Annotated in this window: 111 protein-coding genes (2 of these 111 running past the window's edge); 55 read left to right on the plus strand and 56 right to left on the minus strand. The window is 63.4% G+C overall.

Annotation, left to right across the window (positions count from 1 at the left end):
- The 3 genes from BG457_RS17675 to guaA form a co-directional block, all read right to left on the minus strand.
- A protein-coding gene (locus BG457_RS17675) for an ABC transporter ATP-binding protein (protein ID WP_071799295.1) crosses the window boundary here: on the minus strand, positions 1-657 show its 5' portion. The gene continues 135 nt to the left of window position 1, outside the view; only the first 657 of its 792 coding nucleotides appear in the window; the start codon lies at positions 655-657; the stop codon falls past the left edge of the window.
- Between the two features lie 90 nt (positions 658-747).
- Positions 748-1,929 (minus strand): ABC transporter substrate-binding protein, encoded by a 1,182-nt coding sequence (locus tag BG457_RS17680; protein ID WP_071799006.1) that lies wholly within the window; start codon positions 1,927-1,929, stop codon positions 748-750.
- A gap of 157 nt (positions 1,930-2,086) precedes the next feature.
- Positions 2,087-3,643 carry a glutamine-hydrolyzing GMP synthase gene (gene guaA / locus BG457_RS17685; protein WP_071799008.1) on the minus strand — a complete coding sequence of 519 codons (1,557 nt, stop codon included), beginning with the start codon at positions 3,641-3,643 and terminating at the stop codon, positions 2,087-2,089.
- A gap of 232 nt (positions 3,644-3,875) precedes the next feature.
- On the opposite strand from guaA, the gene fabG reads away from it, so the two are divergent.
- The 4 genes from fabG (at position 3,876) to mltG (ending at position 7,671) form a co-directional block, all read left to right on the plus strand.
- The gene (fabG, locus tag BG457_RS17690; RefSeq protein ID WP_071799010.1) at positions 3,876-4,613 is read left to right on the plus strand and encodes a 3-oxoacyl-[acyl-carrier-protein] reductase; all 738 of its coding nucleotides are present in this window, start codon (positions 3,876-3,878) and stop codon (positions 4,611-4,613) included.
- 180 nt (positions 4,614-4,793) lie between these two features.
- Positions 4,794-5,027 (plus strand): acyl carrier protein, encoded by a 234-nt coding sequence (locus tag BG457_RS17695; RefSeq protein ID WP_071480778.1) that lies wholly within the window; start codon positions 4,794-4,796, stop codon positions 5,025-5,027.
- Between the two features lie 215 nt (positions 5,028-5,242).
- Complete coding sequence (gene fabF / locus BG457_RS17700) at positions 5,243-6,508, plus strand: beta-ketoacyl-ACP synthase II (protein WP_071799013.1); 1,266 nt, start codon at positions 5,243-5,245, stop codon at positions 6,506-6,508.
- Positions 6,505-7,671 (plus strand): endolytic transglycosylase MltG, encoded by a 1,167-nt coding sequence (mltG, locus tag BG457_RS17705; protein ID WP_071799015.1) that lies wholly within the window; start codon positions 6,505-6,507, stop codon positions 7,669-7,671. The genes fabF and mltG overlap by 4 nt, the downstream gene beginning before the upstream one ends.
- Positions 7,672-7,896: 225 nt before the next feature.
- On the opposite strand, the gene BG457_RS17710 is transcribed toward mltG, so the two are convergent.
- The 8 genes from BG457_RS17710 to mnmA all read right to left on the minus strand — a co-directional run bounded on the left by BG457_RS17710 (position 7,897) and on the right by mnmA (position 15,530).
- Positions 7,897-8,841 (minus strand): hypothetical protein, encoded by a 945-nt coding sequence (locus BG457_RS17710; protein ID WP_071799017.1) that lies wholly within the window; start codon positions 8,839-8,841, stop codon positions 7,897-7,899.
- 100 nt (positions 8,842-8,941) lie between these two features.
- Positions 8,942-9,613, minus strand: a complete 672-nt coding sequence (locus BG457_RS17715; protein ID WP_071799019.1) for an orotate phosphoribosyltransferase — start codon at positions 9,611-9,613, stop codon at positions 8,942-8,944.
- 73 nt (positions 9,614-9,686) lie between these two features.
- Positions 9,687-10,736, minus strand: a complete 1,050-nt coding sequence (gene pyrC, locus BG457_RS17720) for a dihydroorotase (RefSeq protein ID WP_071799021.1) — start codon at positions 10,734-10,736, stop codon at positions 9,687-9,689.
- 48 nt (positions 10,737-10,784) lie between these two features.
- Positions 10,785-11,723, minus strand: a complete 939-nt coding sequence (locus BG457_RS17725) for a hypothetical protein (RefSeq protein WP_071799023.1) — start codon at positions 11,721-11,723, stop codon at positions 10,785-10,787.
- Between the two features lie 222 nt (positions 11,724-11,945).
- A complete protein-coding gene (gene rsmA / locus BG457_RS17730; RefSeq protein ID WP_071799025.1) occupies positions 11,946-12,779 on the minus strand; it encodes a 16S rRNA (adenine(1518)-N(6)/adenine(1519)-N(6))-dimethyltransferase RsmA in 834 nt (277 codons plus the stop codon).
- Positions 12,776-13,744: a 4-hydroxythreonine-4-phosphate dehydrogenase PdxA gene (gene pdxA, locus BG457_RS17735; RefSeq protein ID WP_071799028.1), complete on the minus strand. Its 969-nt coding sequence runs from the start codon at positions 13,742-13,744 to the stop codon at positions 12,776-12,778. Before pdxA ends, rsmA begins: the two co-directional genes overlap by 4 nt.
- 23 nt (positions 13,745-13,767) lie before the next feature.
- Complete coding sequence (locus BG457_RS17740) at positions 13,768-14,268, minus strand: DUF2059 domain-containing protein (protein ID WP_175546825.1); 501 nt, start codon at positions 14,266-14,268, stop codon at positions 13,768-13,770.
- A gap of 122 nt (positions 14,269-14,390) precedes the next feature.
- Positions 14,391-15,530 (minus strand): tRNA 2-thiouridine(34) synthase MnmA, encoded by a 1,140-nt coding sequence (mnmA, locus tag BG457_RS17745; protein WP_071799029.1) that lies wholly within the window; start codon positions 15,528-15,530, stop codon positions 14,391-14,393.
- A 144-nt stretch (positions 15,531-15,674) separates the two neighbouring features.
- Between mnmA and sciP the strand changes: the two genes are divergently transcribed.
- The 6 genes from sciP (at position 15,675) to gluQRS (ending at position 23,605) form a co-directional block, all read left to right on the plus strand.
- Positions 15,675-15,953 carry a CtrA inhibitor SciP gene (sciP, locus tag BG457_RS17750; protein ID WP_071799031.1) on the plus strand — a complete coding sequence of 93 codons (279 nt, stop codon included), beginning with the start codon at positions 15,675-15,677 and terminating at the stop codon, positions 15,951-15,953.
- An 87-nt stretch (positions 15,954-16,040) separates the two neighbouring features.
- Positions 16,041-16,757 carry a response regulator transcription factor CtrA gene (ctrA, locus tag BG457_RS17755; RefSeq protein WP_071799034.1) on the plus strand — a complete coding sequence of 239 codons (717 nt, stop codon included), beginning with the start codon at positions 16,041-16,043 and terminating at the stop codon, positions 16,755-16,757.
- Between the two features lie 151 nt (positions 16,758-16,908).
- Entirely contained in the window at positions 16,909-18,984 is a 2,076-nt protein-coding gene (gene ligA / locus BG457_RS17760) for an NAD-dependent DNA ligase LigA (RefSeq protein WP_084657727.1), read from the plus strand.
- A 1-nt stretch (position 18,985) separates the two neighbouring features.
- Entirely contained in the window at positions 18,986-21,076 is a 2,091-nt protein-coding gene (gene recG / locus BG457_RS17765; RefSeq protein ID WP_071799038.1) for an ATP-dependent DNA helicase RecG, read from the plus strand.
- A gap of 338 nt (positions 21,077-21,414) precedes the next feature.
- A complete protein-coding gene (gene trmFO / locus BG457_RS17770) occupies positions 21,415-22,761 on the plus strand; it encodes a methylenetetrahydrofolate--tRNA-(uracil(54)-C(5))-methyltransferase (FADH(2)-oxidizing) TrmFO (protein ID WP_071799297.1) in 1,347 nt (448 codons plus the stop codon).
- Positions 22,751-23,605, plus strand: coding sequence for a tRNA glutamyl-Q(34) synthetase GluQRS (gene gluQRS, locus BG457_RS17775; RefSeq protein ID WP_071799040.1), 855 nt, complete (start codon positions 22,751-22,753; stop codon positions 23,603-23,605). The genes trmFO and gluQRS overlap by 11 nt, the downstream gene beginning before the upstream one ends.
- Here the strand turns inward: gluQRS and hisI are convergent.
- Positions 23,583-23,945, minus strand: a complete 363-nt coding sequence (hisI, locus tag BG457_RS17780; RefSeq protein WP_071799041.1) for a phosphoribosyl-AMP cyclohydrolase — start codon at positions 23,943-23,945, stop codon at positions 23,583-23,585. The genes gluQRS and hisI overlap by 23 nt on opposite strands.
- A gap of 60 nt (positions 23,946-24,005) precedes the next feature.
- On the opposite strand from hisI, the gene BG457_RS17785 reads away from it, so the two are divergent.
- Entirely contained in the window at positions 24,006-24,464 is a 459-nt protein-coding gene (locus BG457_RS17785) for an iron-sulfur cluster assembly scaffold protein (RefSeq protein WP_071799043.1), read from the plus strand.
- 67 nt (positions 24,465-24,531) lie between these two features.
- On the plus strand, positions 24,532-26,319 hold the full coding sequence (locus BG457_RS17790) for an acetate/propionate family kinase (protein ID WP_071799045.1): 1,788 nt from the start codon (positions 24,532-24,534) through the stop codon (positions 26,317-26,319).
- 200 nt (positions 26,320-26,519) lie between these two features.
- Here the strand turns inward: BG457_RS17790 and BG457_RS17795 are convergent, their stop codons facing one another.
- From BG457_RS17795 to purB, 3 genes are all read right to left on the minus strand, one after another.
- On the minus strand, positions 26,520-27,614 hold the full coding sequence (locus BG457_RS17795; RefSeq protein ID WP_175546826.1) for a FliG C-terminal domain-containing protein: 1,095 nt from the start codon (positions 27,612-27,614) through the stop codon (positions 26,520-26,522).
- Between the two features lie 135 nt (positions 27,615-27,749).
- Positions 27,750-27,908 (minus strand): hypothetical protein, encoded by a 159-nt coding sequence (locus tag BG457_RS20365; protein WP_175546827.1) that lies wholly within the window; start codon positions 27,906-27,908, stop codon positions 27,750-27,752.
- A gap of 72 nt (positions 27,909-27,980) precedes the next feature.
- Positions 27,981-29,282, minus strand: coding sequence for an adenylosuccinate lyase (purB, locus tag BG457_RS17800; protein WP_071799047.1), 1,302 nt, complete (start codon positions 29,280-29,282; stop codon positions 27,981-27,983).
- 214 nt (positions 29,283-29,496) lie between these two features.
- Between purB and BG457_RS17805 the strand changes: the two genes are divergently transcribed.
- Positions 29,497-31,257 carry a SulP family inorganic anion transporter gene (locus tag BG457_RS17805; protein WP_084657707.1) on the plus strand — a complete coding sequence of 587 codons (1,761 nt, stop codon included), beginning with the start codon at positions 29,497-29,499 and terminating at the stop codon, positions 31,255-31,257.
- Between the two features lie 233 nt (positions 31,258-31,490).
- On the plus strand, positions 31,491-31,718 hold the full coding sequence (locus tag BG457_RS17810; protein ID WP_084657708.1) for an EF-hand domain-containing protein: 228 nt from the start codon (positions 31,491-31,493) through the stop codon (positions 31,716-31,718).
- Positions 31,719-31,963: 245 nt separating this feature from the next.
- Here BG457_RS17810 and tsf read toward each other — a convergent pair whose 3' ends face one another.
- From tsf to deoD, 4 genes are all read right to left on the minus strand, one after another.
- Positions 31,964-32,857 (minus strand): translation elongation factor Ts, encoded by an 894-nt coding sequence (gene tsf, locus BG457_RS17815; RefSeq protein ID WP_071799299.1) that lies wholly within the window; start codon positions 32,855-32,857, stop codon positions 31,964-31,966.
- 77 nt (positions 32,858-32,934) lie between these two features.
- Positions 32,935-33,714 carry a 30S ribosomal protein S2 gene (gene rpsB / locus BG457_RS17820; protein ID WP_071799053.1) on the minus strand — a complete coding sequence of 260 codons (780 nt, stop codon included), beginning with the start codon at positions 33,712-33,714 and terminating at the stop codon, positions 32,935-32,937.
- A 180-nt stretch (positions 33,715-33,894) separates the two neighbouring features.
- The gene (locus tag BG457_RS17825; protein ID WP_071799055.1) at positions 33,895-34,596 is read right to left on the minus strand and encodes a protein kinase family protein; all 702 of its coding nucleotides are present in this window, start codon (positions 34,594-34,596) and stop codon (positions 33,895-33,897) included.
- Entirely contained in the window at positions 34,596-35,300 is a 705-nt protein-coding gene (gene deoD / locus BG457_RS17830) for a purine-nucleoside phosphorylase (RefSeq protein WP_071799300.1), read from the minus strand. The genes BG457_RS17825 and deoD overlap by 1 nt, the downstream gene beginning before the upstream one ends.
- Positions 35,301-35,396: 96 nt before the next feature.
- Between deoD and hisB the strand changes: the two genes are divergently transcribed.
- The 11 genes from hisB (at position 35,397) to dtd (ending at position 45,405) form a co-directional block, all read left to right on the plus strand.
- Entirely contained in the window at positions 35,397-35,984 is a 588-nt protein-coding gene (gene hisB, locus BG457_RS17835; RefSeq protein WP_071799057.1) for an imidazoleglycerol-phosphate dehydratase HisB, read from the plus strand.
- A 1-nt stretch (position 35,985) separates the two neighbouring features.
- The gene (gene hisH, locus BG457_RS17840) at positions 35,986-36,624 is read left to right on the plus strand and encodes an imidazole glycerol phosphate synthase subunit HisH (RefSeq protein WP_071799059.1); all 639 of its coding nucleotides are present in this window, start codon (positions 35,986-35,988) and stop codon (positions 36,622-36,624) included.
- Between the two features lie 85 nt (positions 36,625-36,709).
- Positions 36,710-37,570: a pseudouridine synthase gene (locus BG457_RS17845; RefSeq protein WP_071799062.1), complete on the plus strand. Its 861-nt coding sequence runs from the start codon at positions 36,710-36,712 to the stop codon at positions 37,568-37,570.
- A 219-nt stretch (positions 37,571-37,789) separates the two neighbouring features.
- Entirely contained in the window at positions 37,790-38,653 is an 864-nt protein-coding gene (locus tag BG457_RS17850) for a 5-bromo-4-chloroindolyl phosphate hydrolysis family protein (RefSeq protein ID WP_071799064.1), read from the plus strand.
- A gap of 52 nt (positions 38,654-38,705) precedes the next feature.
- Complete coding sequence (locus BG457_RS17855; RefSeq protein ID WP_071799066.1) at positions 38,706-39,884, plus strand: toxic anion resistance protein; 1,179 nt, start codon at positions 38,706-38,708, stop codon at positions 39,882-39,884.
- 4 nt (positions 39,885-39,888) lie between these two features.
- Entirely contained in the window at positions 39,889-40,893 is a 1,005-nt protein-coding gene (locus tag BG457_RS17860) for a DUF2927 domain-containing protein (RefSeq protein WP_175546828.1), read from the plus strand.
- Positions 40,894-40,898: 5 nt separating this feature from the next.
- Positions 40,899-41,543: a DUF6338 family protein gene (locus BG457_RS17865; protein WP_071799067.1), complete on the plus strand. Its 645-nt coding sequence runs from the start codon at positions 40,899-40,901 to the stop codon at positions 41,541-41,543.
- 180 nt (positions 41,544-41,723) lie between these two features.
- Positions 41,724-42,818, plus strand: a complete 1,095-nt coding sequence (locus BG457_RS17870; protein WP_071799069.1) for an SPFH domain-containing protein — start codon at positions 41,724-41,726, stop codon at positions 42,816-42,818.
- A 122-nt stretch (positions 42,819-42,940) separates the two neighbouring features.
- Complete coding sequence (locus tag BG457_RS17875; RefSeq protein ID WP_071799071.1) at positions 42,941-44,032, plus strand: TFIIB-type zinc ribbon-containing protein; 1,092 nt, start codon at positions 42,941-42,943, stop codon at positions 44,030-44,032.
- 12 nt (positions 44,033-44,044) lie between these two features.
- Positions 44,045-44,962: a carbohydrate kinase family protein gene (locus tag BG457_RS17880; protein WP_071799074.1), complete on the plus strand. Its 918-nt coding sequence runs from the start codon at positions 44,045-44,047 to the stop codon at positions 44,960-44,962.
- A complete protein-coding gene (gene dtd, locus BG457_RS17885; protein ID WP_071799076.1) occupies positions 44,962-45,405 on the plus strand; it encodes a D-aminoacyl-tRNA deacylase in 444 nt (147 codons plus the stop codon). The genes BG457_RS17880 and dtd overlap by 1 nt, the downstream gene beginning before the upstream one ends.
- A 41-nt stretch (positions 45,406-45,446) precedes the next feature.
- Here dtd and BG457_RS17890 read toward each other — a convergent pair whose 3' ends face one another.
- From BG457_RS17890 to BG457_RS20370, 3 genes are all read right to left on the minus strand, one after another.
- On the minus strand, positions 45,447-46,148 hold the full coding sequence (locus BG457_RS17890) for an HAD family hydrolase (RefSeq protein ID WP_071799078.1): 702 nt from the start codon (positions 46,146-46,148) through the stop codon (positions 45,447-45,449).
- A 28-nt stretch (positions 46,149-46,176) separates the two neighbouring features.
- A complete protein-coding gene (locus BG457_RS17895) occupies positions 46,177-47,217 on the minus strand; it encodes an aldo/keto reductase (RefSeq protein WP_071799080.1) in 1,041 nt (346 codons plus the stop codon).
- A 68-nt stretch (positions 47,218-47,285) separates the two neighbouring features.
- Positions 47,286-47,555 (minus strand): I78 family peptidase inhibitor, encoded by a 270-nt coding sequence (locus tag BG457_RS20370; RefSeq protein WP_071799082.1) that lies wholly within the window; start codon positions 47,553-47,555, stop codon positions 47,286-47,288.
- Between the two features lie 409 nt (positions 47,556-47,964).
- Between BG457_RS20370 and BG457_RS17905 the strand changes: the two genes are divergently transcribed.
- The 5 genes from BG457_RS17905 to BG457_RS17925 all read left to right on the plus strand — a co-directional run bounded on the left by BG457_RS17905 (position 47,965) and on the right by BG457_RS17925 (position 52,634).
- Positions 47,965-48,468 carry a type III secretion system chaperone family protein gene (locus tag BG457_RS17905; RefSeq protein WP_071799084.1) on the plus strand — a complete coding sequence of 168 codons (504 nt, stop codon included), beginning with the start codon at positions 47,965-47,967 and terminating at the stop codon, positions 48,466-48,468.
- Between the two features lie 71 nt (positions 48,469-48,539).
- A complete protein-coding gene (gene proC, locus BG457_RS17910; RefSeq protein ID WP_071799086.1) occupies positions 48,540-49,343 on the plus strand; it encodes a pyrroline-5-carboxylate reductase in 804 nt (267 codons plus the stop codon).
- Positions 49,340-49,678 (plus strand): tRNA-binding protein, encoded by a 339-nt coding sequence (locus BG457_RS17915; RefSeq protein WP_071799089.1) that lies wholly within the window; start codon positions 49,340-49,342, stop codon positions 49,676-49,678. Before proC ends, BG457_RS17915 begins: the two co-directional genes overlap by 4 nt.
- A 12-nt stretch (positions 49,679-49,690) precedes the next feature.
- On the plus strand, positions 49,691-50,641 hold the full coding sequence (locus BG457_RS17920; protein WP_071799091.1) for a 2-hydroxyacid dehydrogenase: 951 nt from the start codon (positions 49,691-49,693) through the stop codon (positions 50,639-50,641).
- Between the two features lie 298 nt (positions 50,642-50,939).
- A complete protein-coding gene (locus tag BG457_RS17925; protein ID WP_071799092.1) occupies positions 50,940-52,634 on the plus strand; it encodes a DUF262 domain-containing protein in 1,695 nt (564 codons plus the stop codon).
- Positions 52,635-52,798: 164 nt separating this feature from the next.
- Here the strand turns inward: BG457_RS17925 and BG457_RS17930 are convergent, their stop codons facing one another.
- From BG457_RS17930 to BG457_RS17960, 7 genes are all read right to left on the minus strand, one after another.
- The gene (locus BG457_RS17930) at positions 52,799-53,578 is read right to left on the minus strand and encodes a sulfite exporter TauE/SafE family protein (RefSeq protein ID WP_071799094.1); all 780 of its coding nucleotides are present in this window, start codon (positions 53,576-53,578) and stop codon (positions 52,799-52,801) included.
- Entirely contained in the window at positions 53,578-55,026 is a 1,449-nt protein-coding gene (gene guaB, locus BG457_RS17935; RefSeq protein WP_071799097.1) for an IMP dehydrogenase, read from the minus strand. The genes BG457_RS17930 and guaB overlap by 1 nt, the downstream gene beginning before the upstream one ends.
- 72 nt (positions 55,027-55,098) lie before the next feature.
- Positions 55,099-56,091 carry a TDT family transporter gene (locus BG457_RS17940; protein WP_071799099.1) on the minus strand — a complete coding sequence of 331 codons (993 nt, stop codon included), beginning with the start codon at positions 56,089-56,091 and terminating at the stop codon, positions 55,099-55,101.
- A complete protein-coding gene (gene gph, locus BG457_RS17945; RefSeq protein WP_071799101.1) occupies positions 56,084-56,737 on the minus strand; it encodes a phosphoglycolate phosphatase in 654 nt (217 codons plus the stop codon). The genes BG457_RS17940 and gph overlap by 8 nt, the downstream gene beginning before the upstream one ends.
- Positions 56,734-57,432, minus strand: coding sequence for a ribulose-phosphate 3-epimerase (rpe, locus tag BG457_RS17950; protein WP_071799103.1), 699 nt, complete (start codon positions 57,430-57,432; stop codon positions 56,734-56,736). The genes gph and rpe overlap by 4 nt, the downstream gene beginning before the upstream one ends.
- 136 nt (positions 57,433-57,568) lie before the next feature.
- Complete coding sequence (lipA, locus tag BG457_RS17955) at positions 57,569-58,513, minus strand: lipoyl synthase (protein WP_071799105.1); 945 nt, start codon at positions 58,511-58,513, stop codon at positions 57,569-57,571.
- Positions 58,514-58,602: 89 nt separating this feature from the next.
- Entirely contained in the window at positions 58,603-59,547 is a 945-nt protein-coding gene (locus tag BG457_RS17960; RefSeq protein ID WP_071799107.1) for a hydrogen peroxide-inducible genes activator, read from the minus strand.
- A 358-nt stretch (positions 59,548-59,905) separates the two neighbouring features.
- Between BG457_RS17960 and BG457_RS17965 the strand changes: the two genes are divergently transcribed.
- A complete protein-coding gene (locus tag BG457_RS17965; protein ID WP_071799109.1) occupies positions 59,906-60,733 on the plus strand; it encodes a hypothetical protein in 828 nt (275 codons plus the stop codon).
- Positions 60,734-60,796: 63 nt separating this feature from the next.
- Here the strand turns inward: BG457_RS17965 and mfd are convergent, their stop codons facing one another.
- Together mfd and BG457_RS17975 are read right to left on the minus strand one after the other, a co-directional pair.
- The gene (gene mfd, locus BG457_RS17970) at positions 60,797-64,237 is read right to left on the minus strand and encodes a transcription-repair coupling factor (protein ID WP_071799111.1); all 3,441 of its coding nucleotides are present in this window, start codon (positions 64,235-64,237) and stop codon (positions 60,797-60,799) included.
- 53 nt (positions 64,238-64,290) lie between these two features.
- The gene (locus BG457_RS17975) at positions 64,291-64,821 is read right to left on the minus strand and encodes a hypothetical protein (protein ID WP_084657711.1); all 531 of its coding nucleotides are present in this window, start codon (positions 64,819-64,821) and stop codon (positions 64,291-64,293) included.
- Positions 64,822-65,038: 217 nt separating this feature from the next.
- Here BG457_RS17975 and gap (BG457_RS17980) point away from each other — a divergent pair, with 217 nt between their 5' ends.
- From gap (BG457_RS17980) to BG457_RS17995, 4 genes are all read left to right on the plus strand, one after another.
- The gene (gap, locus tag BG457_RS17980; RefSeq protein WP_071799113.1) at positions 65,039-66,043 is read left to right on the plus strand and encodes a type I glyceraldehyde-3-phosphate dehydrogenase; all 1,005 of its coding nucleotides are present in this window, start codon (positions 65,039-65,041) and stop codon (positions 66,041-66,043) included.
- 211 nt (positions 66,044-66,254) lie between these two features.
- Complete coding sequence (gap, locus tag BG457_RS17985; protein ID WP_071799115.1) at positions 66,255-67,256, plus strand: type I glyceraldehyde-3-phosphate dehydrogenase; 1,002 nt, start codon at positions 66,255-66,257, stop codon at positions 67,254-67,256.
- Between the two features lie 192 nt (positions 67,257-67,448).
- Complete coding sequence (locus BG457_RS17990) at positions 67,449-67,772, plus strand: c-type cytochrome (RefSeq protein WP_175546829.1); 324 nt, start codon at positions 67,449-67,451, stop codon at positions 67,770-67,772.
- Between the two features lie 216 nt (positions 67,773-67,988).
- Positions 67,989-69,260: a PQQ-dependent sugar dehydrogenase gene (locus BG457_RS17995; RefSeq protein WP_139257829.1), complete on the plus strand. Its 1,272-nt coding sequence runs from the start codon at positions 67,989-67,991 to the stop codon at positions 69,258-69,260.
- Between the two features lie 111 nt (positions 69,261-69,371).
- On the opposite strand, the gene BG457_RS18000 is transcribed toward BG457_RS17995, so the two are convergent.
- The gene (locus tag BG457_RS18000) at positions 69,372-70,022 is read right to left on the minus strand and encodes a pyridoxamine 5'-phosphate oxidase family protein (RefSeq protein ID WP_071799121.1); all 651 of its coding nucleotides are present in this window, start codon (positions 70,020-70,022) and stop codon (positions 69,372-69,374) included.
- 78 nt (positions 70,023-70,100) lie between these two features.
- Positions 70,101-70,721, minus strand: coding sequence for a YdeI/OmpD-associated family protein (locus BG457_RS18005; protein WP_071799123.1), 621 nt, complete (start codon positions 70,719-70,721; stop codon positions 70,101-70,103).
- 137 nt (positions 70,722-70,858) lie between these two features.
- On the opposite strand from BG457_RS18005, the gene BG457_RS20375 reads away from it, so the two are divergent.
- Positions 70,859-71,023, plus strand: coding sequence for a hypothetical protein (locus BG457_RS20375; RefSeq protein ID WP_175546830.1), 165 nt, complete (start codon positions 70,859-70,861; stop codon positions 71,021-71,023).
- Here the strand turns inward: BG457_RS20375 and coaD are convergent.
- The 4 genes from coaD to BG457_RS18025 all read right to left on the minus strand — a co-directional run bounded on the left by coaD (position 71,011) and on the right by BG457_RS18025 (position 74,598).
- Positions 71,011-71,511 carry a pantetheine-phosphate adenylyltransferase gene (coaD, locus tag BG457_RS18010; protein WP_071799125.1) on the minus strand — a complete coding sequence of 167 codons (501 nt, stop codon included), beginning with the start codon at positions 71,509-71,511 and terminating at the stop codon, positions 71,011-71,013. The two genes, BG457_RS20375 and coaD, sit on opposite strands and share 13 nt — an antisense overlap.
- A 74-nt stretch (positions 71,512-71,585) precedes the next feature.
- The gene (locus tag BG457_RS18015; protein ID WP_071799127.1) at positions 71,586-72,020 is read right to left on the minus strand and encodes a CBS domain-containing protein; all 435 of its coding nucleotides are present in this window, start codon (positions 72,018-72,020) and stop codon (positions 71,586-71,588) included.
- 93 nt (positions 72,021-72,113) lie between these two features.
- Entirely contained in the window at positions 72,114-73,298 is a 1,185-nt protein-coding gene (locus BG457_RS18020) for a trans-sulfuration enzyme family protein (RefSeq protein ID WP_071799129.1), read from the minus strand.
- Between the two features lie 85 nt (positions 73,299-73,383).
- Positions 73,384-74,598, minus strand: coding sequence for a deoxyguanosinetriphosphate triphosphohydrolase (locus BG457_RS18025; RefSeq protein WP_071799131.1), 1,215 nt, complete (start codon positions 74,596-74,598; stop codon positions 73,384-73,386).
- 96 nt (positions 74,599-74,694) lie between these two features.
- Here BG457_RS18025 and BG457_RS18030 point away from each other — a divergent pair, with 96 nt between their 5' ends.
- On the plus strand, positions 74,695-75,021 hold the full coding sequence (locus BG457_RS18030; protein ID WP_071799303.1) for a HesB/IscA family protein: 327 nt from the start codon (positions 74,695-74,697) through the stop codon (positions 75,019-75,021).
- Between the two features lie 107 nt (positions 75,022-75,128).
- Positions 75,129-75,746 (plus strand): class I SAM-dependent methyltransferase, encoded by a 618-nt coding sequence (locus BG457_RS18035; protein ID WP_139257831.1) that lies wholly within the window; start codon positions 75,129-75,131, stop codon positions 75,744-75,746.
- Positions 75,747-75,780: 34 nt separating this feature from the next.
- On the opposite strand, the gene BG457_RS18040 is transcribed toward BG457_RS18035, so the two are convergent.
- Positions 75,781-75,990, minus strand: coding sequence for a YjiS-like domain-containing protein (locus BG457_RS18040; RefSeq protein WP_071799136.1), 210 nt, complete (start codon positions 75,988-75,990; stop codon positions 75,781-75,783).
- A gap of 125 nt (positions 75,991-76,115) precedes the next feature.
- Between BG457_RS18040 and BG457_RS18045 the strand changes: the two genes are divergently transcribed.
- Positions 76,116-76,994 (plus strand): LysR family transcriptional regulator, encoded by an 879-nt coding sequence (locus BG457_RS18045; protein ID WP_071799304.1) that lies wholly within the window; start codon positions 76,116-76,118, stop codon positions 76,992-76,994.
- A gap of 57 nt (positions 76,995-77,051) precedes the next feature.
- Here the strand turns inward: BG457_RS18045 and BG457_RS18050 are convergent, their stop codons facing one another.
- Together BG457_RS18050 and BG457_RS18055 are read right to left on the minus strand one after the other, a co-directional pair.
- Complete coding sequence (locus BG457_RS18050) at positions 77,052-78,578, minus strand: alanine/glycine:cation symporter family protein (RefSeq protein WP_071799138.1); 1,527 nt, start codon at positions 78,576-78,578, stop codon at positions 77,052-77,054.
- Between the two features lie 20 nt (positions 78,579-78,598).
- Positions 78,599-79,033: a universal stress protein gene (locus BG457_RS18055; protein WP_071799139.1), complete on the minus strand. Its 435-nt coding sequence runs from the start codon at positions 79,031-79,033 to the stop codon at positions 78,599-78,601.
- Between the two features lie 320 nt (positions 79,034-79,353).
- Between BG457_RS18055 and BG457_RS18060 the strand changes: the two genes are divergently transcribed.
- Positions 79,354-81,141 carry an ABC transporter transmembrane domain-containing protein gene (locus BG457_RS18060; RefSeq protein WP_071799141.1) on the plus strand — a complete coding sequence of 596 codons (1,788 nt, stop codon included), beginning with the start codon at positions 79,354-79,356 and terminating at the stop codon, positions 81,139-81,141.
- A 41-nt stretch (positions 81,142-81,182) separates the two neighbouring features.
- On the opposite strand, the gene BG457_RS18065 is transcribed toward BG457_RS18060, so the two are convergent.
- Positions 81,183-82,466 (minus strand): DUF3422 family protein, encoded by a 1,284-nt coding sequence (locus BG457_RS18065; RefSeq protein WP_071799305.1) that lies wholly within the window; start codon positions 82,464-82,466, stop codon positions 81,183-81,185.
- 80 nt (positions 82,467-82,546) lie between these two features.
- Between BG457_RS18065 and BG457_RS18070 the strand changes: the two genes are divergently transcribed.
- A complete protein-coding gene (locus tag BG457_RS18070) occupies positions 82,547-82,786 on the plus strand; it encodes a hypothetical protein (RefSeq protein WP_139257833.1) in 240 nt (79 codons plus the stop codon).
- Positions 82,787-82,993: 207 nt separating this feature from the next.
- On the opposite strand, the gene BG457_RS18075 is transcribed toward BG457_RS18070, so the two are convergent.
- Complete coding sequence (locus tag BG457_RS18075) at positions 82,994-83,884, minus strand: LysR family transcriptional regulator ArgP (protein ID WP_071799145.1); 891 nt, start codon at positions 83,882-83,884, stop codon at positions 82,994-82,996.
- 91 nt (positions 83,885-83,975) lie between these two features.
- On the opposite strand from BG457_RS18075, the gene BG457_RS18080 reads away from it, so the two are divergent.
- Positions 83,976-84,587, plus strand: coding sequence for a LysE/ArgO family amino acid transporter (locus BG457_RS18080; protein ID WP_071799147.1), 612 nt, complete (start codon positions 83,976-83,978; stop codon positions 84,585-84,587).
- Between the two features lie 27 nt (positions 84,588-84,614).
- On the opposite strand, the gene BG457_RS18085 is transcribed toward BG457_RS18080, so the two are convergent.
- On the minus strand, positions 84,615-85,139 hold the full coding sequence (locus BG457_RS18085) for a gamma carbonic anhydrase family protein (protein ID WP_071799149.1): 525 nt from the start codon (positions 85,137-85,139) through the stop codon (positions 84,615-84,617).
- Positions 85,139-86,017, minus strand: coding sequence for an NAD(P)-dependent oxidoreductase (locus BG457_RS18090; protein ID WP_071799152.1), 879 nt, complete (start codon positions 86,015-86,017; stop codon positions 85,139-85,141). The genes BG457_RS18085 and BG457_RS18090 overlap by 1 nt, the downstream gene beginning before the upstream one ends.
- 100 nt (positions 86,018-86,117) lie before the next feature.
- Between BG457_RS18090 and BG457_RS18095 the strand changes: the two genes are divergently transcribed.
- The 5 genes from BG457_RS18095 to BG457_RS18115 all read left to right on the plus strand — a co-directional run bounded on the left by BG457_RS18095 (position 86,118) and on the right by BG457_RS18115 (position 92,649).
- Positions 86,118-88,580, plus strand: a complete 2,463-nt coding sequence (locus BG457_RS18095) for a penicillin acylase family protein (RefSeq protein ID WP_071799154.1) — start codon at positions 86,118-86,120, stop codon at positions 88,578-88,580.
- 149 nt (positions 88,581-88,729) lie between these two features.
- Positions 88,730-89,818: an outer membrane protein transport protein gene (locus tag BG457_RS18100; protein ID WP_071799156.1), complete on the plus strand. Its 1,089-nt coding sequence runs from the start codon at positions 88,730-88,732 to the stop codon at positions 89,816-89,818.
- Between the two features lie 123 nt (positions 89,819-89,941).
- Positions 89,942-90,799, plus strand: coding sequence for an ATPase (locus BG457_RS18105; protein ID WP_071799158.1), 858 nt, complete (start codon positions 89,942-89,944; stop codon positions 90,797-90,799).
- A gap of 10 nt (positions 90,800-90,809) precedes the next feature.
- Positions 90,810-91,727 (plus strand): homoserine O-acetyltransferase MetA, encoded by a 918-nt coding sequence (metA, locus tag BG457_RS18110; RefSeq protein WP_071799160.1) that lies wholly within the window; start codon positions 90,810-90,812, stop codon positions 91,725-91,727.
- Positions 91,702-92,649 carry an alpha/beta fold hydrolase gene (locus BG457_RS18115; RefSeq protein ID WP_175546831.1) on the plus strand — a complete coding sequence of 316 codons (948 nt, stop codon included), beginning with the start codon at positions 91,702-91,704 and terminating at the stop codon, positions 92,647-92,649. The genes metA and BG457_RS18115 overlap by 26 nt, the downstream gene beginning before the upstream one ends.
- A 48-nt stretch (positions 92,650-92,697) precedes the next feature.
- On the opposite strand, the gene BG457_RS18120 is transcribed toward BG457_RS18115, so the two are convergent.
- The 3 genes from BG457_RS18120 to BG457_RS18130 all read right to left on the minus strand — a co-directional run bounded on the left by BG457_RS18120 (position 92,698) and on the right by BG457_RS18130 (position 95,999).
- The gene (locus BG457_RS18120) at positions 92,698-94,503 is read right to left on the minus strand and encodes a M3 family oligoendopeptidase (protein ID WP_071799161.1); all 1,806 of its coding nucleotides are present in this window, start codon (positions 94,501-94,503) and stop codon (positions 92,698-92,700) included.
- 99 nt (positions 94,504-94,602) lie between these two features.
- Positions 94,603-94,893, minus strand: coding sequence for a DUF4389 domain-containing protein (locus BG457_RS18125; protein WP_071799307.1), 291 nt, complete (start codon positions 94,891-94,893; stop codon positions 94,603-94,605).
- 14 nt (positions 94,894-94,907) lie between these two features.
- Positions 94,908-95,999 (minus strand): anhydro-N-acetylmuramic acid kinase, encoded by a 1,092-nt coding sequence (locus tag BG457_RS18130; protein ID WP_071799162.1) that lies wholly within the window; start codon positions 95,997-95,999, stop codon positions 94,908-94,910.
- 65 nt (positions 96,000-96,064) lie between these two features.
- Between BG457_RS18130 and tyrS the strand changes: the two genes are divergently transcribed.
- On the plus strand, positions 96,065-97,315 hold the full coding sequence (gene tyrS, locus BG457_RS18135; RefSeq protein WP_071799163.1) for a tyrosine--tRNA ligase: 1,251 nt from the start codon (positions 96,065-96,067) through the stop codon (positions 97,313-97,315).
- A gap of 81 nt (positions 97,316-97,396) precedes the next feature.
- Here the strand turns inward: tyrS and BG457_RS18140 are convergent, their stop codons facing one another.
- A complete protein-coding gene (locus BG457_RS18140) occupies positions 97,397-98,554 on the minus strand; it encodes a DUF418 domain-containing protein (protein ID WP_071799164.1) in 1,158 nt (385 codons plus the stop codon).
- Between the two features lie 424 nt (positions 98,555-98,978).
- Between BG457_RS18140 and BG457_RS18145 the strand changes: the two genes are divergently transcribed.
- Positions 98,979-99,578 (plus strand): L,D-transpeptidase, encoded by a 600-nt coding sequence (locus tag BG457_RS18145; protein WP_071799165.1) that lies wholly within the window; start codon positions 98,979-98,981, stop codon positions 99,576-99,578.
- Positions 99,579-99,731: 153 nt separating this feature from the next.
- Positions 99,732-100,322, plus strand: a complete 591-nt coding sequence (locus BG457_RS18150) for a L,D-transpeptidase (RefSeq protein ID WP_071799166.1) — start codon at positions 99,732-99,734, stop codon at positions 100,320-100,322.
- A 56-nt stretch (positions 100,323-100,378) separates the two neighbouring features.
- Here the strand turns inward: BG457_RS18150 and BG457_RS18155 are convergent, their stop codons facing one another.
- The 3 genes from BG457_RS18155 to trpS are packed head-to-tail and all read right to left on the minus strand — an operon-like array spanning position 100,379 to position 102,333.
- Positions 100,379-101,080, minus strand: a complete 702-nt coding sequence (locus tag BG457_RS18155; RefSeq protein ID WP_071799167.1) for a hypothetical protein — start codon at positions 101,078-101,080, stop codon at positions 100,379-100,381.
- Positions 101,061-101,291 (minus strand): hypothetical protein, encoded by a 231-nt coding sequence (locus tag BG457_RS18160; protein WP_071799168.1) that lies wholly within the window; start codon positions 101,289-101,291, stop codon positions 101,061-101,063. The genes BG457_RS18155 and BG457_RS18160 overlap by 20 nt, the downstream gene beginning before the upstream one ends.
- A gap of 4 nt (positions 101,292-101,295) precedes the next feature.
- The gene (gene trpS, locus BG457_RS18165; RefSeq protein WP_071799169.1) at positions 101,296-102,333 is read right to left on the minus strand and encodes a tryptophan--tRNA ligase; all 1,038 of its coding nucleotides are present in this window, start codon (positions 102,331-102,333) and stop codon (positions 101,296-101,298) included.
- Between the two features lie 76 nt (positions 102,334-102,409).
- Here trpS and BG457_RS18170 point away from each other — a divergent pair, with 76 nt between their 5' ends.
- On the plus strand, positions 102,410-103,069 hold the full coding sequence (locus BG457_RS18170) for a rhomboid family intramembrane serine protease (RefSeq protein ID WP_071799170.1): 660 nt from the start codon (positions 102,410-102,412) through the stop codon (positions 103,067-103,069).
- Here BG457_RS18170 and murJ read toward each other — a convergent pair.
- The 4 genes from murJ to BG457_RS18190 are packed head-to-tail and all read right to left on the minus strand — an operon-like array spanning position 103,043 to position 108,838.
- Positions 103,043-104,605, minus strand: a complete 1,563-nt coding sequence (gene murJ, locus BG457_RS18175) for a murein biosynthesis integral membrane protein MurJ (RefSeq protein ID WP_071799171.1) — start codon at positions 104,603-104,605, stop codon at positions 103,043-103,045. The two genes, BG457_RS18170 and murJ, sit on opposite strands and share 27 nt — an antisense overlap.
- Positions 104,605-104,847 carry a YdeI/OmpD-associated family protein gene (locus BG457_RS18180; RefSeq protein WP_071799172.1) on the minus strand — a complete coding sequence of 81 codons (243 nt, stop codon included), beginning with the start codon at positions 104,845-104,847 and terminating at the stop codon, positions 104,605-104,607. The genes murJ and BG457_RS18180 overlap by 1 nt, the downstream gene beginning before the upstream one ends.
- Entirely contained in the window at positions 104,847-107,645 is a 2,799-nt protein-coding gene (locus BG457_RS18185; RefSeq protein ID WP_071799173.1) for a [protein-PII] uridylyltransferase, read from the minus strand. Before BG457_RS18185 ends, BG457_RS18180 begins: the two co-directional genes overlap by 1 nt.
- Before the next feature lie 11 nt (positions 107,646-107,656).
- Positions 107,657-108,838: a penicillin-binding protein activator gene (locus BG457_RS18190; protein WP_071799174.1), complete on the minus strand. Its 1,182-nt coding sequence runs from the start codon at positions 108,836-108,838 to the stop codon at positions 107,657-107,659.
- 120 nt (positions 108,839-108,958) lie between these two features.
- Here BG457_RS18190 and rsmI point away from each other — a divergent pair, with 120 nt between their 5' ends.
- From rsmI to BG457_RS18210, 4 genes are all read left to right on the plus strand, one after another.
- On the plus strand, positions 108,959-109,843 hold the full coding sequence (gene rsmI, locus BG457_RS18195; protein WP_139257863.1) for a 16S rRNA (cytidine(1402)-2'-O)-methyltransferase: 885 nt from the start codon (positions 108,959-108,961) through the stop codon (positions 109,841-109,843).
- On the plus strand, positions 109,840-110,193 hold the full coding sequence (locus BG457_RS18200; RefSeq protein ID WP_071799176.1) for a YraN family protein: 354 nt from the start codon (positions 109,840-109,842) through the stop codon (positions 110,191-110,193). Before rsmI ends, BG457_RS18200 begins: the two co-directional genes overlap by 4 nt.
- A gap of 90 nt (positions 110,194-110,283) precedes the next feature.
- Complete coding sequence (gene gshB / locus BG457_RS18205; protein WP_071799177.1) at positions 110,284-111,225, plus strand: glutathione synthase; 942 nt, start codon at positions 110,284-110,286, stop codon at positions 111,223-111,225.
- Positions 111,222-112,139, plus strand: a complete 918-nt coding sequence (locus BG457_RS18210; protein WP_071799178.1) for an alpha/beta hydrolase — start codon at positions 111,222-111,224, stop codon at positions 112,137-112,139. The genes gshB and BG457_RS18210 overlap by 4 nt, the downstream gene beginning before the upstream one ends.
- On the opposite strand, the gene BG457_RS18215 is transcribed toward BG457_RS18210, so the two are convergent.
- A protein-coding gene (locus BG457_RS18215; protein ID WP_071799179.1) for a YifB family Mg chelatase-like AAA ATPase crosses the window boundary here: on the minus strand, positions 112,096-113,228 show its 3' portion. The gene runs 391 nt beyond the window's last position; 1,133 of the gene's 1,524 nt are visible here — the last part of the coding sequence; the start codon falls outside the window, past its right edge; the stop codon is at positions 112,096-112,098. The genes BG457_RS18210 and BG457_RS18215 overlap by 44 nt on opposite strands.

Here is a 113,228-nt window from a genome sequence, read left to right on the forward strand (position 1 = left end):
GGGGTTGCAGATACGGCCGATGAAATCCATGTCATGTTCGATCACGACGAATGTATATCCCTGTTCCTTGTTCAGCCGCACGATGGCATCGGCAATCGTATTCAGAAGCGTGCGGTTCACCCCCGCGCCGACCTCATCGAGGAACACGACCTTGGCATCGGTCATCATGGTGCGGCCAAGTTCCAGCAGTTTCTTCTGCCCGCCAGAGATCTGGCCTGCCTTCTCATCGGCGATATGGCTGATGGTCAGAAAATCCAGCACCTCATCGGCGCGGGCACGGATGCGGGCTTCTTCCTCGCGCACGCGCGCGCCATGGAACCAGGCCGACCACAGGTTTTCACCCGACTGGCCCGGCGGCACCATCATCAGGTTTTCGCGCACGGTCATGGAATGAAATTCATGCGCGATCTGAAAGGTGCGCAGCAGGCCTTTGGAGAACAACACATGCGGGGCCAGGCCGGTGATATCTTCGCCCTGCATCAGCACCCGGCCCGAGGTCGGTGGAAGAACGCCTGCGATCACATTGAAAAGTGTGGTTTTTCCGGCGCCGTTGGGGCCGATCAACCCGGTGATGGAGCCTTCCGCGATTTCAAGTGTCGCGCCATCCACCGCATGAAACCCGCCGAAATGCTTGTGCAGGTTCTCGACCCGGATCATCGCCATCTCTGCCCCTCGCCTGTGTGATATTCGAAAACGGCCCGGGGAAGTGCTCCCCGGGCCGGATGGACCCTTTCGGACCCGGAACGATCAGTGGAACTGCACCGTCACATATTCGCCGCCTTCGACGACATATTCACGGTAGCTGCCAGCCGCTTCGCCGGGGCCGACCAGTTCAACATTTGTCGCGCCGACATAGTTGACTTCGCCGCCATTGGCGAGAATCTCCAGACCGCGTGCCAGTTCGCCGGGCAGGATTTCCTCACCCGGAGCATTGGCCACATTCAGGATATTGGCCGCGATACCTGCGGGCGTTGCCTCGCCTGCGGCTTGTGCGGCCAGTGCCAGAAGGGCAGCGGCATCATAGCTTTCGCGCGTATAGCTGGACTGGCCCTGAACACCGGCTTCTTGTGCCATTTCGTGGAAGCGGTCAGCACCTTCGCCTTCGGCCCAGGGGATCGTGCCGATGGTGCCTTCAAGGGCTTCACCCACAGCCGAGATCATCTCATCGCCATACATGCCGTCGCCGATGAAGAAATTCTCGAAGGCGCCGAGTTCATAGGCAGTGCGCAGCATCGAGCCGCCACCATCAACATAGCCCAGAATCACCAGCGCATCGCCGCCTGCCGAAGCAAGCTGACCGACTTCGGCGGAGTAGTCGCCGCGCGCTTCTTCATGCGCCACTTTCGAGGTGATCGTGCCGCCCATGCCAAGGAAGGATTCCTCGAACGCATTGGCGAAGCCTGCACCATAGTCGTTATTGGTATAGGTCAGCGCAACCTCGCTGAAACCGCGCTCCATCACGATTCCTGCGAGAATCTCGCCCTGACGCGCATCAGAAGGCGAGGTGCGGAAGAACAGCCCGTTCGATTCTGTGGTAGTGAAGGCCGGCGAGGTCGCGGAGGGCGAGATCATCGGAATGCCCGCCGACATCGCCACGTTCTGCAGCACGGCCATGGTCACGCCCGAACAGTCTGCGCCCATGATCGCCACGACGCCATCGGAGGAGATCATCCGCTCTGCTGCAGCCTGAGCCGCGGAGGAATCGACGCAGGTCGAATCCGCGCGCACAGGCGTGATGGTGCTGCCGCCAAGGAACAGGCCGCTCTCGCTGACTTCGCGGAACGCCATTTCAGCGCCATCGGCCATATGCGGTGTGATCGATTCAATCGGGCCGGTGAAGCCCAGCAGAACCCCCATCTTCACCTCATCGGCAACGGCCATGCTTGCCGCGAACGCCAGCGCCGTGCTGGCGAGAAGCATCTTTTTCATCTGAAGTCTCCCATCGGTTTGTTATTCTTTTTGGCCCGCGCCAGAGGGCGCGCGCCCGGCGGATTTTCCACCTTATCCCATGCCTAGCATGACAGTTTTGCCCAGAAAAGATGTTTCCACACTGGCGGATGTTGACGCAAGGTCAGCCTGCGCGGCTTTACTCCAGCTCGATCGTCCCCGGTGGTTTCGAGGTGCAGTCATAAAACACCCGGTTGATGCCGCGCACTTCATTGATGATCCGCGTCGCGGTTTCGCCAAGGAAGTCATGGCTGAACGGGTAGTAATCCGCCGTCATCCCATCGACCGATGTGACCGCGCGCAGCGCCAGCGCGTAATCATAGGTCCGCCCGTCACCCATCACGCCCACGGTGCGCATGGGCAGAATCGCCGCGAAAGCCTGCCAGATTTCGTCATAGAGCCCGTGCTTGCGGATCTGGTCGATATAGACCGCATCGGCCTTGCGCAGGATATCGAGTTTCTCGCGGGTGATCTCGCCGGGGCAGCGGATCGCCAGTCCGGGGCCGGGGAAGGGGTGGCGGCCGATGAAGTGATCCGGCAGGCCCAACTCGCGGCCCAGAGTGCGCACTTCATCCTTGAACAACTCGCGCAACGGCTCAACGAGTTTCAGCCCCATCTTTTCGGGCAGGCCGCCGACATTATGGTGCGACTTGATGGTGACCGAAGGGCCGCCCGAGAAGCTGACCGATTCGATCACATCGGGGTAGAGCGTGCCCTGCGCCAGATATTCCGCGCCTTCGATCTCGCCCGCGTATTTCTGGAACACGTCAATGAACAATCTGCCGATGATCTTGCGCTTTGTTTCCGGATCGGAAACGCCCTCCAATTCGCCAAGGAAGAGGTCGGATTCATCGGCATGAATCAGCGGGATATTGTAATTGTCGCGGAACATCTTCACGACTTGCTCGGCCTCGTTCAGCCGCAGAAGCCCGTGATCGACGAAAACGCAGGTCAGTTGATCGCCGATTGCCTCATGGATCAGCACGGCGGCGACGGAGGAATCAACGCCGCCTGACAGGCCGCAGATCACCTTTTTGTCGCCCACCTGCGCACGGATTTTCGTAATCGCTTCCTCGCGGTAACTGGCCATCGACCAGTCACCGGTGAAGCCCGCAAGCTTCACGAAATTCTTGTAGAGATCCGCGCCGCGCGGCGTGTGATGCACTTCGGGATGAAACTGCACGGCAAAGAAATTGCGTGCCACATCTGCCGTGATCGCAAAGGGCGCGCCGGGCGAAGTGCCATAGACTTCGAAACCGGGTGCGATGCGGCTGACATGATCGCCATGGCTCATCCAGACCTGTTCGGGGCCATCTGTGAACCAGCCTTCAAGCAGTGGCAGGGGGCTGCCCGAGGGCGTGACCTTCGCGCGGCCGAATTCCGCCGTGCCATGGCCGGTTTCGACCAGACCGCCCAGTTCCTGCATCATCACCTGCTGGCCATAGCAGATGCCCAGGATCGGCACGCCAAGGGTAAAGGCCGATGCGGGCGGGCGGGGCGATCCCGCGCGCGTGACTGAATCCGGCCCGCCCGAGAAGATGATCGCCCTGGGCTGGAAAGCCGCAAGAAAGGCATCATCCACATTCTGGTAGGGATGGATTTCGCAATAGACATTCAGCTCGCGCAGGCGCCGCGCAATAAGCTGCGTAACCTGCGAGCCGAAATCGATGATCAGAAGGCGGTCATGTGTGCTCATGCGTCACCTCTTAGGCGAGGGGCCAGCGCCTCGCAAGAGGATCAGCGCGTCGGCGGCAGGATTTGCAGATCGGCCACATTCGCCCCGGTGCCGCCCGCGACCAGCAGGCCTCCTGGCAACGCCGGGGTGCGGTTGCCGCGCGGTCCGAACTTCCTCATGGTATCAGCGCGCCCTGATTGCTATAGAGCGCTGCGTATCACGCCCCAATGTCAAGATTTGCGAAAGGAAAGCCATGTTCGACCTGACCGGAAAATCCGCCCTGATCACAGGCGCATCAGGCGGCATAGGTGCAGCCATCGCCCGCGCGCTGCATGGTGCAGGCGCGACGGTCGCGCTCTCGGGCACGCGCGAGGCGCCGTTGCAGGCGCTCGCGGCCGAGCTTGGCGCGCGCGCGCATGTGCTGCCCTGCAACCTGTCGGACCCGGCTTCGGTCGAAGCCCTGCCCAAAGCCGCGATCGAGGCGATGGGCAGTCTGGATATTCTGGTCAATAATGCCGGCATCACTCGCGACACACTGATGATGCGCATGTCGGATGATCAATGGGCCGATGTGCTGGACGTGAACCTGACCGCCGCAATGCGGCTGATGCGTGGCTCTCTGCGCGGCATGATGAAAGCGCGCTGGGGGCGGATCGTGAATATTTCTTCCGTGGTGGGGGCGACCGGCAATCCCGGGCAGGCGAATTATGTTGCCGCGAAAGCCGGGCTTGTGGGCCTGTCGAAAGCGCTTGCGCAGGAGGTGGCCTCGCGCGGGATCACGGTGAACTGCGTGGCGCCGGGTTTCATCGCCACGCCCATGACCGAAGTGCTGACGGAGGCACAGCAGGAGGCGATCAATCAGCGCATTCCTGCAGGCCGCATGGGCACGCCCGAAGAGATCGCGGCGGGCGTCCTCTATCTGGCCAGCGCCGAGGCCAGCTATGTGACCGGGGCGGTGCTGCATATCAATGGCGGTATGGCGATGGTCTGAGACGCGGAATCATTTGTGCCATCCGTGCGCTGTGCTATAGCAATGCCAGCCTCGACATGGGCCCGCAGGGCACTTGACCTGCGTGATCATTGCGCTTAATGGGGCGCGCAGACTGCCGTTGCCCCGTGTGACGGATGAGGGACATCAGGCCGCAGAGCGGCGAAACCTAAGGGGAAGAACATGAGCGATATCGCTGATCGCGTGAAGAAAATCGTCGTCGAGCATCTGGGCGTCGACGAAGGCAAGATCACCGAGGGCGCGTCCTTCATCGACGATCTGGGCGCAGACAGCCTTGATACGGTTGAGCTGGTCATGGCTTTCGAGGAAGAATTCGGCATCGAGATCCCCGATGATGCGGCCGAGAACATCCAGACCTTTGGCGATGCTGTGAAATTCATCTCCGAAGCTGCCTGATCCTCGCATCCTGCTGCGGATTTTGAAGCGCCATCCCGACGGGGTGGCGTTTTCTTGTTGTGACCCCGACGCATGCAGGGGTGCGGCGAGGGGCGCAGGGCGGGCTGGTTTTTCAGCGATAGCCCGCCACAGGGCGAGGCTCCGCTCTTCCCCCGACGCACGAAACCCGTTATCAGATCGCCAGAATTCCGAGGCTGTTTCAGGAGAATGTCGCGATGCGGAGAGTTGTCATCACCGGGCTTGGCATGGTCACACCTCTGGCCTGTGGCGTGGAGGCGACATGGGAGCGGCTGCTGGCAGGCCAATCCGGTGCCGGTCCGATTACGCGCTTTGATGCAAGCCGCGTCACGACCACCTATGCCTGCGAAATCCCGCGCGGCGACGGGTCGGACGGGACGTTCAATCCCGATGACTGGATGGAACCGAAAGAGGCCCGCAAGGTCGATGAATTCATCCTCTACGGCATGGCCGCTGCGGAACAGGCCGTGCGCGATGCGGGCTGGATGCCGGAAGATGAGAAAAGCCGCCAGCGCACCGGGGTCATGATCGGCTCGGGGATTGGCGGGTTGTCGGCCATTGCCGATACGGCTGTGCTGCTGAATGAACGCGGGCCGCGGCGCGTGTCGCCCTTCTTCATCCCCTCGGCGCTGATCAATCTCGTTTCCGGGCAGGTCTCGATCCGCTTCGGCTTCAAGGGGCCGAACCACTCGGTTGTCACCGCCTGCTCGACCGGGGCCCATGCCATTGGCGACGCGGCGCGGCTGATCCAGTGGGGTGATGCGGATGTGATGATCGCGGGTGGCGCGGAAAGCCCGATTTCCGAGATCGGGATTGCAGGTTTCAATGCCTGCAAGGCGCTTTCGACCAAACGCGCCGATGACCCCCAGGCGGCGTCGCGCCCCTATGACGCGGATCGCGACGGGTTTGTCATGGGCGAGGGCGCGGGCGTGGTCGTTTTGGAAGAATACGAGCATGCCAAAGCGCGCGGCGCGAAAATCTATGCCGAAGTGCTGGGCTATGGCATGTCGGGCGATGCCTATCACATCACGGCGCCGTCGGAAGATGGCGATGGCGCATTGCGCTCGATGAAAGCGGCGGTCGCGCGGGCGGGCATTGATCCCTCGCAGATCGACTATATCAACGCGCATGGCACCTCGACCATGGCCGATGTGATCGAACTGGCAGCGGTGGAAAAGCTGCTGGGCGCGGGGGCGGCGACGGCCACCATGTCCTCGACGAAATCCGCCATCGGCCATCTGCTGGGCGCGGCCGGCGCGGTCGAGGCGATTTTCTGCGTGCTCGCGATCCGTGATCAGGTGGCGCCGCCGACGCTCAATCTGGACAACCCGGCGGTGGAGACACCGCTTGACCTCGCGCCCAAGGCGGCGCGCAAGCGTGACATTTCCATCGCGTTGTCGAACAGCTTCGGCTTTGGCGGCACCAATGCCAGCCTGATCCTTGGCAAGGTGGCCGAGGCATGATCCGGCATTTCGTTGCCAATATTCTGACCCTGATGATCGTGGGGCTGATCGCGCTTGCCGTGGTGATTTCCTCGGGCAAGCGCAGCTTCTATGCCGAAGGCCCGCTGGAGCAGCCGATCTGTTTCCGCGTGGCGCCGGGATCTTCGCTGCGCATGGTTTCGACCGGGCTTGCCGAACAGGGGGCCATCGCCTCGGAACCGGTGTTTCGCATTGGCGCGCAATATACGGATCGCGCAGGTGCGCTGCGCTTTGGCTCCTACCTGATCCCGGAACAGGCTTCGATGGATGAGATCATGGACCTGCTCACGCGCGGCGGGGCCTCGACCTGCGGTTCCGAGATCCAGTACCGGATCGGGGTCACGCGGATTGACACGCTGGTGCGCGAACTGGACCCGGCCACGCAGCGCTTCGAGACCATGGTGCAATTCGCCAGCGACGAGGAACCGCCCGAGGAGTATGCCCGTTTCGCCGAACAGTCCGATATCCAGTATCGGATCACTGTGGCCGAAGGGGCGACCAGCTGGCAGGTCTGGGAAGGGCTGCGGCTGGCCGAATTCCTGACCGGAGAGGTGGGCGATGTGCCACGCGAGGGCTGGCTTGCGCCGGACAGCTATGCCGTTGCGCGCGGGGCGGATCGCGAGGCGCTGCTGACCGAGATGGAATCGCGCCAGACCCGGATTCTGGCAGAGCTTTGGGAAACCCGTGCCGAGGGCCTGCCCTATGAGACGATGGAGGAGGCGCTGATCATGGCCTCGATCGTCGAGAAGGAAACCGGTGTGGCCGATGAGCGGCGGCAGGTGGCCAGTGTGTTCGTCAACCGTCTGGGCATCCCGATGCGGCTGCAGACCGACCCGACCGTGATCTATGGAATCACGCTCGGGCAGGGCACGCTGGGCCGGGGGCTGCGGCGCTCGGAGCTTGATGCGGTGACGCCTTACAACACCTACCGGATCGACGGGCTGCCGCCCACGCCGATTGCCAATCCCGGCCGCGCCGCGATTGCGGCGGCACTGGACCCCGATGACACGCCTTATCTGTATTTCGTGGCGGACGGGACCGGCGGGCATACTTTCTCGAGCAACCTGCAGGACCACAACCGCGCTGTGGCCCGCTGGCGCGAGATCGAGGCGCAGCAAGGGCGCGAGCAGGGTCAGGCGAACTGAACCCGATTGGGACGGATTGGGCATGACCACTGCGTCGGGGGGCGCAGTGGTCATGCCCTGATCACCCGCGTCCGGGCGTCCCGCTGAATTGCGTCAGCCTTCTCGCGAACTGTCGGCTGGCAGAGACTTCTGGTTTTCGTCATCTCGCTGACCCAAGCGGCCTGCGCCCGGAGCGGCGGATTGTATGGTTCTTGGCGCAGCAGGTGTTTTCCAAGCTGGGCAAGCTCAATCCTGCGGGCCTTGGGCTGGTTGCTCCCGGGAGCGACGAAGCGCTACGAGAACATATTCGAGCACGGCGGGCCGCCCTGCTTTTTCAGCCGAACGCCTTGAGGTGAGGTTCAGTCTGTCAATCGTGCCGATCAGCAATCTGTCCTGATTGGCTGTTTGTCCAGCGGCCCAGGCCATTTGCGCCTGTGCCGCGAAACCGTGACCGGTGAAAGCCGTCTCTACGACCTCTTCCGCGACCTCATCGCCTTCGATCCATTCCACCCCGCCGCGCCGCACCGCGAGGAGGCCGACGCGCTGCGAAACCTCGTTCGCATGCGCCATCATTGCGCGCAACTCCCCTCTGCTGTGCCAATCCGCCAGATCCGCGGCAGCGGCAGGCGACAGGTTGCGCCCCAGATCGGGCGCGGTTTGGGCCACATCTTCATAGCGCTTTTTGACCATGATGACGGCATCTTCCACGCGCTCGAAGGGCGCCAGGTGAACCTTGCCATCCGGACACTGCATCTGGTCGTAGCGCGCGGCATGTATGCTCATGTCAAGCTGCGCGGTAGATACAGGCCGGTATCCGGGGGCGGCAATGATGCGCATGGCGCTGGGGGAAAAGTCCTTCCATTCCTGCTCTACTGTGTCGCGCAAATCCTTAATGTCTGCGAGAGTATGCGAGACAATCTCAACAAAGGGTCGCGTGATGTCGCCACCACGGAAGCGTATCCCGCCAAGGATTGTTCCTGCCCGAGTTCGGATGAGGCGGTGATTGAAATCCGCCTGCGCCACACCCGGAAGCGCGATGTGATCGCTGAAGCGTCTGGCGAAGCCGGGATCATCGATGCGTTCGAATTGTTCTTGCAGCCAGCGCTTCAGGCTACGGGTGCCCATTTCGCCAAAGAGACGTTCGGCCAGCAAGGCTTGGGGATTGAGAGACGGCCAATCATGCAGGTTCATGCCCGCGTTCTTGCATCAATCCCAGGGCTGGTCAAACAGGTGCGCTATCTGCGCATCCTCGCAATGCGCCGCCCGGCGACGGGCGGCGCGCTGAGGTTCCTTACTGCCCCGCGCCCCATTCGCGTGGCGCGCGCAGAAATGCCTCGACGGCATCCAGCGTCTCGGTGTCGAAATCGCCGCCGCGCCGGGCCTCGGCCAGCACGTCCCACCAGGTGCAGAGGTAATGCAGCATCACCCCATGCTCGGCCAGACGCGGCTCGGTCTCGGGGAAGATGCCGTAATAGAAGATCACCGCCGTATGCGCACATTCCGCGCCGGTTTCGCGGATCGCATCGACGAAGCTGAGCTTCGATCCGCCATCCGTGGTCAGGTCTTCCACCAGCAGCACGCGCTGGCCCTCGGACATCGCCCCCTCGATACGCGCATTGCGCCCATAGCCTTTGGGCTTCTTGCGCACATAGGTCATGGGCAGCGCCATGCGCTCGGCGACCAGCGCGGCGAAGGGGATGCCTGCCGTCTCGCCACCGGCGATATTGTCGAAAGCTTCGAAACCCGCATCTTCCAGTACCCGGCAGGTGAGGAAATCCATCAGGCTTGATCGGATGCGCGGGAAGCTGATCAGCTTGCGGCAATCGATATAGGTCGGTGCCTTGAGCCCGCTGGCAAAGGTAAACGGCTCGGAAGCGTTGAAATGCACGGCCTTGATGTCCAGCAGCATCCGCGCGGTCAGGCGGGCGACAGTGGCGCGGTCGGGATAGGTGGCGGGGATCATGGCTGTCCTTTCGGGCGTCGGGTCTGTGAGCGGGCGGAGTATTGAGTATTTTTGGCAAGAAAATGCAGAAGGTTCAGGAGGTGGCTTCTTGTCTGACCTGCCAGTAAAGTGGGAAGCCGGGATCGAAAACCGTGACCTGCCCTGCGCCGGTCTCGATCTTGGCGGGGTAGGTGACAGGCTCGGGGGTCTTCTCCAGCGTGATCGTCGCGCTGTTCACCGGCAGGCGGTAGAAGCCGGGACCATTGCGCGAGGCAAACCCTTCGAGCTTGTCCAGAGCACCTGCTTCCTCGAAGATCTGGGCCAGAATGGACATGGTGTTCGTGGCCGTGAAACAGCCCGCGCAACCGCAGGCCGATTCCTTCGCGTCATCCGCATGCGGCGCCGAATCCGTGCCAAGGAAAAACCGCGCATCGCCCGAGGTCGCGGCCTGAACCAGCGCCAGCCGATGCGCCTCGCGCTTGGCGACCGGCAGGCAGTAGTAATGCGGCTTGATCCCGCCGACCAGAATATGATTGCGGTTGATCACCAGATGATGCGTGGTGATCGTGGCGCCCAGATCCGCGGGCTGGCTTTGCACATAGGCCACGGCCTCTGATGTGGTGATATGTTCCATCACCACCCGCAGCCCCGGTGTTTTCCTGCGGATCGGGTCCAGCACACGGTCGATGAAGACGGCCTCACGGTCGAAGATATCCACCGCATGATCGGTGACTTCGCCATGGGTGCAAAGCGGAATGCCCGCTTCGGCCATCGCCTCCAGCACGGCGCGCACGCGGTCGAAATCGCGCACGCCAGAGGCTGAATTGGTCGTGGCCCCTGCCGGATAGAGCTTGACCGCCGTGATGATCCCCGCCTTATGCGCGGCGACCACATCGGCCGGATCCGTGGCCTCGGTCAGATAAAGCGTCATCAGGGGCGTGAAGCCTGTGCCTGTCACCGCAAGGATACGGTCGCGATAGGCGGCGGCCTGCGCCCCCGTCACCACGGGCGGCACAAGGTTGGGCATGATGATCGCGCGGGCGAAATGGCGCGCGCTCTCGGGCGCAATTCCGGCCAGCATCGCGCCATCGCGCAGATGCAGATGCCAGTCATCGGGGCGGGGCAGGGTCAGGCTCTGGGTCATGCCCTTCCCTATACGGAAAAGTGCTGCGCTTTCCAGCCCGGAATTGCCCTATTCCGGCGCCTCTGCGAGGGTTTTCTCGACACGCTTCAGCCGCTTGCGCATTCCCTTGCTGTCGCGCAGCGCCAGCGCATGGCGCGCGGCAATGGCGGTCAGCGTTGGGTGATCGCTTTTGACCGCGCGCTTGACCAGCGAGCGCAGATAGTCGGGATCCCCGCGCCGCTTGCGCATCAGATCGTGAAACCGCGCAGGCGTCAGCCGCCCGCGCATCGCCGCCTCGATCAGTGTATCCAGCACACCGAAACGGTGCAGTGCGGCGGCGGTATTCTCTGCGCCCAGCACCGGGCTGCGCAGCATGGTCACGAAGGGGCGCCGGAACAGCGTCGCATGCATCGCATCCAGATGATTGCCGGGGTCATAGACAACAAAGGCGTTGCGCGCCCCCTCCAGCATGGCCGGAGCGAAACCGAAACGCGTGCGGAAATCGAATCGCCTTTGCGTATGAAACCGCGTCTCCCACGGCGCGATTTCCGGGTCGAGCGTGGCCTGAGGCGCAATCGCCAGCACGCTCGCCCCCGGCGCCGCCAGCGAGAAAGTCGCAGCGGCATAGCCGCACATGCCCGCGCCATAGAAGACCACGCGCTTGAAGCTCTCGAAGAACCCCGCATCGATCTGGCTGTCGAAGAAATCGAGGACTTCGGCATCCCGATACCAGCGCGGCGCGCGCGCAAGCAACATCAGCGCGCTCCAGCCATGACGATCGGCGATCTGCAGGCCCAGCGGCCGATGACCGGGCTGCATGGCGCGGATCTCGGGCAGGGATTCGAATGTCACCAGCAGCGTGTCATTGCCCTCGATGAAGCAGCCGAAATGATGCACCCCCAGCGGCATGAAGGCGCCGCGCTCATCCGCGATCTCGTCCAGACGTGCCAGCCATTCGGGATCGGTTCGGGCTGTGGCGAGATTGATCTCATCGGCGGTTTCGAGCATGGGTCTTTCCGGATGGCTGGCGTCAGTCTCGGCGCGTGAGAAAGATGTCCGCAATATAGAGGTTAACTCTGCATTAGCCTACGCATCCCTGTGGTTTTCACAAGAATAGGTCGGGCCGGATTGCTCTGGCAGAGCGCAAAAGCGCTCCGCATGCGGCAGCAGCGTTTCGAGAAAGCACTTAATGCGCGCGACCCGCACAGATTGCTGCCTTGCGAGAAAAAATCAGCCCGCGATCGCCCGCGCCAGCCTGCACCACGCCTCAAGCCCGATCTCCTCGGCCCGCGCGGTGGGGGCGATGCCGCTTTGCTCCAGCAGCGCCTCGATCTGCGGATGCTGCCCTTTCAGCGAGGCGCGCAGCATCTTGCGCCGCTGGTTGAACCCGGCGGCGACCAGCCGTTCCAGCACGCGTGCATCGGCCGGATAGCGCGGTTCTTGCAGCCGCGTGATATGCACCACGCTGGAGCTGACCTTGGGCGGCGGCGTGAATGCCTCGGGCGGCAGATGCAGCGCGATCTTTGCATCCGCCCGCCATTGCACCATCAGCGCGAGCCGCCCGTAAGCTTTCGATCCCGGTTTCGCCACGATCCGCTCGGCCACCTCGCGCTGGAACATCAGCGTCAGGCTGTCCCAATAGGGCGGCCACTGATCAGGCGTCATCCAGCGGATCAGAAGTTCCGTGCCGACATTATAGGGCAGATTCGAGACGATCTTGATCGGCGGGGTCAGATGGGCAAGCGCATCCACCGCCAGCGCATCGCCCTCGATCACCTCCAGCCGCCCCGGATAGGCCGCTGCGATCTCGGCCAGCGCAGGCAGGCAGCGCGCATCCTTCTCGATGGCCAGCACCCGCCGCGCGCCCTCGGCCAGCAGCCCGCGTGTCAGCCCGCCCGGACCGGGGCCGACTTCCAGCACATCCGTGCCCGAGAGATCCCCCGCGACCCGCGCAATTCGCGCCGTCAGGTTCAGATCCAGCAGGAAATTCTGCCCGAAACTCTTTTTCGCGCGCAGATCATGGGCGCGGATTACCTCGCGCAAAGGGGGCAAATTGTCGATCATCTGCGCGCGATAGCCATGTCCTGCGCCATGTTCAAGGCCGCGATCAGGGAGGTCGCATCCGCCAGCCCCTTGCCCGCAATTCCGTAAGCCGTGCCATGATCGGGCGAGGTGCGGATGAAGGGCAGGCCCAGCGTCACATTCACCCCGCCTGCGAAATCAATCGTCTTGATCGGGATCAGCGCCTGATCGTGATACATGCAGATGGCAACATCATATCGGGCGCGCGCACCGGCATGAAACATGGTATCCGCGGGCAGGGGGCCGTCAATCGCCCAGCCCTCAGCGCGCAGCCGCTCCAGAACCGGGGTGATCACCTCGATCTCCTCGCGCCCCATCACGCCCGCCTCGCCCGCATGCGGGTTCAGCCCGGCGACGGCAATCCGTGGCGCGGCAATCCCGAAATCCCGCATCAGCCCCGCCCGCGTGATCCGCAGGCATTGCTCCAGACCCCCGGCGGTCAGCGCGCGCGGCACCTGCGCCAGCGGAATATGGATCGTCGCGGGCACCACCCGCAGCCCCTCGCAGGCCAGCATCATCACCACCGGCACGCCGCCTGCCAGATCGGCCAGAAATTCGGTATGGCCCGGAAAGCCGAATCCCGCGCCCGATTTCAGCGCCGCCTTGTTGATGGGGCAGGTCACAACACCCGACGCCGCCCCCGCCTGCACCAGCCCCACGGCGCGCGCGATCACCTCGACAACCGCCCCGGCATTGGCCGGATCGGGCTGGCCCGCGATGGCGGCTGCGGGAAAGTCATGCCTGAGTACGGGCAGGACCGCGCCCGGAACATCTGCGGCGTCGCTGACAGACGTGATTTCAACCCATTCGGCCCCATCCGGCAGATGCGCCGGATCGCCGAGCCAGACAAAGCGGGGCGCGCCGGCCAAACAGGCTTTGACGGCGATTTCCGGGCCGATCCCGGAAGGGTCGCCACTGCTCATCACCAGAATATTCTGTGCGGTCATGCCGTCTCCTGTTCCGGGTTGGCTCAGTACAGAATCCGCATCAGCTGCGGCATGATAATCTGCATGTTTTCCTGCATTACCATGATCGTCTGCGGCATCTGTGCCTCGACCACCTGCGGCAGTTTCTGCATGACTGACCGGCCCAACTCGGTGCGGTAGAATTCATTGAGCGCTTCAAGCTCGCTCAGAGAGAAGAGATCTGCCATAAGCTCATCCTGGGAACGCAGCATATCGATCATCGGCTCTGACATGACTTCGAGATAGAGCGCTTCGACCTGCGCTTCCTGTTCAGGAGTTACCTGCTGGCCACCGCTACGCACCTGATCGAGCACCGGGCGATACATCGCGCGCATCATCGCGGGCACGTCCAGATCCTCCAGCGTGACCGCAACATAGGCGCGCGCAACGGCCAGTCGCGCCTCGCGCTCAGGGTCGGCCTGCGCGGTGAGGGGGAAGAGCAGCAACATATACCCAGCCAGCGCGGCAAGCAGTCGGGTCGGCGATTTCGGGGCAGGGGCAGACATGGGCATCCTTTTCATGATCTCGGGCCTTTCATGATCTCGGGCATTCCAGCAATGCCCCGCTGTCAGCCTGGCGCCAGCGCATTTACCGGCAAAGGCTTTTGCGGCTCCGCGTCCCGTCCAGGCTAGCGCCCTTTCCAGATCCAGCCGCCGCCAAAGACGCGGCTGCCCTCTGGCGCATAAAACACGCAGGCCTGTCCCGGACTGACCCCTTCCTCGGGGGTCAGCAATTCGACCTCGGCTTCGGTCTCGGACAAGGGCCGGACCAGCGCCGGGGCCGGCGGGCGGGTCGAGCGCAGCTTGACCGACAATTCCCATTCCGGGCGCCCGGTGAAGGGTTCATCCCCCAGCCAGTTGATCTCGCGCACCGGCACAGTGCGCGTGGCCAGCGCCGCTTTCGGCCCGACGATCACTCGGCGCGTTTCCGGGTCCAGCCGCACGACATACAAGGGCTCTGACAGCCCCCCGATCCCCAGGCCCCGGCGCTGGCCGATCGTGTAATGGATGATGCCCTCATGCGCGCCCAGAACGCGGCCAGCCATATCAACAATCTCGCCCGGATCCGCAGCACCGGGGCGCAGCTTCTCGATCACGCGGGCATAGTCGCCATCGGGCACGAAACAGATATCCTGACTGTCGGGCTTGTCGGCCACGCTCAGGCCATGCTGCGCCGCCAGCGCCCGTGTCTCGGCCTTGGTGGCCAGATGACCGAGCGGGAAGCGCAGGAAGTCCAGTTGCTCGCGCGTCGTCGAGAACAGGAAATAGCTCTGGTCGCGCACCGGATCCGCCGCGCGGTGCAATTCGGCCCCGGCAGGACCGACCTTGCGCTGGATATAATGCCCGGTCGCCATGCAATCCGCGCCCAGATCGCGTGCGGTTTCCAAGAGGTCGCGAAATTTCACCCGCTCGTTGCAGCGGATACAGGGCACAGGGGTCGCGCCCGCCAGATAGGCATCGGCGAATTCGTCGATCACCGACTCGCGGAAATGCGATTCATAATCCAGCACATAATGCGGGAAACCCATCTCTTCGGCCACGCGGCGCGCATCGTGGATATCGCGGCCCGCGCAGCAGGCGCCTTTCTTCGCCAGCGCCGCGCCATGATCATAAAGCTGCAGCGTCACCCCCACCACATCATAGCCTTCGCGCGCCAGTTCCGCAGCGACCACCGAACTGTCCACGCCGCCCGACATGGCCACGACGACCCGCGTTTCGGCAGGCGGCTTGGCGATCCCAAGCGAATTGAGGGGGGTATCATAGGGCATTGCGCAGGCTTTCCGTGAATTCCGAAGAAATATAGGAAAATGCAATCTATTCACAAGGGCTGATCAAGGCCACGGTCAACCCCGAATTAATACCCTCGCGCGATCCTGCCCGCATCCTGGGATGGGTGAAGGAGGAAGAATGCGATGTATATCAAACGTGTGGATGGCCCTCGGGCCGTAACACTGGCGGATGGGACCGTGCTGACACTCGCCGATCTGCCGCCCAAGGACACGCGACGCTGGGTCGCCAGCCGCAAGGCGCTGGTCATCCGCGCTGTCGAAGCCGGGCTTTTATCACGAAAAGCCGCGCTGGAACGCTACGCGCTGTCGGATGAAGAGTTCGATCTGTGGCACAAGGCGGTCACAGAACATGGGGTCGATGCACTCAAGGTAACATCCTTGCAGAAATACAGACAACTTTAGATTGTTTTTTTCTCTGATTAATGCACGGTAACGAGGAGTTAACTTTTCTACATGAAACTGCGTTAACGGCGATAAAGGAGAAGCTGGATGCGTGTCTTGCTTGTTGAAGATGATCCGAACACGTCCCGAAGCATCGAACTGATGCTAACCCATTCAAACTTCAATGTCTATTGCACCGATATGGGTGAGGATGCGATCGAACTCAGCAAGCTTTACGACTATGATCTGATTCTGCTTGACCTTAATCTGCCGGATATGGCGGGGCTGGATGTGCTGCGCCAGATCCGGATGGCGCGTGTTGACACACCGATTCTGATCCTGACCGGCGAATCAGACACGGACACCAAGCTGCGCGGTTTCGGCCACGGGGCGGATGACTATCTGACCAAGCCCTTTCACCGCGATGAACTGGTGGCACGCATCCATGCCATCATCCGCCGCAGCCAGGGCCATTCCCAATCCGTCATCCGCACGGGCTGCATCGCGGTCAATCTCGATGCCAAATCGGTCGAGGTGGATGGCCAGACCGTGCATCTGACCGGCAAGGAATATCAGATGCTCGAACTCCTGAGCCTGCGCAAGGGCACGACCCTGACCAAGGAGATGTTCCTCAACCATCTCTATGGCGGCATGGATGAGCCGGAACTGAAGATCATCGATGTGTTCATCTGCAAGCTGCGCAAGAAACTGGCCGAAGCAACCGGGGGCGAGAATTATATCGATACGGTCTGGGGGCGCGGCTATGTGCTGCGCGACCCTGTGCTTGCTCAGGGCAGCATCCCGAGAAGCGCGCTTTCCGCCTGACCGCGTAATGTCTTTGCACTGGACCTGTGGCACGCGCGCACCTATCACTTGGGCCTGATTTTCGGGCAATAGCAGGGTCTCGGGCGTGGAAAAGGGGAACAGGGCCGACGCGGCAGAAGCCGCATATGATGTGGCGGAACTTGATGCGGCCATGGCCGAACGGGAACTGGCGCGGCTGGCCGGGATCCTGAGTCGCGCCAATGACGCCTATCACCGCGAGGATGCGCCGATCCTGTCGGATGCGGAATTCGATGCGCTGCGCCAGCGCAATGCTGCCATCGAGGCGCGTTTTCCCCAGCTTGTGCGGGACGACAGCCCCAGCGCCTTCCTCGGCGCCGCCCCTGCCGAGGGTTTCGGCAAGATCCGCCATGCACGGCGGATGCTGTCGCTGTCCAATGCCTTCACCGAGGAAGATGTCACCGATTTCGTGGCAGGCATCCGCCGCTTCCTCAATCTTGGCCCCGACCGTCCGCTTGCGCTGACGGCAGAGCCGAAGATCGACGGGTTGTCGCTGTCCCTGCGCTATGAAAACGGCAGGCTTTTGCATGCCGCGACGCGCGGGGATGGCGAGACCGGCGAGGATGTGACCGCCAATGTCCGCACTATGGCCGAGATCCCGCAAAGCCTGGCGGGCGCGCCGACCATTCTGGAAGTGCGCGGCGAGGTCTATATGTCCCATGCCGATTTCGCGGCGCTGAATACCCGGCAGGCCGAAAACGGGGCCAAGATATTCGCCAATCCGCGCAACGCCGCCGCCGGATCGCTGCGCCAGCTTGACCCGGAGATCACCCGCGCGCGGCCTTTGCGTTTCTTCGCCTATGCCTGGGGCGAGACCTCCGCGCCGCTGGCTGACACGCAGTCCGGGGCGATTGCCCGGCTGCGCGCGCTTGGCTTTCCGACCAACCCGCTGTTTTGCCGCTGCGACACGGTTCCAGAACTGCTGGCCACCTATGCCGGGATCGAGGCGCAGCGCGCCAGCCTTGGCTATGATATTGATGGCGTGGTCTACAAGCTCGATGATCTGGCCTATCAGGACCGGCTCGGCCTGCGCTCGACCACGCCGCGCTGGGCCATCGCACATAAATTCCCCGCCGAACTGGCCTGGACCCAGTTGGAGGGTATCGACATTCAGGTCGGGCGCACCGGCGCGCTCAGCCCGGTTGCGCGGCTCAAACCCGTCACCGTGGGCGGGGTCGTTGTATCCAACGCCACGCTGCATAATGAAGATTACATCGCGGGGCGCGATTCGCGCGGAACGCCCATCCGCGAGGGGCGCGATATTCGTGTGGGCGACTGGGTGCAGGTTTACCGCGCGGGCGATGTGATCCCGAAAATCCGCGATCTGGATCCCGCGCGCCGCCCCGACACGGCCATCCCCTGGCAGATGCCCGATCATTGCCCCGAATGCGGCAGCCCGGCCATCCGCGAACCCGGCGATTCGGTGCGCCGCTGCACCGGAGGCATGATCTGCCCGGCGCAGGCGGTCGAGCGGCTCAAGCATTTCGTCAGCCGCGCCGCCTTCGATATCGAAGGTCTGGGCGCGAAGCAGGTCGAAAGCTTCTGGCGCGATGGCTGGATCGCCAGCCCCAGGGATATTTTCACCCTCAAGGAGCGTTTCGGCCCCGGCCAGCCCCGGCAGTTGAAAAACCGCGAGGGCTGGGGCGAGAAATCGGCGCAGAACCTGTTTGACGCCATCGACGAGAAGCGCCGCATCCCGCTGGCGCGGCTCATTTTCGCGCTGGGGATCCGCCATGTGGGCGAAACCTCGGGCGGGATGCTGGCCACGCATTATGGCAGTTGGGACGCCTTCCGTTCGGCCATGTCCGACGCGCAAGACTCTGAAAGCGCTGCCTATGCCGAACTGATCTCGATTGACGGGGTGGGGCCGGTCATGGCGCAATCGCTGCTCACCAGCTTTCAGGCCGAAGCGGCGGAGATCGACGCGCTCGCCGCCATGCTCGACATCCAGCCCGCCGAGGCGCGCGCGACCGACAGCCCGGTGGCGGGCAAGACAGTCGTCTTCACCGGCACGCTGGAACGCATGACCCGCGCCGAAGCCAAGGCGCGCGCCGAGGCGCTGGGGGCCAAGGTCGCGGGCTCGGTTTCCGCCAAGACGGATCTGCTGATCGCGGGACCGGGCGCGGGCAGCAAGGCGAAGAAAGCCGCCGATCTGGGGGTCGAGGTCATTGACGAAGATCAGTGGCTGGCCCTGATCGGGGCGTCCTGACATGGCCAGCCGCCCCGAAATCCTGTTCCCGCTTTTCGCGGGGCTGGAGACACTGGACGGGGTTGGCCCGAAAACAGCGAAGAATTTCAATTCCTTGCAGATCGAAACCCCGCGCGATCTGCTGTTTCACCTGCCGCTGAACCTGATCGACCGCTCCCGCCGCCCCTCGATCCGGGGGTTGGATTTCCCCGCCATCGCCACGGTCGAGGTGACCATCGGCGCGCATCAGCCGCCGCGCATGCGCGGGCGTCCCTACCGTGTGCAGGTGCGCGACGAATTGACGGAGTTTCAGCTGGTATTCTTCCATGCGCGCGGCGATTACCTGCAGAAACTGCTGCCGACCGGGGCGCGGCGGCTGGTCTCGGGCAAGGTCGAATTGTTCGACGGGATCGCGCAGATGCCCCATCCCGACCATATCCTGCGCCCCGAGGAGGCCGCCGAGCTGCCGCGCACTGAGGCCGTCTATGGCCTGAGCGCCGGTGTCAGTGCGAAACTGATGGCCAAGGCCATCGGCGGCGCGATCACCCGCGCGCCCGCGCTTGCGGAATGGATCGACCCTGGTTTGATGGCCCGCGAAGGCTGGCCCGACTGGCGCGCCGCCATCACACAGGCCCATGCCCCTGAAACCCTTGGCGATCTGGCGGCGACGGCTCCGGCGCGCGCGCGTCTGGCCTATGACGAACTCTTGGCGCATCAACTGACCCTTGCGCTGGCCCGCGCGCGGGCGCGGCGCAAACCGGGGCGCGAAAGCTGTGGCACGGGCGTCCTGCAGGCCCGTGTTCTGGCGGCGCTCGATTACAGCCCGACCGCTGCCCAGACCCGCGCCATCGCGGAAATCGCCGGGGATATGGCCAGCCCCCGGCGCATGAACCGGCTGTTGCAGGGCGATGTCGGCGCGGGCAAGACGCTGGTTGCGCTGATGGCGCTGCTGATCGCGGTCGAGGCAGGCGGGCAGGGCGTGATGATGGCACCTACCGAAATCCTTGCCCGCCAGCATCTTGAAAGCCTGAGCCCACTGGCGCGGGCTGCGGGCGTGGAAATCGCCTTGCTGACCGGGCGCGACAAAGGGGTCGAGCGCGCCGAGAAACTGGCCGCGCTGGCCGAGGGGCGCATTCAGATCGTACTGGGTACTCATGCGGTGTTCCAGAAGGGCGTCGAATTTCATGACCTGCGGCTTGCCGTGATCGACGAGCAACACCGTTTCGGCGTGGCGCAACGGGCCGCACTCGCCGAAAAGGGTGCGGGCGTCGATATGCTGGTCATGACCGCAACCCCCATCCCGCGTTCGCTTGCGCTTGCGCAATACGGGGATATGGATGTGTCGGTTCTGGATGAAAAACCCCCCGGTCGGCAGCCGGTGCAGACCGCGCTTGTCTCGACCGCGCGGCTGACGGAAGTGATCGATCATCTGCGCCGCGCCATTGCCGAGGGGCGTCAGGCCTATTGGGTCTGCCCGCTGGTCGAGGAATCCGAAGCCAGCCCCCTGACCGCTGCACAGGCGCGTTTTGATCATCTGCGCGCCGCTCTGGGCGAGGGCGTGGTGGGGCTGGTGCATGGCCAGCTACCGCCCGCCGAGAAAGACGCCGCCATGGCGCGGTTCATCGCGGGCGAGACCAAGCTGCTGGTCGCCACCACGGTCATTGAGGTGGGCGTGAATGTTCCCAATGCCTCGATCATGGTGATCGAGCGCGCCGAGAGTTTCGGGCTGGCCCAGCTTCACCAGTTGCGCGGGCGCGTCGGGCGCGGGGCGGCGGCCTCGACCTGCCTGCTGGTCTATGAACCGCCCTTGGGCGAAACGGCGGCCCGCCGCCTGAAACTTTTGCGCGATACCGAGGACGGCTTCCGCATCGCCGAAGAGGATATGGCCATTCGTGGCGCGGGCGATCTGATCGGCACCGCGCAATCCGGGCTGCCCCGGTTCCGCGTCGCCGATCTGGAACGCCAGGCCGGGCTGATGGCGGTCGCGCAATCGGATGCGCGCAAATTGCTGGCAGATGACCCCGATCTGACCAGCACGCGCGGGCAGGCGGCGCGGGTGCTTTTGTGGCTGATGGAACAGGACAAGGCGATTCGCTACCTCTCGGTCGGGTAAGGTTTCGACATTATGCATCACATGTTCTTAAAAAGTTCTTGATCGAATCGAGAACATATGAGAACAAAGTGACAACATAAGCGATGGAGGATCCCATGACGCCGAATACACGCCCCGAGTTCTGGTCCGATCTGGCCGGTGCGCTTGCGCTGGCAGTTCTGGTGGTCGTGACGCTTCATCTGCCGCTTCTTGCCTGACGCCTGCGGGTCAGCCTGCCTCTCATTGCCTGCTCTCTGACCCTTGACTGCCGCCGCGCCCCCAGGCGTGGCGGTTTTTTCATGGCATTTGCCAAAACCCGGCTTTGGGCTTATCTCGGCGCCAAAAGGAAAGGGCGCGTCATGACACAGGAACTCCATATCATCGGCGGCGGTATGGCCGGGTCCGAAGCCGCATGGCAGGCCGCGCATATGGGGGTGCAGGTTGTCATCCATGAAATGCGCCCCACACGCGGCACTTTCGCGCATCAGACGGATCATCTGGCGGAAATGGTCTGCTCGAACTCCTTCCGCTCGGATGATGATGAACAGAATGCTGTGGGCCTCTTGCATTGGGAAATGCGCGCGGCGGGCGGGCTGATCATGCAGATGGCCGACCGTCATGCCCTGCCTGCGGGCGGCGCGCTGGCCGTGGATCGCGATGCCTTTGCGCAGGCTGTGACCGAAACCCTGCTGGCGCTGCCGAATGTGCGGCTGGATCGCGGCGAGATCCCGGATCTGCCGCAGGATGGACAATGGATCATCGCCACCGGGCCTTTGACTTCGGATGCGCTGGGGCAGGCGATCTCGCGCGAGACGGGGGCCGAGGCGCTGGCCTTTTTCGACGCGATCGCACCCATCGTCTATTTCGACAGTATCGACATGTCGCAGGCCTGGTTCCAGTCGCGCTATGACAAGGGCGAGACCGAGGCCGAGCAGAAAGCCTATCTGAACTGCCCGATGACGCGCGAGCAATACGAGGCCTTCATCGACGCGCTGCTGGCCGCCGACAAGACCGAGTTCCACGAGGGTGAGTCAGCGGGCTATTTCGACGGCTGCCTGCCCATCGAGGTCATGGCCGAGCGCGGGCGCGAGACCCTGCGCCATGGGCCGATGAAACCCGTGGGCCTGACCAACCCGCATGCGCCGGAGCGCAAACCCTATGCGGTGGTGCAACTGCGCCGCGACAATGCCTTGGGGACGCTCTATAATATCGTGGGCTTCCAGACCAAGATGAAGTATGGCGCGCAAGCTGCTGTTTTCAAGATGATTCCGGGTCTGGAGAATGCCTCTTTCGCGCGGCTTGGCGGGATTCACCGCAACACATTCCTGAATTCGCCGACACTTCTGGACGACCATCTGCGTCTACGCTCAAAACCCCATATCCGTTTTGCAGGCCAGATCACCGGGGTGGAGGGCTATGTCGAATCCGCGGCGATGGGGCTGTTGGCCGGGCGTCTGGCGGCGGCCGAGATCCTGGGCCAGCCCGCCAGCCCGCCGCCGCGTGACACCGCGATGGGGGCGCTTGTGCATCACATTACCGGCGGGGCCGAGGCCAAGAGTTTTCAGCCGATGAATGTGAATTTCGGGCTGTTCCCGCCGATTGACGCCAAGGGCGGTCGCCGTGGCCGCCGCGACCGCTACAAAGCCTATACGGACCGCGCGAAAGCCGCTTTCATGGACTGGCTGGGCCAGCGCGATGCCGCCTGAACCTGTCACGCGCTTCGCGCCATCGCCCACTGGCCCCTTGCATCTGGGCCATGCCTATGCCGCGCTGATCGCGGCGGAGCGCGCCGGGGCAGGGCGGTTTCTGCTCAGGATCGAGGATATCGACCAGAGCCGTTGCCGCCCGGAATGGGAGGCGCAGATTTACGAGGATCTGACATGGCTTGGCCTGCGCTGGGAAAGCCCGGTGATGCGCCAATCCGAGCGGCTCCCGGTCTATCGCGCCGCGCTTGAGCAGCTTGCCGCGCAGGGGCTGATCTATCCCTGCCGCTGCACCCGCGCCGATATCCGCGCGGCCCTCAGCGCGCCACAGGAAGGGGCGCCGCTTGGGCCGGATGGCGTGACCTATCCCGGCACCTGCCGCGCGCGGCCCATGTCGGATGCCGGGCGCGAAGATGCGCTGCGCCTGAATATGGGCGCGGCGCTGGCGCATGTCGGCGCGCTGGGGTTCATGGAGAACGGGCCGGTGCATCCGGGCCATCACCGGCTCGACCGCGACTGGCTGTGCGATGTGGCGGGCGATGTGGTGCTCGCGCGGCGCGACATGGGCACCAGCTATCACTTGTCGGTTGTTCTGGATGACGCCGCGCAGGGCATCACCGAAGTGACCCGTGGCGCCGATTTGTTCGAGGCCACTCCGATCCATGTTCTGCTTCAGGCATTGCTTCAACTTCCGGCGCCAAGCTATTATCATCACGACCTTATTCGCGATGAGCATGGCAAGCGTCTGGCCAAGCGAGACGATGCGCGCGCGATTGCGCTTTACCGCGCGGAGGGGATGACGCCGGGCCGCTTGCGCCAGATGCTCACTCAGCCAGTGGCGTCATGATCTCGACCTCGCGCCCGTCGCGCAGCGCCGTGTAAAAGCAGGAGCGCCGGTTGGTGTGGCAGGCCGGCCCCGTCTGATCGACCAGCACCAGCAGGCAATCGCGGTCACAATCGAGCCGCATCTCGACCAGTTTCTGCACATGGCCAGAGCTTTCGCCCTTCACCCAGAAGGATTGGCGCGAGCGCGACCAATAGGTGACGCGGCCTGTCGCCAGCGTCTGGGCGACGGCATCCGCGTTCATCCAAGCCATCATCAGCACCTCGCCCGTCGCATGATCCTGCGCAATCGCCGGGATCAGACCTTTTTCATCATATCGCAGGCTTTGCGGATCGAATGTCATGGGCTATGTCCTGTGTTGAGCGCGCTGCCTAGCGCATCACGATGCCGAGGGGAAGCCACCATGGCCGAGAATGCTGACCTGATCAAACTCTATTCCGGGCGAATCCTCGCGCTGGCGGCCGAGATCCCGCATCACGCCCGGCTGGAGGCGCCGCAGTTCAGCGTCAAGCGCCGTTCGCCGCTATGCGGCTCGACCGTGACGGTCGATCTGGACATGGCGGATGGTCGCGTCACGCGTTTCGGGCAGGATGTGAAAGCCTGCGCGCTGGGGCAGGCGGCGGCGGCACTTCTGGGGCAGGTCGTGCTGGGGCGCAGTGCCACCGAGCTGGCGCAGGCGCGTGACCAGCTGCGCGCCATGCTGACTGCAGGGGGGCCAGTGCCGGAGGCGCCCTTTGACGGGTTCGAGGTGCTCTTGCCTGCGCGGGAGTATCGCAACCGCCATGCCTCGATCCTGCTTGCATTGGAGGCAGCGGCTGAAGCCAGCGCCATGGCCGGTGGCATAAGCGCGCACGCGCCCTGAGAGCGCTTGCCTCTGGCCAGGGGCTGTTGCAGGCTATGCGCGAGACCCGCCCTGCAAGGAGCCTGACATGCGCATTCTGGTGTTCAATGCCGGCAGTTCCTCGCTGAAATTCGGAGTGTTCGAGATCACGCCGGGGGCAACGCTGGATACGGCCCGCCACTGTCTGAAAGGCAGTTTCGAACGCTTTTCGCCGCAGGGGTGCCGCCTGACCCTGAACGGGATCGCGCAGGATGCCGCTGCGTGCGATCTGGGCACAGCCGCGCGGGCCGTGCCGGATCTGTTGCGCGGGGCAGGGATCACGGATCTGCAGGCGATCGGGCACCGCGTGGCGCATGGCGGCAGTCTCTTCACGGGTCCGACTTTGCTGGATGACGTGACCATCCGGCAACTGGAGGGGCTGACGCCGCTCGCGCCCTTGCACAACCCGGCCAATCTGGATGTGATTGCACTGGCCCGCAGCGTCTGGCTCGATCTGCCGCAATGGGGCGTGTTCGACACCAGTTTCCATCTGACCAATCCGGCCCGCGCAACCACTTATGCCGTGCCGGAAGCCTGGCGCGCGGCAGGTTTGCGACGATTCGGCTTTCACGGCACATCGCATAAATATGTCGCGCAGCGCACGGCAGAGGCATTGGGCCAGCCGCTTCGATCCTTGCGGATCATCAGCCTGCATCTGGGCAACGGGGCCAGCGCCTGCGCGATCTCGCGCGGCGAGAGTCTGGACAGTTCGATGGGCATGACACCGCTGGAGGGGCTGGTCATGGGCACGCGCTCGGGTGATGTCGATCCGGGCCTGTTCGGATTTCTGTCGCGCGAAATGGGGCTGGATCTGGCCGCGATCGAGGCCGCGCTTTATAGCGAGAGCGGGTTGAAGGGGCTGACCGGGGTTTCTGACATGCGCGATGTCGAGGCCCGCGCGGCGCAGGGCGAGGCTGCAGCGCAACTGGCGATCAATATCTATGCCTACCGCGCGCGCAAATATATCGGGGCCTATGCGGCGGCAATGGGTGGGCTGGACGCGCTGGTCTTTACCGGCGGGATCGGCGAGAACTCGCCCTCGATGCGGCGGCGCATTTGCGACGGGCTGGATTTCCTTGGCATCCGGCTGGACCACGACCGCAATCAGGCCGTCGATCTGGCGGACCGGGCGGCGCCGCAGATTCAGGCCTATGGTGCGCGGGTCGATGTGCTGGTCACCGAAACCGCTGAACAGTTGATGATCGCGCGCGAGGTCGCCGAGGCGATGGCGGCGCGCGAACCGGCCTGTCTGCGCATCCCCGTCGCGGTTTCGGCGCGGCATGTGCATCTGTCGCGCGCCACTGTCGATGCGCTGTTCGGCCCCGGTTATGAGCTGACCCCCGACAAGCCCCTGCGGCAGAAAGGGCATTGGGCAGCGCGCGAGCGCGTCACCCTGCAGGGGCCAAAGGGCGAGATTGCGCAGGTCGCGATCCTCGGGCCGCTGCGGCCCCGGACCCAGATCGAGATTTCGCGTACCGACGGGTTTGCGCTGGGGCTGGACGCGCCGGTGCGCCAGAGCGGCGATCTGGAGGGCACGCCGCGCGTGCGCCTGACCGGGCCTGCCGGATATCAGGACAGCGACGGGCTGATCGTCGCGGCGCGGCATATCCATATGAACAGCCATGACGCAAGCGCGGCGGGGATTTCGGATGGCGAGATCGTGCAGGTCACGATGGACGAGACCGGGCGGGGCCTGACTTTTTCTGGGGTGCTGGTGCGCGTCAGTGACGCGGCCTTCACCGAAATGCATATCGACACGGACGAAGCCAATGCCGCCGGGATCGAGGGGGCGAGTGCAGGCGAGATCCGGCTGGTATGTGCCGTGAAAACGGTCTGAGGGCGCGCGTTGCCGCGCGATGATCTGTTGCGGCGCAATCCTTGAAAAAGATTTCAATTCAATGGGTAATCGCGCGTCTTGTAGTTTTCCGCGAAAGTCATTCAGTGCCCGCAAGACATATCCTGTCACCCGACGGCCCCATGTCACCAGCGCGTGCTGCAATCCGGATGCGATCTCCGGCATATGACGGGCGCGCGGTCTCACAGCACGACCGGGGCGAGGGTGATAGTCCCGGAATCTGCCAGCCGCCGGACAAGCGCGGTCAGTCGCATCACCGCCGCCTCATAGTCGCGCGGGTCCGGCGGGGGCAGAATAACGGCATCCTCGCGCAATGTGTCGGCCAGGCGTTTCGACATGTTCTCCAGCAGGAAGGTGATGGTGAGCTGATCACCCTCTTGTTGCGCGGCTATGATCTGCATCAGATCGTCCGATCCGGCCTCGCGCATGACCATGGGCACATCGCGCGTGGCCAGCCGGGCGGGGATATCCTGAAAGGTGAAGAGCGCCTTGCGTATCCGCACCGCATAGTCCTGATCCGCGCGTTCGACATCGCGCAGAAGCTGGTCGCGCAGCGCGGCGGGCGAGACATTGAGGATCTCGCCCATGCGTCGGCTGGGTGGCGCGGCAAAAGCGCGGCTGGGTCTGGCACCGAGTTGTTCGGCCAGTGACGCACCGATCCGCGCGACGGTTTCGGGCGCGATATCTTCGGTGCGCGACAGGCTGAGGGCGAGGGATTGCGCGTCCTCAGAGGGCAGCTTCATGAGGATCTGCGCGGCCTTGTCAGTGCTGATCTTTGACAGGAGCACCGCGCTGATCAGGGGCGATTCCTGTCCGATCAGGCCCAGCAGATCCGCGATTTCGGCCTGTTCGATCATCACCCAGGGATCACCCAGCCCTTGCCCGCGCGCGAGCGTGCGCAGGGTCTGGCTGGCGCGGGCATCCAGCTTGCCATCCAGCAGTGACAGGGCATCTTCCAGCCCGTCAGGAAAGGACAGGCCCACCTGTTCCAGCATCTCGACAAATTCCTCGACCACGGCGCACATGGTCGCGCGATCCACCAGTCGCATCGTGCCCAGCGTCTGTGCAAGCTGTGATTGCAGCTCATGGGGCAGGGCGGCGATGGGGGCGTCCAGCCCTTCGGCCAGAAGCAGCCGCACGATGATCGCGGTCTTTTGCGCGCCGCTCAGGTGATCGGCGCGCGCACTGTCGGAGGGCCGCGGCGACGCGGCGGTCCCCGAAACCGCCCCGCCCATGCGTGATGCGGACACCATCAGCTGTTGATCTGCGCCAGTCATGCCGTGATCCTGAACCATCCCAGTCATGTGCTGCAGAATCGCGCAAAACCTTCAACAAAGCGTTTAGCCCAGGGTGCCAGGCAACAAAAAACGCGCCACGGAACAGGCCGTGGCGCGCTGCGATTTCGGTCCGACTCAGCTGCTGACCGGCTCGATGCAGGTCATCGTGTCGGCGTCATAGACCTGCCCCTCGGCGCAGGCCGATGCCGTGTCATGGCGCGTCCCGCACATGGCCGAGGCAAGGGCAGGGGTCAGACCAAGCACCAATGCAGCGAGGGCAATCTTCAGTTTCATGCGAACACTCCTTCTGCGGTGATCAGCAAGGATAGCACGATTCTTGCAAAATCAACGCTGCAGAGGTCATTTTCAGGCGAAAACCCGCGCAAAAATCGTCTCGACATGTTTGGTGTGATAATCGAGATCAAATTTTGCGCGGATCGCGTCTTCGCTCAGCGCCGCGCGCACATCCGTGTCGCCCAGCAATTCCTCAAGGAAATCAGCACCTTTCTCCCAGACCTTCATGGCGTTGCGCTGGACCAGCGTATAAGCATCCTCGCGCGACACCCCGGCCTGGGTCAGCGCCAGAAGCACGCGCTGCGAATGGATCAGGCCGCGGAACTTGTTCATGTTGGTGATCATGTTGTCGGGATAGACCACCAGCTTGTCGATCACACCGGTCAGCCGTGCCAGCGCGAAATCGAGCGTCACCGTCGCATCCGGGCCGATCATCCGCTCGACCGAGCTATGCGAGATATCGCGTTCATGCCAGAGCGCCACATTTTCCATGGCAGGCACGACCGCCATGCGCACCAGCCGCGCAAGGCCCGTCAGGTTCTCGGTCAGAACCGGATTGCGCTTGTGGGGCATGGCGCTGGAGCCTTTCTGACCTTTCGAGAAAAACTCTTCGGCCTCAAGGACTTCGGTGCGCTGCATGTGGCGGATTTCAATGGCGATATTCTCGATGGAGGAGGCAATCACCCCCAGCGTGGCGAAGAACATCGCATGACGGTCGCGCGGAATGACCTGGGTGCTGATCGGCTCAGGTTCCAGACCCAGTTGCGCACAGACATGCGCCTCGACGCTCGGGTCGATATTGGCGAAAGTGCCGACGGCACCCGAAATCGCGCCTGTCGCCACTTCGGCCCGTGCCGCCAGCAGCCGGTCGCGGTTGCGCTTCATCTCGGCATAGAAACGCGCCAGCGTCAGGCCCATGGTCGTGGGCTCGGCGTGAATCCCGTGGCTGCGGCCCATGCGGATGGTGAATTTATGCTCCAGTGCACGACGCTTCAGCGCCTCCAGCAGCGCGTCCATATCGGCCAGAAGCAGATCGGCCGCGCGCACAAGCTGCACATTGAAGGTGGTGTCCAGCACATCGGAACTGGTCATGCCCTGATGCACGAAACGCGCTTCCTCATTGCCGATGATCTCTGCCAGATGGGTCAGAAAGGCGATGACGTCATGTTTGGTGACGGCCTCGATCTCGTCAATGCGGGCGACGTTGAATTCGGCATCCTTGGCTTTCCAGACCGCTTTGGCGCTGGCCTCGGGGATCACGCCGAGTTTGGCTTGCGCATCGCAGGCATGGGCTTCAATCTCGTACCAGATGCGGAATTTCGTCTCGGGCGACCAGATGGCAACCATTTCAGGGCGGGAATAGCGCGGGATCATGAGCGCGGCTTTCTTGGCTTGGGACAGGTTAAGCGCGTCATAACGTCGGGTGCGACGGGCTTCAAGTCATCCGACCATATCCTTATTTAACATAATACTGATTATGAGATATCTGGATGCATCACACATATTCAAGACTTGCAATATTTAATAACGTCCGTATATAGGCGAGCAAACCGACACCCTGCCCAATCTCCCTTTGCGAGGCTCGTGCATGCTCTCGAAATTCCTGCCCTTTCTGACTTGGGCCCGCCGTTATACCCGCGCTGATCTGGGCAATGACGTGATTGCAGCCCTTGTCGTGACGATCATGCTGATCCCGCAAGGCATGGCCTATGCGATGCTTGCGGGGCTTCCGGCACAGGCCGGGCTTTACGGCGCGATGCTGCCATTGGCTCTCTACGCGGTCTTCGGCTCGTCGCCCGCGCTGGCGGTTGGCCCTGTCGCTGTGGTCGCATTGATGACTGCGGCGGCTGCGGGCACAGTGGCAGAGATCGGCGCGCCGGGTTTTCATCTGGCCGCGCTCTGGATCGCGCTTCTGTCTGGCGGCATGATGCTTGCGCTGGGAGTGCTGCGGCTTGGATTTCTGGCGAATTTCCTCAGCCATCCGGTGATCTCGGGCTTCATCACAGCCGCAGGAATATTGATTGCCGCCAGTCAGTTACGCCACCTTCTTGGTGCGAATATCAGCGGAAAGACATTGCCCGAAGTCATCCCGTCACTGGCCGCGAATATCTCCGGCCTCTCTGTTCCGACCCTGCTGCTCTCGGCGCTGGTGCTGGCCTTTCTGTTCTGGTCGCGCACGGGCATGGCGAGATTGCTGGTACATCTGGGGATGTCTGCGCCGCTGGCGAAACTGCTGGCCAAAACCGCGCTTCTGGTCGCGGTTGTCGGCTCGACGCTGCTGGTCTGGGGGCTGGGCCTCGATCAACGCGGCGTGGCCATTGTCGGGGATATCCCGCGCGGCCTGCCGCCGCTTGGCCTGCCGGAATTCGATCTGTCGCTGATCCAGATACTCGCAGCCCCTGCGCTGATGATCGCGATCGTGGGCTATGTCGAATCCGTCTCGATCGCGCAGACGCTTGCGGCGAAGAAGCGCCAGTCCATCGACCCGGATCGCGAGTTGGTGGCGCTGGGGCTGGCGAATCTGGGTGCGGGTGTCAGTCAGGCCATGCCGGTCACGGGCGGATTGTCGCGCTCGATTGTCAATTACGATGCCGGGGCCGCGACGCCTGCTGCCGGGGCGATCACGGCGATTCTGATCGGTATCGCGGTACTCGCATTGACGCCGCTCATGTTCTATCTGCCGCGCGCCACGCTGGCCGCCATCATCATCGTGGCGGTGGTGTCGCTGCTGGATTTCCGCGCCCTGCCCCGCACCTGGGCCTATTCCCGCGCCGATGGGGCCGCCATGGCTGCCACAATGGCGGTGACGCTGCTGATCGGGGTCGAACAGGGTCTGCTGGCCGGTGTTGGCCTGTCGCTCTTTCTCTATCTCTTTCGCACCTCGCGCCCGCATATGGCCGTGGTGGGTCAGGTGCCGGGCACCGAGCATTTCCGCAATATCGCCCGTCACGCGGTCGTCACTGATCCGACCGTCTTCTCGATTCGCGTGGACGAGTCGCTCTATTTCCCGAATGCCCGCGCGCTCGAGGACCGGATCATGCAGGCGCTGGCCGACTCCCCGGATCTGCAGCATGTCGTGCTGCAATGCTCTGCGGTGAATTATATCGACGCCTCGGCGCTGGAGAGTCTGGAGGCGATCAATGACCGGCTGCGCGCGGCGGATGTGAAATTTCACCTCACCGAGGTCAAGGGGCCGGTGATGGACCAGCTTGAGCGCAGTCATTTCCTGCATGAGTTGACCGGAAAGCTCTATCTCACGCAATTCGACGCCATGAAATCACTGGCCCCGGATGTGACCGGACCCTGCCTTCAGGCCGCGCGCTGCGACTCGCGTCTGAGTGCCATCTGAGAGGAAAATCGTCGGCAAAGCGCCGCGCATCGCCCCAAGACCGGTCGGGCGATGCGGCAAGCGGGGCATTTCCGGCAAAGTTTCGCCGCGCGAAAGCAGCCGGTTTGCAGCTTTCCGCCAGCCCGCGCCACCGGGCCTTCCGAGAGGCTTGCGGTTCGCGCCCTGCGCGCACATCTTCCGCTTGCAGTTGCCCGGGGTGGTCCCGGGCAACGCGTTAAGCGAAGGAGAGAAAGATGAAATCCATTCCGTCACTCGCAGCCGCAATCGTTCTGATGGCCGGTCTGGCACATGCGCAGGACATGGACGCGACAAGCTGGACGCAGGAAGAGTTCCTGGCTGCCTATCCCGAGCTGACCGTTGAGCAGTTCGAGCAGATCGACCTGAACGGTGACGGCATCATCGATCCGGACGAATATCTGCTGGCGATTGATGCCGGTCTGATCGAGCCGCTGGAAGGCTGATTGATCAGTGCGCGATCACATGCTCGTAACATGCGACCGCGCTGCCCTATATTGACCCACAAGTCATAACAAGGGGTGTCGCAATGCTGCGGCACCCCACCATCAAGCCCGATCTGGCCGCAAAAGTCCAGTGATCGGGCCTCGCGGAGGACTGAACTCGCTCACGTCCGTCATCCCCACAGACCGCCAAACGCAAAACGGCACCCGCGCGGGGTGCCGTCTCATAGTCTTCAAATCCCGCAGGATCAGGCGTTCAGTTTCGCCACTTCTGCTGCGAAATCTTCTTCCTTCTTCTCGATCCCCTCGCCCACGCCCATACGGACGAAAGCGACGATCTCGACACCCGCATCCTTCGCCGCCTGTGCGACGGTGATATCGGGGTTCATCACGAATTTCTGGTTCACCAGCGTGTTCTCTTCCAGAAACTTCTTCATCCGGCCCGGAATGATGTTGTTGGTGATCACGGCCTCGGGCTTGGGCTTGTCTGCGGTCGCGTTCTCTTCCAGCGCCTTCTGGGTCTGAACCGCGCGTTCGCGCTCGACCAGTGCCGGGTCAAGCGCGGCCTCGTCCAGCGCCAGCGGGCTGGAGGCGGCGATATGCATCGCGATCTGCTTGCCAATGCCGTTATCTGAACCTTTCAGCGCGACCAGCACACCGATCCGGCCCATGCCTTCGCCAGCGGCATTATGGACATAAGAGGCCACAGTGTCGCCTTCGACCGCATCCATGCGGCGCAGGGTCATGTTCTCGCCGATCTTGGCGATGGCATCGGTCAGCACGGTCTCGACCGGCTTGCCGCCCAGATCCGCGGCTTTCAGCCCGGCAAGATCGCTCACACCCAGCGCGGCTGCGGTGATCTGTGCCACCATGCCCTGGAATTCGGCATTCTTGGCCACGAAATCGGTTTCCGAGTTGATCTCGACAGCGACACCTTTGCCACCTTCGACAGCCACACCCACCAGACCCTCAGCCGCCACACGGTCGGCTTTCTTGGCGGCTTTCGCCAGACCTTTGGTGCGCAGCCAGTCAACTGCGGCGTCCATATCGCCATTATTCTCGGTCAGGGCCTTCTTGGCATCCATCATGCCTGCGCCGGTTGATTCGCGCAGTTCCTTCACCATCGCAGCGGTGATCGTCATGGTCATTTCTCCTGCAAATCAGATGTGACAGGGCGGGGCTAACCCGTCCCTGTCACGAAATCATGTCACGGGTGCGTTCAGGCGTCCGAGGCTTCAGCCCCAGCCTCGGCGAGAACTTCCTCGACCGGTGCCTCTTCCAGCGCACCAAGGTCGATGCCCGCCGCACCCATCTGTGCGCTCATCCCGTCAAGGGCGGCACGCGCGGCCAGATCGCAATAGAGAGCGATGGCGCGGGCGGCGTCGTCATTGCCGGGAATGATGTAATCAACACCTTCGGGCGGGCAGTTGGTATCGACCACGGCCACGACCGGAATGCCCAGCTTCTTGGCTTCCAGAATGGCCAGATCTTCCTTGTTCACGTCGATCACGAACAGCAGGGACGGCAGGCCGCCCATATCGCGAATCCCGCCAAGGCTGGCCTGCAGCTTGGCCTGCTCGCGCTCCATGCCCAGACGTTCTTTCTTGGTCAGGCCCTCGGCGCCGCTGGCGAGTTGCTCGTCAATGGCTTTCAGACGCTGGATCGACTGGGACACGGTTTTCCAGTTGGTCAGCGTGCCGCCCAGCCAGCGGTGGTTCATGTAATATTGCGCCGAACGCTCGGCGGCATCGGCCACATGCTTGGCGGCCTGACGCTTGGTGCCGACGAAAAGGACGCGCCCGCCCTTGGCTACGGTCTCACGGATCACATTCAGCGCCGCGTCGAGCATGGGCACGGTCTGGGTCAGGTCGAGAATGTGGATGCCATTGCGCTCGCCATAGATATAGGGCGCCATGCGCGGGTTCCAGCGCTGGGTCTGGTGGCCGAAGTGAACGCCAGCTTCCAAGAGCTGACGCAGCGAGAATTCAGGAAGCGCCATATCGTTTTCCTTTCCGGTTTGCGCCTGAGCAGAGGGTTTCAAGGCATGCCGCCTCAACCGGTGGACCTGCGGGGGCTGTCTGTCCCGTGGCCCGACCTCTGCCTGTGAAGTGGCGCGCTGTTAGCGCAAGGCTGCGCGGAAGGCAAGAGGCTGCAGTAGGGTGCGTGCTCAGCACGCACCTTACCTTTGGTCACGCAATGCCGCGATGATGGCGCGCATCCTTGTGCCAAAGCCCGCATAGCCGCCCGCGGCATGAAATTCCGCCAGACGGGCCGCGATCTCACCGCTGAAAGGCACGCCATCAAGCGCGGCAATGTCGAAATCGATCAGCGACAGACGGCCCCCGGCATCCAGGCACAGGTTGCGCCCGTCGCGGTGCAGGTCAAGATGCACCACCCGCGCGGCCTCCAGCGCCGCCAGAATCGTCGCGATCTGCATCTCTGCATCAGGGACACGGATCTGCCGCCCCGCCGTCCGAAGCGCCAGCAGCGTCTGGCCCTGATCGGTCAGTTCGAACCGCCCCGCCGGCATCTCCAGCGCCAGCAGCCGCGGAAACTGCGCCGCCCCCTGCCCCTGCGCCAGCCGGATCAGACAGGTCACTTCCAGATGCAGCGCCTGTTCGCGTGCAAGCCCGCTCCATAGCAGCCGCTCGCGCGCCTCTTTCCAATGCGTGACCGGCGTGCGCGGGGCCGCTGGCAGGTGGTAGCGCGCTGGAAATCCGCTCAGGATCGCGGGCTGCGGTGCATGCGGCTCCACCATCGCCAGTCGCGCGCGCAGGAAGGCGATTTCGCGCAAGGCGGCCTCATGGCGCGCCTTGAGCTTGCGCATGTTCGAAGCCAGCTTGCGGTGCTTCTCGGGCAGTTCCGCCGCATCCTGCGTCATCAGGCGAAGGCCGCGTCCAGCGCCAGTTCGATCATCGCGCCGAAACTCGTCTCGCGCTCGGCGGCACTCAGCTTCTCATGCGTCAGCAGATGGTCCGAAATGGTCAGCAAGGCCAGCGCGCGCGCCTTGTGCCGCGCCGCGACCGCATAAAGCTCGGCCGCTTCCATCTCGACGCACAGCACACCGTGGCGCATCATCACCTCGTTCAGATCCGGGCGCTCGTCATAGAAGACATCGGAGGAATAGATATTGCCGACATGCACCTGCGCGCCCTGCCCCGTCGCGGCGCTATATGCCGCGGAAAGCAGCCCGAAATCGGCACAGGGCGCGAAATTCAGCTCGCGGAAAATGCCGCGCGAGGGGGTTGTCAACGTGGTGCAGCTCTGCGCCAGCACGATATCGCGGATCGCCACATCGGGCTGCATTGCGCCCGCCGATCCCACCCGGATCAATGTCCTGGCGCCATAATCGCGGATCAACTCATTGGCATAGATCGAGAGCGACGCCATGCCCATGCCGGAGCCGTGGATCGTGACCCGCTGGCCCCGCCATGTGCCCGTATAGCCCAGCATCCCGCGCACCTGATTGACGCAGACAGGATCGTCCAGAAACCGCTCGGCGGCCCATTTCGCGCGCAAGGGATCGCCCGGCATGAGCACGGTTTCGGCAATCTCGCCCGGTTTCGCTCCGATATGAATGGTCATCTTTCGCCCCTTCGCCTGATCCGGCGCATGATTGCCCCCTTCCCCCATGCTGCGCAAGCGCCTATAGATCGGCGCGGAAGTTGAAAGGAGCCCCCGATGCGTCAGGCAAGGATCACCCGCAAGACGGCAGAGACCGATATCACGGTCACGATCAATCTCGATGGCACTGGCCAGTATCGCTGCGAAACCGGCGTGGGGTTTTTCGACCATATGCTGGACCAGCTTGCGCGGCATTCGCTGATCGACATGGAGATCCGCGCCACGGGCGATCTGCATATTGACGATCACCACACCGTCGAGGATGTGGGCATCGCGCTCGGTCAGGCGCTGGTCGCGGCGCTGGGTGACAAGCGCGGCATCCGGCGCTATGGCGAATGCCATCTGCCGATGGATGACGCGCAGATCCGCTGCGCGCTCGATCTGTCGGCGCGGCCCTGGCTGGTGTGGAATGTCGATTTCCCGACCGCGAAGATCGGCACATTCGACACCGAACTGGTGCGCGAGTTCTTTCAGGCCTTCGCCAGCCATGGCGGGATCACGCTGCATATCGACCAGTTGCACGGGATCAATTCCCACCATATCGCCGAGGCCGCGTTCAAGGCGGTTGCGCGGGCGCTGCGTGCGGCGGTCGAGCCTGACCCGCGCAAATCCGACGCGATTCCCTCGACCAAAGGGGCGCTCTGACGTGCTGACGGTTCTGGTTGATTACGACAGCGGCAATCTGCATTCCGCCGAGAAAGCCTTTCAGCGCATGGCGCAGGAGGTGGGCGGTGGCGAGGTGATCGTGACCACGCGGCCCGAGGATGTGGCCCGCGCCGACCGGATCGTGCTGCCGGGCGACGGGGCCTATCCCGCCTGTCGCCGCGCGCTGGGGGCCGTGGATGGCATGGTCGAGGCGCTGGAAGACGCGGTGCAGCGCCGCGCCGTGCCGTTCATGGGCATCTGTGTGGGCATGCAGATGCTGGCCACAACGGGGCGCGAATATGAAGAGGTGGCGGGGCTCGACTGGATCGGCGGCACGGTCGAGCGCATCGCGCCCGCCGATCCCGGCCTGAAAGTGCCGCATATGGGCTGGAATGATCTGGTGATCGACCGCGACCATCCGGTGCTGGAGGGGGTGGCGACGGGCGATCACGCCTATTTCGTGCATTCCTATCAGTTTCATGTGGCGGACCGGGCCGATCTTCTGGCACATGTGGATTATGCCGGGCCGGTGACGGCCATCGTGGCGCGGGACAATGTGGTCGGCACGCAGTTTCACCCCGAGAAATCGCAGGCAACGGGCTTGCGGATGATCGCGAATTTCCTGCGCTGGCGCCCCTGAGGCGCGGTCGGGAGGGGCGCTGCCCCTCTGTCGCCTGCGGCGCCATTCACCCCGGAGTATTTCGGGCAAGAAAATGAGGGTTCGAATGGCTGATACAGGAACAGGGGGCGAACGCATCGCGAAGGTTCTCGCACGCGCAGGTCTGGCCTCGCGGCGCGAGGCGGAAGCGATGATCCTTGCAGGCCGGGTCGCGGTCAATGGCAAGCGCATCGACAGCCCGGCACTGAATGTGGGGCCGCGCGACCGCATCAGCGTCGACGGCAAACCCCTGCCCGAGGCAGAACCGGCGCGGCTCTGGCTGTATCACAAGCCTCTGGGGCTGGTCACGACCACCAAGGATGAGGAAGGTCGCCCGACGGTCTTTGAGAACCTGCCCGAGGGGATGCCGCGGGTTATGTCGGTGGGGCGGCTCGATCTGAACTCGGAAGGCTTGTTGCTGCTGACCAATGATGGCGGGCTGAAACGCAAGCTGGAACTGCCCAGCACCGGCTGGCTGCGGAAATACCGCGTGCGGGTGAATGGCGCGCCGACGGATGACCTGCTTGCCCCCCTGCGCGCCGGTGTGGTGATCGAGGGCGAGCGCTTCCAGCCCATGATCGTCAGCATCGACCGCCAGCAAGGGGCCAATGCCTGGCTGACCATCGGCATTCGTGAGGGGCGCAACCGCGAAATCCGCCGCGCGCTTGCGCAGGTGGGGCTGAGTGTGAACCGGCTGATCCGCGTCAGCTACGGGCCGTTCCAATTGGGTACGCTGGCCAAGGGCGCGGTGGAGGAAGTCAAGGCGCGGGTGCTGCGCGAGCAGCTGGGGCGCGACCCGAACGAAGCGCTGGAGAAACCGCCTGCGCGCAAGCCCGGCGCGAAACCGGGCAAACCCCGTGGGGGTGCGCCTGCGCGGGGCACGCCGGGGCCGCGCAAACCGGGCAAGGGGCGCATCACGCGGCCGTGAGCGCGCGGGGCTTGTGCAGCGCCGCTGGAAATTCCATCTTTCAGATCAGGCGATTGCGCGCCGCTGAACTGTGACTTTCCCAGCGGCGCATCTTCGCCTATAGTCCGGGATGTGTAGTGAGGGAGTGTGCGTTTCATGTCCGCGACAGGGTTGCAGAAAACATCCTTTGCCCTGCTTGTGGCGCTGATGATCTATGTGGCCGTGATCGGGGGCTGAGGCATGAGCCAGCAATTCGGCGGGCGCTACAGCCCGAACGCGCCCCGCACCCCTGCCAGCCCCCCAAAACGGCCGCATCCGGTTGGCGCGCGGGTGAATATCCTTTTCGTGCTGCCCTTCCTCTTTGCCATCACGGCATTTTTCAAACCGCCCGCAGGTCTGGCGCTGAATCTTGCGGCTTTCGGGCTGCTGATGCTGGCCGCCTGGCTGACCCGCGACGGCGTGATCGCGCAGGCCGCCTATGACGCGCGCAGTGTCGCGCGCAGACCGGCGATTCCGCGCAAGATATTCGGCGCAGTGCTGACCGGGCTGGGCCTCGGTGTGGCGGCGTTTTCTGCCGGTCCGGGGGCGGCGCTTCTGCTTGGCGGGCTGGGCGGGGCGCTGCATTTCGGGGCGTTCGGGGCCGATCCACTGCGTGACAAGGGCATGGAAGGGGTCGACCGATTCGAAACTGACCGCGCCACAAAGGCTGTGGAAGAGGCCGAGACTTACCTCAGCGAAATGGCGGAGGCGATCAAGCGCAGCGGCGACCGGGCGCTTTCGCGCCGGATCGAGGCCTTCAGCGCCAATATCCGCCCGCTGTTTCGCGCGGTCGAGAATGACCCCCGCCGTCTGAATTCGGCGCGCCGGTATCTGGGCGTCTATCTGATCGGGGCGCGCGATGCGACGGTCAAATTCGCCGAACTCTATGCGCGCAGTCGCGATGCGGGAGCCCGCACCGAGTTCGAAGCGCTGCTGGATGATCTGGAATCGCGCTTCACGCTGCGTCGCGAGGCGCTGCTGGAAAGCGACCGCACCGATCTGGAAATCGAAATCGAGGTTTTGCGCGAAAGGCTCGACCGCGAAGGCCTGCGCCTGCGTGACTGATACAATCGCGGGATAAAACCGACCCGCCGGAACCAGACAGAGAGGGACGACCATGGCTGAGACGATCCGCAAACAGGCCGAGACACTGACTGAGGAAATCAACGCGCTGGTGGACACCCCGCTGGCGGAACCCGCAGCGGCGCTTGTGGCCCTGGAAGAGGCCCCGGCGGAAGCTGCGGATGCCATCCGCACGCGCATGGGCGAGATCGACATGGGCCAGACCAGCACGATCATCGGGTTTGGATCGCGCGCGCAGATGGACCTCCAGCAGATCAGCCAGTCCATGCTCGCTGATGTGAAGAACAAGGATCTGGGCCCCGCGGGCGACGGGCTGCGCGAGATGGTCTCGACCCTGCGCGGCTTCTCGGTCTCGGAGCTGGATACGCGACGGCAGCGCAGCTGGTGGGAGCGCCTGACCGGCAAGGCCGCGCCCCTTGTCAAGTTTCAGGAACGCTACAACACAGTGCAAAGCCAGATCGACCGGATCACGGGCAATCTGCTGAATCATGAAACGACGCTGCTGAAAGATATCAAGGGACTCGACAAGCTTTATGAAAAAACGCTCGATTTCTACCATGAGCTTGCGCTCTATATCGCGGCGGGCGAAGCCAAGCTGAAAGAGCTCGATGCCAATGACATCCCGGCCAGGCAGGCCGAGGTTGACGCGGCCGCCGAGAATGACAAGGTGCTGAAAGCACAGGAATTGCGCGACCTGCGGGCTGCGCGCGATGATCTGGAACGCCGGGTGCATGACCTGAAACTGACGCGGCAGGTCACGATGCAATCGCTGCCCTCCATCCGGCTGGTGCAGGAAAATGACAAATCACTTGTGACCAAGATCAACTCGACGCTGGTCAATACTGTGCCGCTCTGGGAAACCCAGCTGGCCCAGGCGCTGACCATCCAGCGCTCGCGCGAGGCCGCAGCGGCGGTGCGCGCCGCGAATGATCTGACCAATGACCTGCTCACCGCCAACGCAGAGAATCTGCGCGAGGCCAATCGCGAGGTGCGCGAAGAGATCGAGCGCGGGGCGTTCGATATCAATGCGATCAAACAGGCCAATGAGACGCTGATCGCCACGATCGAGGATAGCCTGCGTATTGCCGATGAGGGGCGCAGCAAGCGGGCCGCGGCAGAAGAGGAACTGACCAAGATGGAATCCGAGCTGCGCAACGCGCTCGCCTCGGCCCGGTCGCGCGATGGCGAGGCGGCCCGTCCGTCCGACGTGTAAGCCGATGCTCCGGGCGGCACGACATTCCCTGCCCTGCCCGGACCGGCACCCGCCTGCGCGGGGCTTGCAGTTCTGCGCGCTGGCCGTCACAATGCTGTTGCTTGCGGGCTGTATCCGGCCGCTGCAGCCCCCGACCGTGACCGCCCCGGAAAGCAGCGCCGCGCCGCAACCCAGACCCGCTGCGACCGCCCCGATCGAGGCTGCAGCCGCGCCTGATCAGGTGGCAGAATATTTCGCGTCGCTGGAAGCGCAGCGTCTGTCCAAGGGGCTGTTGCGGCGCGACCGCGCCCCGCGCGATCTGCCGGTCTCGACCCATCTGGTCGAGGAGGCCTTCGTGCGTGTAGCACTTTACGAAGAGTATGTCCTGACCGGCACCCGCGTGATCGAGCGCGAAACCCCCTCCAGTCTGCGCCGCTGGCAGGCGCCGGTGCGGATGCAGATGACATTCGGCGACTCGGTGCCCGCATCTACGCGCGGATCAGACGCGGCTTTTGTCACCCGCTATGCCGCACGTCTGTCCGGGCTGACTGGCCATCCGGTTTCGCGCGTGGATCGGGGCGGGAATTTTCATGTCCTGGTGCTGAACGAGGCCGAGCGCCGGAACAGTGGTCCGCAACTGCAACAACTGATCCCCGGTCTCGATTCGGTAACGCTTGATCTGGTGCGCGACCTGCCGCTGACCGTCTCCTGCCTTGTGCTGGCCTTCTCGCGCAGCGGGACGGATACCTATACCGATGCGCTGGCCATCATCCGCGCCGAATTGCCCGACCTGTCGCGCCGCGCCTGCTATTACGAGGAACTGGCGCAGGGAATGGGCCTGCCCAATGACAGCCCGCGCGCGCGCCCGTCGCTGTTCAATGATTCGGCGGAATTCGCGGTGCTGACAGTGCTGGATGAGCAGTTGCTGCGCATCCTCTACGACCCCCGTCTGCGCCCCGGCATGCGTGAAGCCGAGGCCCGCCCCGTGATCCGGAGCATCATCAATGAATTGATGGCGGGCGAGAGTTAGGACGAATGGCTGATCTGTTGCGTCCGGAGACATTCGAATTTTTTGCACGCTTTCTGCTTGCAGGATTCATCATAATCTCGGTCAGATCACGCCTGACGGCCGCACGGTCGCCCAAACCAGGAGAAATCCTGCTTGATGCCGTAGTCCTGAGTCTGATCAATCAAGCGGTCTTCTTGGGCATTAGCGCACTTGTAGGTTCTATACCTGCGGTTGCCGTCTCAAACCGGGTATTCGACACGGGCATCAACAGCCTCGCGTTTTATGCCGAGATTCTGGTTTGTCCTGTTGTTCTTGGCATCCTCTTTGGGCGCTTCGCGGGTTCAGGTACTGTCGGTTTCGTGTTGAGGCGTCTGTCAATGCCCGGGACCCACCCCATCGCAGAAGCGTACGATTTCGCATTCGCAGGCGGAAAGTCAAAAGGTTTTGTAATCCTGACTTACAGCGATGATACCGTAATATTCGGCTATTTTGGTGATCAATCACTGGCTGCAAGTGACGACAAGCGTAGCGATATTTTTCTGGAAGCCTTATATGTTGTAGAAGATGGTCAGTGGCGGATGGCGTCACCCCCGCGGGCCGCATGGATTTCACTTGCAGGAATTCGGTCTATCGAGTTTCTGAAATCAGAGGAGAATACCAATGGAGCGTAGGGTCCTCGTTGAAGGCTACACGACGACTGGTCGGAGGGTTGTCGAGTCAGGGATGGTCAACAACGGCTATCAGCCACCGACTACTTCCAAACCAGCGCCGCCACCACCACCACCCAAGGGCGGATCGGCGGTATCGAAACCGCCCAAGAACTAACTACCGGATAATAAGGAACGCTCGCCATGGTTTTCAGCTTCCTCAAAGGCCAGTTCATCGATGTTATCGAATGGACCGATGCCAGCCGCGACACGATGGTCTATCGCTTCGAGCGCTATGGCAATTCGATCATGTATGGCGCGAAGCTGACCGTGCGCGAAGGGCAGATGGCGGTCTTCATCCATGAAGGCCAGCTTGCAGATGTGTTCGAGCCGGGCATGTATCTGCTTGAGACCAACAACATGCCGCTTCTGACCGCGCTGCAGCACTGGGATCATGGGTTCAACTCGCCCTTCAAATCGGAAATTTATTTCGTCAACACGCGCCGTTTCACAGGGCTGAAATGGGGCACACAGAACCCGGTCATGCTGCGAGACCCTGAATTCGGGCCGCTGCGGCTGCGGGCTTTTGGCTCCTACGCGGTGCGGGTGAAAGACCCGGCGCCCTTCATGCGCGAGATCGTGGGCACGGATGGCGATTTCACCGAAGACAAGATTGCAGGCCAGATCCGAAATATCGTGGTGCAGAAGGTCAGCCGCGTGCTGGCGGCAAGCGGGATCCCGGCGCTGGATATGGCCGCGAATACCAAGGATCTGTCCGATGTGGTCGCCAAGGCGATTGCGCCTACGCTGGAAGAATACGGGCTGGAAATGCCCGAACTCTATATCGAGAATATCTCGCTGCCGCCCGAAGTGGAAAAGGTGCTCGACCAACGCACCAGCATGGGGATCGTGGGCGATCTGAACAAATACACCCAGTTTTCGGCCGCACAGGCCATGCAGAAAGCCGCCGAGGGCGGCGGCGATGGCGGCATGGGGGCCGGGCTGGGCGCAGGCATGGGCATGGGGATGGGCATGGCCATGGCGCAGGCGATGGGCCAGAACCAGGGGGCCGGACCCTCTGCCCCGCCACCGCCCCCGCCAGCGTCCGAGCCGATGTGGCATATTGCCGAGAATGGCCAGACGCGCGGACCCTTCGCGCAGTCGCAGCTTGCGGGCCAGATCACCCGTGAGACGCTGGTATGGACCGAAGGGCAATCGGGCTGGCAGAAAGCCGGGGATATCCCGGCACTCGCGGGCCTTTTCGCCTCCATGCCCCCGCCCCCGCCCCCTGCGGGCTGAGGCATATGCGCTGCCGGCGCACGCCGTTGCTTGCGTCGGGTTTGAGTATTTTCAGCAAGAAAATGTAGAGTTAGGCTTGAAAACCAGAGGCCGACACACGGCCCGATATCTCAGGACAGGGCATGGCCACGACACAACTGGAGCACCGTTTTCCCTGCGCCCAATGCGGTGCCTCGCTGCGGTTTGAACCGGGACAGGCGCGGCTGTCCTGCGAATATTGCGGCCATGAACAGCCCATCCCGCAGATGGATGACGCGACCCGCGTCACTGCGCTGCAATCGCTGGATTATCACGAAGCTGTCGCCCAGACCCTGCCTGCAGACGAGTTCGAGGAAACCCGTGTCGTGCATTGCGACACTTGCGGGGCCGAAGTGCAGTTCGAGGCGCATATCCATTCGGCGGAATGCCCTTTCTGCGCCTCGCCGGTCGTTACTGATACTGGCACACATCGCCATATCAAACCGCAGGCGATCCTGCCCTTCCGCCTGTCCGAGCGCGAGGCGCATGAACGCATGGGTAAATGGCTGAAATCCCTGTGGTTCGCGCCTTCGGAACTCGCGAAATATGCGCGCAGCACCGGCAAGCTGAACGGGCTTTATGTGCCCTATTGGGCCTTCGATGTGGCCACGCGCTCGCGCTATTCGGGCCAGCGCGGCACGCATTATTATGTCATGGTCGGATCGGGCAAGAATGCGCGGCGCGAGCGGCGCACGCGCTGGAGCCCGGCCTCGGGGCGGGTGCAGCGGCAGTTTCTGGATCTGCTGGTGATTGCTTCGCAATCGCTGCCACGCGCCAATGCACGGCGGCTGGAGCCCTGGACGCTGGCCGATCTGCAACCCTATAGCGCCGATTATCTGTCGGGCTTCCGGGCCGAGGGGTACACGGTCGCACTGCCCGAAGGGTTCGATGCGGCCAAAGAAATCATGGACGAGCAGATCCGCGCCGATGTGTGCCGTGATATCGGTGGCGATGAGCAGCGCATCACCTCGCTCGACACCGATTACAGTGAGGAGCGCTTCAAGCATCTGCTGCTTCCGGTCTGGATGGCGGCCTATCGCTACCGGGGCAAAAGCTACCGTTTCATCGTCAATGGCCAGACCGGCCGCGTACAGGGCGAGCGGCCCTGGTCGGTCTGGAAGATTGCGGGCGCGGTCATGTTTGCGCTAGCATTTCTGGTCCTTGCCTTTTATGTCGCAGAAATGGGTGGATTCTAGAGGGAGAGTTCCATGATCCTCTGTGCCGGTGAAGCGCTGATCGATATGCTGCCACGCGAAACAGTGGCGCAGGAGACCTGTTTCGCCCCCTATCCGGGCGGCGCGGTCTTCAACACCGCCATCGCGCTGGGGCGGCTGGGGCGTTCGGTGGGGTTTTTCTGCCCGCTCTCGGATGATCTGTTCGGCGCGCAACTGCGCGCGGCGCTGGATGCATCAGGTGTGGATCACAGCCTCTCGCCCGCCGTGGACCGGCCCTGCACATTGGCTTTCGTGACGCTGACGAACGGGCAGGCGCGTTATGCCTTCTATGACCGTGGCACAGCGCTGCGCGATCTGACCGAGGCGGAACTGCCCGATCTGCCCGCCGATGTGACGGCGCTGTTCTTCGGGGGGATTTCGCTGGTGGGTGATCCCTGCGGCGCGGCGTTTCAGGCGCTTTGCGCGCGCGCGGGCGAGCGGGTGGTGATGCTCGACCCCAATATCCGCCCCGGTTTCATCCGCGATGAGCCCGCCTATCGCGCGCGGCTGGAAGCGATGATCGCGCAATCCGATATCGTCAAACTGTCGGACGAGGATCTGCACTGGCTGATGGGCGCAGGCGATGTGGCGGATCTGGCCCGCGCGGTGCTGGCGCAGGGGCCGCAGATCGTGATCATCACCGAAGGGGCAAAGGGCGCGCGCGCCTTCAGCGCACTGGGCGAAACCCATGCGCAGGCCAATCCGGTCGAGGTGGTCGATACGGTCGGCGCGGGCGATACGTTCAATGCGGGCTTTCTGGCCGGGCTGGCACAGGCCGATGCTCTGAGCAAACCGGGCCTTGCCGCATTGCGCCCCGAAACCCTGCACGAGGCGCTTGCGCTTGGCGCGCGGGCGGCGGCGGTGACGGTCTCGCGCGCGGGCGCGAACCCGCCCTGGGCGCAGGAGATCTGATGCGCGCGCTGGTGCAACGCGTCACGCAGGCGCGGGTCGAGGTTGCGGGCGAAACCGTCGGAAGCTGCGGGCCGGGCCTGCTGATTCTGGTCTGCGCGATGCAGGGCGACAGCGAGGCCGAGGCCGAGACACTGGCCGCGAAGATCCACAGGTTGCGGATTTTCCGCGACGCGGCGGGCAAGATGAATCTGGCGCTGAAGGATACGGGCGGCGAGGCGCTGGTCGTCAGCCAGTTCACCCTTGCCGCCGATACGCGCGGCGGCAACCGGCCCGGATTCTCTGCAGCGGCCGCCCCCGAGAGCGGCGAGAGGCTGTATTCGCATTTCGCCCAAAGCCTGCGCGCTCTGGGTGTCGCGGTCGAGACCGGACAGTTCGGGGCCGAGATGGCGGTGCATCTGGTCAATGACGGTCCGGTGACGATCTGGCTCGACACGGCGGCCTGAGCCGCCACAGGGACGAAAACAGCGCGGGCGGAACGGCCAGATCAGGCGCGGCGCAACAGGTCCGGCAGATGGCTGATATCGGGCAGGACCCTATCGGCATGGGGGGCGAGCGTCGCGGCATCGGCCAGCCCCGTCAGCACGGCCACCGTGGCCATGCCCGCCGCGCGGCCTGCGATCAGATCATGGGTGCTGTCGCCCACCATCACCACCCGCGCAGGCGCGATGCCGGTGCGCGCGGCAAAACCCAGCAACATGTCAGGCGCGGGTTTGGGCGTATAGCCGCTGTCATAGCCCAGCACTTCGGCAAAATGCTCGCGGATGCCCGCCCGCTCCAGATGCACGTGCGCAGGCGCCTCGCCATCATTCGTGGCCACCCCCAGCACCAGCCCCTGCCCCGCCAGCCGGTCGAGCAGTGGCACCAGCGGCACAGGCGGGACCATCTCGGCCTCGGCGGCAGTATCTAGCAGGAAATCGATAAGCCTCGCGCGCGGCATCTGCGGCAGAAGCGGCAAAAGCAGTGCTGCCGATTCGTCGAGCGTCCCCGCGATCACCGGCGAGGCCGGGTCAAACCGGCCTGCCCCGAGATCGAATTTCAGCGCATCGGCCAGCGCTGCCCGCAGCGCGGGATCACCCGGTGCGAGCGCCCCCAGCACTGTTTGCGCCCAGCCGGACCAACTGGCGGAGAAGTCGAATAATGTGCCGTCCTTGTCGAACAGCACGGCCTCGATCGTGTCAAACAGCATGGGATCGCTCACCCTTGGCAAAGCGGCGTCAATAGACCATCGGCATGGCGCGGTTCATCCGGTCGATAGTGGCGCGGATCTCTGGCGTGATCACCACATCCACCCCTTTCAGCAGATGTGCAAGCTGATCCGAGGTCGTGGCCCCGATGATCGGCAGCGTGGGTGCCGGGCGCGTCAGCGTCCATTGCACCGCCATATGCACCGGATCGAGCCCGAATTCATTGGCAATGGCCAGATAGCCCGAGACCGCCTCAAAAACGCGCCCGGTGATGCGCCCACCCAGATCCGGGTTCCTCTCACGTCGCGATCCCTCGGGCGTGACATTGCCTGCATATTTGCCGGTCAGCAGCCCCGCTGCCAGTGGCGAAAAGGCCAGCAGCGGCACGTTTTCGTTCCAGCAGGCTTCGGACAGGTCCAGATCGAAGCTCCGGCAGAGCAGCGAATATTCGTTCTGTAGGCTCAGGACGCGCGGCAAGCCCTCGCTTTGCGCCAGATGCAGCCAGTTTGCCAGCCCCCATGCGCTTTCATTCGACAGCGCGATATGGCGGATCTTGCCCTCGGCGATCAGATCCGCGGCACAGGTCAGGATCTCGCGCATATGCGCCAATGTCGCTTCGCGATTCTGACCGGAGGGATCAAAACTCCAGCTCTTGCGGAAATGATAGGAGCCGCGATTGGGCCAGTGCAACTGATAGATATCGATGCAATCGATCTGCAACCGCCTTAGCGAGCCCTCGACCGCTGCGCGCATCCGCTCTGCCGTGATCGGCGCGCCATCCTTGACGGCATTCGAACCCGCCCCGGTGATCTTGGTCGCGACCACCAGTCCCTCGGGCCTGCGCGCCGCGATCCAGCGTCCGACAATCTCTTCGGTGCGCCCGGCGGTCTCCAGGCGCACCGGATTGACCGGGTACATCTCTGCCGCATCAAGGAAATTCACCCCGGCATCAAAGGCCATGTCAAGCTGGCGATGGGCGTCGGATTCGTCGGTCTGGCTGCCATAGGTCATTGTGCCCAGACAATAGTCCGACACCAGCAGGTCTGACTGGCCGAGCTTGCGTTTCTTCATTAGCTGCCTCTGGATACCGTGGTCCTGCGCAACCTAACCTGTTTTGCGCGCAAGAAAACCCCGGATCGTCAGCCGCAGTAGATTCGCGTGATGATCTGGCCGTCGTCATGTTCGATATTCAGCCGGTCCTCGCGGTAATCCATCGTGACCGCCGTATCGGGCGCGATCACGCGCACAGGCTCGGGCAGATTATCCAGCGACATGGCCGACACGGGCTGGCCGACAAAGGCCTGCAATTCGTCGGCGATGCAGACTTGCGCCGTAGTTTCTTCCTCGGGGATCTGGGTTTGACAGGCCATCAGGGCAACGAGGCTGGCGGTCATGATCATGGCGCGCATGGGATCGGTCCTTTCTTCCAGAGCACATGTCAGGGTGCTGTTTTCACGACCATAGCAAAGCCCCGGACGGCCTGCACATGGTTTGGCAACAACCCCTGCGCATTGCGCGGGGACTTGCCAATTACGAACAAATATGGAACATCCTGCCCGGGGCCAGATCATCCCGACAGTGCGGCTTCGACCGCGCTGTGGACAAGGAAAGCCCCGGCGCGAAGGAAAGGAACAGCACAAAACCGGACCACGGGGGCACAGTTATCCCCAGTTTTCTGCGGCGGGCGCAAGTTTTTCCTTTACAGCCGCATTGTTTGATCACACCATATCTAGTAAGCGCACGGCAAGAGGCGCAAACGTGTAGCGGTCTTCCTCTGTGTCTTGGGGATCAGGACACAGGCAACGCAAAGAGGCAGATATGTCAGCAGCCGAGTTCTATCTTTCCTCCGACAGCCTGCACCCGATCGACATGGTTGAAACCCTGGCCGAGCATCACGCTTGGGATTTCGACCGCATGAATGATGACCAGATCGCCATGGCGGTCGAGGGGCAATGGCGCACCTATTCGGTGACGCTTGCGCTGGACCCTCATGACAACATGCTGCGGCTGGTCTGCACTTTCGAGATGGACCCGCCCGAAGCGGCCATGCCTGCGCTTTATGAGACGCTGAACCGCGCCAATGACATGGTCTGGTCAGGCGGTTTCAGCTTCTGGGACAGCCAGCGTCTGATGGTCTGGCGCTACGGGCTTCTGCTCAGCGAGGACCAGCCCGCCGGGATCGACCAGATCGAGCGCATGATCCGCTCTGCGCTCATGGCCGCAGAACGCTTCTACCCCGCCTTCCAGCTTGTCGCATGGGCCGATCACACGCCCGAAGACGCGCTGCGCATGGCCCTGGCCGAGGCGGTCGGTCGCGCATGAGCCGCGCCCCCTCTTGACCCCCACGCGCGCCGCGCGCATCAAGGGGTCAAGAACAAGAAAGGGGGCTTGGCATGGATTTCGACAGGATTGCCCGTGACGGCATGGTGCTCTTGGGCTGCGGCAAGATGGGCTCTGCCATGCTCGCCGGATGGCTGGCGCGGGGCGTGCCCGCGCCCAGTATCCATGTGATAGAACCCAACCCCTCGGACTGGCTGCGCGGCACTGGCGTCGCGCTCAATACAGCCCTGCCCCCTGCGCCTGCGGTGGCGATTGTCGCCGTGAAACCGCAGATGATGGGCGACGCCCTGCCCGCGCTGCAGGCCTTGGGCAATGGCGCCACCCTGTTTATCTCCATCGCCGCAGGCACCACGATGGCACGGTTTTCCGACGCGCTCGGGGGGCAGACGCCGATCATCCGCGCCATGCCCAACACCCCGGCGGCGGTCGGTGCGGGCATCACGGCGCTGATCGGCAATGCGCATGTGTCAGAGGAGCAGATGACCGTGGCCGAAGCACTGCTTGCGGCTGTCGGCCAGACTGTCCGGCTGGAGAGCGAGTCGCAGATGGACGCCGTGACCGGCCTCTCCGGCTCTGGTCCGGCCTATGTCTTCCATATGATCGAAGCCATGGCGCAGGCAGGCGTGGCGCAGGGGCTGGCCCCGGATCTCGCCATGCAGCTTGCCCGCGCGACCGTGATCGGCGCAGGCCAGCTTGCCGCCGCGTCAGACGACTCCGCCGAACAGTTGCGTATCAACGTGACCAGCCCCAACGGGACCACGGCGGCGGCGCTTGATGTGCTGATGCCCGACCTGCCCCCGCTGATGGCCCGCACGATCAAGGCGGCGACCGACCGCTCGAAGGAACTCTCGGCATGAGCACGATCAGCTTTGACGATTTTCTGAGGGTCGATATCCGCGCGGGCCGTGTGATCCGTGCCGAACCCTTCCCCGAGGCGAAGAAACCCGCGATCAAGCTCTGGATCGATTTCGGCCCCGAGATCGGAGAGAAGAAATCCTCGGCCCAGATCACCACGCTCTACTCCCCCGAGGCGCTGATCGGGCGGCAGGTCATGGCGGTGGTGAATTTCCCGCCCCGCCAGATCGGCCCGTTCCGCTCTGAAGTGCTGGTCCTTGGCGCCTCTGACGATCAGGGCCGCATCTCGCTGCTTGCCCCCGACCATGACGTGCCGCTTGGCGCGCGGATGCATTAGGAAAGGCACCCGATGGAACTCTTCATCACCCGCCCCATGCCCGACCGCGTGCTGGAGCGCGCAAAAGCGCATTTCAACGTCACCCTGCGCGAGCAGAACACGCCCTTGAAAAAGGGTGAGATGCGCGCGGCGCTGGTGCTCTATGACGTGGTGATCCCGACGCTGGGCGATCTTTTCACCGCCGAGGTGTTTGACGGCATGGCGGATGCGCGCTGCCGTCTGCTCGCCAATTTCGGCGTGGGCTACAATCATATCGATGTGACCGCGGCCCGCGCCGCCGGGATTGCCGTTACCAACACGCCGGGCGCTGTGACCGAAGCCACCGCCGATATCGCGCTGATGCTCATGCTGATGACCGCACGGCGCGCAGGCGAAGGCGAGCGTCTGGTGCGCTCGGGCAAATGGACCGGCTGGCACCCGACGCAGATGCTGGGCCTGCATCTGGGCGGCAAGACCTGCGGCATCATCGGCATGGGCCGGATCGGGCAGGCGATTGCGCGCCGCGCGCATTACGGGCTGGGGATGGAGGTGATCTATCACAACCGCTCGGCCAAAACGCTTGATCTGCCCGCGCGGCAGGTGGGCAGCCTGATGGAATTGATGGCCGCGTCCGATTGCGTCGTCCTCGCGGTGCCGGGCGGGCCGGAAACACGGCATCTGGTGGGCGCGAGCGAACTCGCCGCCATGCGCCCGCATGCGCATCTGATCAATATCGCGCGCGGCGATGTGGTCGAGGAAACAGCCCTTGTCGCCGCCCTGCAAGCGGGCCAGATCGGCGGCGCGGGGCTGGATGTCTATGAGTTCGAGCCGAAAGTGCCCGAGGCGCTGCGCAAGATGGAGAATGTGGTGCTGCTGCCGCATCTGGGCACCGCGGCTTTGGATGTGCGCGAGGAAATGGGGCTGATGGCGGTCGAGAACGCCATCGCGCATCTGGAGGGGCGCGGGCTGGTGAACCCGGTGTGAGGGGCGGCTTTGCGGGACTTTTCTGCCATTCGCTTCAACTGCGCAAAATCTGCTCGCAATTGCCGCATCACCGACGTGGATGGCGGTGACACTCTGCTCCCTGCGGCGACTACGAACGACAGCAGTACGCAGTGCAGACCTCGGAAAGCTTTGGTAGTGAATGTGGCCACAAGGCGATAAGCTGCTTGCCGATTGCGGCAGCTTACTTTTGCTCGGCTAAGCGTCTGCTTGCATCCGGCTATTGCTAACATTTTGGCTGACCGCTAACCTAGGTTAGCGGAGAAAGAGGTGAGCTAGAATGAAAATTGAGTCCCAAGACAAACGAATAGATGAACTTTTGAAAGGGAATATTTTCCTCATTCCGCGCTTTCAGCGAGAATACTCGTGGGAGCCAGATCACGTCTCGGCTTTCTGGTCAGATGTTATTGAGAACATGACCGAAGCTTATTTCATCGGAGCTATGGTTGTTTATAAGATTGAGCGCTCGACGTTAGCTGTTGTGGATGGGCAGCAACGGTTGACAACTATCACAATTCTACTTTGTGCAATTCGCGAAGCGTTCAAAGGTCTTGATCGTCTTGATCTAGCAGATGGTTTGCAAGCCTACATTGAGCAGAAAGACCGAGAAAACAAGACTGTTTATGTTCTCAAGACTGAGTCTTCTTTCCCATTTCTACAAGAGGAAGTTCTGAAAAGTGATGCTGCTGAAGTTCCTTTCGAAATCGGACGGGAAGAGGAAGCCATTCAGCGGGCATATGATATATTCAAGCATAACATTGCGGGAAAATTATCCGAGTACCTTGAGAACAAGGAGCAAAGTACTGAAGACAATCAAAAAGACGCAATTGCTTGGCTATCTACGCTACGTGATACCGTTTTTGACCTCAACTTGATACTTGTTACTTTGGATAACGAAGATGACGCATATCTGATTTTTGAGACTCTGAATACGCGCGGGAAGGACTTAGCGTTAGCAGACCTTTTGAGGAACCATTTCGCCAAGCTCATTCGCGCCGCTAGCGAAGTAGACCAGGTAAAAGAAAAGTGGGCTAGAGTTCAAGATACCATCAAGAGCTCCCCGATACAGCTAGACCCTGATACCTTCATCGTTCACTCATGGCAGTCTCGCTACGACTTTGTCACCAAAGCTAAGACCTTCCAGAAGGTGAAGGATCGGGTCAACAAAAAGAATGCGAAATCTCATCTTGACCGATTTTTATCCGACTCTGAACAGTGGCGATCAATTTTTGACACTGAATACCTCTGGTCCAAATCTGAAAAAGAAGCGGCGAGGTCGCTTAAGGCACTTCGAACCTTCAAAGTCGTCCAGCCAGCGCCGGGTCTTCTATCTTTAATTCGAGCTTATCGAGACAAGGTTATTAAGTACAAGTCACTTAGAAATGCACTTTCGAATATTGAAATATTCCACTTCGCGTTCAATGCTATCACTTCCTCTCGGTCATCCGGTGGAATTTCAGGAATGTACTCTTCATTTGGACGCCAGATTTTTGAGTGCAGTGACAGTGGGGAGGCCGCGAATGTCATTGCTGATCTTGTATCTAAATTGCAAGAACGGGAGGTGTCAGCATCAGAGTTTGATGTGGGTTTTGAACAGGTGATCTTTACAAATAAACACTCATCACAAAAGGCTCTCGTTCAGTATATCCTTAGGAAGGTCGCTATTTTTGAAGGTCAGCCATTTATTGGCGAAACTGATGATCTCACAATCGAGCACCTTATTCCACAATCCAATTCTAAATCGGATGAAGATCATTTGATCGTAGGTCAAATAGGAAACTTGATTCTTGTTGACCAGAAGACAAATGAAATGCTCTCCACAAATAACTTTAAAGAAAAGAAGAGAATTCTCGAAAGTAGGGGGTATAAGCTGCCTGGTGTGTTTGATGGTGTTGATAAATTAGATGAAGTAATTATCAGAGCCAATACTCAACGCATCTCTGAGCTAGCGCGGGGGGAAATATGGAAGGTTTAGGCTAAAAGGTTTTTGGGCGAAGCACGATCCATTTAGTTCATTTTCCACAGCTCAGCTTGATGTGGATCTATGAACGGGATCTGAAGGACGGCGGCGTCGGCTTTGAGGCTGGACCGGCGGTCCGCCGCATTCGCCACGAGTGGCCGGACTGGGCTCCAGCCCCCTCACCCCAGCAACGCCCCCACAGCATCCCACACCAGCTTCACCCCCACCAGCGCGATCATGCCATACATCAGCGGATAGAACACCTCGGCCCGCATCCGCTTGATGATCCACGCCCCCAGCAAAGTTGACACCACCGCCAGCGGCAGCATGGCAAAGGCCGAGACCAGCACCACCCGGTCGAACTGCCCCAGCGCCGCATAGGGGCCCAGCTTGATGAGATTGACCACCGCAAAGAAGATCACGCTCGTCCCGGTATAGACCTTGGGGTCAAACCGGAGCGGCAGCACATAGACCTGAAACGGCGGGCCGCCCGCATGGGCCACGAAACTCGTGAAGCCCGCGCCCATCCCCCAGAAACCACCGCGCGCCCAGCTTTGCCCCTGCGCCCGGCCGCCGCCCCGCGCCAGCCACATCCGCGCGACAAAGCCAAGCGCCACCAGCCCCACCATCAGCCGCACCACGGCCTCTGACGTATAGGCCGCCGTCGCCCAGCCAAGCGCGATGCCCACCACGGCGCCCGGCAGCAGATGCAGGAGTGTCGCCCGGTCAAACCAGCCCCGCCAGGCCCAGAGGCTGATCCCGTCCATCATCAGCAGGATCGGCAGTAACAGCGCCGCCGCCTGCACCGGCGACATCACCAGCGACAGGATCGGCACGCCCATCAGCGCGAAAGCGCCGCCCAGCCCGCCTTTCGACAGGCCGACCAGAAACACGGCAATCAACGCTGCGATCAGCGTGGCCGGGTCGCCGAACAGCGTCAGCCCGTCAAGGATGGGCATCAGCCGATCCGGTAATTCGGGCTTTCCCGCGTGATCTGCACATCATGGACATGGCTTTCCTTCAGCCCGGCATTGGTGATGCGCACGAACTGGCAGCCCTTGCGCATATCCGCGACGGTCGCGTTGCCCGTATAGCCCATCGCCGCGCGCAGACCGCCGACCATCTGATAGAGCACCGTGCCCACCGCGCCCTTATAGGGCACCTGCCCCTCGATCCCCTCGGGCACCAGCTTGTCGCTGGCGGCATCCTTCTGGAAATACCGGTCCGCAGAGCCCCGCGCCATCGCGCCAAGGCTGCCCATGCCCCGGTAGCTCTTGTAGCTGCGGCCCTGATAGAGGATCACCTCGCCCGGCGCCTCATCGGTCCCGGCAATCGCACTGCCCACCATCGCGCAGCTTGCCCCCGCCGCGATGGCCTTGGCGAAATCACCCGAGAGCTTGATGCCGCCATCGGCGATGATTGGCACATCGCCTGCGGCCTCGGCGCAATCCATGATCGCGGTCAGCTGCGGCACGCCCACACCGGCCACAACCCGCGTGGTGCAGATCGAGCCCGGCCCGATCCCCACCTTGACCGCATCCGCACCTGCATCGATCAGCGCGCGGGTCGCGTCGCCCGTCGCCACATTGCCCGCGATCACCTGCACCGCGTTCGACGCGGATTTGATCCGCTCGACCGCCTTGGCGACGCCTTCGGAATGCCCATGCGCCGTGTCGATCACCACCAGATCGACGCCCGCATCGATCAGCGCCATCGACCGCTCATAGCCTGCATCGCCCACGGTCGAGGCCGCCGCCACCCGCAGCCGCCCCAGATCATCCTTGCAGGCCGAGGGGTTCAGCACCGCCCGGTCAATATCGCGCAGCGTCAGCAGCCCGGTCAGCCGCCCCTGCCCGTCCGTGACCAGCAGCTTCTCGATCCGCCGCGCCTGCATCAGCGAACGCGCCTCGTCGCGGTCCGCCGGTTCGCGCAGCACCGCGAGATTGTCCTGCGTCATCATCACGCGGACCGGCGTCGCATCATCGGATGCAAAGCGCATGTCGCGATTGGTCACGATCCCAAGGACGCGCCCCGCCTCATCAACTACCGGAAAGCCGGTCACATTGTAGCGCGCCTGCAGTTCTTTCGCATCAAGCAGCGTCTGATCCGGCGTCAGGGTGATCGGATCAAACACGATGCCGGATTCGAACCGCTTCACGCGCCGGACTTCCTGCGCCTGTGCCTCCACATCCAGATTGCGGTGGATCACCCCGATCCCGCCCATCTGCGCCATGGCAATCGCCATGCGCGCCTCGGTCACTGTGTCCATGGCCGAGGACAGAAGCGGAATGTTCATCCGGATGGTTTTGGTGACATGGGTCGATGTGTCGGCCTGATTGGGCAGCACGGATGAGGCTGCGGGAACCAGCAGCACATCATCAAAGGTCAGCGCCTCGCGAATCTGCATGGGCATGCTCCTTCTGGGGTGGATCGCTTGGCGCTTTCCCTTTTCACGTCCGGGGAGAAAAGAAAACCCCTCTCACGCTTCGGCCGCATTGGTCTTGACCGCCAGCATGCCACCTGCCCAGAGCTTCAGGATACGGTAGGCGATCACCGGGATGAAGAGCGTGCCAAAGGCGAGCAGAAAGCCCCCGATCCAGCCCGCCACGCCCGCGCCCTGCGACACGAGGATCAGCGCTGTCGCGACCGCCGCCAGCGGAAAGGTGAAGGCCCCCCAGAGCGCAGAGAACCCGCCTGCCACCAGCCAGCGCAGCGACAGCAGGAGCGCTGCAAGGATCGCAACCGCGAGCGCAAGGAAACCCTGCGCCGCCGCCTGCATCCCCGCCCCATGCGCGACAATCGTGAACAGGCTCGCCGGGGCCAGATGAATGGCCAGCAGCGGCCGCAGCGGTGCCGGTGGCAGGGCGCGCAGCAACTGCCGCGCAGAAATCCCCCAGATCACCCCTGCCGGGAGCAGCATCGACCACAAAAGCCAGCGCGCGATCTCATGCTCTCCCAGTGCATTGGCCGCGACACCGCCGATGATGAAGCCCACAAAGGTCAGATGAAAGATCGGTGTGACCACCCGCCCCTGGGGCGGCCCGGAGCGCAGCACATGGATCAGCACCGCCAGGAGCCCGACATGCAGGCTGAACGCCAGCACCGCCAGACCGCGCGCGAGGCCGGTCGCAAAGGGCGCCAATGCCGCCGCCAGCAGCATCAGGCTCAGCGAGGCAGCTGCCAGCCCGGCACGCCCCGGCAACACGCGCAATTCCTCCACCACGACCGAGGGGCGGCGCAGGGGTTTGGCCAGCCATGCGACCAGCGCAAAACCAAAGAGCAGCGCCACCGCCCCAAGGATCAGATCACTGATCGCAGGCGACAGCCCAAAGGCCGGGGCTGCCGCCCGCCAGCCCAGCCCCAGCCCGAAAAGCCCCATGATCGGGGGAAAGATCGCAGGCGGCGTGCGCCGCCACAGCCCCGGTTTCGGCATCGGCAGGGGCGGTGGCAGCGGGCGGCGTGGCTCAGCCATGCAGCAACTCCGGCAATTCCCGGTAATCGCTGAACCGGAACTGATGATACAGCGTCTCCGGCGCGGCCTTCCGATAGCCCTCGGTATAGAGCCCGAACCGCGCCTGCGCGCGTTGGGCTGTCTCGGCATCGGTCTCGCTGTCGCCGATATAGGCGATCTCGGGCAGGCCCAGCCCCATCCGCTCCAGCACCGCCAGCAACGGCGCGGGATCGGGCTTCGCAACCGGCAGGCTGTCGCCCCCGATCACCGCGTCAAAGAGCGTGTCCCAGCCCAGATGCGCCAGCACCGCCCGGGTGGGCCGCAAGGGTTTGTTCGTACACAGCCCCAGCTGCAGCCCCTGCCCGCGCAAGCGCTCCAGCACCTCGACCACATGCGGATAGATCTGCGTGGCCTCATGCGCGCGCTCGTAGAAATGCAGGAACCGCGCATGCAGATGCGCGGTGCGCAACGGATCATTGGCCCCGGCCACCGCCAGTTCCATCCGCTCGACAAAGACCCGCGCGCCGCGCCCGACAAAGCCGCGCGTCTGCTCGAAGGTGATCAGCGGCAGCCCCTCGCCCTCCAGCACCTGATTGGCCGCGCGGCAGATATCCGGGGCCGAATCAATCAGCGTGCCGTCCAGATCAAAGACAACCGCGCGGATCACACCGCGACCCCGATTGCGCCCTCTGCCGCGGCCCGGATGCTGCGGATATTCGCGCCATAGGGGGCCGGATCAGACACCGATCCGCCCTTGAACACCGCCGATCCCGCGACCAGCACATCCGCGCCGGCACGCGCCATGACCGGCGCGGTCTCGGGCGTGATGCCGCCATCAATCTCGATATGAATGGGCCGTGCCCCGATCATCGCCCGCAGACGCTGCACCTTGTCGGTCATATCGATGAATGCCTGCCCGCCAAAACCCGGATTGACCGTCATCACACAGACCAGATCCAGCAGCTCCAGCAGGTTCTCCACCCCATCGAGCCCGGTGCCGGGGTTCAGCGCCAGCCCCGCCTTCGCCCCACTCGCGCGGATGGCCTGAAGCGTGCGGTGAATATGCGGCCCGGCTTCCATATGCGCGGTGATCACATCCGCGCCCGCTTTCGCAAACCCCTCGATATAGGGGTCCACCGGCGCGATCATCAGATGCACATCCATCACGCCCTTGATATGCGGCCGGATGGCGGCGCAGGTCGCAGGGCCGAAAGTGATATTGGGCACGAAATGCCCGTCCATCACATCGACATGCACCCAATCCGCGCCCTGCTCTTCCACAGCGCGGCACTCGGCCCCGAAATTGGCGAAATCCGCCGCAAGGATCGAGGGCGCGATCTTGATGGCACGGGAAAAACTCATGGCAGTGGCTCCAGACTCAAGCTTCGCGCCTCTCTTAGCGCCCGCGCAGGCAGAATGCACGACCCTGCCTCATTTTCTTGCCCCAAATACTCCCGCCGGAGGCCCCCGCGATCGCGTCCGGCGAGAGGCCGGCGGATCAGGCCAAAGCCGCCTGCCGCGCCTCCCGCAGCCGCGTGAAATCATCGCCCGCATGATAGCTTGATCGCGTCAGCGGCGTGGCCGAGACCATCGAGAACCCCTTGCCCCAGGCGGCTTTCTCATAGGCTTTGAACTCATCGGGCGTGACGAACCGATCCACCCGGTGATGGCGCGGCGTCGGTTGCAGATATTGCCCGATGGTGATGAAATCCACATCTGCGGCGCGCATGTCATCCATGACCTGCAACACGCCCTGCCGGTCCTCGCCCAGCCCTACCATGATGCCGGATTTGGTGAACATCATCGGATTGAGTTCCTTCACCCGTTGCAACAGCCGCAGGCTGTGGAAATAGCGCGCACCGGGGCGCACTTCCGGATATAGCCCCGGCACGGTTTCCAGATTGTGATTGAACACATCAGGCCCTGCCGCCACGACCGTTTCCAGCGCCGAAGGGGCGCATTTCAGGAAATCCGGCGTCAGGATCTCGATTGTCGTGCCGGGCGCGCGATGGCGCACCGCGCGGATGGTCTGGGCGAAATGCTCGGCACCCCCGTCCTCCAGATCATCGCGGTCAACGCTCGTGATCACCACATGTTTCAGCCCCAGTTTGGCGACCGCATCGGCCACGCGCCCCGGCTCGAAAATATCCAGCGTATCGGGGCGCCCGGTCGCCACATTGCAGAATGTGCAGCCGCGCGTGCAGATCTCGCCCATGATCATCATGGTGGCGTGACCCTGGCTCCAGCATTCGCCGACATTCGGGCAGCCCGCTTCCTCGCAGACGGTCGCCAGCTTGTGCTCGCGCATGATCCTGTGGGTTTCGGCATAGGCTGCCCCGCCCGGCGCCTTGACGCGAATCCAGTCGGGTTTCTTGGGCTGCGCCTGCACAGGCTTGCGGGCTTTCTCCGGGTGGCGCTGGTCGGGCAGTTTCAAGTCGCGCAAGGCGTGGCCTCCTCCAAATCTCCGGTCTGACATAGCCGTGAATCGCCCGAAAAACAACGCATCCTGCGCAAGACCGCCATGCACCCCGCTCATGGCGGCGTGGCGCGCGGTGCAATCGCTTCGGCCCGCGCCAGCAACTCGGACCCGGCGGCACAGAGATGCGCCTGCAAATCCTCGAACCAGACCCCGCCCGCGCTGCCCTTGCGCCGCACCAGCGCGATCTGCCGCGCGGGTTCCGGGGCCGCGAACCGGCGCAGACTCAGCGTCGGGCTCGCTGCCATTTCCGAGCTCAGCGCGATTTCCGGCAGAAAGGTCAGCCCGAAACCTTCCGCCACCAGCCCGCAGAGCGTGCCCAGCGAGGATGCCCCCAGATCGAGCCGCGTCTGACGCCGGTCGAGCCTGCAGAATTCCAGTGCCTGATCGGCCAGACAATGTCCCTCATCCAGAAGCAGCAGATGTTCGGGCCGCAGCGCGACCGGGCGCAGCGCCTCGGAACCGTCGCCCAGCGCCTCCAGCCGCGCTTGGGTGCCCGCCAGCAGGAAGCGGTCTTCGAACAATTGCGCCACCTCCAGATCGGGGTTTGCGGGCGGATCGGCCAGCACCACCGCATCCAGGCGCCCCTCGCGCAGCGCGCTCAGCAGAACCGCGGTCTGCGCCTCACGCAGCCGCAGATCGCGCGTGATATCCGCCGCGCGCAGCCGCGCCAATGTGCCTGCCAGCAGATAGGGCGCAACCGTGGGAATCATGCCCACATTCAGCGCAGCCCCCAAAGTCTCGCGCCGCGCACTTGCTTCCAGTTCCATCGCCTCGGACAGCACCCGCCCGGCGCGCTCCAGCACCGCGCGCCCCTCGCGCGTCAGCCGCACATCGCGCGGCAGGCGCTCGACCAGTTGCACACCAAGTACGGCTTCCAACTCCCTGATCTGCATGGACAAAGCGGGTTGTGTGACATTGGCGAGTTCAGCCGCACGCCCGAAATTGCGCGCCTCGGCCAAAGCGCGGAAATACTGCAATTGTTTCAGGGTGATTTTCATCAGTTGTTGGTCCTTTCGCGACGCCCTGATTCCTGCATGCCCCGCCACGCGCCACTGTGCTGACGCAGCGTCAATCCCTGAGATATGTCAAGCCCGCCTTGCGCCGCATAGGACGCGGACAATCCTGGCCCCTTCTGAGGATTGTCTTGCAAGCCGAAACATAGTCCGGAGTCTTCATGAAGAATGCCGTCTGCAACACTGTTTTTTTAACCTTTTTCTCAAGCGGCGATGTAGTTTGCTTCGTAGCCCGCAGTCACCAGCCCCCATGCGCATGGCACGCTGCGGGACGCGGGTGCGTATTGTCCAGATAAGCGTAGAATCAAAATTTGCAGCCTTGCGGCTTCTAGAGGAGACCGAAATGCCCAGAGTATTCACTTATGAGGAAAACGGACTGTCCTATACTGTGACAGTCTATGAAAGCGATGGCCAGATTTTCGCGGATGTCACGGTGAATTCCGGCTTCATGAATGTGAACGCCATCTATACGGGGGATAGCGATTTTTCCGGTTCCAGTGCGAGCCTGAAGGGGCCGCTGAACATGAATGGTGCCGGCTCGCAATTCGAAGGCGAACGGGTGCAGTGGGATGATGCCATCGAACTCAGCCGTCCCGGGCTTGGCCATCAGGATCCGGACAACCCGACCTTCCTTCAGGCAGGCGACACCCTGACCGTCGCGCTGAATGTGACCAGCATCGAGGATGTCGATTTCGTGGGCATCCGCGCCACCTCGACCAGCACGCCGGAAGGATCGATCAAGGGCGTCTCGGGCAACCCTGTCGATGAAGATGATAACGGCGATGATGATGACGATGGCGACGCCATCTATTCCAAGGTGTTTTTCGTCTATGATGCCGACGCGGATGTGCTTGGCGGTTTCATCTTCACCGCAGATGACCTGCCCGAGGACGCCGAAGGCACCTTCGCCGATTATGTCGCGCTGTTCGAGGACACGGAATTCGCCGATCTGTCCGAGATCAACACCGTGATCTTCTATTCCGGCGATGACCTTGAAGAGGTGTTCCGTCTCGAAGGGCCTTTCGAAGATAGCGACGCGCTTCTCGCAGCCTATAACGAGGCCGTTCAGGCCGAAGAAGTCTCGGATCTGATGTTTGCCTTTGTCGGGGATGATGCCGAAGACACCAGCGATGACGCCGAGGACACCGAAGAAGAGGTGTCGGTTTTCTGAACGCTCTGCTGATCCAGATTAGGCATGGCCGGATCTCGCTCCGGCCATGCGTCTCCAAACCCCTCAGCTCTCCGCCGCCCTTGCGGCCAGATCACGCGCGATGGCAAAAGCCCCGCGCACGCGCTCTTTCTCGGTGCCCCAGTCACGCTGCACGATGATCTTGTTATCCTTGATCTTCGCCAGCCCTTTCTCACACTGAATGAACTCGACCAGCCCTTTGGGCGAGGCATATTTGTCGCGGTGAAACTGGATCATGGCGCCTTTCGGCCCGGCATCGAGCTTCGCGATCCCCGCGCGTTTGCATTCCGCCTTGATCCGCACCACCGCCAGAAGCGTGTTCACCTCGCGCGGCAGTTTCCCGAACCGGTCGATCAGTTCCGCAGCGAAGCCTTCCAGATCGACCTTGCTCGCGAGCCCCGAAAGACGTCGATAGAGGCCAAGGCGCACATCCAGATCCGGCACATAATCTTCCGGGATCAGCACTGGCACGCCCAGATTGATCTGCGGCGACCATTGCCCGTCCAGATCCTCCAGCGAGGTGATCTCGCCCGAGCGCAGCCGCGCGATGGTTTCTTCCAGCATCTGCTGGTAGAGTTCATACCCCACTTCCTTGATATGGCCGGACTGTTCCTCGCCCAGAATATTCCCCGCCCCGCGCAGGTCCATGTCATGCGACGCCAGATTGAACCCCGCGCCCAGACTATCGAGCGAGGCCAGGAGTTTCAGCCGCCGCTGCGCCTGCGGCGTCAGCGGGCTGCGCGGCTTCGTGGTCAGGAAGCAATAGGCCCGCGTCTTGGAGCGCCCCACGCGGCCCCGGATCTGGTAAAGCTGCGCCAGACCGAACATATCCGCCCGGTGCACGATCATCGTATTCGCGCGCGGAATATCCAGCCCCGATTCCACGATGCTCGTGGCCAGCAGCACATCATATTTCCCGTCATAAAACGCGTTCATCCGCTCATCGAGTTCCCCTGCCGCCATCTGCCCATTGGCGATGACGTAACTCACCTCCGGCACATGGGTTTTCAGGAACTCCTCGATCTCGGGCAGATCCGAGATGCGCGGCACCACGAAAAACGACTGCCCGCCGCGGTAATGCTCGCGCAACAGTGCTTCGCGCAGGGTCAGCGTGTCGAATTCGGACACATAGGTGCGGATCGCCAGCCGGTCCACCGGCGGGGTCTGGATGATCGAGAGGTCCCGCACGCCCGTCAGCGACAATTGCAACGTGCGCGGGATCGGGGTCGCGGTCAGCGTCAGCACATGAATATCGCTGCGCAACTCCTTCAGCCGCTCCTTATGGCCCACGCCGAAATGTTGTTCTTCGTCAATAACTAACAGGCCGAGATTGGCGAATTTCACCCCCTTGGCCAGCAGCGCATGGGTGCCGATGCAGATATCCACTGCGCCCTTGGCCAGCCCTTCGCGCGTGGCGCTGGCATCCTTTGCATTAACAAAGCGCGACAAGGGCCTGACATTGATCGGAAATCCCCGGAAGCGTTCGGCAAAGGTCTTGTAATGCTGCCGCGCGAGCAGAGTCGTGGGCGCTATCACCGCCACCTGCACCCCCGACATGGCCGCGATAAAGGCCGCGCGCATCGCCACTTCGGTCTTGCCGAAACCGACATCGCCCACAACCAGCCGGTCCATGGGCCGCCCGCTATCGAAATCATCCAGCACATCCTCAATGGCGCGCAGCTGGTCATCGGTTTCCGAATAGGGGAAACGGGCCAGAAACTCCTCCCAAATCCCGTCGGGTGCGGTGAACATCGGCGCCTTGCGCAACTGCCGCTCGGCGGCAATGCGGATCAGCTTGTCGGCGATCTCGCGGATGCGCTGCTTCAGCCGCGCCTTCTTCGCCTGCCATGCACCACCGCCCAGCTTGTCAAGCAAGCCCTCTTCATGGCCGTAGCGCGACAAAAGCTCGATATTCTCGACCGGCAGAAACAGCCGGTCGCCGCCCGCATATTCCAGCGCGATACATTCATGCGGGGCCCCCATCGCGGTGATGGTTTCCAGCCCGGTATAGCGCCCCACCCCATGCTCGACATGCACAACCAGATCACCGGGGCTCAGGCTCTGGGCTTCGGTCAGGAAATTCTCGGCCCGCTTGCGCCGCTTGCTGCGATTCACCAGCCGGTCGCCCAGAACATCCTGTTCGGAAATCACCGTCAGGCCCGGCGCTTCAAACCCTTCCTCCAGCGGCCAGACGGCCAGATACAGCCCGCTCTTGCCCTCCAGATCGCGCGCAGTCGCAATCGTCTTGCCCAGACCCGCGCCATGATCCTCCAACAGCCCCGACAGCCGCTCGCGCGCGCCCTCGGAATGGCTGGCCAGCACCACATTGCCCTGTTGCAGCCGCTCGGTGACATGCGCGGCGAGTGCGTCGAACACATTCGCCCCCGCCTGCCGCTCGGGGGCAAAGCTGCGCCCTGCCCGCCCGCCGGCATCGACCACCCCCGGCCCCGGTGCCGTCCGCAAGGGGTTCAACTGTACCACCCGCCGCCCCGCAAGCGCCTCCTGCCAGCCTGCATCATCCAGATAGAGCAGCTTGGGCGGACAGGGCTTGTAGACCGTATCCAGCCGCCCCTTGGCGCTCATCGCCTCGCGCCGTGCATCATACTGATCGGCAATCCCCTCCCAGCGGGCGGCGCGCGCGGCCTCCAACTGGTCATCCAGCACCACCGAGGCGCCGGGCAGATAGGCAAGCAGCGTCTCCATCTGCGCATGAAAGAAGGGCAGCCAATGCTCCATCCCCTGATGCTTGCGCCCCGCACTCACCGCCTCATAGAGCGGATCATCACTGCCTGCTGCGCCAAACTCGATCCGGTAATTCTGCCGGAACCGCGTGATCGCCGCCTCATCAAGGATGATCTCGGACACAGGCGCAAATTCGACCACCTGCAATTTCTCCAGCGAGCGCTGCGTCGCGGGATCGAACCGCCGCGCCCCGTCCAGCACATCCCCGAACAGATCCAGCCGCACCGGCCCACCCTCTCCCGGCGGGTAGATGTCGAAAATGCCCCCCCGAATCGCGAAATCGCCCGGCTCCGTCACGGTCGGCGATTGCGCAAACCCCATCCGCACCAGCCAGTGCCGCAAAGCCTGCTCATCCAGCCGCTTGCCCACAGTGGCGCGGAACGAGGCATCGGCCACGACGCCGCGCGCGGGCAGGCGCTGGGTCACGGCTGAAAGCGTCGTCAACAGCACGAACCGCCCCGGCACCCCATGCGCGAGCGCCGCCAGCGTCGCCATGCGCGCAGAGGCAATCTCGGGATTGGGCGACACGCGGTCATAGGGCAGACAATCCCAGGCCGGAAAGCGCAGCACCGTCAGATCCGGCGCGAAAAAGGCCAGAGCCTGCGCCATCGCCTCCAGCCGCTTGTCGTCGCGCGCGACATGGATCAGGCTGGCGTCGCTTTTCTCGATCTCGCGCGCCAGCAGGGCCGCGTCAAACCCCTCGGGCGCACCACCCATCAGGACTGTCTGTAGGGAAGCAGGCATGTTCACGATATTCCTGTCTGACCGGGCGCGGCTTTAGCGGATCTCGGGGGCCGTTAAAACCCCAGCACCGAGCGCGACATGACCAGCAACATGCCCCAGACGGCGGTGACGAAGATGGAAATCACCCCCAACACCTGAATCCAGAGCCGGTGGGTCAGCAACGCCCGGCACAGCCGCGCGCCCTCCATATGTTCGCGCTCGACGCGAAAGGCAAGCCGCAGCCCCATCAGGCGCACGATGGTCATGGGCAGCAGGATCAGCATGACCGCCTGCGCGAATTCCAGCCGGTAGATCACCGCCAGCACGCCGATGGTGGTCAGCACAGCGGCACTGAAGGCCACGATCCAATGCCCGACCCGGCGCATCAGCGTCAGCCTGCGCCGCACATGGATCGCCACGAGGTCATTCAAATCCTGCGCATTCTGCGGATTATCCCCGCGCCGCACACGGACGATCAGATCATAAGGCGCCCCCAGAATGCTCTGGCTGGCCGAGGACCAGTAAAGCGCCAGCACGATCCAGTACCAGACCGAGGAAAACGACCGCATGTCGATCAATCCGAAGATATTGTCGAGAAAGGCCAATGCGCGCCCGCCATGTTCCTGTGTCTTAACCTTGTCACTTCATGCAACGGCCTGCCTGCGGGCGCAAGCGGACAGTCGGCGGCAATCCGCGCGCGCGTTGGCGCTATCATGGCACCGATTGCGCTAACGACTTTATCTGTAACGGATTTCGCCCTTTTTCTGACGGGTTTGGCTGGCTATAGAGACGCCAAGCCACAGCAAGCGCGGAGTAGCTCTCATGACCATCACCATCGGGATCAACGGGTTTGGCCGCATCGGGCGCTGCACGCTCGCCCATATCGCAGAAAGCGCACGCAATGATGTCGAGGTCGTCAAGATCAATGCCACCGGCCCGATCGAGACCAATGCACATCTGCTGAAATACGATTCTGTTCATGGTCGCTTCCCCGGCGCGATCCGGGTCGAGGGCGACAAGCTGGATCTGGGGCGCGGGCCGATCAAGGTCATGTCCACCTATGACCCGACAGAGTTGGACTGGGAAGGCGTCGATGTGGTGCTTGAATGCACCGGCAAGTTCAATGACCGCGACAAGGCCGCCGTGCATCTGACGCGCGGCGCCTCGCGCGTGCTGGTCTCTGCCCCCGCCAAGAATGCCGATGCGACCATCGTCTATGGGGTGAACCATCGCAGCCTGCGCACAGAGCATCTGGTCGTCTCGAACGGATCCTGCACCACGAATTGTCTGGCCCCGCTGGCCAAGGTGTTGAATGACGCCATCGGCATTGAATCGGGCGTCATGACCACCGTCCACAGCTATACCGGCGACCAGCCGACGCTGGACCGTCGCCACAAGGATCTCTATCGCGCCCGCGCCGCTGCCATGGCGATGATTCCGACCTCGACCGGGGCCGCGAAAGCGCTGGGCGAGGTTCTGCCCGAGCTTGCAGGCAAGCTTGACGGCACCGCGCTGCGCGTGCCCACCCCCAATGTCAGCGCGGTCGATCTGACCTTCTATGCCGGGCGCGACGTGACTGCCGGTGATGTGAACGAGATCGTGCGCGAAGCCGCCGCCGGGGCAATGGGCGCAGTGCTCTCCTATGACCCGGAACCGAAAGTCTCGATCGATTTCAATCACACGCCGCACAGCTCGATCTTCGCGCCCGACCAGACCAAGGTCGTGGGCAAGCGTCTGGTGCGCGTGCTGGCGTGGTATGACAATGAATGGGGCTTCTCCTGCCGCATGGCCGATGTGGCCGGGGCGATGGGGCGGCTGATTCACTGATCGCTCCTCCAGAGCGGAAAACCTGAACCCCGTCAGCTCGCAAGGCTGGCGGGGTTCTGCGTTGCAATCTTTTGCAGCCTTTCGCGCACCGCCCCCGCAGGGCCGCACCATCTGCAGGGCCCGCCTCCCTTGCCCCTTGCTTTTTGCCACGCAACTATGTTAGCGCAAACGTAATTTCTGAACTCAGCGCCACTCTCGGGGGGAATGTCCCATGACAACACGGCTTGCAATCAACGGTTTCGGGCGGATCGGCCGCCTTGTGCTGCGCGCATTGGTCGAGCAGAATCGCGACGATCTGGAAATCGTGGCCATCAACGACCTTGGCCCGGTCGAAAGCAATGCGCATCTGCTGCGCTTTGACTCGGTGCATGGCAAATTTCCGGGCGACGTGACCGTTGATGGCGATACAATCAATGTCGGTCGCGGCCCGATCAAGGTCACCGCAGAGCGCGACCCTGCCAATCTGCCCTGGGATGATATCGACATCGTGCTGGAATGTACCGGGATCTTCTCGGATGCCGAGAAAGCCAAGGTGCATCTGGGCAAAGCGGGCAAAGTGCTGGTCTCCGCCCCCTCCAAGGGCGCGGATAACACTGTGGTTTTCGGTGTGAACCACCAGACGCTGAAAGCCTCGGACAAGATCGTCTCGAACGGCTCCTGCACCACCAACTGCCTCTCGCCCGTGGCCAAGGTGCTGAATGACGCCGTGGGCATCTCGCGCGGCTTCATGACCACGATCCACAGCTATACCGGCGATCAGCCGACGCTCGATACGATGCACAAGGATCTTTACCGCGCCCGTGCCGCCGCCATGAGCATGATCCCCACCTCGACCGGGGCCGCGAAAGCTGTGGGTCTGGTGCTGCCGGAACTCGCAGGCAAGCTTGACGGTGTGGCGATCCGCGTGCCGACCCCGAATGTCTCGGTCGTCGATCTGACCTTTGAGGCCACGCGCGACGTGACGGTGGAAGAGATAAACGCCGCGATCATTGCCGCCGCCAGCGAGGGCCCGCTCAAAGGCATTCTGGGCGCGACCGATCAGCCCAATGTCTCGATGGATTTCAACCACGACCCGCGCTCGTCCATCTTCCATCTGGACCAGACCAAGGTTCTGGAGGGGCGCATGGTGCGCGTCCTGTCCTGGTATGACAATGAATGGGGCTTCTCGAACCGGATGCTGGACACCGCTGCCGCGATGGCCAAGGCGGGTTGATCCACCCAATATAGCACGAAAAAGCCGCATCCCCCGATGCGGCTTTTTTGATGGCTGCCTATCCCCGGCAGGCATATTCCCGCATGGCCTCAAATTCGCATTTGAGATTAATGATATTTTAGTCCAAGTATCAGGGTCTTCGGACATGGGGCGCATCACCCGCGCGCCGTCCGGCAAATGAGGGAGGACAGCATGGGCAGAGTTGCCATTTTCGCAAGCATCATCACGGTTTCCACTGCAGTTTCCGCGACATCGGCACTGTCGGATGACGCGGTGGACATGCAGGACTATTACGCTGCCGAATGCAGCCAGTGCCACGGCCGCGCCGCGCGTGGCATGGCCAGTTTCCCCTCGCTGCGCGGCAAGACCGCAGAGCTTCTGGCCGAACGGCTCGAAAGCTACCGCGCCGGAGAAGCTGTCGGCCCGAATTCGATGCTGATGTTTCCCATTGCAAAGGATCTGTCGGACGAGATGATCGAAAACCTGAGCGCCTATATCGCCGAGAACTTCGGCTGACTCTTCTCGCTTCGCGACCGGAAGCAAGACGCGCCCGCTTCGGGCGCGTCTTTGTTTTCCGATCAACACACTGATATCCATATCAAAATAAAACATACATATTTCACATATGAAAAAAATTGACGCAACCGACCCGTCAGGCATAGGCTACACCTGTCGCCTGTGGGGGAGCGCAGGTGACTCAACCTTGGGAGGATTTGGGAAATGAAACGTCGAATGACTGCACTGCCAGCGTCACGCCTGCTCGCCTCGGTGGCGGCCCTTGCGATGACCGCGACGAGCGCACTTGGCGCCGATGGACCAGAACTCAGCTATGAAACCGTCCTGACAGACTTGGACAATCCCTGGGATATGGCCTTCCTGCCCGACGGCACCATGTTCTACACCGAAAAATGCCTTGGCCTATCCGTGCTTCTGCCATCGGGCGAGGTGAATGCCCTGCTGGGCATGCCCGAAGGCGAAGGCTATGCCTCAACCGCGGATGATCTCTTCTGCGAAGGTCAGGCCGGAATGATGGGCGTCGCCATCGACCCCGATTTCGAGGACAACCGGCGCATTTATGTCTATTCCACCTCCAACATGACGGCACCGGGCACCAACCGGGTCATGCGCCTTGTGGTCAATGAGGATCTGACAGAAGTCTCTGACCGCACCGATCTGATCGACTCGATCCCCTATAAGCCAGAGGCAAGCGACCACCCCTTCGGCGGGCCCGGCGCGCATAATGGCGGACGCCTGCGCTTCAATCCGGGTGATGGCTACCTGTATGTGACCACGGGCGACACCCATAACGGCGAAGTCCCGCAATCGCCCACATTGCTTGGTGGCAAGGTGCTGCGCATCGACACGGATGGCAATGCTGCGCCCGACAATAACGCCCCGGAAGGGTTTGATCCGCGCATCTATGCCTATGGCTTCCGCAATGTGCAGGGCATCGCTTTCCGCCCCGGCGACAACCGCCCGATCATCGCCGAACATGGCCCCTGGCATTCCGACGAGATCACAGCGCTTGAGCCCGGCGGCAATGGCGGCTGGGATCCGCGTCCGAACATGGCCGGTCGCGAGGATTGCCCGGACAATTACTGCGGCTATTCCCCCAACCAGATGGAAGGCATGGATGCCGCAGAGCGCGCAGCTTACATGCCGATGACCGACCTGGAAACCTATCCCGACGCCATGCCTCCGGCCTGGACAAATAACGGGCTCTCGCAGGGCATGTCCTCGGCTGTCTTCCTGACCGGAGATCACTGGGGCGCATGGGATGGCCGTATGCTCGTGGGCCTAATGGGCATCGGCTTTGGTGGCACACCTGTCGGTCAGCGCATCGATGTTGTCGATCTGAGTGATGACGGACTTTCGGTGAATTCCGTCATCGAAATGCCGCTGCCCATGGACTCGGGCCGCTTCCGCTCGCTGGTGCAGGGGCCTGACGGGGCGCTCTATGCCGCGATTGACGAAGGCGACATCTACCGTTTGACCCCGAACTGATCCTGGGTCCCTGCCCCGCAGGGCCATGCGGGGCAGATTACCGGCGGCGCTACGTTCAAATATGTCGCGCGACGCGGCTTTCTCCAGCCTTCCGATCAGACTGTCCTGCCGTCAATACATCGTTCTCACATAGGCTGCTTCCAGATCCGCCTCGGCCTGGGCCATCTCGCGCGGATCCACTGCGACCTGCGATGTCTGCTCATGAATGATCTGTGGCAGCGAGGGCATGGTGCGCCGGTCCTGAAATTTCTCCGGCTCCCACAGACCAGAGCGCCGGAATGCCTTGGCGCAATGGATGAACACCTCTGCAATATCGACGACAATCCCCACGCGCGGCAGACGCCCCTCGACCGCACAAAGCGCCAGCAGTTCCGGGTCGCGCGTCAGCCGCGCGGTGCCATTCACGCGCATCGTCTCGTGAAAACCGGGGATGAGGAACAGAAGCCCCACCGCAGGGTTGCCAAGGATATTCGTCAGGCTGTCCAGCCGGTTATTGCCGGGACGATCCGGGATCAGCAGCGTCTGATCATCCAGCACCCGCACAAATCCCGGCGCATCGCCGCGCGGGCTGACATCGGCAGTGCCGTCAGGGGCCTGCGTGCCCAGACACAGGAACGGGGCGCGTTCGATGAAACTGCGCGAATGGCGCTCCAACCGGGTCAGGGATTTGCGCAGCGCCAGATCATGCACTGGCGGGAACAGATCCCGCAGCGCCGCTTCCGATGCGATCACATGCTCTTCGCGCAAGCCATAGCCCGACATTCCTGACCTCTTTCTATCAAATGTTAGCGCCGCCAAGGAACGCCAGAGCAGCCCCTGGAGTCAAGCGCCCCGGCAGTGCTACCGCTCCAACGCGCCTTTTCCGGCAAGGATCTTGTCGCGAAACTTTGCGATCCGCGCCACGCGCGTCTCCGGGGTCTTGGCCGCATTCAGGTTCACTGCATAACTGCGTTGCCGCCCCGGCGTCAGTGCGGCAAAAGCCTCTGCAAGCTCCGCGTCCGCATCCAGCGCTGTGACCAGTTCCTGCGGCAACACCACTTCCGTCTCGCGCTTTTCCGGCTTGCGCCCGGCTTCGGCATGGCCCTTGGCCTCTGCCAGATAGGCCCGGATGATCGCGGCCTTCTCCGCGACATCCCCCGACGCGGTGAAGCGCATCAGCACCGGCTGGCGTGACTGATCACCCGCGCGCTCCAGCACTCCGGCAGGATCGGCCAGCAGCGCGGCATCTGGGAAGGTCAGACGAAAATCGGCGCGAAACGCCCCGATGATCGCCAGATTGCGCCCCGCATGGCGGTAGCAGGGATGGCCCCAACGCAGCGTCTCTTCCAGCCCGGCCTCCAGACATAGCGCGCGCAATGCAAGCACCCCTTTGGCCCAGCGACGCACCGAACAGTCCGGCGTTGCAAAGCGCGCGCAGCGCCCGCACCCGCTGTCAAAATAGGTCTCGATCTCTGTGATCACCCCGAATTCCCCCCAGAATTCCCTTCTCTCAGCCCTGCATTCTCTGCAAGGCGGCTCTGCGCCTGCCCCACTTGCGCTGCATCGCAGCATTCCCCATCTTTTCCACGACGAGCACGAAAACACGAAAGGGGAAACCCATGAGTACCATTCTGACCACGATCCAGATCCGCCTGAAACAGCGCGCTGCCTATCGGCGCACCAAGGCCGAAATCGAAGCCATGCCGCTTGACGTGGCCATTGACCTTGACATCTACAAGCCCGATGCGGCCAGGATCGCCGAGAAAGCCGTCTACGGGCGCTGACCCATTTTCGCGATCAGCGCCTCGCGGATCGCGGGCGACACGAATTTCGACACATCGCCCCCAAGGCGCGCGATTTCCTTCACCAGCTTCGATGCAATCGCCTGATGGCGGACCTCCGCCATCAGGAACACCGTTTCGATTGAATCATCCAGCGCCCGGTTCATGCCGACCATCTGGAACTCGTATTCGAAATCGGTGACGGCGCGCAGACCGCGAATGATGATCTGCGCGCCCACATCCCGCGCGCAATCGATCAGCAGATTCTCGAACGGATGCGCCACGATCTCGATGCCGGTACGCGCCCGCAGATCGGCCACTTCTTCCTCGATCATCGCCACCCGCTCTTCCAGCGTGAACAGCGGCCCCTTGTCGCGATTGATCGCCACGCCGATCACCAGCCGGTCCACCAGTTGCGCGGCGCGGGTGATGATATCGCGATGCCCCAGTGTCAGCGGATCGAACGTCCCCGGATACAGACCGATGCGCATGCGTGCCCCCTTCCATGTCCCTCAGAGGGCACGCAACAATATTGCGTGGCAAGATGCAAGCCCCGGTTGCGTCTTCAATAGCCCATGATCATGCCGGTCAGCGCGTCTTTCTCCAGTTCCAGCTCTGCCAGACGCGCCGCCACCACATCGCCGATCGAGATGAGGGCAATCATCTTCTCGCCTTCCATCACCGGCAAATGGCGGAAGCGCTTCTGCGTCATGGTCTGCAAGATCAGATCGGCATTGTCATCGGGCTTGCAGCCAAAGACATTGCGCGTCATCACCGTGTCGACCGATTCCGACAGCACCGCCGCGCCGCGCTGCCCGATCACCCGCACGATATCACGCTCGGACAGGATACCGGCCACTTTGGCCCCGTCGGGCGAGACCACAACCGCCCCGATCCGCTTCTCCGACAGCAGTTTCGCGGCCTCGCCCAGCGTTGTGCCGGGCTGCAAAGTCACCACGCCCTGCTGCGCCTTGTTGCGAATGATCTGACTGACTAGCATCGGAACCGCCTCCTCTGACCGACTGCGCCTGATGCAAGGGTCAGACACGGCACCCGCCCTGTCAAGCGAAATCCGGTCAATAAGATGAAAGGCTTATGCCTCAACCTGACTGGCAGCTATAGCGGCTTCGAACTCGGCACAGAGCAGCTCGGGCGGCTCCATCCCGACCGAGACCCGGAAAAACCCTTCCGAGATCCCTAGCGCCGCGCGCCCTTCCGGCCCCAGCCCGCGATGCGAGGAACTGGCCGGATGCGACAGCGTGGTGCCGATATCGCCCAGCGTCGGGGCGAAGGCGATATTCGGTGCCGCCCGCGTCAGCCGGTTTGCCGCCGCGCGCCCGCCCTTGATCTCGAAACTGACCATATGCCCGCCCCGGTCGCCCAGAAGTGCCACCGCGCGATTGTGGTCGGGATGATCAGGCCGGTTGGGATAGATCACCCGCGCCACCCCCGGCAGCCCCGCCAGATGATCGGCCAGAGCGCGCGCCGAGGATTCGGCCCGGTCATAGCGCAGATCGAAGGAATAGAGCCCGCGTTCCGCCAGCCAGCAATCAAACGGGCTGGGCGTCATGCCGGTCGTGGTCGCAAAATCATAGATTGCGCGGGCCAGCGCAGGGTCACGCGCCGCGACATAGCCCAGCGTCGCGTCCGAATGCCCGGCCAACAGCTTGGTCACGGAGTGAATGACGATATCCGCCCCATGCACGAAGGGCTGGAACCCGCGCGGGGTGGTGAAGGTATTGTCAATCGCCACCAGCACACCGCGCGCCTGCGCGCCTGCGATGATGCCCGCAATGTCGGCCACCCGCAGCGTGGGGTTCGACACCACCTCCAGCAGGATCAACCGCGTCTCGGGCCGGATTGCGGCCACGAATCCCGCCGCATCGGTGGGGTCGGCCAGCGAGGTCGCGACCCCCAGCCGTGGCAGATCGTCCCGCATCATCCGCAAGGACCGCCCGTAGAGCTGATCGCCCCCCAGCACATGATCGCCCGCCCGCACGAGCCCCATCAGCACCGCCGCGACCGCCGCCATGCCCGAGCCCAGCACGATCCCGCCTTCCGCGCCCTCCATCTGGTCGATCTTGCGCGCCAGAACAGTGGCATTCGGGTGCCCCTCGCGCGCATAGGTATAGCCCGCGATCTGCCCCTCATATTGCGCATCCAGCATATCCGGGTCGCGTGAGGCATAGACCACCGAGGGCTGGATCGGCGTGCCCACAGGGCGCGACGCGCTTTCGGGCCAGGCCATCCGCCGCACCAGTACCGGTTTCTCGTCCATTTACTTTCTCCCTTGGCCCGCAGCCTGATCTGGTCCTCATGCCACGCGCGGGCAAGGGCAAGCCCTCACGATCCCGCGCCGCGCTTCAGCGCCGGCCTGCGGACCCCTCGATGGGGTCCAAAGGCCGCTCGCCCTCGCCCAGCACCAGCCGCGCATGTTCCTGTATGGCAAAACGGTCGGTCATCCCGGCGACATAATCCGCCACGATCCGCGCCAGTTCCGTCTCGGAGCGCGCCGCCTCGACATCGCGCCGCCACTCTCCCGGCAACAGTTCCGGCCGCGCCAGAAACAGCGGGAACAACTCCCGCACCATCCCCGTCACCTGCGCCCGCATCGCCACCACGCTTGGCGCGCGATACATATGCGTGAACAGAAATTGCCGGATCACCTTCAATTCCCGAAACAGCCGGTCCGAGAAGCGGATGATCTTCAACCGCAGATCGCGGATATCCTGCGCGCTGGTCAGATCCGCAGGCCCCAGCCGCGTGCCCGCGACCAAAAGCACATCCTCGACCATCACCCCGAAGACCCGCCGCAGCGCCTCATGCCTGCGCCGCATCGGCTCCAGCCCCGGATAGAGCCGGTCCACCTCGGCGAATGCGGGCCCGGTGATCGGCAGGTCCATCAGATCGGCTTCGGTGAACAGCCCCGAGCGCAGCCCGTCATGCAGATCATGATGGTTATAGGCAATGTCATCGGCAATCGCGGCGACCTGCGCCTCGGCACTGGCAAACCCATGCAATTCCAGATCAAACCCTGCATTGCACTCGGCCAGCGCATAGGGAATCACCTCGCCTTTCAGCGGATGCCCGTCGCGGTCGGTGACTGGGCCGTTATGCTTGGCAATCCCCTCCAGCGTCTCCCAGGTCAGGTTCAGCCCGTCGAAATCCGCGTAATGCCGCTCCAGCTTGGTGACGATCCGCAGCGCCTGCGCGTTATGGTCGAACCCGCCATAGGGCGCCATCAGATCGCAGAGCGCATCCTCGCCAGTATGACCAAACGGTGGATGGCCCAGATCATGCGCCAGTGCAATCGCCTCGGCCAGATCCGTGTTCAGCCCCAGGGCGCCCGCCAAAGTGCGCGCCACCTGCGCCACTTCGATCGAATGGGTCAGCCGCGTGCGGTAATAATCGCCCTCATGCTCGATAAAGACCTGGGTCTTGTGCTTGAGGCGGCGAAAGGCCGAGGAATGGATGATCCGGTCCCGATCCCGCTGAAACGGCGAGCGAAAGGTGCTCATCGCCTCGCGATGCTGTCGCCCGCGCGACTCTTCGGGGCGCGTGGCGTAAGCTTTGAGCATGTGATCTCCCGTCATCTTGCCGAAATCCGCGTTCCGGCCTATATCTCGATCAAAGTTATCAGAATTGGACGCAACCTCATGTCCCTGAACCAGTCCTTGACCCTGCCCCCGCGCGTGAGCGACCGCGCCTTTGCCCGTCTGGCCGAGATTGCCGAAGATACCGGCGAGGTCAAGGCCCTGCGCGTTGCCGTGAATGGCGGTGGTTGCTCGGGGTTTCAGTATGACATTCGCTTCGACGCCCCCGCGCCCGATGATCTGGTGCTGGAACACTCCGGCCAGCAGGTGCTGATCGACCCGGTGTCTCTGCCCTTCCTGCAAAACGCGGTGATCGATTTCACCGAAGAACTGATCGGCGCGCGCTTTGTCATCGAGAACCCCAATGCTTCGTCAAGCTGCGGCTGCGGCATCTCCTTCTCGATCTGAGCCTCCTGCGCAGGCATCACGAATTTGTTGCCCGCTGAGGGTCCGGTTTTTTATTGACCACCAGTCAATAACGCGCCACATCTTCCGGAACAATGACGGGGGTGCGCGTGAAACCAGAAGCCATTACATCAAGTTATCGCCGCTGGGCGCCTGTCTATGACCTGACTTTCGGGCGTATCACCCATGCCGGGCGGCGCCATGCGACGAAAGTGGCCAATGACGCGGGCGGGCATGTGCTGGAAGTGGGCGTCGGCACCGGGCTTGCCCTGCCCTATTACGGCAGCGAATTGCGCGTGACCGGTATTGATTTTTCGCAGGATATGCTGGAGCGCGCCCGCACCAAGATCGCGGAAGAAAACCTCTCCCATGTCGCCGAGTTGCGCCAGATGGACGCCCGCGCCCTCGATTTTCCCGATGGCTGTTTCGACACGGTGGTGGCGATGCATCTGATCTCGGTGGTGCCCGATCCCGAACAGGTCATGGCCGAGATGGCGCGCGTGTGCAAACCGGGCGGGCAGATCCTGCTCGTGAACCATTTCGCGCGCGACGAAGGCTGGCTTGCATGGTTCGAGCGCAAATTCGCCCCTTTCGCGGATTATCTCGGCTGGCATTCGAATTTCCCCAAGGACCGCGTACTGGGCGTGCAGGACTTGCAGCTGGTCGAGGAAAAGCCGCTCACCAGCCTTGGCCTTTTCACGTTCCTGCGCATGGAAAAGGCCGCCTGAGCCGGGCGGCCTTACGCGCTTCCATGGGCTGCGCTCACTGCAGCCAATGCCTGGGCGCATCCCAACTGCTCCGCGCCGCCTCGCGTGCGGCCTCTTCGCGCGTCAGTCCGATATCCTTGAGCAGGTGATCCTCAAGCTGCGCCAGGCGCGCGCGCGTGCGACGCAACGCAAGAATCCGGGTCGGGGCAAAACGGCGCAAACCGTGAAAGACCGACCGTACAGGCAGATGAATCGCACGCAGCATGGGACTGTCCTTTCCTCAAATATTGTGATGCAAATCGCATCAGGCATTTCCACGCTTGATAATTACCGCGCCGTGATGCACAATGAAAACGAATGTTCTTGATCCAAACCATCAGGGTTCGTGATATGAAACGCAATCTCGACATGACCGCCCTGCGCGCGCTGCTGGCAGTGCAGGATCAGGGCGGCGTGACCCGCGCCGCGGGCGTGCTGAACCTGACGCAATCCGCGGTCTCCATGCAGATCAAGCGGCTGGAAGACAGCCTTGGCCTTGCCCTCTATGAACGTCGCGGGCGTGCGATGGTGGCCACTGGGGCGGGCGAGCAACTGCTTTCCTATGCGCGACGGATTCTGTCGCTCAATGACGAAGTGGTGGGGCGGCTGACCGATGCGGATCTGTCGGGCGAGATCCGTCTGGTGGTGCCCTTCGATATCGTCACCCCGGTCATTCCGCCGATCCTGCAGGCATTTCAGCGGGCCTATCCGCGCATGAAGGTCCAGCTTCAGGCCACCCATACAAGCAAGGCCCTCGCGCTGTTTCGCGAAGGGGCTTGCGATCTGATTCTGACCACCGAGGATATCTGCCCACCCGAGGCCGAAACGCTTTGCGAACGCGATCTGGTCTGGACCGGCGCGCGCGGCGGCAGCTGTTGGAAAGAGCGGCCGCTGCGGCTCGCGGTCGGGCGCTATTGCGCCTTCCGGGCAGGGGTGATCCGTGCGCTCGACAAGGCGGGCATCCCCTGGGTCGCGGCGGTCGAGAGCGAATCCGACCGCACGCTGGAAGCCGCCGTTACCTGCGACATGGCGGTGCATACGCTTCTGGCGGGGACCGAACCGGCCAGCACCGAACAGATCGACCATGGCGGCGCGCTGCCGGAACTGACGCGGCAGAAGATCAACCTCTACCTGCACCCGAATGAGGCCGCGCCGGGGGTGCTGGCATTGGCGCAGATGATGCGCGAAGGCTGGGCCGGGCAAAGCGCTGCTCCGGCACTGGTGGCATGACGTGGACTGTAGGGTGCGTGCTACAGCACGCACCCTACCAAAAGCGTTTTCACACCCTTACTTATAGGCTTTGATCTGGCCCGATTTCAGCCGCAGCAGATAGCTCTGCAACTCGCGCTTGACGATCGGCATCAGGAAATAAAGCGCGATGATGTTGAAGATCGCCATCGAGAACAGCGCCGCATCCGAGAAGTCAATCACGGCATCAAGGCTGGTCACAGCCCCCACGAAGATGAAGAAGCAGAAGATCAGCTTGAAGACCAGCTCCTTCGTCTCGCCCTCGCCGAACATATAGGTCCAGGCTTTCACCCCGTAATAGGACCATGTGATCATCGTCGAGAAGGCAAACAGGAACACCGCCAGCGACAGCGCATAGGGTGCCCAGCCGAAAGCCGAACCAAAGGCCGCCGAGGTCAGCGGCACACCGGCCCCCACACCTTCGACATTGGCGATCCGCCCGTTCTCGCCCAGAATATACATCCCCGTATTGGCGTCGATCAGCAGTTGCTGGGTGATGATGATCACCAGTGCCGTCATGGTGCAGATGATCACCGTGTCGATGAAGGGCTCCAGCAGCGAGACAAAGCCTTCGCTGATCGGCTCCTTGGTGCGCACCGCCGAATGGGCAATCGCCGCCGAGCCGATCCCGGCCTCGTTGGAAAACGCCGCGCGCCGGAAGCCCTGAATGATCGCACCCACCATGCCGCCGACAATCCCGCTATCGGTGAATGCACCGCGCAGGATCTCGCTGAAGGCCCAGCCGATCATGTCCCAGTTCAGAAGCAGGATGGCCACGCCCACAAGGAAATAGCCGCCGCCCATGAACGGCACGACCTTCTCTGTCACCCGCGCGATGGATTTGATCCCGCCCACAATGACCAGAAACACGATCCCCGACAGCACCAGCCCGGTGATCCAGGACGGCACGCCCAGAACAGAACTGACCTGGCTTGCGGCCTGATTGGCCTGAAACATATTGCCGCCACCCAGAGAGCCCAGCACGCAGAAGATCGAGAACATCACCGCCATGAACCCGCCCAACGGCAGGCCACGTTCGGCAAATCCTTTCTTGATGTAATACATCGGCCCGCCAGAAACCGTGCCATCAGGATATTCATTGCGGTATTTCACGCCCAAAGTGCATTCGGTGAATTTCGACGCCATCCCCAGAAGCCCGGCAAGGATCATCCAGAATGTGGCCCCGGCCCCGCCGATAGAGACCGCCACCGCAACGCCGGCGATATTGCCCAAGCCCACTGTGCCCGACAGCGCGGCGGTCAGCGCCTGAAACGGGCTGACCTCGCCCGCATCCTTCGGGTCGGAATATTTGCCGCGCACGATCTGCAGCGCATGGCCAAAGGCGCGGAACTGGATGAAGCCGAAATAGAGCGTGAAGACCACCGCCCCGATCACCAGCCAGCCCACGATCCAGGGCACGCCGGTTCCCGGCAAATCCGCGAAAATCAGATTGACGAACCATGTGGTCGACACTGCAAAAAGCGCATCCACACGCTCGGCCACAGAGGCATGTACCGGGCTTGCCAGCACAGAGGCAGCAGCCAGAGCCGCAAAAGCATATCTCATGTCAAATCTCCTGAAATCCATCACGGCACGATCGTGCAGGGCACCGGGGCGGCCTGCGCCAGCGTTCCGGCCACCGAGCCGAAGAGCCGCGCCTGCAGCCCCTTCTCGCCGGTACGCCCGACAATGATCTGGGTCGCACCGTATTCCTTGGCCAGTTCGCTCAGCACCTCGGCCACATGGCCATAGCGCACCACGGTCTCGACACTCAGCCCCTGCCCGGCCAGTTTCTTGCGCACCGGATCCAGAATGACCGTCTCGGCGCGGCCCACCTCCTCGGTGCGCCGCTTGTGGCGCTCGGCCACTTCCTCGGCGCTGAGAAAGGAATAGGGCGACCATTCCAGCACATGCGCCAGCAACAGCTGCGCCCCGGCGGCACGCGCGCGTTCTGCCCCGAAGGTCAGCGCGCGCTCACTTGCTGCACTGCCGTCAAAGGCAATCAGATATGTTTCAGGCATCTCACCTCTCCTGTCGGGTCTTCTGGGACTCACCCAGTCGGCACAGAATACACGAGTTTGTTACATTCCATTCCGTCTTTTTACCTTTCTCCGGCACAATGGACACAATTCGCTACTTTTCACTTTGAATTCGTTTTTCAGCAACAAATTTTATTATAAATGACACAAGGGCAGGATTATCGACTTTCCAAAAAAATAGCCTGCGCGCGCCTGTGACGGACTCGCACGCGCCTGCGGCAGATCTGCGCAGGCCGATGCAAGACTTGCCCCCCCGCACACACTGACCTAAACCGGGACAAGATCTGACAAGGCCTGACCCGATGACCGACACCAGTGCTGCGCTCGACTCCCGCGCGAAATCGAAGAACATGGGCGCGCTCAAGGGGCTGTGGCCGTTCATCCGCCCCTATCGCGGCTTGCTGGCCGTGGCCATGCTGGCGCTGATCTCGACGGCTGCGATCACACTTGCCCTGCCGCTTGCGGTGCGCCGGGTCGTGGACGGGTTCGAAGCGCGCGAGATGGTGCTGCTGAACCAGTATTTCGCGGGCGCCTTCGGCCTCGCGCTGCTGCTCGCGCTCGGCACGGGGCTGCGCTACTATTTCGTCACCCGTCTGGGCGAAAGGCTGGTGGCCGATATCCGCAAGGCGCTTTTCGCCCGCGTCATCGACCGTTCCCCGGCCTTCTATGAACGCATCATGACCGGCGAGGTGCTCTCGCGCCTGACCACCGACACCACGCTGATCCAGTCGGTGGTGGGCTCCTCGGTCTCCATCGCGCTGCGCAATGCGCTGACGCTTCTCGGCGGGCTGGTGCTTCTGGGGCTGACCTCGGCCAAGCTGATGGGCTTCGTTCTGCTGATGGTGCCCGCGATCATCGTGCCGATTGTGGTGATGGGGCGCAAGCTGCGCAGGCTCAGCCGCGAGAATCAGGACTGGATCGCAGCGTCCTCCGGCAATGCCTCCGAAGCCCTGAGCGCGGTGCAGACCGTGCAGGCCAATACTCATGAAGCCGCCAGCCGCGCCGCCTTTGACCGCGTGACCGAAACCAGCTTCGACGTCGCCCGCCGCCGCATCTTCACCCGCGCGTTGCTGACCGTGATCGTCATCTTCCTGGTTTTCGCGGGCATCCTCGGCACGCTCTGGGTGGGTGCGCGCGATGTGGCCTCGGGCGCGATGACACCGGGCGAACTCGCGCAATTCGTGATCTACGCGGTGATCGTCGCAGGCTCGGTCGGCGCGCTCTCCGAGATCTGGTCAGAATTGCAGCGCGCGGCAGGCGCGACCGAAAGGCTGGTCGAACTTCTGCAAGCCGTGGATTCAGTACAGGATCCCGAGACCCCGATGCTGCTGCCGCGCCCCACACGCGGCGCGGTCAGCTTCGAGAATGTGCAGTTCCACTACCCGACCCGGCCCGGCCAGCAGGCGCTGGAAAATGTCTCGCTTGATGTCGCACCGGGGGAAACCGTGGCGCTGGTCGGCCCCTCTGGCGCCGGCAAGACCACGATACTGCAACTGCTGATGCGCTTTTACGACCCGCTCCGCGGCCGGGTCTGCATCGACGGCGTGGATCTGCGCGAGATGACCCGCAGCGATTTCCGCAAGGCCATTGCGCTCGTGCCGCAGGATCCCGTGATCTTTGCCACCTCGGCGATGGAGAATATCCGTTTCGGCCGCCCCGGCGCCTCGGATAGCGAAGTGACCAAGGCCGCCCGTGCCGCCGATGCCGATACCTTCATCAGCAAATTGCCCGAAGGCTACGCGACCGAACTCGGCGAACGCGGCGTCATGCTCTCGGGCGGCCAGCGCCAGCGCATCGCGCTGGCCCGCGCGATCCTGCGCGATGCGCCGATCCTGCTGCTGGACGAAGCCACAAGCGCGCTGGACGCGGAATCTGAGGCCGCCGTGCAGCGCGCGGTCGATCACCTCTCGAAGGACCGCACAACCCTCGTGATCGCGCATCGGCTGGCCACGGTGAAACAGGCCGACCGGATTGTCGTCTTTGACGAGGGACGTATCATCGCCACCGGCACCCATGAGGAACTCGTGGCCGAAGGCGGGCTCTATGCGCGCCTCGCGCGGCTGCAATTCACCGCCGATCGCGCCGCCTGAGGCCGCCCGTAAGGTGCGTGGTTTCCACGCACCTTACCCGATCACTCGAAATGATGCCTGATCCGGCGCACCATCGCCCAGACCCCCAGCACCACCACTGGGGCCAATAGCGCCATCGCGACGGTCTTGGACATTCCCAGCGGCTCGACAAGCGGCATCGCGACATAGGCCACCAGATTGACCGCATAATAGCTGATCGCCACGACGGACAATCCCTCAACGGTATTCTGCAACCGCAATTGCAGATCCGCGCGCCGGTCCATGCTCTCCAGCAATCTCTGGTTCTGCGCCGAGCGCTCCACATCGACCCGCGTGCCCAGAAGCTGCCCCGCGCGCATCGCGCGTTCGGCCATCTTTGTCAGGCGCAATTCGGCGGATTTCACCGTCCGCATCGCCGGATCATAGCGCCGGGTCATGAATTCATGCAGCGATTGGCGATCCTCGAACCGCTCTTCGCGCAGCACCTCGATGCGCTGTTGCACCAGCGCCTCATAGGCCCCGGTCGCGCCAAAACGGAACGAGGATTCGACCATCATATTCTCCAGTTCCGAGGAAATCCCCAGAAGCGCGTCCAGCGTCTCATCCGAGCGCGAATCGGGCGCGGTCATCGCCCGCGTCAGCCGCGACAGCTCATCATCAAGCGCATTCATCTGCGCCGAGAGCGCCCGCGCGCGAAACAGCCCCAGCATCGAAATCGTGGTATAGGTCTCGATCTCGCACAGCCGCTGGATGATCCGCCCCACGCGCCGCCCGCCGACGCCCGGCTTGACGAAAACCGCCATGCGCACATGCCCTGCCCGGTCAATGCGGAAATCGCTCGCAATCACCGCGCTGCCATCCAGAACATAGGCCGCCGCCAGACTTTCGGGCACAAACCATTCCAGCAGCTTGTGGACCGCGACACTGGGGTTGGTCGGCATCTCCTCGATCTGAAAGATGATCGAGGTCAGCCGCTGGCCCTGCGATTGCGCCAGCCAGTTTTCGGGGAACACGTCAAACGCCACCGGATCGAAGGGCCGCGCCGCCTCGCCTTGCTCAAAGGCCGTATAGGTCACGAATTCGGTATGGCTCTCCCATTTCAGGTGATGCCGCCCCAGATCGGCCGAATGATGCGTGGCATCCGGGGCCGGATGCCCCGCCCCATGCCGGTCGAGCAGCGCCAGCAGATGCGCCCGGTCGTGCGTGCGGTCACGTTTCGCGGCCTCGCGCTCGGGCTTGAGCGCGATGAACACCGCCACCCCCGGCACGCTGACCTTGGCCGCAGGGCGCGCATGCAACTCATTCACCAGCGCATAGCGATTCGGATGGTCCTGAAGTGGCGGCATATGGCAATGGCCCTGAAAAGACGCAACAGCGCCCATGATATTCTGCATAGCGGCGAAAGAAAGCCCGCATCCGGCACACAATGGCACACTTGTATTTCTGCAACATCCCGCCCCGACGCGGCGAAGCACTGGCGCGTTGCCGCGTCTCGCTTGGGCTGTCGGGCGTGACTGACAGCGCGGCGTGTTTCACCTGCGCAGGCTGGATCGACCCGCCGCGCAGAAACTTATCTCAGGATCAGGCGCTTGCCGGGATCATGGAGGATGAGAGCCGCGACCCGGAACGGGAGGATCTCTTCGCAGATCGGAGGAAGGATGAATGAGGTCGCGCTGCATTGCGGCCCGGTCCCCCCGGTCGTGAATTCAGCCCGACGGGGCGCGGTTCAGGATCAGCAACAGACCCCGCCACCACCCAGCGCCAGAGTGCGGGCGGGCGCAACTGGGGGCGTCATCCGGGCGGTTCACCGACGCGGCAAGGTGAAACGCGCGCAAGCGCGCAGCGTGGTTTCTTCTGCCCCTGCGCCGGAAACTCACCCCACCAACACCCTCCGCGCATAGGCCCGCAGCGCAGCCGTCACCCCCTCCAGATGCCCCGCCGCGCGCCGGTTGATCTGCCAGTAAAGCGGGCGGTCCAGTTCCGTGCCGGGGAGCAGCTCCACCAGCCGCCCCGCCGCCAGATGCTCCGCAACCAGCAGCGCCGGGTTCATCCCCCAGCCCAGACCCGCCAGCGCCGCCGTCACGAACCCTTCGGTCGCGGGCAGCCAATGCGCAGGCCCGACCACCCCGTACCCGAACCGCGCGCGCAGCCAGTCCTGTTGCAACTGATCCTTCTGGTTGAAGGTCAGCACCGGCGCATGCGCCAGCGCGGTCTCGCTCACCCCATCCGCGAAATGCTGCGTCATGTAAGCCGGGCTGGCCGTGGCATGGTAGCGCATGCGCCCCAGCGCCACGCTCCTGCAGCCCGGCACCGGCTTTTCCAGCGCCGTCACCGCCGCCACCACGCGCCCTGCCTTCAGCCAGTCGGCGGTGTGGTCCTCGTCATCAATCGCGATATCCAGCAGCAGCCCGTCATCGCGGGCAAAATCGCAGATCGCGGGCAGAAACCATGTCGCCAGACTGTCGGCATTGACCGCAATGGACAGCGTGACGCGCCCGGCATCGCTCTTGCTGGCCGGAAACTGTGCCAGCAGATCGCGCTCGGCCAGCCCCACCAGTTCCATATGTCGACACAGCGCCGCCCCGGCTTCGGTGGCGCGGCAGGGCGTGGCGCGCTCAATCAGCACTGCGCCCAGACGCTCCTCCAGCCTCCGCACACGCTGCGAGATGGCCGAGGGCGTGACATGCAGCGCTTTCGCCGCCGCCTCGAAACTGCCGGTCTGCACCACCAGCGCCACAGCACGGGCGGCGGGATAATCGATCATGGATTAGCTGTCCTTAATCAAGCTTAGCAAATTGAATTTGTCTAACCTGGATGAACCCGCTACCGCAAGCCCGCAGCCTGACGGAGCACCCATGACAGATCTCGCAATTTTCCTCACCGGCCTTGGCATCGGCCTCAGCCTGATCCTCGCCATCGGCGCGCAGAACGCTTTCGTGCTGCGGCAGGGGCTGCGCGGCAGTCATGTCCTGCCGGTGGTGCTGACCTGCGCGCTCTCGGATGCGGTGCTGATCGTGATCGGCATCACCAGTTTCGCGCGCATTGCGGAAATCCTGCCATGGATCAGCCCGCTCATGCGCTTCGGCGGCGCGGCTTTCCTGATCTGGTACGGCACGCGCGCGGCCCGCGCAGCACTCACCTCGTCTGCCGCTCTACATGTCTCCACTGCCCCGCGCGAGCCCTTGCGCCCGGTCCTGCTGACCGCGCTGGCGCTGACATGGCTGAACCCGCATGTCTATCTTGATACGGTGGTGCTGCTGGGCACAATCTCGACGCAATATGCCCCGCAGCAGGCGGTTTTCGGCGCGGGCGCGGTCACAGGATCCTTCCTGTTTTTCTTTTCACTCGGCTATGGCGCCAGGCTGCTGCGCCCATTCTTCGCCCAGCCCCGCAACTGGCGCCTCCTTGAAGGCGGGATTGCGCTGGTGATGTGGGCGATTGCGCTGAAGCTGATCCTCATGGCCTGAGGCCCGCCCGCAGGGGCAGGCAGCCCTTCAGCAGGGTTTCAACCCCGCCTTGAAGCGCCGCATATTTCGCCGGTAGCCCGCAGCCGAATCCAGCAGTTTCGCCTGCGCCGCCGCATCAAGCTGGCGCACCACACGCCCCGGCGCCCCCATCACCAGCGAGCCATCGGGGATTTCCTTGCCCTCCGTCACCAGCGCCCCCGCGCCGATCAGACAGCCCCGCCCGATCTTCGCACCATTCAGCACCGTGGCCCCCATCCCGATCAGCGACCCCTCGCCAATGCTGCAGCCATGCAGCATCGCCTTATGCCCGATCGTGCAATGCGCGCCAATGGTCAGCGGATAGCCCATGTCGGTATGCAGCACGCAGTTTTCCTGAATATTCGTGCCTTCCCCGATCACCAACGGCTCATTATCGCCGCGCAGCACCGCCCCGAACCAGATCGAGACCCCTTCGCCAAGCACCACCGTGCCGATCACATGCGCGCCCGGCGCGACCCAGTAATCGCCATTCTCGGGCGGTACCGGGTTATGTCCATCCAGAGCATAGAGCATCACCCACCCCCCAGCTTGCGCAGCCGCTCAATCAGCGCCGAAGTATCCCAGCGCCCGCCGCCCATATTCTGCACATCCTTGTAGAACTGATCCACCAGCGCCGTCATCGGCAGCGGCGCGCGCAGTTCTTCTGCCGTGGCAAGGCAGATCCCCAGATCCTTGCGCATCCAGTCCACGGCGAATCCATGCTCGAAAGCCCCGTCCAGCATCGTCCCGTGCCGGTTCTGCATCTGCCACGACCCCGCCGCGCCCTGAGAGATCACCTCGACCACCGCGCGCCCGTCCATCCCGGCGCGCTCGCCGAAATGCAACGCCTCGGCCAGCCCCTGCAACAGGCCCGCGATGCAGATCTGGTTCATCATCTTGGCAATCTGGCCCGCGCCGCTCTCGCCCATGCGCTTGCAAACCCGCGCATAGGCGTCCAGCACCGGGGCCGCGCGGTCGAAATCGGCCGCGGCGCCCCCGCACATGATCGACAGCACCCCGTTTTCGGCCCCTGCCTGCCCGCCGGATACCGGCGCATCCACAAAGCCCACGCCCTGCGCCTGCGCCAGATCATGCAATTCCCGCGTCACCTGCGCCGACACCGTGGTGTGATCGACGAACAGCGCGCCCGCCGGCATGGCGGCGAATGCGCCCTCCTCGCCCAGACAGACCGCGCGCAGATCATCGTCATTGCCCACGCAGGCCATCACGAATTCGGCCCCCTCGGCAGCCTCGCGCGGTGTGGCCCCGAAGGCGCCGCCATTGGCCGCGGCCCAGGCTTCGGCCTTGGCCGTGGTGCGGTTATAGACCGTGACCTCATGGCCCGCGCGCAAAAGATGCGCCGCCATCGGCCCACCCATGACCCCCAACCCCAGAAACGCCAGTTTCGCCATTCCGTCCCCCCTCTCGAATTCTTGTGATTGCGCTTTGGGCGCTCAGGCAATACCTATCAGGGCCAGTCCGACCGTCAACTCAAAGACAGCAGCCCCGCCTATGTTCACCACCTTCCGCTGGCTTCTGAGGATCTTCGCAGGGCTCGCCCTGCTCGGCGCTCTGGTCGCGACCGGGCTCTATTTCTTCCTCGCGCGCTCGCTGCCCGACTATAGTGAGACCTTCCGGTTCAACGGGCTCTCGGGCGAGGTCGAGATCGTGCGCAACACCCATAACGTGCCGCATATCTTCGGTGAGAGTGACCCGGATGTGTTCTTCGGTCTGGGTTTCGCCCATGCGCAGGACCGGCTCTGGCAGATGCAGATGCTGCGCCGCACCGCGCAGGGGCGGCTGTCGGAAATGTTCGGCAGGCGCACCGTGCGGGTGGATGAGCTGATGCGCAGGCTCGATATCTACACCCTCGCGCGCGCCTCTTTCGCCGCGCAGGATCCCGAGACACAGGCCGCCCTCACCGCCTATGCCGAAGGGGTCAACGCCTGGCTGCGCACCACCAATGAGCGCGCGCGCGGTCGCGGGGCGCCGGAATTCTTCGTCTTCACCGCAGAAATGCCGCTCTGGCAGCCCGCAGATTCGCTGGCGATCCTGAAACTGATGGCGGTGCAACTCAACAGCCAGATCGCGCGCGAAGTCCAGCGCGCCCGCGTCTCGCTCCTGGTGCCGCCCGAGCGTCTGCGCGACCTCATGCCCGATGCGCCCGGCTCTGGTGTTGCCGCCCTGCCGGATTACGCAAGCCTCTTTCCCGATGTGGTGCCCAGCAGCGAAATCACGCTCGCGCAGGATCCGCTCAGCCCGATCCGCCCGGCCACATTGGCCGCAGCCTCGAACAGTTTTGCGGCGACGGCAGCGCGCGCGGCCAGTGACGGGGCGATTCTGGCCAATGACCCGCATCTGGAACTGACCGCGCCCTCGGTCATGTATCTGGCGCGGCTCGAACTCGCGACCGGGGGCGTGATCGGGGCCACCATCCCGGGCCTGCCGGTCATCCTGTCCGGGCGCTCCGAGGCAATGGGCTGGGGGATCACCTCCAGCTATATGGATGACAGTGATGTGTTTCTGGAAGAGCTGAACCCGGAAAACCCGGCGCAATACCGCACGCCCGACGGCTGGGCCGAATTCGAAACCCGCGGCTCGATCATCCGCATCAAGGATGAAGACCCGGTAACGCTGACGCTCCGCTGGTCCGAGAACGGGCCGGTCCTGTCCGGCGCGCTCTATGATCTGGGCACGATCACCCCGCCGGGCCATGTCGCGACCATCGGCTGGACGGCGCTCACCCCTGACGACACCACGATGACCGCCGCCATGCGCCTGATGCGCGCGCAGGATATCGACGGCGCTCTTGACGCAGGCGAGCTGTATATCGCGCCCTCGCAAGTGCTGATGCTGGCCGCGCATGACCGGATCGCGATGCAGCTTCTGGGGCGCATGCCGCGCCGCGATGCGGGCCACGAGACACAAGGCCGCATGCCCGCAGCGGGCTGGAAGCCGGAAAACCGCTGGCTTGGCACGCTGCCCTATTCCGCAAATCCGCGCTTTCTCGACCCGGAATCGGGTATCCTCGGCAATACCAATAACAAGATCCTTGACCGCCCCTTCCCGCTGCATGTCAGCCATGACTGGGGCGATACGCAGCGCATTGAACGTTTCCAGCACCTGATGCGTCAGCGCAATGTTCATACCCGCGACAGTTTCATCGAGGCACAGCTTGATACGGTCAGCCCCGCCGCGCGGCTGCTGCTGCCACTGGTCGCCGCCGATCTGTGGTTCTCGGGCGAGGCCGCGCCCGCAGGCACCCGCGCCCATCTGCGCCAGCGCGCGCTGCGGCTTCTCGCCGACTGGAATGGCGAGATGAACGAGCATCTGCCCGAACCCCTGATCTATGCCGCTTGGATGCGCGAATTGCAGTTCCGGCTGATCCGCGACGAATTGGGACCGCTGGCCGAGACTTTCCTGCATGTGGATCCGATCTTCATCGAGCGGGTCTTTCGCGACACGGATGGCGCAGGGGAATGGTGCAATATCGTGCAATCCTCAGTGCGCGAGACCTGCACCGAAATCGCCATTTCCGCGCTGGACGAGGCGCTCCTGCGCCTTACCGAGCGCTATGGCGAGAATGTCGAAAGCTGGCGCTGGGGCGATGCGCATATGGCCACGCATCGCCATTCCGTGCTGGGCGAGATCGCGCTGGTGCGCCATTTCGTCAATATCCGCCAATCGACCTCGGGCGGGGATCATACGCTCAATCGCGGGGCCACCTCGGGGCGCGGCCCGGACCCCTTTGCCAATGTTCATGGCGCGGTCTATCGCGGCGTCTATGACTTTGCCGATCCCGAAAGCTCGGTCTTTATCCTCTCCACCGGCCAGTCCGGCCATCCGCTCTCGCGCCATTATGATGATCTGGGCGATCTGTGGCGGCGGGGCGAGTATATCCCGATGACGCTGGACCCGGATCTTGCACGCGGTGGTTCAGTGGGCATTACCCGGCTTCTCCCCAGAGGCGAATAGCCTCTTGCGTTGCAAAGCTGTCACATGCGGCCCTACTCATGCTGCGCTTCCCCTAGGTAACATGTGACAAAACCGCCCAAACCGCGCAAAGCTTGAGCAATACATGGTCGCGGCCAGACCATTCCTGCGGAAAGAAGGAGGAGATTTCCGTGCGTAGAACTCTTGCAACCGGGCTTGTCGCCCTTGCCGCCAGCCCCGCTTTCGCCGGTGGTATCGAGCGCAACCCGCAGTCCATGGCAATCCTGTTCCAGCAGGGGAATTATGTGGAACTTGGCGTTGCACATGCGCGTCCCAAGGTCAGCGGCACCACCGGTCCGGCTTTCGGTTCGGCGCCGACCGGCAATATCACGCGCCGCTTCACGACAGGTTCATTGAGCTTCAAGGGCGATTTCAACGAACAACTCTCCTACGCGCTGATCCTTGACCAACCCTTCGGCGCGGATACGCTTTATCCGACAGGCTCGCCGCTGGCAGGCTCGACCGGCCAGGTTGAGAACACCATGCTGACCGGTGTGATGCGCTACAAGTTTGATGGTGGCTTCAGTGCCCATGCCGGTCTGCGTTCTTCCTGGACCAGTGGCTCGGTCAGCCTGCCTTTCGCGGGTGGCTATACGATGTCCACCGACCGCGATCAGGCTTGGGGCTACCTGCTGGGTGTCGCCTACGAGATGCCTGAAATCGCGCTGCGTGTCGCCTTGACCTACAACTCCAGGATCAAGCACAGCTTCAGCGCGACAGAGACCATTCCCGCGCACCCGCTTTCGCCTTTCAGCACCAGCTTCGACACCAATCTGCCGGCATCGGTCAATCTGGAATTCCAGACCGGTGTCGCCGAAGATACGCTGGTTTTCGGCTCGGTCCGTTGGGTGAACTGGAAAGACTTCATGATCCAGCCGACAATGTACAATGCAGCGATCAGCACCACGCCTTTGGTCGACTACGACCGGAACTCCATCACCTATACGCTGGGCGTTGGTCGTCGTTTCAACGAAAACTGGTCCGGCTCGGTTTCTCTGGCACATGATACGGGCAATGGTCGCGAAACCGGCAATCTGGGCCCCATCGGCAAGCGCAACACGCTGGGTCTGGGCATCTCCTACACCAAGGATGCCATGACCATCAGCGCAGGTGTGCAATACGCACGCCTTGGTGGCGTCACCACCCGTCCGCCGGTGAACAGCCAATTCGGCAAGAACTCCGCCATCGGTGCGGGCGTCCGCATCGGCTATCGCTTTTAGTAAACGGTGATTTGAGTTAACTCAGCCCCGCCAGTTCCGCACTGGCGGGCTTTTTCATGCGCCATTGACCATCCCGCGCCCACTGGCTAGGCAAAGGCACCTGCCCGCCCGGAGAACGCGCCCATGCTCTACCCGACCGCCACAAACTGGCTGAACGCCCCGCGCAAACAGGTCATGCTGTTTGGCATGTCGGGGCTGGGCAAGACCTATCTCGCGAATCTCCTGCGCGAGGGCGGCGGCTGGTTTCATTACTCGATCGATTACCGCATCGGCACGCGCTATATGGGCGAATATATCGCCGATAATTTCAAGCGCGAGGCGATGAAAGTGCCGCTCCTGCGCGAACTTCTGCTGACAGATTCGGTCTATATCAGCTCGAATATCACCTTCGACAATCTCGCCCCCCTCTCGACCTATCTGGGCAAACCCGGCGATCCGGCCAAAGGGGGGCTGCCCTTCGACGAGTACATGACCCGGCAGGACCAGCACCGCGCCGCTGAAATCGCGGCGCTTGCGGACACGCCGCATTTCATCGCGCGCGCCAAAGCGCTTTATGGCTACCCGCATTTCATCTGCGACACCGGCGGGTCGATCTGCGAGGTGATCAACCCCTATGACCCCGATGACGCGCTGATGAGCGCGCTCAGACCCCATGTCCTGCCGGTCTGGATCAAGGGCTCTGACGCGCATACCGCCGAGTTGATCCGCCGCTTCGACCGCGCGCCCAAGCCCATGTATTACCAGCCCGAATTTCTGCATGCCGCCTGGGCCGATTATCAGCGCGAAACCGGCCATGCCCCGGAAAAGATCGATCCCGACGCTTTCGTGCGCTGGACCTATGCCCGCGCACTGGCCCATCGCGCGCCCCGCTACGCGGCCATGGCGCAGAACTGGGGGATCACTCTTAGCGCCGAAGAGGTCACGCGCATCCGCACCCCTGGCGATTTTGACACATTGATCGCCGCCAAGCTGCCAGACTGAGGACGACCCCATGCCGATCAAACTGCCCGAGACCCTGCCTGCCTTCGACGTGCTCACCCGCGAAGGCGTGATGGTCATGTCCGAGGCCCAGGCCGCAAGGCAGGATATCCGCCCGCTGCGCATCGGGCTTCTGAACCTGATGCCGAAGAAGATCCAGACCGAGACGCAATTCGCCCGGCTGATCGGCGCGACGCCCTTGCAGATCGAGCTATCGCTGATCCGCATGTCCGAGCATGAGACCAAGAACACCGCCGCCGAGCATATGGCCGAATTTTACCGCCCCTTTCAGGAGGTGAAATCCGAGCGCTTCGACGGGCTGATCATCACCGGTGCCCCCATCGAACACCTGCCCTATGAAGATGTCACCTATTGGGACGAACTGACCGAAGTCTTTGACTGGACCCAGACCCATGTCCACCAGACTTTCGGGGTCTGCTGGGGCGGCATGGCGATGCTCGCGCATTTCTACGGCCTGCCCAAGCATATGCTCGACGCCAAAGCCTTCGGCTGTTTCCGCCACCGCAACCTTGTCCCGGCCTCGCCCTATTTGCGCGGCTTCTCGGATGATGTGCTGATCCCGGTCAGCCGCTGGACCGAGCTGCGCCAGCAAGAGGTGGATGCCATCCCCGCCCTGACAACGCTGATCGCCTCGGATCAGGTCGGCCCCTGCCTGATCGAGGATCCGGCGCATCGCGCGCTGATGATCCTCAATCACTTTGAATATGACAGCACCACGCTCAAGGAAGAATATGACCGCGACGTGGATGCGGGCAAACCCATCAATGTGCCGTCCAACTATTACCCCGATGATAATCCCGCGAGACCCCCGCTGAACCGCTGGCGAAGCCACGCGCATCTTCTATATGGCAACTGGATCAACCAGATTTATCAGACCACGCCCTATGACCTTGCGCAGATTGGCCAGTAGAATAGCCGGGCTTGCCCTGATCACCGCGATTCTCGTGGTCTGCGCGATGAGCCGGGAGATGCCGATGGCGCGCGCCGAAACCCTGCCCGAAGGCGCCTTCATCGACTTGGCCGGGGGGCGTATTCACGCGATCATTCGTGGGCAAGGGCCGGATCTGGTCATGATCCACGGCGCGAATGGCAATGCGCGTGATTTCAGCTTCAGCTTGATCGGGCATATGGCGAATGAGTTCCGCGTCATCGCCTTCGACCGCCCCGGTTTCGGCTTTTCCGATGATTTCGGCGGCGTGGAAAGCCCGATCCATCAGGCTGACATCCTGCGCGCGGCGGCGCGCGCGCTGGATGTGGAAACCCCGATCGTGCTGGGCCATTCCTATGGCGGTACGGTGGCGCTGGCCTGGGCGCTGCGCGCGGCTGACGATGTGGCGGGGCTGACGCTTCTTGCGCCTGTCACCCATCCCTGGCCCGGTGATCTGGGGCTCTGGTATCGCCTCACCGCCTCGCCGCTCGGGCGCTATCTGATCCTGCCCACCATCGCAGCGCTTGCGCCGCGCCGCGCGGTCGAGAATGCGCTGGCAGGCGTCTTCAGCCCCGATCCGGTGCCCGAGGGCTATCTCGATCATCTGGGCTTCAGACAGACCATGCGGCGCGACCAGCTTGCGCTGAACGCGCAGCAGGTCAACAGCCTGATCGGCTATGTCGAAGCGATGTATCCGGGCTATCCGGCGCTGACCATGCCCATAGAGATCGTGCATGGTACCGCCGATGAGACTGTCGGCATCGACATCCATGCCGAACGCATGCTGCGCGAGGTCGAAAGCGTCAATCTGACACGGCTGGATAATGGCGGCCATATGCCCCATCACGCGCAGCCCGAGGCCGTGGCCGAGGCCATCCGCCGGACATATCAGCGCGCGCAGTAAGCGTGGTTGACGTAGGGTGCGTGCTCAGCACGCACCCTACCAGCCGCCTCACCCCATCGCTTCCAATTCATCGATGAACCCTTCGATCATCGCCAGGCCCTTGTCCCAAAACGCCGGGTCGGACGCATCCAGCCCGAAGGGCGCCAGCAACTCCTTATGGTGCTTGGACCCGCCCGCTTTCAGCATCTCGAAATACTTGTCCTGAAACCCCTCGGGCGCAGCCTCATAGGCGGCATAAAGCGCATTCACCAGCCCGTCCCCGAAGGCATAGGCATAGACATAGAACGGCGAATGCACGAAATGCGGGATATAGGACCAGAAACTCTCATAGCCTTCCATGAAATTGAAGACCGGCCCCAGACTTTGCGCCTGCACCGACATCCAGAGCGCATTGATATCCTCGGGCGTCAATTCGCCTTCGCGCCGCGCCGCATGCAGCTTGCATTCGAAATCGTAAAACGCGATCTGCCGCACAACCGTGTTGATCATATCCTCGACCTTGCCCGCGAGCAGCACCTTGCGCTCTTCGCTCGTTTTCGCCTTCTCCAGCATCCGCCGGAAAGTCAGCATCTCACCAAAGACCGAGGCCGTTTCCGCCAGCGTCAGCGGGGTCGAGGACAGAAGCTCCCCCTGACCCGCCGCCAGCCGCTGATGCACCCCATGCCCCAATTCATGCGCCAGGGTCATCACATCGCGCGGCTTGCCCAGATAGTTCAGCATCACAAACGGATGCGCATCCGTGACCGTCGGATGCGCGAAGGCCCCCGGTGCCTTGCCCGGCTTCACCGCCGCATCGGTCCAGCCCTGGCTGAAAAACGGCTCGGCCAGTTCCGCCAGTTGCGGCGAGAAGCCTGCATAGGCGTCAAGCACCGTCTCGCGCGCCTCATCCCAGCCGATCTTGCGCGGCGCTTCCAGCGGCAGCGGCGCATTGCGGTCCCAGACTTCCAGTGTCTCCAGCCCCAGCCATTTCGCTTTCAGCGCGTAATAGCGGTGGCTCAGACGCGGATAGGCCGCAACGACCGCATTGCGCAGCGCCTCGACCACTTCCGGCTCGACATGGTTCGACAGATGCCGCCCTGTCTGCGGCGTGGGCATCTTGCGCCAGCGATCCTCGACCTCTTTCTCTTTCGCCAGCGTGTTATGAACCCGCGCAAACAGCTTGATATTCTTGCTGAAAACTTCCGCCAAGGCCCGCGCGCCCGCCTCACGCTTCGCCCGCTCCGTATCGGTCAACAGGTTCAGCGTGGCTTCCAGCCCCAGCGGCTCTTCCTCGCCCTCGACCTCGAATTCCAGCCCGGCCATGGTCTCGTCAAACAGCCGGTTCCATGCAGAAGCGCCGACAACCGACTGATCATGCAGGAATTTCTCCAGCTCATCCGAGAGCTGATAGGGCCGCATCGCGCGCATCCGCTCGAAAACGGGCCGGTAGCGCGCCAGATCGTCATTGGCGGCCAGAAGTGCCGCAAAAGCCGCATCCTCGATCCGGTTCATCTCCAGCGAGAAGAACACCAGGGGCGTTGTGGCATTGGTCACGCGGTCCTGCGCATCGGCCATGAATTTCGCGCGCGAAGGGTCAATCGTGTTCTGATAATAGCGCAGCCCCGCATAGGACATCAGCCGCCCCGCCACCATGTCAATCTTCTCATAGCGGCGCACACATTCGAGCATCGCGCTTGCGTCAAGCTGCGCAAGCTTCCCCTCGTAAGTATTTGCGAAATCAGCGCATTCCTGCGCCAGCCAGTCAAAATCGCGGGTCAGTTCGGGCGCATCCGGCCCGGAATAGAGCGCCGAGAAATCCCATTCGGGAAGATCGCCAAATTCGGTCTGCGTCACATTGCGGTCGTCAAGGGCCATGAAAATCTCCTGTCTGTTGCCCCAGACTTAGGCCGCGCGCGCGGCCCCCGCAAGCGTTCAGAGCCTGATTAAGGCCCCGGTGCGGCATTGCTTCGCCCGTCAGTCCATATCCTTGAAGGGCCAGGGCTTCGCATCCGTGGCAATCGACATATAGCGCGCGGCCTTGGCGACCCAGGCCCCCACCATGCAGCCGAAATCGGCCAGCCGTTCATTCGGCTGGCGCTGGTCGATCAGGATGATGATGAACTGGATCACCGCGATCAGGAACAGGATCGATTGCGCGACCGAAATCATCGCCGCGATGATCAGCATGAACACGAGCCGCTTCCAGAGCGGTTCCTCGGATTTGTCCAGCGGCGCGGTCGGGCGGTCGTCGTCGATATCCTGCATCTTTGTCTCCAAGCTTACGGCGCGCTGATCTGCCCGCCCCCAACGGCTGCGGCCACACCCGTTGTCGTGGGGCAAGAGGTCGGCAGCCCCCGCGCGACGCGCATCGCCAGATAGGCGAAAGCCTGCGCTTCGATCATGTCGCCGTCAAGCCCTGCCGCCTCGACCGGGGCAAGCTCACCCGGCAGATGCGCGCGCAGCCGCGCCATCAGATCCGCATTATGCCGCCCGCCGCCGCAAACCAGCACCTGCGCGGGCACTTCCGGCAGATGGTCGAAACCCGAGGCGACCGACGCCGCCACGCATTCCGAAAGCGTCGCCAATGCATCCGCATCCCCCAGATGCGCCACCCGCGCGCCCAAGCCCGGAAAATCGCGGTCCAGCGATTTGGGCGGCACGCGCAGGAAATAGCCCTCGCGCAGGAAATCCCGCACCACCGCCATATCGGGCCTGCCCCGCGCCGCCAGCGCGCCGCCCTCATCCCGCGCGCGCCCCAGCCGCGCATGGCACAGATCATCCATCGGCGCATTGGCCGGGCCCGTGTCAAACGCCAGCAATGCGCCGGGTGCCTCGGGCCGGTCACAACGCGGATCCACCCAGGTCAGATTGCCCACACCGCCAAGGTTCAGAAACACCATTGGCGCCTCGGCCCCGATATGGCGTGCAAGCGCGAAATGATAGAACGGGGCCAGCGGCGCACCCTGCCCGCCCAGTTTCACATCCGACGAGCGGAAATCCCAGACCACCGGCACGCCCGAGACCAGCGCCAGCACATCGCCCGATCCGGCCTGATGCGTGCCCCGCCCGCGCGGCTCATGCGCCAGCGTCTGGCCATGAAAGCCGATCAGATCCACGCCTTCGAACCGCGCGACAATCTCGGCATGGGCAGTTTCGACGATCTCGGCGGCCTCTTCCACGCCCGGCTCCCCCGGCCAGCGCCCCATGGCGGCGCGCAGCACCGCGCGCTCGGCCTCCGAGAATGGCCGGAAGGCGCTTGGCCCGAAGGCCCGCACGCTCTCGCCATCAGTCTCCAGCACTGCCGCATCCACCCCGTCAAACGAGGTGCCCGACATCAGCCCCAGCACGCGCTTGAACTCACTTTTCAACATGGGGTTTTCCTTGGACCATGGCACGGCTATAGATCGCCCCATTCTGTCAGCCGGGACAAGCGAAAATGACCTACACCCCCAAATCGGATTTCATCCGCATCATGGCCGAGCGCGGCTTCCTCGCCGATTGCACCGATCTGCAAGGTCTGGACGAGGCATTGATCAAAGGGGTTGTGCCCGCCTATATCGGCTATGACGCCACCGCAAAATCGCTGCATGTCGGCCATTTGCTGAATATCATGGTGCTGCGCTGGTTTCAGAAAACCGGCCACAAGCCGATCACACTGATGGGCGGCGGCACGACCAAGGTGGGCGACCCTTCCTTCCGCTCAGAGGAACGCCCTCTGCTGGATGCCGCCGCGATTGACAGCAATATCAACGGCATGCAGCAGGTTTTCGCGAAATACCTTGCTTACGGTGACGGGCCGAATGACGCGATCATGCTCAACAATGCCGAATGGCTGGACGGGCTGAACTATCTCGATTTCCTGCGCGATGTGGGGCGACATTTCTCGGTCAACCGGATGCTGTCCTTCGAGTCGGTGAAATCGCGGCTGGATCGCGAACAATCGCTCAGCTTTCTTGAGTTCAACTACATGATCCTGCAAGCCTATGATTTCGTGGAAATCTACCGCCGCCATGGCTGCCTGTTGCAGATGGGCGGGTCGGATCAATGGGGCAATATCGTCAACGGCATCGATCTGGCCCGCCGGATCGCCGATGCCGAGATCTTTGGCCTGACCACACCGCTGCTGACCACCTCGGACGGGCGCAAGATGGGCAAGAGCCAAGGGGGTGCTGTCTGGCTCAATGCCGATATGCTCTCGCCCTATGAATTCTGGCAATTCTGGCGCAACACCACGGACGCGGATGTGGGCCGCTTCCTCAAGCTCTACACCGAATTGCCGGTCGAGGACTGCGACCGCCTTGGCGCGCTGGAAGGGGCCGAGATCAACGCGGCCAAGATCATCCTCGCCAATGAGGTCACGACGCTCTGTCACGGGTTTGAGGCCGCACAGGCCGCCGAGGCCACCGCGCGCGAGGTCTTCGAGAAAGGCGGCACCGGTGAGGAACTGCCGACCCTGACGCTCAGCGCCTCGGAACTGACTGACGGCATCTCCATCTCGCAGCTTTTCGTGCGTGCGGGGCTGGCGAAATCCGGCAAGGATGCCAAGCGCCTGATCGCCGAAGGCGGCGCGCGGGCCAATGACATCCCGGTCACGGATGCGGGCCAGATGATCCAGGCGGACGACCTGAGCGCACCGCTGAAACTGACCGCAGGCAAGAAACGTCACGTGCTGGTGACACGCGACTGACCCCATATCGCGCCGGAATAGCTGCAAGCGTTTTCCGGCGCGACATTCCGACAGAGGCAAAGTCTCAAGGACGGCACCGCCTCAGCGCGCGATCCCGCGCGCGGCATAGGCCATGGGGTGAAGGTTGGTCAGATAGCGCCAGAGCCACTCCCAGGGCCCGATCGAGAAGAGGCGCAGCCATATCCGGGCAAAGAGGATCAGCACGAGATAAATCGCCGCCGCAATGCCCAGCACAGCCAGCGTGCCCACCTGCCCGATCAGGCCCAGCCCCCAGCCATAGAACAGCATCTGCCCGCAGATCGCCGTCATCAGATATCCGGTCAGCGTCATCCGTCCCAGCGGCGCCAGAAACCGGCGCAGCCAGCCCGCCTGCGGGCTCGCCAGAGCCCCAGCGATCAGCATCAGATAGCCCAGTGCCATGACCGGGCTTTCCAGATTGAGCATGACCCAGACACCGGCGGGTTCCACAAGGTAGCGCGCGGCAAGGGCCATCACCAGCCCCGCCAGCATGGCGGCCAGCCCCAGCCGCAGCAACCGCTCCCGATCACTGCTCAAGGCCATCAGCACCCCGCTTCTGCCCGCCGCAAGCCCCAGAAGGAACAGCCCCGCAAGCTGGAAGAAGCGCAGCACCAGCGTGCCATCCGCCCCTTCCGAGGCATTGACCAGCATATGCCAGTTCTGCCGTATCATATCCGCAAACTGCGGCGAGGCGTAGGCTTCAAGGCTTTCAACATGGCCCATCGGCACTGGCGCAGGTATGCCATAGCCGCCAGATGCCACGACCACCGGCCCGACCAGCAAGAGCGCAATCGCGAGCCCGGCAATCCCGGAGTTCGGCAGCCGGGCGGCAAGCGGCAGGATCAGCCCCAAGAGCGCATAGCTCATCAGGATATCCGCCCAGAACAGGAACAGCGCATTAAAGAGCCCGATCAGAAACAACACCAGCAGACGCCGCAAGAACCGCGTCGCGGCATCCTGCGCGGACAGGGCCTTGCGCAGGATCAGGCTGAAACTGAACCCGAACATGAAAGAGAAGGCAGAGAGCGCCTTGTCATCGACAAAGATGCGCAGCAGCGCCCAGAGTAGCTGATCCGCCACGCCCAGCATCTCGGCGCGCATCTCCGGGGTCAGATAGGCAAGGCCCGAAAATGTCATCAGGTTCATGACAATCACACCGGCCAGCGCGATGGCCCGCAACGAATCGATCAGAGTATCACGGCAATATGCGTCATTGTTCATCGGCTGGCCTCCCCGAGGGTGCTGCGCCCGCATGGCATCGGCTGTCATCGACAGGCTCTGGTCCATATGCGGTGACCTGATCCCGTCTGATGCTGGGTCGGCCCTGCTGTCCCGGTGCAAATTCCCCTGATATTATATCGGCCGCCCGCGCTCTGCTTCCAGTGACGGCGCTGAAGATGGGCGGGATCATGCCACCCCGCCATGCGCGGCAGCGGGATGGAGCGGCGCGCAAACCCGCCGCGATGCCTCATGCCAGGCGACGCAAAAGCTCCGCCCCGACGCCCGCCCTGTTCAGCATCCGGTCCCGCCCGGAAGTCCTGTCAGACCGAGGTCAGCGCAGTTCACCCCACGACCTCGTGAGTTGCATTCCCGGTCGCGACCGTATCTGTCAGGCCCGAACAGAGATACGCAGGATTTTTGCCCCATGACCCAGTTTTCACCGACGCGCCGCAAACTGCTCTCCTCCGGCCTTCTGACGCTGGGCGCGCTTGCCATGCCCTCCATCCTGCGCGCGCAGGATCTGCCGGATTACGAGCCCGACAGCCCCGCAACCACTGTGCGCCGCAATGTCATGGGCTTTGTCAGCCAGCGCTGGCAGGACCATTTCACCCATCTGCGCAAAGGCGCGATCCTGTGCGACACCCAGTCGCGTGCCGTGCATTTCTGGTCCGAGGATGAGGAAACCTATCTCTCCTATCCCAGTTCGGTGCCGATGACCGAGGAATTCACCCGCCGCGGCATGACCGAAGTGACGCTGAAACGCCATATGCCCATATGGATCCCCACCCCCAGCATGCGCGAGCGCGATCCCTCGCTGCCCGAGCGCGTCGAAGGGGGCGACCCCAAGAACCCGATGGGCACGCGCGCGATGAATCTCGGCTGGCAATATTACCGCGTCCACGGCATCGACAATCCGGCCAAGGTCGGGCGGCGGGCGTCAAACGGCTGTTTCGGGCTGATCAATGCCCATGTCGAGGAGCTTTACGAGCTTGTGCAGATCGGCACGCAGGTCCGTGTGATCTGAGGCGACGAAAGCGTTGGCACCCTGCAACACTCCGCCGGACACATGTAGTCCTGCGGCAACAGTCGCTGTGCTGCACGCGCTCGTGACTTGATTTCATTATGGTTCGGGACACATAGCACAATCATGAAGATTGACTTGCCGGAGCTGTAAGCAATGACGACAACACCGCTGTCCCGCCGCGCCCTTCTCGGAACCGGGGCCATGGCGCTGGGAACGCTGGCCATGCCGGCTGTCCTGCGTGCGCAATCCATGCCCGATTACGAGCGCGAAAGCACTGTGCGCCGCAATATCATGGGCTTCCGCAACCATACCTGGCGCGACCATTTCTCCAACCTGCGCAATGGCGCGATTCTCTGCGACACCTATTCACGCGCCCTGCATTACTGGTCCGAGGATGAGAGAACCTATCTTGCCCATCCCTGTTCGGTGCCGATGACCGAGGAATTCACCCGCCGCGGCCTGACCGAGATCGTCCTGCTGCGCTATGAACCGACCTGGATTCCGACCCCCAACATGCGCCAGCGCGATCCCTCGCTGCCCGAGCGCGTCGAAGGCGGCGATCCGACCAACCCGCTGGGCACCCGCGCGATGAACCTCGGCTGGCAATATTACCGTATCCACGGCATCGACAACCCGGCCAAGATCGGCCGCCGGGCCTCGAACGGCTGTTTCGGCCTGCTGAACCCGCATGTCGAGCGGCTTTATGAAATGGTCAAGGTCGGCACACAGGTCCGCGTGATCTGACCGCTCTGCCAGAGGGACAAAAAGCCCCGGTCGCGCGACCGGGGCTTTTTGATGGGTCAGGCCACCGCCCGGCGTAAGCGTCGCAGGATCCGGTTCCAGATCAGCCCCAGACCCGCCGCCAGCGCCGCCATCAGCCCCGCAAGCGCCTCGCGCAGACTGTCCGCCAGCCGCAGCCCCGTGCGCAGGAAGCGCGATTTCCCCAGCATCTCGAACGCGCCCAGACTGCGCGGTCCCAGCGCATCACTCGCGCGGGCCAGCCTGCGTGCATCATCAAGCGTATCGACATGCCCCACCAGATGCAGCGCGCCGCGCGTCCCTGCCCGCGCCTGCACCCGCCCCAGCGCCTCGGTCAGATCCAACGCCGGGCGCAGCGCCTCCATCCGGCCCAGCCGCGCCAGATCATCGGCATTGCGCGCGGCCCCCTGCGCCGCCCAGTCGACGCCCTCGCGCGCGGCGCGCGTATAGATGCGCCGCAGCCCCGGTGTCAGCCGCCCCATCCGATGCGCAACCTTCATCAGCCCCGCGCCGATCTTCAGCGAATAGGATGTGCCCCCTGTCACCACTGCCAGCCCGGTCGCCCCGATCCCGATGAACGAAAGCGTCACGTCAAGCTGATCCACCGCTTCGCCGCGCATCCAGGCCCCCGATTCGCGCCCCAGCGACAGCACATCCCCCGCAACGGTCAGATTGACCCCGATCCCGCAGGACAGATCCGCCCCCATGCTGCATTGCCGCAGATCATAGGCGCGGGGTCTCATCCAGCCGCGCGCTGATCCGCGCGGCAATCGCCTCGGGTGTCGCGTGCCGCGCCAGCGCGCGCTCATAGGCGGCGGCAAGTTCCCCCTCGCCGCGCGCGACCAGCATTCCGCCGACCGGGTTCTGCACAAACCGCCAGAGTGACAGGCCCGACCATGCCAGCCCCGCCAGCATCAGCCCCGTCAGCACCCAGCGCGCGACGGAGCGCAGCACCGCCTCAGCCCCGTCGCGAGCCGACCATGCCGACGATATCGCGGGTCTTGGCCACGATGGGCGCCGCAATCGCATCCGCGCGATCCGCCCCTTCGCCCAGAATCCGGTCAATCTCGGCCACATCCTGCATCAGGCGCCGCATCTCGGCATTCAGCGGCGAAAGCTTCGCCACCGCGAGATCCGCGAGCGCGGGCTTGAACACACCGAACCCCTGTCCGCCATGCTCGGCCAGCACGGCCTCCGGCGTCATATCGGCCAAAGCCGCGTAGATATTGACCAGATTGCGCGCCTCGGCCCGCCCCTCCAACCCTTCCAGCGTCTCGGGCAGCGGTTCCGGGTCGGTGCGCGCCTTGCGGATTTTCGCGGCTATCGCATCCGCATCATCCGTCAGATTGATCCGCGACTGGTCCGACGGGTCGGATTTCGACATTTTCTTGGTGCCATCGCGCAAGGACATCACCCGCGTCGCGGCGCCTTCGATCACCGGCTCCACGACGGGGAAGAAATCCACCCCGAAATCATGGTTGAACTTGATCGCAATATCGCGCGTCAGTTCCAGATGCTGTTTCTGATCCTCACCCACCGGCACATGGGTCGCGTGATAGGCCAGAATATCGGCGGCCATCAGATTGGGATAGGCGAACAGCCCCACTGATGCCTCCTCGGCATGTTTGCCCGCCTTGTCTTTGAACTGCGTCATCCGCCGCAGCCAGCCCATCCGTGCCACGCAGTTGAAAATCCACGCCAGCTCGGCATGGGCGGGCACCTGCGACTGGTTGAACAGGATCGAGCGCTTGGGGTCGATGCCCGAGGCAAGGAACCCCGCCGCCAGTTCGCGCGTGGCATGGCGCAGTTTTGACGGCTCCTGCCAGACCGTGATCGCATGCAGATCGACCATGCAATAGATCGTCTCGATCCCCGCATCCTGCGCCTGCGCAAAGCGTTTCAGCGCCCCCAGATAATTGCCCAGCGTCAAGCCGCCAGAGGGCTGGATGCCGGAAAAGATCCGCTTGGGGAAAGTCTTGGTTGGCGCGTCGGACATGGGGCACATTCCCGTCTGGAAAAGGGGTTTGGCTTCGCTTAGCCTTGGCGCGAGTGAAGGTCAACCAAGCCCCCCGATGCGCAATCCTGTCCTGAACCCGCTGCCATGGTCCGTTTGGCTCTTGACCCTCGCGATTGCGGGCGTGGAACTGGTGCTCTGGGCAGGCGCGCATGGGCTGGTGAACTGGGCCGGAAGCCCTGGCTGGCGCGCGCAGGCCCTCGCGCTTGCGGGCATCAATCCCGGCCTGCAGGGCTGGATGGTCGAGACCGGCCAGACACCGCTGCCGCATCTCGCGCGCTATCTCGGTTTCGGGCTGGTGCATCAGGGGCCATTGCAGGCGGCGCTTGTGATCGTCATCACGGCAGCCTTGGGCAAGGTCTGCGCCGAAGGGATCGGCTCGCTGCGCCTGCTTCTGGTGCTGGCCTTCGCGCAGGCCGCAGGCGGCTTTGCCTTCGGGCTCGCCGGCTCGCCGGACGCATGGCTGATCGGGGGCTATCCGCTGATCTTCGCGCTGGCGGGCTGCTTTGCCGGGCAGGTCTGGCATGGCGAGAGCAGCGCACTCAGCCGCCGCAAGGCGCTCGGGCTGGTCGCGGTGCTGATCCTCGGGCGGCTGGCTCTTGCCGCGCTGGTCGGTGGCGGCATGGACTGGATCGCGGATCTGGTGGCCTGTCTGGCCGGATATGCCCTTGGCCGCGTCCTGCGCCCCGGATTACGCGCCCGGCTGCGCCGGGCGTGAGCGTTTCACGGCGGCGCGCAATTCCGGCAGGCTGAACGCCCCGATCACCTGCCCGAAGCCCAGATAGACCACGCCGCCGCCAAGGATCAGCACCAGAAGCGCCAGATAGCGCCGCCCCGATTGCACCAGCATATCCGCCAGCAGCAGGTTCAGCCCGTAAAGCACCGCCCCCATCACCAGCGAGGCCAGCACGATCCGCCACACCCGGCGCTTGAGCTGCGCGTCAAACTGCGCCGCCTGCCCCATGCTGCGCGCGCCCAGCCAAAGCTGCAGCACCATGATCCAGCCTGCAACCGTCGTGGCCCATGCCGCCGCAATAAAGCCCAGAACGCCCATCAGCCCGACCGCAATTGCGGCATTGATCACCATCGAGACCAGCGCATATTTGAACGGTCGTTTCGTGTCATGCCGCGCATAATACAAGGGCTGCAACACCTTATGCAGCACGAAGGCGGGCAGCCCCAGACCGTAAACCGCCAGCGCCAGCGCCGTGGCCTGCGTATCCGTCTCTGTCCAGGCCCCGCGCCCGAACAGAACCGAGACAATCGGCGTCGCAATCACCACCAGCGCCACCGCGCAGGGCACGGTCAGAAACAGCGAAAACTCCAGCCCCCGGTTGAAACTGTGCTGCCCGGCCCCGGTCTCGCCCGCGCGCAACCGCCGCGACAATTCGGGCAGCAAGACCACACCCACGGCAATCCCCACCACACCCAGCGGAAGCTGATACAGCCGGTCCGCATAGGACAGCCACGAGACCGCATTCTCGGTGAAACTCGCCACCTGCCGCCCCACGATCAGGTTGATCTGCACCACACCGCCCGCCAGCACCGCAGGCCCGGCAATGATCGCCAGACGCTTCAACTCGGGCGTCAGGCGCGGCCAGCGGAAGCGCATGGTGAAGCCCGCGCGCCGCACCGCGACCCAGAGCGCCGCCAGTTGCACCACCCCCGCCACAGGCACCGCCCAGGCCAGCGTCATCCCCATATCCCAGCCCGCGCGATCCGCCATCAACATGGCCACCACGAAAACCACGTTCAGCAGTACAGGCGCCGCCGCCGCCGCAGTGAACCGCCCCACCGCGTTCAGCATCCCCGACAGAAGCGCGGTCAGCGAGATGAAGAAAATATAGGGAAAGGCCACGCGCCCATAAAGCACGGCCAGATCAAACCGCTCATCCTGCGCAAAGCCTGCGGCCATGCCCCAGACCAGAAACGGCATGGCAATGATCGCAAGCGTCGAAAAGATCAGAAGAAGTGCGGCCATCCCCCAGAACGCATCGCGTGCGAAACTCTCGGCATCCTCGCCCGCTTCATGCTTCTTGGCGAAAATCGGCACGAAGGCGAAATTGAACGCCCCCTCGGCAAAGAAACGGCGGAACATATTGGGCAGCGAAAAGGCCACGAAAAACGCATCCGTCACCGGCCCTGCGCCCAGATATGCGGCGATCATCACATCGCGGGCAAAGCCGAAAACGCGGCTCAGAAGCGTCCACAGCCCCACGGTCAGGAAACCCGCCACCAGCCGGATACGTGCCATCAGTCCGTCTTTCCCCTGCCGGGCGGCTGCCAGGCCATGCCCATATAGCCATGCCCCGCCCGCAACTCCGCCAGCATGGATTGCAGACGTTTCTCGCGCGTCTCGGGCCGTTTCGCGCCCTTGATCCAGATCAGCCAGTCATTGCGCTGATAGGGCGGGCGCGCGTCATAGGCCGCGCGCAGCCCCGCGCCCTGCAAGGCATCCTCGACATCCTGCGGCATGATCTCGCGGGGCCGCACCATCAGCCCGCCGCCCGCTCCGCGCCCGCCTCGATCGCCGCGCGCAGCTTGCGCTCCAGCGCGTCCTGCCGGGATTTGGAATGAAGCTTCAGCCCGAACATGTCTTTCACATAGAAGGTATCGACCGCCTGCACCCCATAGGTGGCAATCACGGCACTGGCAATCGAGATATTGGCATCCGCCAGCGTGCGCGCCAGATCGAACAATAGCCCCGGACGGTCGCGCGTATCCACCTCGATGATCGTGTAGATCTCCGATCCTTCATTGTCGAAACTGATATGCGTGGGCACCCGGAAGGCGCGCTCGCGTTTCTTCACCTTGTCGCGGTCAGCCAGCGCTTTCGAAGCCACCACCTCGCCCTTCAGCGTGCGCTCGATCATGGTGCGCAGACGCGGCAGGCGCGTATCCTCGAAAGGATGGCCGTCACTGTCCTGCACCCAGAATACGGCGGTCGCCACCCCGTCCTTGGTCGTATAGGTGCGCGCATCGACGATATTCGCCCCCACCAGCGCCAGCGCGCCGGCAAAGCGCGCAAACAACCCCGGATGATCCGAAAGCACGAAACAGGCGCGGGTGGCATCGCGGTCGGGGTCAGGATGCAGATCCACCCGGATCTCATCGGGTGTCAGATCCCGCAACAGCCGCGCAAACACCAGATGCGTGGCGGTCGGCAGCCCCTGCCAATAGGGCGCATAATGCCGCGCCACCTCGGCGCGCAGATCGGCGCGCGGCCAGTCCTCCAGCGCGTCGCGCAGCGCGCGCTTCGCCTCATCCGCGCGGTTCTCGCGATTGAGCGCTTCCAGCCCCGTCTCCAGCGCCGTCGCCGTCTCGCGGTAAAGCTGGCGGATCAGTTGCGCTTTCCAGTTATTCCACGTCCCCGGCCCGACGCCCCGGATGTCGCAGACCGTCAGCGCGGTCAGCAGATCCAGCCGCTCGCGCGATTTCACCAGCTTGGCGAAATCGCGCACCGTGCGCGGATCGGAAATGTCGCGCTTCTGCGCCGCATCCGCCATCAGCAGATGATAGCGCACCAACCATTCCACCGTGTCACATTCGGCCTTTTTCAGCCCCAGACGCGGCGCCACCTTGCGCGCGATCTGCGCCCCCAGCACCGAATGATCCTCGGGCCGCCCCTTGCCGATATCATGCAGCAGCAGCGCCACATACAGAACCCGCCGGTTCACCCCGTCCTTGAGGATCCGCGAGACCACCGGCAATTCCTCGCGCAACTCCTCGCGCTCGATCTGCGCAAGCTGGCTGATGCACTGGATCGTATGCTCATCGACCGTGTAATGATGATAGACATTGAACTGCATCATCGCGACGATGGGTTCAAATTCGGGAATAAACGCCCCCAGCACCCCCAATTCATTCATCCGCCGGAGCGCGCGCTCGGGGTTCGAGTGATTGAGCATCATGCGCAGGAAAATCTTCTGCGCCTCAGGGCTTTGCCGGAAAGTGTCATCGATCAGATGCAGATTGGCCGCGATCAGCCGCATCGCATTGGGGTGGATCAGATAACCCGTGACCAGCCCTTCCTCGAACAGCCGCAGCAGATTGAGCGGATCGGACAGAAACTCGGCAGGGTTCTCAATATCCAGCCGGTTATGCACCACTTTAAGACCGTGGCGCATCTGCTTGCGTTTGTTCAGAAAATGCCGCAGCAACGGCTCGCGCTTGACATGGCGCGCTTCCAGCTCGGTCAGGAAAATCCGCGTCAATTCACCGACATGGGTCGCATGGCGGAAATAATCCTGCATGAAATGCTCGACCCCGCGCCGCCCGCCATGATCGACATAGCCCATGCGCTCGGCCACCCCCACCTGCATGTCGAAGGTCAGCTGCTCGACCGCGCGGCCCGCAAGGTGATGCAGATGGCAGCGCACCGCCCAGAGATAGGTCTCCGCATCGCGGAAGGTCTGATATTCCTCGGCCCGGAAGAACCCCAGCCCCACCAGTTCCTCGGCCTGATCGACCTCATGGATATATTTCGCGATCCAATAGAGGGTCTGCAGATCGCGCAGGCCGCCCTTGCCCTCTTTCACATTGGGCTCCAGCATATAGCGCTGATTGCCGATCTTCGCGTGCCGGTCCGCGCGCTCGGCCAGTTTCGCCTCGATGAACTCGGCATGGGTTTTCGCAAACAGATCCGTCCAGAGCCGACGGCGCAGCGCCTGCGCCAGTTCCTCATTGCCATGCAGGAAACGATGCTCCAGCAGGGCTGTGCGGATGGTGATATCCTCGCGCCCCAGCCGCAGACATTCCCCGACCGTGCGGCTGGCATGACCGATCTTCAGCTTCATGTCCCACAGGATATAAAGCATCGATTCGATCACCTGCTCGACCCAGCCCGTCACTTTCCACGGCACCAGAAACAACAGATCGATGTCCGAATGCGGCGCCATCTCGGCCCGCCCGTAGCCGCCCACCGCCAGAATGGCGATCCGCTCGCCCTCTGAGGGGGTCGCATTGGGGTGCAGCCGCGTCTGTACCGCGTCCAGCGCCGCGATAACAACAGCATCGGTCAGCCATGTATTGGCGGCGACAAAAGAGCGGGCATCGCGCGGATGCGCGGCAAAGCGCGCCTCCAGCCGTTCAGAGCCGCTTTTCAGCGCCGCGCGCAGACAGCGGGTGATCACCCCGCGCTGCGCTTTCGCGCTCTCGCCGCTGGCGGCATCCAGGGCCGCATTCAGATCCTGATGCAGCGCCGCAAGATCAAGGATCTCTTCGGGCGGAAACAGTTCCGCCGCGCGCGCCGGATAGCGCGCGGTCTCGCGCAGACTCAGGTTTACCGGTGTCATTGCCGCACCGCTCAGGAACCGGCACCCGCAAAGCTGCGTGGTGCGGGGCTCAGGATACGCACCCTTTCGTCGCGAATCTCTGCCACCGCCAGAGCGCGCTCATTCGTGCCATCGGGCCGGAAGCGGAAAATCCCGTTGACGCCCACAAAACCCGCCGGTTGCGTGATCGCCTCTGCGGTAAAGGGCGTGCGCCCCCCGCGCCGGATCAGCGTGCCGACCGCAGCCACTGCATCATAGCCCAGCCCCGCCACCGGCGACGGCGTTGCGCCATAGGCCGCAAGGTAGCGCGATTCGAATTGCTGCGTCAGCCCCGGATCGGGCAGCGCGAACCAGCCGCCCTGCAGCCCCGGCAGTTGCAATGTCGCCGCAGGAATATCCCAGCGCGTCAGCCCCATATACTTGAAATCATTCGGCGAGACATTGTTCTGCGGCAGCATCTCGGCCAGAAGCGGCAAGGCGCCTTCCGATCCGGCGGTCATCAGGATGCTCTGCGCCCCCGACGAGCGCGCGGCCGAGGCAATACGCGGAATCGCCTGGGTGATCCCCTGCTGCGAGAACGGATAGGATTGCGTCGCCACGACACTGGCCGCTGTGCGCTGCGCCGCGCGCCGGATCGCGCGCTCTGCCACCTGCCCGGCCTCGGTCTGCTCGGACACCACCATCACCCGGCCCCGGCCCTGCGCTGCCGAGTAGCCCAGCAGACGGGTCGCGGTATTGTCGAACATCGGCCCAAGCAGGAAGACATTACCCCCCGCCACATCCGGATTGTTCGAGAAGCTGATCATGTTGATCCCGGCCTGCGCCGCCACCGGCCTTGCCCCGAGGGCGGCCTGCGCATGCAACGGCCCAAGGATGACCTGCGCCCCGTCATTGATCGCCTGCGCGGTCTGTGCCGCCGCGCGACCCGGATCGACACCGACCTGATAGATCCGCAGATCAATCTGTGTCCCCTCCAGATCGGCCAGCGCCATGCGCGCGGCATTTTCCAGCTCGCGCGCCAGCACCTGACGCCCGGCATCGCCATCACCGCTGGGCAGCATCAGCGCCACCACCGCCGGACGCGACGGGCCTCTGCCCGCCACCGCGCCCGCAGGCATGTCACAGGCCGCCAGCACCAGCGAAGCGCCCATAAGCCCCAGAAATCCGCGCCGTTTCAGCCTGTCGGCCCCCTGCGCCGCTGCAAGATCACGCATGCACCCCTACTCCTGCCTTGCTTCACATGTTATGCGGCGACACAGTAAGCAAGGGCAGGCGTGAAGTAAACGCTCGTCTGAGAATTGATGCCGCTCCCCGGCAAGGACATGCTGCAGGATATGCCCCCAGAAACCCCGCCCCATTCCGCCAGCCTCGCCCGCGCCATCGCGCCGGGCCTTTACCTGATCGCAACCCCCATCGGCACGGCGCGCGACATCACGCTGCGCGCGCTCGACCTGCTGGCAGGCGCGGATCTGCTGGTGGCCGAAGACACACGCAGCCTGCGCCATCTGATGGAAATCCACGGCATCGCGCTCGACGGGCGGCGCGTGCTGGCCTATCACGACCATAATGGCGCGCGCATGCGCCCGGTGATCCTCGACGCGCTGCGCGACGGCAAATCCGTGGTCTATGCCTCTGAAGCGGGCACGCCGCTTGTCGCCGATCCGGGCTTCCAGCTTGCCCGCGCGGTGATCACTGAGGGGCTCGCGGTGCATGCCGCCCCCGGCCCCTCGGCCATGCTGGCCGCGCTGACCGTGGCGGGCCTGCCCAGCGACCGTTTCTGCTTTCTGGGCTTCGCGCCCACACAGGCGGGCGCGCGGGCAAAATTCCTGTCAGAGGCCGCCGCCATCCCCGCCACGCTGATTTTCTACGAATCGCCCAAACGCATAAACCGTTTTCTAACCGAATTGCGCGACACTCTCGGGGCAGAGCGCGATGCCGCCCTCTGCCGCGAGTTGACCAAGAAACATGAGGAAGTGTTGCGCATGCCTCTGGGGGCCCTTGCCGATGCCATCGCAGACCGCATGCTGAAAGGCGAAATCGTCGTGCTGGTCGGGCGTGGCGACGCGCCCGCCGCCGACGCGCAGTCCCTCGATCAGGCGCTCGACGCAGCCCTGGCAGAGATGCGCCTGAAAGAGGCCGTGGCCCATGTCAGCGCCACCCTGAACCTGCCGCGCAGGCAGGTCTATCAGGCCGCGCTCGCCAAGGAGAAACCGAAATGATCGCCGCGCGCAATTACCATGCCGGGCTGGCCGCCGAATCCTCGGTGTTGCGGCAATATCTTGACGCCGGATACCAGCTCCTCGCCCAACGCTTCCGGGGCCTGCATGGCGAAATCGACCTGATCCTGCGCAAGGGGGCCGCCGTGATCTTCGTCGAGGTCAAGAAAAGCCGCAGTTTTGATGCCGCGCTTGCCCGGCTTGGCCCCGCCCAGATCGGGCGCATCTTCGACACGGCAGCGGAATTTCTGGGCACTCAGCCCCTTGGCCAACTCACCGAAACCCGTTTCGATGTGGCGCTGGTCAATGCGCAGGGCCAGATCACGGTCATGGAAAACGCGCTCGGCCCCTGACCAAGCACACCATTGCAAGCGCCGCTTTCATCCGGCATCAAGGCGGGGACCGGGCCGTTTCGCGCCCGATATTCACGACAAGAGGCCCCCATGTCCCTGCGCGTAGCCTATCAGATGGACCCGATCGAGTCCGTCAACATCTTCGCCGACAGCACGTTCCGCATCGCCCTCGAAGGCCAGAAGCGCGGCCATCAGGCCTGGGTCTATACCCCCGACAAGCTCGCCTTTCGCGAAGGCCGTGTCATGGCGCTGGCGCGGCCGGTGACACTGCAACAGGTCAAGGGCGCGCATGTGGATTTCGGCCCGATGGAATTGCTCGATCTGGGCGAGATCGATGTGGTCTGGCTGCGCCAGGATCCGCCCTTCGACATGGGCTATATCACCACGACCCATATCCTCGACATGATCCACCCGCGCACATTGGTCGTGAATGACCCGTTCTGGGTGCGCAACTACCCGGAAAAACTCTTGGTGCTGCAATTCCCGGATCTCACGCCCCCCACGATGATCGCCCGCGATCTGACCACGATCCGCGCCTTCAAGGCGGAACATGGCGATGTGATCCTCAAACCGCTCTATGGCAATGGCGGCGCGGGCGTGTTCCGGCTTGATCCCAATGACCGCAACCTCGCCTCGCTGCATGAATTGTTCACCGGCATGAACCGCGAGCCGCTGATCGTGCAGAAATTCCTGCCCGCAGTGTCGAAGGGCGACAAGCGCATCATTCTCGTCGATGGCGCGCCCATCGGCGCGATCAACCGCGTACCTGCCGAAGGTGAGACCCGCTCGAACATGCATGTCGGCGGTCGCCCCGAACCGGTCAAGATGACCGCGCGCGACATTGAGATCTGCGAGGCCATCGGCCCGCTCCTGCGCGAGAAGGGCCAGATCTTCGTCGGCATCGACGTGATCGGTGACTATCTGACCGAGATCAACGTCACCTCGCCCACCGGCCTGCAGGAGCTTGAGCGTTTCGACGGCACCAATGGCGCGGCGCTGATCTGGGAGGCCATCGAGGCCAAGCGCAGATGAGCTGGCAACTAAAGGTCATGCGGGTGTTCCTGCGCCAGATCGCGCGGCGCTCGCTGGCCCGCCAGCCCGACAGTATCGCCGCGCGCGCATGGTTCGAGCGCGGCGCATGGCTCAATGCGCGCGGGCGCCCCTATCTAAGCTTCGCCCCCGACCAGATCGGTCCCGTCCCCGCGCTCTGGACCGAAAAGCCCGGCCCCGGCGCGCCCTTCATCCTCTATATCCACGGCGGCGGCTATGTCATGGGCAACCCCCGCACCCATGCTGCATTGGCCCGCTATCTCGCGCGCAAGGCGCAGATGCCGGTTCTGCTGCCCGATTACCGCCTTGCCCCCGAACACCCGTTTCCCGCCGCCTTTGACGATGCGCTGGCCTTCTGGCAGGGCCTTCTCGCGCAGGGCTACCGGGCGGACCAGATCGCACTGGGCGGCGATTCCGCGGGCGGCGGCATTGCGCTCGCACTTCTGGGCCATCTCTGCGCCACGCACCAGCCCGTGCCCTTCTGCACATTCGCCTTCTCGCCCTTCACCGATCTCACCTATTCCGGGGCTTCCATCCATGAGAATGCGACATCCGAAATCCTGCTACCCCCGCAACGGCTGGAGCAATTGCGCGCCCGCCTGCTGAATGGCGCAGACCCCGCCGACCCGCGCATCTCGCCGCTGTTTGCGCGCTTCCCCAAAGCGCCGCCCACGCTGATTCAGGTCGCCCGCACCGAGATCCTGCGCGACGATTCGCGCCGCATGGCCGATCATCTGCGCGCGCAGGGCGCAGAGGTCACGCTGCAGGAATGGGGCAACCTGCCTCATGTCTGGCAATTCTTCCCCGGCTGGCTGCCAGAGGCGCGCAAGGCGCTCTCGGATGCCGCCACATTCATCCGGCAACAGCTTCCGCTACCCCCATCAGCCGGAAACTGATCGCTTCCGCCATATGTGGCGCGCGGATATCGGCAGCACCCTCCAGATCGGCAATCGTGCGCGCCACCCGCAGCAGCCGGTGATAGCCCCGCGCGGTCAGCCCGAAGCGTTCCGCCGCGCGCGTCAGCAGCGCGCGCCCCTCGCTGTCGGGGCTTGCAACCTCTTCCAGCAGCGCGCCTTCGGCATCGGCATTGACGCGGCACCCCTCATAGCCCTGATAGCGCGCCGCCTGCCGGTCGCGGGCAGCGACCACCCGCGCCGCCACAATGGCTGAGCTGTCCCCAGAGGGCGGCAGATCCAGATCCGAAAACGCCACCGGCGGCACCTCGACCCGCAGATCGAACCGATCCAGCAGCGGCCCCGAAATGCGCCCCATATACTCCTCGCCGCAGCCCGGTGCCCGCCCGCAGGCGCGCGCCGGTTCCGACAGATAGCCGCATTTGCAAGGATTGGCCGCCGCCACCAGCAGAAACCGGCAGGGGTAGCGGATATGCGCATTGGCCCGCGCCACCACCACCTCGCCGGTTTCAATCGGCTGGCGCAGGGTTTCCAGCACCATGCGCGGAAATTCCGGCAACTCATCCAGAAACAGCACCCCATTATGCGCCAGCGAAATCTCGCCCGGCTTGGCGCCCTTGCCGCCCCCCACAATCGCCGCCACTGATGCCGTGTGATGCGGCTCGCGAAACGGCCTGACCCGCGAGATCCCGCCCTGATCCAACAGCCCCGCGATCGAATGGATCATCGAGGTTTCCAGCGCCTCGGCAGGGCTCAGTTCCGGCAATATCCCCGGCAGCCGCGCGGCCAGCATCGACTTGCCCGACCCCGGCGTCCCCACCATCAGCATATGATGCCGCCCCGCCGCCGCGATCTCTAACGCCCGTTTCGCGCGTTCCTGCCCTTTCACATCGAACAGATCCCGCACCCCGTTATCGCGGATCACCTCGCCGGGGCGCGCGGGCGCAAGCGGGGCCTGACCCGAATAATGCCGGATCACCTGCGCCAGCGATGCCGGCGCGAAAACCCGCGTCGCCTCGACCCAGGCCGCTTCCGGCCCCGACCCGGCAGGGCAGACCAGCACATGCCCGC

Source organism: Natronohydrobacter thiooxidans, from assembly GCF_001884735.1.
GTDB classification, from domain to species: Bacteria; Pseudomonadota; Alphaproteobacteria; order Rhodobacterales; family Rhodobacteraceae; genus Roseinatronobacter; species Roseinatronobacter thiooxidans_A.

Bases quoted from the DNA above. Each gene is read 5' to 3' on its own strand.
- BG457_RS17680 (WP_071799006.1), bottom strand. From the start codon at position 1,929: ATGAAAAAGATGCTTCTCGCCAGCACGGCGCTGGCGTTCGCGGCAAGC.
- guaA (WP_071799008.1), bottom strand. From the start codon at position 3,643: ATGAGCACACATGACCGCCTTCTGATCATCGATTTCGGCTCGCAGGTT.
- fabG (WP_071799010.1), top strand. From the start codon at position 3,876: ATGTTCGACCTGACCGGAAAATCCGCCCTGATCACAGGCGCATCAGGC.
- BG457_RS17695 (WP_071480778.1), top strand. From the start codon at position 4,794: ATGAGCGATATCGCTGATCGCGTGAAGAAAATCGTCGTCGAGCATCTG.
- fabF (WP_071799013.1), top strand. From the start codon at position 5,243: ATGCGGAGAGTTGTCATCACCGGGCTTGGCATGGTCACACCTCTGGCC.
- mltG (WP_071799015.1), top strand. From the start codon at position 6,505: ATGATCCGGCATTTCGTTGCCAATATTCTGACCCTGATGATCGTGGGG.
- BG457_RS17710 (WP_071799017.1), bottom strand. From the start codon at position 8,841: ATGAACCTGCATGATTGGCCGTCTCTCAATCCCCAAGCCTTGCTGGCC.
- BG457_RS17715 (WP_071799019.1), bottom strand. From the start codon at position 9,613: ATGATCCCCGCCACCTATCCCGACCGCGCCACTGTCGCCCGCCTGACC.
- pyrC (WP_071799021.1), bottom strand. From the start codon at position 10,736: ATGACCCAGAGCCTGACCCTGCCCCGCCCCGATGACTGGCATCTGCAT.
- BG457_RS17725 (WP_071799023.1), bottom strand. From the start codon at position 11,723: ATGCTCGAAACCGCCGATGAGATCAATCTCGCCACAGCCCGAACCGAT.
- rsmA (WP_071799025.1), bottom strand. From the start codon at position 12,779: ATGATCGACAATTTGCCCCCTTTGCGCGAGGTAATCCGCGCCCATGAT.
- pdxA (WP_071799028.1), bottom strand. From the start codon at position 13,744: ATGACCGCACAGAATATTCTGGTGATGAGCAGTGGCGACCCTTCCGGG.
- BG457_RS17740 (WP_175546825.1), bottom strand. From the start codon at position 14,268: ATGTCTGCCCCTGCCCCGAAATCGCCGACCCGACTGCTTGCCGCGCTG.
- mnmA (WP_071799029.1), bottom strand. From the start codon at position 15,530: ATGCCCTATGATACCCCCCTCAATTCGCTTGGGATCGCCAAGCCGCCT.
- sciP (WP_071799031.1), top strand. From the start codon at position 15,675: ATGTATATCAAACGTGTGGATGGCCCTCGGGCCGTAACACTGGCGGAT.
- ctrA (WP_071799034.1), top strand. From the start codon at position 16,041: ATGCGTGTCTTGCTTGTTGAAGATGATCCGAACACGTCCCGAAGCATC.
- ligA (WP_084657727.1), top strand. From the start codon at position 16,909: ATGGCCGAACGGGAACTGGCGCGGCTGGCCGGGATCCTGAGTCGCGCC.
- recG (WP_071799038.1), top strand. From the start codon at position 18,986: ATGGCCAGCCGCCCCGAAATCCTGTTCCCGCTTTTCGCGGGGCTGGAG.
- trmFO (WP_071799297.1), top strand. From the start codon at position 21,415: ATGACACAGGAACTCCATATCATCGGCGGCGGTATGGCCGGGTCCGAA.
- gluQRS (WP_071799040.1), top strand. From the start codon at position 22,751: ATGCCGCCTGAACCTGTCACGCGCTTCGCGCCATCGCCCACTGGCCCC.
- hisI (WP_071799041.1), bottom strand. From the start codon at position 23,945: ATGACATTCGATCCGCAAAGCCTGCGATATGATGAAAAAGGTCTGATC.
- BG457_RS17785 (WP_071799043.1), top strand. From the start codon at position 24,006: ATGGCCGAGAATGCTGACCTGATCAAACTCTATTCCGGGCGAATCCTC.
- BG457_RS17790 (WP_071799045.1), top strand. From the start codon at position 24,532: ATGCGCATTCTGGTGTTCAATGCCGGCAGTTCCTCGCTGAAATTCGGA.
- BG457_RS17795 (WP_175546826.1), bottom strand. From the start codon at position 27,614: ATGACTGGCGCAGATCAACAGCTGATGGTGTCCGCATCACGCATGGGC.
- BG457_RS20365 (WP_175546827.1), bottom strand. From the start codon at position 27,908: ATGAAACTGAAGATTGCCCTCGCTGCATTGGTGCTTGGTCTGACCCCT.
- purB (WP_071799047.1), bottom strand. From the start codon at position 29,282: ATGATCCCGCGCTATTCCCGCCCTGAAATGGTTGCCATCTGGTCGCCC.
- BG457_RS17805 (WP_084657707.1), top strand. From the start codon at position 29,497: ATGCTCTCGAAATTCCTGCCCTTTCTGACTTGGGCCCGCCGTTATACC.
- BG457_RS17810 (WP_084657708.1), top strand. From the start codon at position 31,491: ATGAAATCCATTCCGTCACTCGCAGCCGCAATCGTTCTGATGGCCGGT.
- tsf (WP_071799299.1), bottom strand. From the start codon at position 32,857: ATGACGATCACCGCTGCGATGGTGAAGGAACTGCGCGAATCAACCGGC.
- rpsB (WP_071799053.1), bottom strand. From the start codon at position 33,714: ATGGCGCTTCCTGAATTCTCGCTGCGTCAGCTCTTGGAAGCTGGCGTT.
- BG457_RS17825 (WP_071799055.1), bottom strand. From the start codon at position 34,596: ATGACGCAGGATGCGGCGGAACTGCCCGAGAAGCACCGCAAGCTGGCT.
- deoD (WP_071799300.1), bottom strand. From the start codon at position 35,300: ATGACCATTCATATCGGAGCGAAACCGGGCGAGATTGCCGAAACCGTG.
- hisB (WP_071799057.1), top strand. From the start codon at position 35,397: ATGCGTCAGGCAAGGATCACCCGCAAGACGGCAGAGACCGATATCACG.
- BG457_RS17845 (WP_071799062.1), top strand. From the start codon at position 36,710: ATGGCTGATACAGGAACAGGGGGCGAACGCATCGCGAAGGTTCTCGCA.
- BG457_RS17850 (WP_071799064.1), top strand. From the start codon at position 37,790: ATGAGCCAGCAATTCGGCGGGCGCTACAGCCCGAACGCGCCCCGCACC.
- BG457_RS17855 (WP_071799066.1), top strand. From the start codon at position 38,706: ATGGCTGAGACGATCCGCAAACAGGCCGAGACACTGACTGAGGAAATC.
- BG457_RS17860 (WP_175546828.1), top strand. From the start codon at position 39,889: ATGCTCCGGGCGGCACGACATTCCCTGCCCTGCCCGGACCGGCACCCG.
- BG457_RS17865 (WP_071799067.1), top strand. From the start codon at position 40,899: ATGGCTGATCTGTTGCGTCCGGAGACATTCGAATTTTTTGCACGCTTT.
- BG457_RS17870 (WP_071799069.1), top strand. From the start codon at position 41,724: ATGGTTTTCAGCTTCCTCAAAGGCCAGTTCATCGATGTTATCGAATGG.
- BG457_RS17875 (WP_071799071.1), top strand. From the start codon at position 42,941: ATGGCCACGACACAACTGGAGCACCGTTTTCCCTGCGCCCAATGCGGT.
- BG457_RS17880 (WP_071799074.1), top strand. From the start codon at position 44,045: ATGATCCTCTGTGCCGGTGAAGCGCTGATCGATATGCTGCCACGCGAA.
- dtd (WP_071799076.1), top strand. From the start codon at position 44,962: ATGCGCGCGCTGGTGCAACGCGTCACGCAGGCGCGGGTCGAGGTTGCG.
- BG457_RS17890 (WP_071799078.1), bottom strand. From the start codon at position 46,148: ATGCTGTTTGACACGATCGAGGCCGTGCTGTTCGACAAGGACGGCACA.
- BG457_RS17895 (WP_071799080.1), bottom strand. From the start codon at position 47,217: ATGAAGAAACGCAAGCTCGGCCAGTCAGACCTGCTGGTGTCGGACTAT.
- BG457_RS20370 (WP_071799082.1), bottom strand. From the start codon at position 47,555: ATGCGCGCCATGATCATGACCGCCAGCCTCGTTGCCCTGATGGCCTGT.
- BG457_RS17905 (WP_071799084.1), top strand. From the start codon at position 47,965: ATGTCAGCAGCCGAGTTCTATCTTTCCTCCGACAGCCTGCACCCGATC.
- proC (WP_071799086.1), top strand. From the start codon at position 48,540: ATGGATTTCGACAGGATTGCCCGTGACGGCATGGTGCTCTTGGGCTGC.
- BG457_RS17915 (WP_071799089.1), top strand. From the start codon at position 49,340: ATGAGCACGATCAGCTTTGACGATTTTCTGAGGGTCGATATCCGCGCG.
- BG457_RS17920 (WP_071799091.1), top strand. From the start codon at position 49,691: ATGGAACTCTTCATCACCCGCCCCATGCCCGACCGCGTGCTGGAGCGC.
- BG457_RS17925 (WP_071799092.1), top strand. From the start codon at position 50,940: ATGAAAATTGAGTCCCAAGACAAACGAATAGATGAACTTTTGAAAGGG.
- BG457_RS17930 (WP_071799094.1), bottom strand. From the start codon at position 53,578: ATGCCCATCCTTGACGGGCTGACGCTGTTCGGCGACCCGGCCACGCTG.
- guaB (WP_071799097.1), bottom strand. From the start codon at position 55,026: ATGCAGATTCGCGAGGCGCTGACCTTTGATGATGTGCTGCTGGTTCCC.
- BG457_RS17940 (WP_071799099.1), bottom strand. From the start codon at position 56,091: ATGGCTGAGCCACGCCGCCCGCTGCCACCGCCCCTGCCGATGCCGAAA.
- rpe (WP_071799103.1), bottom strand. From the start codon at position 57,432: ATGAGTTTTTCCCGTGCCATCAAGATCGCGCCCTCGATCCTTGCGGCG.
- BG457_RS17960 (WP_071799107.1), bottom strand. From the start codon at position 59,547: ATGAAAATCACCCTGAAACAATTGCAGTATTTCCGCGCTTTGGCCGAG.
- BG457_RS17965 (WP_071799109.1), top strand. From the start codon at position 59,906: ATGCCCAGAGTATTCACTTATGAGGAAAACGGACTGTCCTATACTGTG.
- mfd (WP_071799111.1), bottom strand. From the start codon at position 64,237: ATGCCTGCTTCCCTACAGACAGTCCTGATGGGTGGTGCGCCCGAGGGG.
- gap (WP_071799113.1), top strand. From the start codon at position 65,039: ATGACCATCACCATCGGGATCAACGGGTTTGGCCGCATCGGGCGCTGC.
- gap (WP_071799115.1), top strand. From the start codon at position 66,255: ATGACAACACGGCTTGCAATCAACGGTTTCGGGCGGATCGGCCGCCTT.
- BG457_RS17990 (WP_175546829.1), top strand. From the start codon at position 67,449: ATGGGCAGAGTTGCCATTTTCGCAAGCATCATCACGGTTTCCACTGCA.
- BG457_RS17995 (WP_139257829.1), top strand. From the start codon at position 67,989: ATGACTGCACTGCCAGCGTCACGCCTGCTCGCCTCGGTGGCGGCCCTT.
- BG457_RS18000 (WP_071799121.1), bottom strand. From the start codon at position 70,022: ATGTCGGGCTATGGCTTGCGCGAAGAGCATGTGATCGCATCGGAAGCG.
- BG457_RS20375 (WP_175546830.1), top strand. From the start codon at position 70,859: ATGAGTACCATTCTGACCACGATCCAGATCCGCCTGAAACAGCGCGCT.
- coaD (WP_071799125.1), bottom strand. From the start codon at position 71,511: ATGCGCATCGGTCTGTATCCGGGGACGTTCGATCCGCTGACACTGGGG.
- BG457_RS18015 (WP_071799127.1), bottom strand. From the start codon at position 72,020: ATGCTAGTCAGTCAGATCATTCGCAACAAGGCGCAGCAGGGCGTGGTG.
- BG457_RS18020 (WP_071799129.1), bottom strand. From the start codon at position 73,298: ATGGACGAGAAACCGGTACTGGTGCGGCGGATGGCCTGGCCCGAAAGC.
- BG457_RS18025 (WP_071799131.1), bottom strand. From the start codon at position 74,598: ATGCTCAAAGCTTACGCCACGCGCCCCGAAGAGTCGCGCGGGCGACAG.
- BG457_RS18040 (WP_071799136.1), bottom strand. From the start codon at position 75,990: ATGCTGCGTGCGATTCATCTGCCTGTACGGTCGGTCTTTCACGGTTTG.
- BG457_RS18045 (WP_071799304.1), top strand. From the start codon at position 76,116: ATGAAACGCAATCTCGACATGACCGCCCTGCGCGCGCTGCTGGCAGTG.
- BG457_RS18050 (WP_071799138.1), bottom strand. From the start codon at position 78,578: ATGAGATATGCTTTTGCGGCTCTGGCTGCTGCCTCTGTGCTGGCAAGC.
- BG457_RS18055 (WP_071799139.1), bottom strand. From the start codon at position 79,033: ATGCCTGAAACATATCTGATTGCCTTTGACGGCAGTGCAGCAAGTGAG.
- BG457_RS18060 (WP_071799141.1), top strand. From the start codon at position 79,354: ATGACCGACACCAGTGCTGCGCTCGACTCCCGCGCGAAATCGAAGAAC.
- BG457_RS18065 (WP_071799305.1), bottom strand. From the start codon at position 82,466: ATGCCGCCACTTCAGGACCATCCGAATCGCTATGCGCTGGTGAATGAG.
- BG457_RS18070 (WP_139257833.1), top strand. From the start codon at position 82,547: ATGGCACACTTGTATTTCTGCAACATCCCGCCCCGACGCGGCGAAGCA.
- BG457_RS18075 (WP_071799145.1), bottom strand. From the start codon at position 83,884: ATGATCGATTATCCCGCCGCCCGTGCTGTGGCGCTGGTGGTGCAGACC.
- BG457_RS18080 (WP_071799147.1), top strand. From the start codon at position 83,976: ATGACAGATCTCGCAATTTTCCTCACCGGCCTTGGCATCGGCCTCAGC.
- BG457_RS18085 (WP_071799149.1), bottom strand. From the start codon at position 85,139: ATGCTCTATGCTCTGGATGGACATAACCCGGTACCGCCCGAGAATGGC.
- BG457_RS18090 (WP_071799152.1), bottom strand. From the start codon at position 86,017: ATGGCGAAACTGGCGTTTCTGGGGTTGGGGGTCATGGGTGGGCCGATG.
- BG457_RS18095 (WP_071799154.1), top strand. From the start codon at position 86,118: ATGTTCACCACCTTCCGCTGGCTTCTGAGGATCTTCGCAGGGCTCGCC.
- BG457_RS18105 (WP_071799158.1), top strand. From the start codon at position 89,942: ATGCTCTACCCGACCGCCACAAACTGGCTGAACGCCCCGCGCAAACAG.
- metA (WP_071799160.1), top strand. From the start codon at position 90,810: ATGCCGATCAAACTGCCCGAGACCCTGCCTGCCTTCGACGTGCTCACC.
- BG457_RS18115 (WP_175546831.1), top strand. From the start codon at position 91,702: ATGACCTTGCGCAGATTGGCCAGTAGAATAGCCGGGCTTGCCCTGATC.
- BG457_RS18120 (WP_071799161.1), bottom strand. From the start codon at position 94,503: ATGGCCCTTGACGACCGCAATGTGACGCAGACCGAATTTGGCGATCTT.
- BG457_RS18125 (WP_071799307.1), bottom strand. From the start codon at position 94,893: ATGCAGGATATCGACGACGACCGCCCGACCGCGCCGCTGGACAAATCC.
- BG457_RS18130 (WP_071799162.1), bottom strand. From the start codon at position 95,999: ATGTTGAAAAGTGAGTTCAAGCGCGTGCTGGGGCTGATGTCGGGCACC.
- tyrS (WP_071799163.1), top strand. From the start codon at position 96,065: ATGACCTACACCCCCAAATCGGATTTCATCCGCATCATGGCCGAGCGC.
- BG457_RS18140 (WP_071799164.1), bottom strand. From the start codon at position 98,554: ATGAACAATGACGCATATTGCCGTGATACTCTGATCGATTCGTTGCGG.
- BG457_RS18145 (WP_071799165.1), top strand. From the start codon at position 98,979: ATGACCCAGTTTTCACCGACGCGCCGCAAACTGCTCTCCTCCGGCCTT.
- BG457_RS18150 (WP_071799166.1), top strand. From the start codon at position 99,732: ATGACGACAACACCGCTGTCCCGCCGCGCCCTTCTCGGAACCGGGGCC.
- BG457_RS18155 (WP_071799167.1), bottom strand. From the start codon at position 101,080: ATGAGACCCCGCGCCTATGATCTGCGGCAATGCAGCATGGGGGCGGAT.
- trpS (WP_071799169.1), bottom strand. From the start codon at position 102,333: ATGTCCGACGCGCCAACCAAGACTTTCCCCAAGCGGATCTTTTCCGGC.
- BG457_RS18170 (WP_071799170.1), top strand. From the start codon at position 102,410: ATGCGCAATCCTGTCCTGAACCCGCTGCCATGGTCCGTTTGGCTCTTG.
- murJ (WP_071799171.1), bottom strand. From the start codon at position 104,605: ATGGCACGTATCCGGCTGGTGGCGGGTTTCCTGACCGTGGGGCTGTGG.
- BG457_RS18180 (WP_071799172.1), bottom strand. From the start codon at position 104,847: ATGGTGCGGCCCCGCGAGATCATGCCGCAGGATGTCGAGGATGCCTTG.
- BG457_RS18185 (WP_071799173.1), bottom strand. From the start codon at position 107,645: ATGACACCGGTAAACCTGAGTCTGCGCGAGACCGCGCGCTATCCGGCG.
- BG457_RS18190 (WP_071799174.1), bottom strand. From the start codon at position 108,838: ATGCGTGATCTTGCAGCGGCGCAGGGGGCCGACAGGCTGAAACGGCGC.
- rsmI (WP_139257863.1), top strand. From the start codon at position 108,959: ATGCCCCCAGAAACCCCGCCCCATTCCGCCAGCCTCGCCCGCGCCATC.
- BG457_RS18200 (WP_071799176.1), top strand. From the start codon at position 109,840: ATGATCGCCGCGCGCAATTACCATGCCGGGCTGGCCGCCGAATCCTCG.
- gshB (WP_071799177.1), top strand. From the start codon at position 110,284: ATGTCCCTGCGCGTAGCCTATCAGATGGACCCGATCGAGTCCGTCAAC.
- BG457_RS18210 (WP_071799178.1), top strand. From the start codon at position 111,222: ATGAGCTGGCAACTAAAGGTCATGCGGGTGTTCCTGCGCCAGATCGCG.